The organism is Pseudomonas sp. P106(2024) (genome assembly GCF_057480815.1).
The window spans coordinates 455,299-569,316 of the sequence record NZ_JBLIYU010000001.1 but is presented as its reverse complement, the minus strand read 5'-3'; the positions used below and the strand labels follow the sequence as shown (position 1 = coordinate 569,316).

Below are 114,018 nucleotides of genomic sequence, written 5' to 3'. Positions count from 1 at the left end.
TGCCGGGCCGTTGGATGAGGGGGGCAAGCGGGCGGCCAAGCAGGCTGAGTTCGAGCGGTTGCGGCGGGAGTACCGCGAGGTGCGGGACCGCGATTGGGGTGGGGATCGGCGTTTCGATGCCTGGGTCTTTGCTCCATTGAACAATGCCAAGTTGCTGCCTTTTGGGCTTTATGACCAGTGGGTCCCGGCGTTTTCGAAGCTGTTCGATGAGGTTGGAGGAGACTGGGGACTGTTTTACGAGCGGGTCGAGGCGCTGGGGCGGATGCCGATCGAACAGCGCAAGGCGGTGCTTGGACGGTTGATGGCAAGGCCTTGAGATAAAGGGGCTGCTTTGCAGCCCCGATACATATCAGCCTTTGATGAACGCCTGATGCAACTCGGCCAGCGTCTCGAAATGGAACGCCGGCGTCTCGGCCTCGAGTTCCTCCCGGCTGCCGAACCCATAGCCCACCGCCACCGCCTGCACACCGTTGCTGCGCGCACCGATCAGGTCATGCTTGCGGTCGCCGATCATCAGAGTCTGTGCCGGGTCCAGTCCCTCTTCATCCAACAGGTGGCGAATCAGCTCGACCTTGTTGGTACGGGTGCCGTCCAGCTCGCTGCCGTAGATCACCTTGAAGTGGTGGTCGAATTCGAAATGCCGTGCGATCTCGCGGGCATAGACCCATGGCTTGGACGTGGCGATATACAGGGTGCGGCCCTGGCCGTTGAGCGCCTGCAGCAGCTGCGGCACACCCTCGAACACCCGGTTCTCGTACAGCCCTGTGACCTTGAAGCGCTCGCGGTAGAAGTTCACCGCGTCCCAGGCCTTGGCCTCGTCGAAGTCATAGAACTGCATGAAGGCCTGCAACAGGGGTGGGCCGATGAAGTGCTCGAGGCGGGTCAGGTCTGGCTCGTCGATGCCCAGCTTGGCCAGGGCGTACTGGATCGAGCGGGTAATCCCTGAGCGCGGGTCGGTCAGGGTGCCGTCGAGGTCGAAAAGGATGTTCTGCTGGTGCATGGAGCTGTTCACTCTGCTGTTCATCTGGATGCCATCGCGGGGTATGCAAAGGTCGGGGGAGCAGGCTTGCCCGCCCCGCGATGGCGTCATTGCGGTCGGTCGTAGCCTTCGGCCAGGTGCTGGTCCTTGAGCTTCACGTAGTTGCCGGCGCTGTAGGGGAAGAACGCGTGCTCCTGCTCGCTCAGCAGGCGCACCTGTTTCACCGGGCTGCCCATGTACAGGTAGCCGCTGACCAGGCGCTTGCCCGGCGGCACCAGGCTGCCGGCGCCGATGATCACCTCGTCCTCGACGATGGCGCCGTCCATGATGGTGCTGCCCATGCCGACCAGGATGCGGTTGCCCAGGGTACAGCCATGCAGCATGACTTTGTGACCGATGGTCACCTCGTCGCCGATGATCAGCGGAAAACCGTCGGGGTTGAACGGCCCGGCGTGGGTAATGTGCAGCACGCTGCCGTCCTGCACGCTGGTGCGCGCGCCGATGCGGATGCGGTGCATGTCGCCGCGCACCACGGTCAGCGGCCAGATCGAGCTGTCCTCGCCGATCTCGACGTCGCCGATGACCACCGCCGAGCGGTCGACGAAGGCCCGTGCTCCCACTTTCGGCGTGTGTTGCTGGAAGGTCCGGAGGGCCATGATAGTGTTCCTCTGCAATGCCGATAGGCAGGCTGCCTGCTGCGGTCGGCGTCGATTGTAATTAAGATGGTCCCGTGTTTCTCCTGCCAAGGTACCCGAACCGTGAGTGCGAACAACCCGCTGCTGCAGTCCCATGATCTGCCGCCCTTCTCGGCAATCCGTGCCGAGCATGTGCTGCCGGCGATCGAGCAGATCCTCGCCGACAACCGTAAGGCCATCGCCGAGATCCTCGAAAAGCAGGGCAAGAACCCGACCTGGGCCGGCCTGGTGCTGGCGATGGACGAACTCAACGACCGCCTGGGCGCCGCCTGGAGCCCGGTCAGCCACCTGAACGCGGTGTGCAACAGCCAGGAGCTGCGCGAGGCCTACGAGTCGTGCCTGCCAGCCCTGAGCGCCTATTCCACCGAGCTGGGCCAGAACCGTGCCCTGTTCGAAGCCTATGAAGCCCTGGCCGCCAGCCCCGAGGCTGCCGGCTTCGATGTGGCGCAGAAGACCATCATCGATCACGCCCTGCGCGACTTCCGCCTGTCGGGCATCGACCTGCCGGCCGACAAGCAGCAGCGCTATGCCGAAGTGCAGAGCAAGCTCAGCGAGCTGGGCAGCCGCTTCTCCAACCAGTTGCTCGATGCCACCCAGGCCTGGACCAAGCACGTCACCGACGAGGCCGCCCTCGCCGGCCTGACCGACTCGGCCAAGGCGCAGATGGCCGCCGCCGCCCAGGCCAAGGGCCTCGACGGCTGGCTGATCACCCTGGAATTCCCCAGCTACTACGCGGTGATGACCTACGCCGACGACCGCGCCCTGCGCGAAGAACTGTACGCCGCCTACTGCACCCGCGCCTCCGATCAGGGCCCGAACGCCGGCCAGTTCGACAACGGCCCGGTGATGGAAGAGATCCTCGAGCTGCGCCAGGAGCTGGCCAAGCTGCTGGGCTACCCGAACTTCGCCGAACTGAGCCTGGCCACCAAGATGGCTGAGTCCAGCGACCAGGTGCTGAGCTTCCTGCGTGACCTGGCCAAGCGTTCCAAGCCGTTCGCCGCCCAGGACCTGGAGCAGCTCAAGGCCTTCGCCGCCGAGCAGGGCACTCCGGAGCTGGCCAGCTGGGACGCCGGCTATTTCGGCGAAAAGCTGCGCGAACAGCGCTACAGCGTGTCGCAGGAAGCCCTGCGCGCCTACTTCCCGATCGACAAGGTGCTCTCCGGCCTGTTCGCCATCGTCCAGCGCCTGTACGGCATCGAGATCGCCGAGCTCAGGGGCTTCGACAGCTGGCACCCGGACGTGCGCCTGTTCGAGATCAAGGAAGACGGCCAGCACGTCGGTCGCTTCTTCTTCGACCTCTATGCCCGTGCCAACAAGCGTGGCGGCGCCTGGATGGACGGTGCCCGCGACCATCGCCGCACCGCCGCGGGCGCGCTGCAGAGCCCGGTGGCCAACCTGGTGTGCAACTTCACTCCGGCCACGCCCGGCAAACCGGCGCTGCTGACCCACGACGAAGTCACCACCCTGTTCCATGAGTTCGGGCACGGCCTGCACCACCTGTTGACCCGCATCGAGCATGCCGGTGTGTCCGGCATCAACGGCGTGGCCTGGGACGCGGTGGAGCTGCCGAGCCAGTTCATGGAGAACTGGTGCTGGGAGCCCGAGGGCCTGGCGCTGATTTCCGGCCACTACGAGACCGGCGAACCGCTGCCCCAGGACCTGCTGGACAAGATGCTGGCGGCGAAGAACTTCCAATCCGGCATGATGATGGTGCGCCAGCTGGAGTTCTCGCTGTTCGACTTCGAGCTGCACGCCACCCACGGCGACGGCCGCAGCGTGCTGCAGGTGCTCGAAGGCGTGCGCGACGAGGTCTCGGTGATGCGTCCGCCGGCCTACAACCGCTTCCCCAACAGCTTCGCGCACATCTTCGCCGGCGGCTACGCGGCGGGTTACTACAGTTACAAGTGGGCCGAAGTGCTGTCGGCCGACGCCTTCTCGCGCTTCGAGGAAGAAGGTGTGCTGAACGCCGAGACGGGCCGCGCCTTCCGCGAAGCCATCCTGGCCCGTGGTGGTTCCCGCGAGCCGATGGTGCTGTTCGTCGACTTCCGGGGCCGTGAGCCTTCCATCGATGCATTGCTGCGCCACAGTGGCCTTACCGAGGACGCGGCGGCATGAGCGAGGTAGCCGTGAGCAAGAGCAAACGACGTTTCATCGCCGGGGCGGTCTGCCCGGCATGCAGCGAGATGGACAAGCTGATGATGTGGAACGAGGACGGCGTGCCGCACCGAGAGTGCGTGGCCTGCGGGTTCACTGACACCTTGAACGAACAAGGCCTGTCGGTACCCAGCGAGCTCGGCACCCGGGTCAACCACCTGGCGCCCAAGGCGGCGCCGGCCAAGGTGCAGACCGTGCAGTTCTTCCCCAATCCGAAGCTGAAGAAGCCGCAGGATTGAAGGTAAATCACGCGGCAAGCGTGGGAGCGGGCTTGCCCCGCGATAATCGGTTGTAGCTATCCTGCTGAACCCGGATTACTGTATGTGCATACAGTAATCCGGGTTCTTATCATGAAACCAGCCCCCATTCGCGGTCGCGGCACCGTCGACAACCCCCGCAACCGCTTCGCCCCGAGCGTTTCAGTGGTCGAGGACGATGGCTGGTACCAGGAAGTCCCACTCACCCAGGGCACCGAGGTGCGGATCGAGACGGCCAAGACCATCATCGCCCGCAACACCTCCCCCGACCTGCCCTTCGACCGCTCCATCAACCCCTACCGCGGTTGCGAGCACGGCTGCATCTACTGCTACGCCCGTCCTAGCCATGCCTACTGGGACCTCTCCCCCGGCCTCGATTTCGAAACCAAGCTGATTGCCAAGACCAATGCCGCCGAGATACTTGAACAGCAATTGAGCAAGCCCGGTTACGTATGTGCGCCAATCAATCTGGGTTCCAACACCGATCCCTACCAGCCCATCGAGCGCGAGCATCAGCTCACCAGACGCTTGCTCGAAGTGCTACTGCGCTACCGCCACCCGGTGACCATCGTCACCAAGGGCTCGCTGATACTGCGCGACCTTGATCTGATCAGCGAACTGGCCAGCCAGCGTCTGGTGCGGGTAATGATCAGCCTCACCACTCTCGACGATGAGCTAAAGCGCACCCTCGAACCCCGTGCGGCCGCACCCAAGGCGCGCCTGCGGACGATCCGCGTGCTGCGTGAGGCCGGCGTTCCCGTGGGCGTGCTGTGTTCGCCGATGATCCCGATGATCAACGACAGTGAGCTGGAGCACCTGCTGGAGGCGGCGAAGGAAGCCGGTGCGCAGAGCGCGGCTTACATGATGCTGCGCCTACCGCTGGAGGTCGCACCGTTGTTCGAGCAGTGGCTGCAGGATCACTACCCACAGCGGGCCGCGCATGTGCTGAGCCTGATTCGCCAGAGCCGGGGGGGCGAGTTGTATGACAGCCGCTTCGGTGCGCGGATGCGCGGTGAAGGCGTGTTCGCCGAATTGCTGGCGCAGCGCTTTCGCAAGGCGGCCAGGCGGCTGGGGTTCGAAGGGCGGGAGGTGTTGGCGCTGGACTGCAGCGCATTCTGCCCGCCGGGCGGGCAGATGGCGTTGTTTTGATCAGGATGCCGTCACCTGGAGGCTCGCAAGCCTCCAGGTGCCAGGCGTTAGCGCCAGTTGGCGGCGAGGACCGGCTGCAAGGCTTGCGCCTGCGCCGCGTCGAAGCTGGTAGCAGCCGCGCCGGGCGGCGCGAACGCCGCCATGGCCTGGACCAGTTGCTCGACATTGCGGTCCGACAAGTGCTGACCGTTACCGGCAACGATGTCGCGGACCCGGGCTGGTGAGCTGGCATACCAGTCATGCAGGGTGACCTGCTGCGCACTGCCGATACGGCTGATCAGCAGGTCATCGCCCTGGTGCTGGAACCACAGCTGTTCGGGCAGTACGGGCTTGCCGAAGTTCAAGGTGCTCATGGAGCCCCGGAATGCAACCTCGGTATGACCTTCACCGACTTCCACATCGGCCATGCTGCCTTCGACCACGACGTTGTTGTGGCCTTTGCCCAGCTTGATCTTGGTGAACGACGATGACGTCTCGATGCGGTTGTCGCCATCGCCGACCACCAGCTTGCGGAATTCGCCTTTGATCGAGTTGCCGCCATTGCCCAGGGTGATCTCGGCGAACGAGCCCGAGCTTTCGACATGGTTGTCGCCATTACCGGCAACCAGTTTGTCGAGCCTGCCGTTGATGGTATTGCGGCCATCGCCCAGCGTGACGTCGGCGGATGAGCCGGTGGTTTCGATGAAGTTGTCGCCATTGCCGGCCACCAGCTTGTCGAGACTACCCTTGATGGTGTTGTGGCCGTTGCCCAGCGTGAGGTTGGTAGACGATCCGGTCGTTTCGATGAGGTTGTCACCATGACCGGCTACCAGCGTGCCGACCCCTCCCTTGACCGTGTTGTTACCATCACCCAGGGTTACCTCTGCCCGCGAGCCAGTGGCAAAGACCTGCTGGTCGTCCCTGCCCAGCAGGGTGGCTTTGGCCCCGCTGCCGAGCAGTGCCAGATGACGGCCGCCGCTGGCGGTGACCTTGGTGAACGAATTGCTTAGGTTCACCGCGTACTGGTCGTCTGCCAGGGTGACGCTGCTGAACATCGGCACGGTCATCACCGTCGGTTGGACCATCAGGTGCAGCACGGCACTAGTTTGGCTGCCGGCATTCACCTTGATATCGAAGGTGCCGGCGAGACCGGCCTCAGGTATCCCTGCCAGCGACGCCTGAGCCGAGTCGAAGCTCATCCAGGCTGGCAGCGGCGAGCCGTCGGCAAGGCTGACCTGGTAAACCGGTGCCTGGTCCTTGAGCGCCATGCCGAATAGCCCGCTCAAGGAGCCAGCGCTCCAGGCCTGACCGGCGACGATCAACTGATAGGCCTGCGCTGGTGAGGTGCTGGCCTGTGGCTTCGATGCCGGGGTGGCGTCGGAGGACGTGGGGTGTTTGAGGTAGTCGCTGGCATTGATGTCCGGCAGTGTCACCGGCTTGTGCTCGAACCGGTCGTTGTGGACCTCCTCCATGATCTGCTTGTGCCGGCGCCTTGCTTCTTCGACGATCGAGTCGACATCAGTGCTTGTGTGCAGGTCGACCGCAGGTCGATCAGCGATTTCGATGAGCGTTGGCCGAAAGTCGGGGATTTCGACAGGTCGGGTCGGCTTGAGCAATTCGTCCGTGCGGCGGTTGCTTTCCTCCATGATCTGCTCGTGTCGACGCCTCGCTTCTTCGAGGATCGAGTTGATATCGGTACTTGGACGCAGGTCGACCGTAGGTCGGTCAGGGATTCTGATTTCCGGGATCTCGATGGGCGATGGCCGGATGTCAGGAATCTCGACAGGCCGCGTCGGTACGCCCGGATGGTCATCGAAGCGCTTGCGCCAGTCGTCCGTGCCGCGATTGAGCAGGTCGTTCAGATCCGGGATCCGGTGATCCGGAATGCTGAAGTCCGGAACCCGGACATCGGGAATCTTGATGTCGGGACGCTCGACGATCGGCGTGAGCCGGTCGGGGATCTCGATGGGCTTGACCCGGTCCGGCAGCGACAGGTCGATCCCCGGCAGGCGGGTCGGCGGCAGCGGGGGCTGGCCGGTTTCCACCGGCAGATGGGCGCTGGCGAAGATGAAGTCGCCGGCATCGAGCTGGGCCACTTCGATGGCGTCGAGGTAAGCCAGGTTGACCGGCTGATTCGCGCCGCGCAGCACGTTGGTGCTCAGTTCAACGCCATGGATCTGCGACAGGCCATTGATGGTGCCGCGGTTCTTCTGGACGATGCTCAGCTCTTCGAAACGGGTGACACCGACCTGGCTCAGGTCGATCTTGTCGATGCCGTGACGGAAGCCGCGCAAGGCATTGTGGTAGTCACTGGCATTGAGCTGGTGACTGATGATGAAGCGGTCCGAGGTGGCGCTGTCGTGGCTGTACACCTTGCCCGCCAGCGCGGCGATCAGTTGGCCGTCGGCGCCGCTGCTGAAGCTTACGCCCTCGCCACCGCCGCTGAGCACCACGGTGCCGGCGACGGTGGCGGTGTCCACGTTTGGTCGGCTACTGTCGACATAGTTGGCCGGGGCGACGAAGCGGTCCTGGAACTGGAAGTTCGCCGCGCTGATGTTGCCCAGCGACTGTCCGCTCAGCAGGATGTGCTGGCCGTTGCCCAGGTCGACGCGGACATCCGCGCCCTGCTGCTGCAGGGTCAGGTCGGCGAAGGTCTTGCCAGTGAAACCGACCAGGTCGATGACCTCCCCTTTTGCCGCTTCGAAGCGGTGCACGGTGTCCTGGCCGCCCTCGCGGCGATGGACCACGAAGAAGTCCTTGCCGTTGCCGCCGGTCAGGCTGTTGTTGCCTCGGCCACCGTCGAGCAGGGCATCGGCGTTGCCGGCCACCAGGGTGTCGTTGCCGTCACCGCTGATGAGGTTGTGCACGCCGTTCGGGTTGCGCAAGGTCAGCGCCGCGCCGCCGATGCTGGCCACGCCGGTGGCCAGGTTGACTTGGACATCACCGCTGACCGCCGCTGCGTTGAGCGTATTGCGCCCGCCCGCGGTGCCGTTGCCGGCGTCATCCAGCACGCCGCGGCTGGCCTGGCCCTGCACCGCCTTGAGGTACTCGTCGGTGTAGAAGTAGGTGTCGTCCGCACCGGCCTTGCTGCCATACAGGCGCAGGGCCCAGTTGTTGAGGGTCACCGGTTGGCCGTTGCTGGCGTCCTTGACCTCGAGGGTCCAGGTGCCGGCCGAGCGTTCGCCCCAGTCACGGGTGCTCATGAAGCTGTACTTGAAGGGCCCGGAGCGCGTGCTGCCCATGTCGGCGTCGCTGGCGCCGGCCATCCCCTGCGGCACCTTGCCGGTGCGGTCGAGCAGGATGCTGCGGGTGCCATCGGGCGAGACCAGGGTGACGGTCAGGTCGCCGAGGCGGCCGACGCTGGCGTCCAGGTCGATCTCCACGTGCTCGACGTTCAGCCCGGCGTCCATCTGCAGCGAGGTGCTCAGGCTGCCACCGCCGCTCAGGGTCTTGCCCAGGGCGCCGCTGCTGGCGCTGAACACGCTTTCGTCGGCACCGGTGCTGCGGGTCATCCAGCTTTCGGCCAGGCGTACGGCCGCGCGGGCGTCCACTTCGCCGAAGCCGTAGTCGTGGCTGGTGTGCATGCCGCCGCCGTTCCAGTTGCGCGCGCCGTTGTTGTCCCAGCGGGTGGCACTGTCGTTGACCCGGCGGGCCGACAGCGCAAGGATCTGCTGCACGTCGCGGTAGCCCAGGTTGGGGTTGGCTTCGAGCATCAGCGCGGCCACGCCGGAAACGATCGGCGCGGCGAAGCTGGTGCCTTGCATGCTGGTGTAGTCGTTGCCGAAGGTCGAGCCGCGCTCGGTCTCCACCAGGCGGCTGGTGGACAGCACGTTGCTGCCCGGGGCCGAGACCAGCAGGCTGGCGCCGGGGTTGGAGAACGGCGTCGAACCGATCTGCAGGGTCGACAGGTCGCCCTGGGCGTTGATCGCCCCGACCTCGATCGAGAAGCGGTTGTTGTTGGTCAGCGAGCCTTGGGCGCTGCCGCCGTGGGCGCGCTGGTTGCCGCCGGCGGTGACGATCACCGTGCCCAGGCCACCGCGACCGTTGTGCGCGGCATAGCGGGCGTTGGCCGCCAGGGCGCTGGCGGTGTCGATGGCACCGTTCTGCAGGTTGCTGATGGCGAAGTCGTTCTGGAAGCCCCAGCTGTGGTTGGCGACGTCATAGTTGACCATGTTGCCCAGGCCAGTCAGGTCGTCGCCCTTGTTGGCCAGGTAGAAACCGCTGAGCTTGGCGTCATAGGCCACGCCCACACCACCCTGGTCATTGCGCCCGGCCACCATCACCCCGGCGACCATGGTCGCGTGGTTGGAGGCCAGCTCTGGCAGCACGCCCTTGTCGCGCTGGGTCTTGAGCCAGGCCTGGTCGATGTTGGCGGCCAGGTCCGGGTGCTGGAAGTCGAAGATCTCCGGCGCCGTGGCGAACTCGCCGCCCGGTTCGAACATGGCGATGCGCACGCCCTTGCCGGTGTAGTCCTGCCATACCGGCAGCACGTTGGTGTCGCTCAGGTACCACTGCTGCGCGGCCAGCGGGTCGTTTGGCATGCCGGCGTCGAGCAGGGTCACGCTGGCGCGCATCGGCGCGGTCTGGCCGCTGCCCAGGTCGACCACCGAGGCCGACTTGTTGCCCTGGGCATCGATGATGCCGTACTTGAAGCCCATCATGCCGGTGTAGCCGGCCAGCGGGGTGAACAGCACATCACCTTGGGCGGTGAGGCTGACCGAACCGCCGGTGGCATCGCCGACGTTGTCGATGCGCAGGCCGCCCTTGCTGTCGAGCAGCAGGTCGTTAGCCAGCAGGCTGGAGGCGGCGATCAGGTGCGTGCGCTGGCGGTCGAAACGCTGGCCGTCCTTGTCCAGGCGCAGCACATCGGCCACCGGCATGGCGTTGGGGTTGGACAGGTCGACGGCGGAAATATCGGCGAAGTTGAGCTTCTGGATATTGCGCAGTTGCACGGTACCGTCGCGACCGGTCACGTTGTCGGCTACCAGGTAGCCGTTGCTGGTATGGGTGATGCGGTACTCACCGTACTTGCCGTGCAGGGTGACCAGGTTGGTGCCGCCACCGCCGTCGATCTGTGCGTTGCCGTGACCGACCTCGATCACATCGTCGGCCGCACCGCCGTGGATGACATCGTTGCCGCCACCGGCGTGGATGATGCTGCCGCCTGCGGACGCGTAGATCAGGTCGCCGTTGGGCCCTGCATAGATCACCGCCTTGCCACTGCCGCCGATGAGCGTGTTGTGGCCGCTACCGCCGACCAGTACATCGTTGCCGGCGCCGCCGATCAGGGTGGCACTGCCCTCCCCACCCTTGATGAACACGCCGGCGCCACCGCCGCTGCGGATCACATCGTCGCCGCGACCGCCCTGGGCAATGGTCAGCCCGGCCTTGGCCATGTTCAGCTCTACGCCCTGGTCTCCAACGATCAGCGCCGTGTCGCGGCCACCGTTGCCGTGGATGTTCTGTGGGTCGTCGCTGGCGCTGATGACAAAGACATCGTCGCCGGCACCACCGATGTAGGTATTGCTGCCAGCACCGCCGACCAGCCAGCTGCCGCTGGCCGTAGCAGTGAGTTGGTCGTTGCCGCTGCCGCCATACAGGTTGTTCACCCCAAGGGTCGTAGCGTCCAGCTGTTCGCCTTGGTTGCTGGTGCTGCTGTAGGCGATGGTGGTGGCGCCGTCGCTGTTTGATACCACGCGGATGCCATCGCCCTGGCGGGTGGTGGTGCTGCTTACCGGGTCGCCCAGGAAGTCCACGGCCAGCGCTTGCCGGCTGGCGCCGCCGATCGTGAACGAACCCCGGGCCAGCACACGGCTGCCATCGCGGGTCTCGCCCGGCGTGCCAGCGGCGCGCACGTTGATCTGGGTGATGCCCAGTTCGGCCAGGGTCTTCAGCTCACCGCCGTCGACACGGGCGTCATGGCTGGCATCCACCCACACACGCAGCCGGTTCCAGATTGGGTCACGGGCATCGATGATGCCATCGCCGTTGCCATCCTCGCTGGCCAGCGCGGCGAAGCCATCCTTGAAACGGGCCTCGCCGGCCGCACCGTTCACGCCGGCCTTGCCCTTGTAGTACTCGGAGAACATCTGGCTGACGTCCTTGACCTGGCCGCTGCCATCGTCGATCACCAGCATGCCGGTCTTGCGGTCGGCCCAGGCGCTGCGCTTGAGCGTGCCGCTGTGGTCGGTGTCGAACAGCACGGCGTCGCTCAGGTCGGTCATGCGCACGCCTTCGCCGCCCAGGTCGAGCAGCAGTGGGTCGACGTAGGTGTTGCGGGTGGTCATGGCCGACAGGCCGTTGAGGGTCACCGCGTTGCGCAGGCTGAAATCGAAACCGCTGGTGCTCGGCTGGTCGAGGTAGAACTTCGACAGGTGGCTGTTGGGGCGGGCGTTCGGGTCCAGTTGCATTTCGCCAGGGCGGATGCCGCCCGAGGTCAGGCTGGCCATCTGCGTGGAGGCGAAGTCGGTCTTGTTGAGAATACCGCCGAGGGCGAACACGTTGTGGGTCGCGGCGTTCTGCACATAGCCGTTGCTCACGTCCTGGCGTGCCTGGTCTTCGCCCTGGATGTGCTGCTGTGGCTTGGGCGAGGCGTCGATGTGGATCTGGATCGACTGGTTGGTATCGGGCTGGACGGGAGTGTCGTCACCGGCACCGAACCACTGGAACATCTTGTAGGTGTTGTCCGCAGCGAAGCGCCTTAGCTCATTGGCATATTTCCATGCGGGAAGCATGTCCAATTCGGTGAAGCTGGAAATGTACCGACTGACCCCGGCGAGGTTCTGCATGACAGCGAGCCTGAGGTGCTTTGCGTAGGTTTCGCCTTGGCCCGGGATGGTCGAAACCTCGCGGTTGAGACCTCCCAGCAGAGGGGGGAAGGTATCGGCGATGGTGCCAGGCCATTGCCATGATTCGAGGCCAAACGCATCGACAGTCATATCCCGATCATCCTTCATGATGTCGTTGATCGGGGGGAAACCACCATTTTTTATGATACTGTCCGCAATATTCCAGGCGAGCTTATCGGAGCCTTTTTGAAATTCAGTGTCGGAAAGAGGTTTACCTTTACTTGCCGCCGCGAACTGCATTGACCCGCGGACCATCTGGTTTGGAAACTGACCATCATTCGAGTTGACGCTGATAGCTACATTCAACCACGTCTGAGCAGTAGTCAAATCGTCTAGCGCTTGAGCATCGTGAGTGATAGTTTTTTGCGCAGTCACGACCTCGAGCATATAGCGATACATGTCGGGGTAGCGTTTGCTATCGCGCAGGCGTGTGAGTTCTGACAGCTGCTCAGCTGTCATGTTTATCATGTTCATCCTTTAACCTTAATTTGAGTGCGTACGAGAGGATTCTCGCAGATGAGTGAGTTTGCGCTGGCGCGCTCCCTGATCGGCGAAAAGAAGCCTAATCATGTTATGTGTGTTTTCTACTCCTGGGTTTTGATGAAAACTCTGTTCAGAAGCTTGAGCACCGCATCGTCCATTTGTTTAAAGTTTTTTATGTTTCGACTGTATTGATAGTTCACGTCGAGCCCCTTGTAAGTCCTATGGGCTACCCAGGTCTCCACGATGGCTGTCACGTAAAATTTTTCACCGTCGGACCCCGTCAAAAGATAGGTGGCATCGTCATCGCTGCCATATATCGTAATGCCAGGTTCCTCGCGTGTTGGCTTAAGTGTTGCGAACGCGGCCATCAAATTGAAATATGGACCGGCCTCACGAATGCGGACTCTGATCTTTCGGTTACGCGGGGTTTGCTCAACGACTTCGCCCGTTGGGAAGTCCAATGTCATAAAAATTTGTGGCGATCCCATTCGTTCGAGTGTCCTGCACTCTTGATCACTCAGCTCAAGGTGCGCCAAGCGGGACGGCGCAGGACCCACGTTTGGCCTGCAGTCGGCGATAACAGTAAGGGGTAGACAAGCCGCCAGCAAAAAACAAACTGGATTTAGAATGCTGGGGCGGCGGTATGACTTGAGCCTAATCATTGTTCACCCTGGCGCCCGAGCATGTGCTCGAGCGCGGCCATTATGAGATTGTCAATTGTTGCAAAGTTCGTGAGTCGGCGGTCGTATTGATACTGGATCAACACCCCGCTATACATGCGCTTCGCAAGCCACGTATAGCCGCGTTCTTTGATAAAAATACGCGCGCTATCACTACCCCTGAGCAGATAAAATTCTTCGCTCGAGTCTTTATAGACATCCAGGTCGCCGATGCTTCGGATGTAAGAGGCCCCGTCAAGCATGCGATCTAACCGATGCGTCGAGTCGACATGGTATAGAAGGAGGTGAATGGTCTCCCCCCGCCATGCCGAGTCAACGACTTTACCTTCCGGATAGCTGAGGCGCATCGGGATGATGGGCCCATCAATATACGAGATCGTACGGCATTCAGCCTCTGACAGATTCAACTCGTAGACGGCGTTGTTACGAGTGTCACGAAACGTACAGGCGATGCTGGCACCGGAAAACAGATACAAGAAAACTATTGGGATTAATCGAGCAGGCGTCATTGGAGTGATTCCTGGGTTGCCATATTCGGCGTACTTGGACGTTTAATGGATGTGCTCGAATTCTGGATAAGCCAGCCCAGGTCTCAAGCGTTATCGTTCCCGCAAACTTTCTTGCGCATGCTGTTGCAACGGACTCAGGAAGTAATCGATCACCGTCCGCTTATCGGTCTTGATCTCGGCGCTCACCGCCATGCCCGGCGTCAGCGCCACGGCCTGGCCGTTGACCTGCAGGTGGTCGCTGGCCAGGCGGATGCGGCTGCTGTACACCAACCCGCGGCGTTCGTCCTCGATGGCGTCGCGTGACACGCTCAGCACTTCGCCCTGTACCGTGCCGTAGCGGGTGTAGGTGAAGGTCTCGACCTTGACCGTGACTGCCTGCCCGACCTGGACGAAGCCGACGTCCTTGTTCTCCAGCAGTGCCTCGACCTCCACCGGCTGGTCACCGGGCACGATGACCATCAACGCCTGGGCCGGGGTGACCACGCCGCCGACGGTGTGCACCGCCAGCTGCTGGACGGTGCCGTCGACCGGGGCCAGCAGTTGCGTGCGGGCTTCCTGGTAGCGCGCCTTGGCCAGTTCCTGGCGCAGGCTGGCGACTTTCTGCCCGGCGGTCTGCTGCAGGTCGAGCAGGCTGCGCCGAGCCTGGGCCACCACGCCCTCGCGGCGGCGGCGGGCCTCGGACTGCGCGGCGGTCGACTGCAGCACGCTGGCTTGCTGCACCTGCAGCTGGCGCTCCAGGTCGAGGCGGGCCTGTTCCTTGTCGAGGTATTCGTGGCGGGCCACGTACTGCTGCTCCAGCAGGTTCTGGTAGTCCCGGGCCAGCTGCGTGGCGATCGGCAGGGTCTTGCGCAGGCTCGCCACCTGCACCTGTGCGGCCTGGATCTCGGCGCCGCGCTGCTGGATCTCGGCATCGACCTGGTCGAGGTTGTTGCGGTATTCCTGGTACTGCCCCTGCAGCCAGCGTTCGGCATCCTGCACCTGCAGCGCGTCGGCATGCTCGATGTCGCCTTGCAGCCCCTGCGGAGGCTGGCCGCTGGCGATGGCCTGGAGCATCGCGCTGCTGCGTGCCACGTCGATGCGCGCGGCCAACAGTTCGCTTTCGCTGCGACGCACATCGGCGTCGGCGGTGGTCGGGTCGAGTTCGAGCAGCAACTCGCCGGCCTTCACGCGCTGGCCATCGCTGACGTGGATGGCCTTGACCACCGCGGTCTCGCTGGGCTGGACCAGCTTGGTGCGCCCGCTCGGCACCACCTTGCCCGAGGCCACCGCGACCACGTCGATATGACCGAGGCAGGCCCACAGCAGGGCCAGGGCGGCAAAGCCCATGATGCTCCAGACGAACACCCGCGGCGCCGGGTGCGGTGGACGCTCTTGCAGGGCCAGGGCGGCGGGCAGGAACTCGATTTCGTGGGCGGCGCGCAGGGGCGCGTCGAGCGCCTTGCGTTGGCGCCAGGCGTGCTGCCAGGCCTCGCGGTAGCGCTGCCAGAGGCTGGAATAGGCGGACATGGCCTCTCCTTGGAGTGAGGTGGTGAGAGGATCAGCCCTGTTGCAGGCGGTGCAGCCTGGCGTAGTGCCCGGCCTGGTGCGCGAGCAGTTCGGCGTGGCTGCCTTGTTCGACGATCTGCCCACGGTCCACCACGACGATGCGGTTGGCATCGCGCACGGCGGACAGGCGGTGGGCGATGATGATCACCGTGCGCCCCTGGCAGATCGAACGCATGTTCTGCTGGATGATGCGTTCGGACTCGTAGTCCAGCGCGCTGGTGGCTTCGTCGAAGATCAGGATGCGCGGGTCGCCGATCAGCGCCCGGGCAATGGCGATGCGCTGGCGTTGCCCGCCCGAGAGCGAGGCGCCGTGCTCGCCCACCATCGTGTCGTAGCCTTCGGCGAGTTCGAGGATGAAGTCGTGGGCACCGGCCAGGCGCGCCGCCTGCATCACGGTTTCCAACGGGGTGCCGGGGTCGGCCAGGGCGATGTTCTCGCGGATGCTGCGGTTGAACAGCAGGTTGTCCTGCTGCACCACGCCGATCTGTCGGCGCAGCGAGGACGCATCGGCCAGGGCCAGGTCCATACCGTCGACCAGCACCCGGCCGCGTTCGGGCACATACAGCCGCTGCAGCAGGCGGGTCAGGGTGCTCTTGCCGGAGCCGGAGCGGCCGACCACGCCGATCACTTCGCCCGGCGCGATACGCAGGCTGACCCCGCGCAGGATCTCCGAGCCGTCGGCACGGTAGCGAAAATGCACCTGGTCGAACTCGATGCCACCTTGCAACGGCGGCAGTGCGCTGCGGGCCGAGGACGACAGTTCGGTGCGGGTATTGAGGATGTCGCCCAGGCGCTGCACCGACACGCCGGTCTGCTGGAAGCTGGTCCACAGCTGGGCCAGGCGCATGATCGGCTGGGCCACGCGCCCGGCCAGCATGTTGAAGGCGATCAGCTCGCCGACCGTGAGCTGGCCGTCGATCACCAGGCGTGCGCCGAGCCAGAGGGTGGCGACGGTCACCAGCTTGCCGATCAGGCCGACGCTTTCGTTGGCCAGGGTCGACAGGGTCTGGGTCTTGAAGCCCGCGGCGACATAGGCCGCCAGCTGGTTGTCCCAGCGCCGCAGGACTTGCGGCTCGACGGCCATCGACTTGAGGGTGTCGATGCCGTTGACCGTCTCGACCAGGAACGCCTGGTTCTCGGCGCCACGGTTGAAGCTGTCCTGCAGGCGCTGGCGCAGCACCGGTGTGATCAGCAGCGAAACCAGCGCGTAGAGCGGCAGCGAAGCCACCACCACCAAGGTCAGCCAGCCGCTGTAGTAGAACATCACGGCGATGAACACCACTGAGAACAACACGTCCATCACCAGGGTGATGGCGTTGCCGGTGAGGAAGTTGCGGATGTTCTCCAGCTCGCGCACCCGCGCCACCGAGTCGCCGACCCGGCGTGCCTGGAAGTAGGCCAGCGGCAGGTGGATCAGGTGGTGGAACAGGCGTGAGCCAAGCTCGACGTCGATACGGCTGGCGGTGTGGGCGAAGACGAAGCTGCGCAGGCCGCTCAAGGCCGACTCGAACAGCATGATGCCCAGCAGGCCGATGGCGATCACGTCCAGGGTGGTCAGGCCGTGGTGCACCAGGACCTTGTCCATCACCACCTGGAAGAACAGCGGTGTCAGCAGGGCGAAGATCTGCAGCACGAAGGACACCAGGGTCACTTCGCCGAGCAGCTTGCGGTGCTTGACGATGGCCGGGATGAACCAGGTGAAGTCGAAGCGCGAGGATTCGCCGGGGGCCAGTGCTTCGCTGCGCATCAGCAGCAACTCGCCGCTCCAGCGTTGCTCGAGGGTGGCCAGGTCGATGACCTCGGGTCGCTCGGCACGCGGATCCTGGATCAGCACCTTGCCCTGGTCCATGCGGGCGATGATGAAGAAGCCGCCCTCACGGTCGGCGGCGATCGCCGGCAGTGGCGTCTGCGCCAGGCGCTCTGCGCGGCTCTCGACGCGTTTGGCCTTGAGCCCGAGCTTGCGCGCAGCCAGCAGTATTTGCGGGGTGGTGAAGGCTTGCTGGCCATCGGTGAATTCGTGGGCCAGCTGTTCGCCGGAGGCTGCCACGTTGTGGAAACGGGCCAGCATCAGCAGGCAGATCAGCCCGGTGTCCGGGGTGCCTGTTTGGTGTTCACTCATAACGCGTCCATGCAGGCTGGTATGGCCTGGTAAAGCTACCTATTTCAATAGGTTAGCGAAGTTTTGCAAAACTTTGTAATCATTTTGCCATCATCAGATGATTGTTATTTCATTCGATTGTTTAGCCGGCGACAGGCCGCCTGGCCTCTGGCGGCAGGAAGTCGCGATCCGGGTCGTAGTCCCGGCTCAAGTAGTGGGACAGCTCAAGCAGGTCCTGGGGGGCCAGGCTGCCGGCGGCCTGCTTGAGCTTCAGCGAGTCGATGATGTAGTCGTAGCGGGCGTCGTTGTATTCGCGCACGGCGCGGTACAACTGGCGTTCGGCATTGAGCACATCAGCGGTGTTGCGTGAGCCGAGTGCCCTGCCCACCAGGTTGGCCTTGAGCGACGCCTGGCTGGAGCGGATGCTTTGCTGGCGGGCCTGGACCTGTTCCACATCGGCGTTGACCGCGCGGTGCAGGTTGCGGGTCTGCAGCACCACCTCGCGGCGGCGATCCTCATGTTCGTCTTCGCTCTGGGCCAGGCGTTCGCCTGCCTCACGGACCTGCGAGCTGGTCAATCCACCTGCGTACAGTGGAATGTTCAGCTCCAGCCCCAAGGTGCCCTGCGCAATGTCGTCGCGGTAGCCGTTGCGGCCGAAGTCGGTCGGGTTGCTGTAGCCGAAACGGTCGTTGTCGCCCTTGCGATAGGACGCGACGGCATCCAGGGTGGGAGCATGTCCGGCCTTGCGTTGGCGATTGGCCTGCATGGCGGCATCAACGGCGTGTCCGCTGGACAGCAGGCTGAGGTTGCTCTGCACCGCCTGCTCGACCCAGGTGCTGGCATCGTTGGGCACCGGCGCCTGGACCGGCAGCTGGTGGGCGATGCCGGCGATCTGCGCATAGTCCTGGCGGGTCAGGCGGTACAGCGTCTCGAAGGCGTCGTCGACCTTGCGTTGCGCCAGTTGGCGGTTGGCGCTGGCGTTGTCGTAGGCTGCCTGGGCATCGAGCACATCGGTGATGCTGGAGGCGCCGTTGGCCAGACGTCCCTGGGCCTGTTCCTGCTGGCGCTTGAGGGCCTTGGCTTCGGCCTTGGCCGCGGCCAGCGCATCGAGCGCGCGCAGGGTATCGAAGTAGGCCTCCGCGGTTTGCAGGATGAGCGACTGTTCCTTTGCGGCGAGGTCCAGGCCGGCTTGCGCCGTGCCGGCCTCGGCGGCCTTGAGGGCGTACCAGCGATCCAGGCGCAGCAGCGGTTGGTTGAGGTTGGCCTGGTAGACCATGCCGCTGCGGGTACGGGTGAGCGCGGGCTCGTCGCGCTGCAGGCGGGTGCTTTCGAAGGTGGCGCCGGCATTGAGGGTTGGCAGCAGCCCCGCCCGTGCTTGCGGCACGCGTTCGCTGAGTGCCTGGAACTCGTGGCGGGCGGCGCTCAGACGCGCATCCTGTTCGACGGCGTGTTGATAGACCTGCAGCAGTTCGGCGCGTTGCGGCTCGGCAAGCAATGGCGTGCACAAGATCAGGCCTGCCAGGAAGGTGGTGTGGATCAAGGTATTGCGGAGGCGCATGACGGTCCGTGTCTGGCGGTGACGAAGGACGCGCATCCTATACTGGCGAAGTGCCTCTAAAAAATCGGAAGAGCGACATGAATGTTGTCAGAAAGCTCGCAGTAGAGCGTCTCCTTGGGTTTTTGACTGCATTTCCCACGCGGCTAGGCGCCTGGCACGGCATGCACTGCATCAGCGCAACTAAAACAACCCTGTAATTTCACTCATGACCCTTGGCATCTGATGCTTTTTTGCTATTATCCAGCACTCCCCTCGCTCATCTAGAACGCCCGTTCTAGAGCCTGCGCAATTAAGTTTCAGTTAAGTTTCCTACGCTAGCGTGAGTCATGAGTCAGCAGTGACTGTGATTATTTACCCGTGCGCGTCATCTAAATCCCCGCGTCACCCCAATCTTTCCCCGGTAACATGGCATTCACTTTCAAACCGTCAAGAGGATGAATCATGCCCGTCAAGGACCCATCCAAGGTTGTCCCGGCCGCACCCGCCGAAAGCGCCGATGCCGCCCTCAAGCATATCGTCGACGGCTTCCTGCGGTTCCACACCGAAGTCTTCCCCGAGCAGCAAGAGCTGTTCAAGAAACTGGCCACCGCGCAGAAGCCGCGCGCCATGTTCATCACCTGCGCCGACTCGCGTATCGTGCCTGAGCTGATTACCCAGAGCTCGCCGGGCGACCTGTTCGTCACCCGTAACGTCGGCAACGTCGTGCCGCCGTATGGCCAGATGAACGGCGGTGTGTCGAGCGCCATTGAATACGCGGTGCTGGCGCTGGGCGTGCACCACATCATCGTCTGCGGTCATTCCGACTGCGGCGCCATGCGCGCGGTGCTCAACCCACAGTCGCTGAGCAAGATGCCGACCGTTTCCGCCTGGTTGCGCCATGCCGAAGTGGCGCGGACCGTGATCGAGGACAACTGCTCCTGCGGCAGCGAGCACGAAAGCATGCAGTTGGTGACCAAGGAAAACGTCATCGCCCAGCTGCACCACCTGCGTACCCATCCGTCGGTCGCTTCGCGCCTGGCCGCCGGACAGCTGCACATCCATGGCTGGATCTACGACATCGAAACCAGCCAGATCGAAGCCTACGATGCCGCCAGCGATCGCTTCCTGCCGCTGACCGCCGGCGAGCCGATCCCCTCTGCCACACCGAGAGGCCGCTACTAAGCGACCCGAACACGCTGAACAAGCCTTGATTGCCGGCTGCACCCGACGGGTGCGGCGCGGCCTTCGCCTGCCTTGAATCTCCCTGAATGCCTTGCCGGCAGACCTGCTGGCGGCTCGCGCCTGCGCGTCATTCAGGGTTCCCCGTGCTGGCGGCCAGCGGAATGGCCGTGAATCTAGAAAGGAGCTACATGGTGAACATGACACAGATAAAGGCGGCCCTGCCGCGCGAGTTGCTGGCTTCGGTGGTGGTTTTCCTGGTCGCCCTGCCGTTGTGCATGGGCATTGCCATCGCCTCGGGCATGCCACCGGCCAAAGGACTGATCACCGGCATCATTGGCGGTATCGTGGTGGGTTTTCTTGCCGGCTCGCCATTGCAGGTCAGCGGCCCGGCGGCGGGGCTGGCAGTGCTGGTGTTCGAACTGGTGCGCCAGCATGGCGTGGCGATGCTCGGGCCGATCCTGCTGCTGGCCGGCCTGCTGCAACTGCTGGCCGGGCGCCTACGCCTGGGCTGTTGGTTCCGGGTCACGGCGCCGGCGGTGGTGTACGGCATGCTCGCCGGGATCGGCGTGCTGATCGTGCTGTCCCAGGTGCATGTGATGTTCGACACGGCGCCACAACCCTCGGGCGTGGACAACCTGCTGGGCTTCCCGGCGACGCTGGCTTCGGCCCTGCCGCTGGAAAGCGCGGGCAACGGCTGGCAAGCCGGCGCGCTCGGGCTGGGCACGATCGCCATCATGTGGGGCTGGGAGCGCCTGCGCCCGCAGCGGCTGCGCTTCATCCCCGGTGCCCTGCTTGGGGTGGCGACGATGACGGCCGTCAGCCTGTGGCTGGCGCTGCCGGTCAACCGCGTTCAGGTGCCGGCCGATCTGTCCGAGGCCATCGACTGGTTGCGTCCGGATGACCTGCTCAAGTTGGCCGACCCGACCCTGCTGGTGGCGGCTTTCGCCCTGGCCTTCATCGCCAGTGCCGAGACCTTGCTGTCCGCCGCAGCCGTCGACCGCATGCACAGCGGCCAGCGTTCGGACTTCGACCGTGAGTTGTCGGCGCAAGGTGTTGGCAACATGCTCTGCGGGGTGCTTGGTGCGCTGCCGATGACTGGGGTGATCGTGCGCAGCTCGGCCAACGTCCAGGCCGGCGCGCAGACACGGGCCTCGGCGATCTTCCACGGTATCTGGCTGCTGGCCTTCGTGGTGGCGCTGAGTAGCGTGCTGCAGCAGATACCTGTGGCCAGCCTGGCCGGGGTGCTGGTCTATACCGGGGTCAAGTTGGTGGACTTCAGGGCGTTCCGTGGTCTTGGCCGCTATGGACGGATGCCGATGTTCACCTATGCGGCGACTGCACTGGCAATCATCTTTACTGACCTGTTGACCGGCGTGTTGCTGGGCTTTGCCCTCACCCTGCTGAAGCTGGCGTTCAAGGCGGCGCGTTTGAAGATCAACCTGGTGGCGCTGGACGTGCCGGGGCACATGGAGCTGCGCCTGAGCGGGGCGGCGACCTTCCTCAAGGTGCCGGCGCTGACCCAGGTGCTGGACACGGTACCGGAAGGGACCACGTTGCATGTGCCGCTGGGCAACCTGAATTATATCGACCATTCCTGCCTGGAACTGCTGGAGGACTGGGGGCGCAGCGGCGCGGCCAAGGGCTCGCGGCTGGTGCTGGAGCAGCGGCGTTTGAAGCGGCGGGTCGAGGGACGGCTGCGGACTACGGCGGGGGTTGGGGCCTAGTCTGATCTGAGGATCCTGGGGCTGCTGCGCAGCCCTTTCGCGACACAAGGCCGCTCCCACAGATACAGCGCAGAAATTGAATCATGCACTGAACCTGTGGGAGCGGCCTTGTGTCGCGAAAGGGCCGCAAAGCGGCCCCGGCAATTTTGAGGTTTGCTCAGGCCGATTGCCCCAGCTCCACACCAAGCTGGCGCGAAAGGCACGGCCAGCGTTTCCACGCGGCGCCAGTTTCCGGGCTCGACAGCTTGTCGCGGTAGACCTCCACCGATTCCACGGCAAAGCTCTCGTCATCAAGCATCTCATCCACCGAATGATGCACCACCTCATCCAGCTGGTTGGCAAACGTCTCGCCGATCAGCTGATGGGCGATCAGGTTGGCGACCGTGGTATCCACCGGAATCAGCGGCTGCTGGAAATGGCGGATATACAGGTCGTTGACCTCCTCGACCAGGCGATGCGCCAGGTAGGCCTCGTCCAGCAGGCAGTCCAGCCCGACCTGCCCCGCCATCACGCTCGGCGGCTGCAGGAAGTAGGCCTCGGCAATTTTCAGTACCGGTTTGATCTGCGTCTCGATGCCGGCTTCGAGCGCCACGTTGTGCGCGGCTTCGAGCAGTTCCGGAACCTCGTTGATGTAGGCGCCGACAAAGCGCGCCAGGGTACCCTGGGCATCCTGCTGGGGTAGTTGGATCGATGGATGCAGGTGTGGCAGTTGCAGTTCGAGGCGGGCTTTCAGTTGGCCTGTACGGCTCTCATGTTGATGGGCATTTTCGATCTGCTCGCGTACAGCAGCGATGTTCATGACAACTCCAGGGACATGGCGTTACAAACGGAAGACACTAAGTTAGCTTGCTTACGAGAATGGCTAAGACGCATTTGTTATATCTCTCACGTGCGTGTAGGAAATTGGCTATATCAAAGTGCCATTATTGTGTCCCGGCCCAGTATTCATGAGGCTTTCAGAGCAAACGTTTGGTTGAGCCAAGATCATTTCAAGTGCTGCGTTGCGCACCATTGGTCGGTGTCTATACTCCGGGTGAAACGTGATTCGTTGATGAGGCCCGACTGCCTTAAGCAGGGGGCTCGGTCGTCGAAGCCAGGCAGTCTTGGCCACCGTTCCCCCCTTTGTCGTAGCAGGTCGTCCACGCCTCCGGGACTACAAGAACGATAAGGGGAACCCGCAATGATGCGACATCCACATGTCTGGATGGGCCTGTTGCTGTGGTCGTTGTTCGGTCAGGCACAGGCAGCATGGACGGTGAACATGGCGCCCGGGGCGACGGAAGTCTCCCACGCAGTGTTCGACCTGCACATGACCATCTTCTGGATCTGCGTGATCATCGGCATCGTGGTGTTCGGCGCGATGTTCTGGTCGATGGTCATCCACCGCCGCTCGACCGGGCAGCAGGCCGCGCACTTCCACGAGCACACCTGGGTCGAGATCCTCTGGACAGTGGTTCCCTTCCTGATCCTGGTGGCCATGGCCATTCCGGCCACCAAGACCCTGATCGACATCTACGACGCCAGCGACTCGGACATCGACATCCAGGTCACCGGCTACCAGTGGAAGTGGCACTACAAGTACCTGGGCCAGGACGTCGAGTTCTTCAGCAACCTGGCCACCCCCGCCGAGCAGATCCACAACAAATCGCCGAAGGATGAGCACTACCTGCTCGAGGTCGACCAGCCGCTGGTGCTGCCGGTGGGCGCCAAGGTGCGCTTTTTGGTGACCGCCGCCGACGTCATTCACTCCTGGTGGGTGCCGGCCTTCGCGGTCAAGCGCGACGCCATCCCCGGTTTCGTCAACGAGGCCTGGACCCGGGTCGAGAAGCCGGGCATCTACCGTGGTCAGTGCACCGAGCTGTGCGGCAAGGACCACGGCTTCATGCCGGTGGTGGTCGAGGTGAAGTCCAAGGCCGACTACGACACCTGGCTTGGCGAGCGCAAGGCCGAGGCGGCCAAGCTCAAGGAGCTGACCAGCAAGGACTGGACCCTCGAAGAGCTGGTGGCACGCGGCGACAAGGTCTACCACACCACCTGCGTGGCCTGTCACCAGGCCGAAGGCCAGGGCCTGCCGCCGATGTTCCCGGCGCTCAAGGGCTCGAAGATCGCCACCGGGCCCAAGGAAGCCCACCTGGGCATCGTCTTCCACGGCAAGCCCGGCACCGCCATGGCGGCGTTCGGCAAGCAACTCTCGGAAGTCGATATCGCCGCCGTGGTCACCTACGAACGCAACGCCTGGGGCAACAACAAGGGCGACATGGTCACGCCGAAGGACGTGCTGGCGCTCAAGCAGGCGGAAAGCAAATGAACCGGTGCCTTAGGGTTGCAGGAGACAGGACATGAGTGCAGTGATCGACGACCACGCCCACGGTCATGAACACGCCCACGGCCCGGCCAAAGGCCTGATGCGCTGGGTGCTGACCACCAACCACAAGGACATCGGCACGATGTACCTGTGGTTCGCCTTCTCCATGTTCCTGCTCGGCGGCTCGTTCGCCATGGTGATCCGCGCCGAGCTGTTCCAGCCCGGCCTGCAGATCGTGGAGCCGGCGTTCTTCAACCAGATGACCACCATGCACGGGCTGATCATGGTGTTCGGCGCGGTGATGCCGGCGTTCGTCGGCCTGGCCAACTGGATGATCCCGCTGATGATCGGTGCCCCGGACATGGCCCTGCCGCGGATGAACAACTTCAGCTTCTGGCTGCTGCCGGCGGCGTTCCTGCTGCTGGTCTCGACCCTGTTCAGCCCCGGTGGCGGTCCGAACTTCGGCTGGACCTTCTACGCCCCGCTGTCGACCACCTACGCCCCGGCGAGCGTGACCTTCTTCATCTTCGCCATCCACCTGATGGGCATCAGCTCGATCATGGGCGCGATCAACGTGATCGCCACCATCCTCAACCTGCGCGCCCCGGGCATGACCCTGATGAAGATGCCGCTGTTCGTCTGGACCTGGCTGATCACCGCGTTCCTGCTGATCGCGGTGATGCCGGTGCTGGCCGGCGTGGTGACCATGATGCTGATGGACATTCACTTCGGCACCAGCTTCTTCAGCGCCGCCGGCGGTGGCGACCCGGTCTTGTTCCAGCACGTGTTCTGGTTCTTCGGCCACCCCGAGGTGTACATCATGATCCTGCCGGCCTTCGGCGCGGTCAGCTCGATCATCCCGGCGTTCTCGCGCAAGCCGCTGTTCGGCTACACCTCGATGGTCTACGCCACCGGGGCCATCGCCTTCTTGTCGTTCATCGTCTGGGCCCACCACATGTTCGTGGTCGGCATCCCGGTGGTAGGCGAGCTGTTCTTCATGTACGCGACCATGCTGATCGCCGTGCCCACCGGGGTGAAGGTGTTCAACTGGGTCAGCACCATGTGGGAAGGCTCGCTGACCTTCGAGACACCGATGATGTTCGCCATCGCCTTCGTCATCCTGTTCACCATCGGTGGCTTCTCCGGCCTGATGCTGGCCATTGCGCCTGCCGACTTCCAGTACCACGACACCTACTTCGTGGTCGCCCACTTCCACTACGTACTGGTGCCTGGGGCGATCTTCGGCATCTTTGCCTCGGCCTACTACTGGCTGCCGAAGTGGACCGGCCACATGTATGACGAAACCCTCGGCAAATTGCACTTCTGGCTGTCGTTCGTTGGCATGAACCTGGCCTTCTTCCCCATGCACTTCGTCGGCCTGGCTGGCATGCCACGCCGGATCCCGGACTACAACCTGCAGTTCGCCGACTTCAACATGGTCTCGTCGATCGGCGCGTTCATGTTCGGCGCCACGCAGATCTTCTTCCTGTTCATCGTCATCAAGTGCATCCGCGGTGGCGCGCCGGCACCGGCCAAGCCTTGGGACGGCGCCGAGGGCCTGGAGTGGTCGATTCCTTCGCCGGCGCCCTACCACACCTTCCAGACCCCGCCGGAAGTGAAGTAGGAGCCTGCCCATGGACGGCCTGTCGCTCAAACGCCTGGTCAGCCGCTTGCTGATGCTGACCGTGGTGATGTTCGCCTTCGGCTTCGCCCTGGTGCCGATCTACGATGTGATGTGCAAGGCTTTCGGCATCAACGGCAAGACCGGCGGGCAGTACGCGGGCACCCAGGTGAGCGACCCGTCGCGTTCGGTGCGGGTGCAGTTCATGTCCACCAACGCCGGCGACATGAGCTGGGAATTTCATTCCACCGCCGACCAGATCGAGGTCAATCCCGGGGCGGTGAACCAGATGATCTTCATCGCCCGCAATCCGACCAACCAGCCGATGAGCGCCCAGGCTATCCCCAGCATCACCCCGGCCGAGGCTGCGGCGTACTTCCACAAGACCGAGTGCTTCTGCTTCACCCAGCAGGTGCTGCAGCCGGGCGAGCGCATTGAAATGCCGGTGCGCTTCATCGTCGACCGCGACCTGCCGGAGTCGGTGAAGCACCTGACCCTGGCCTACACCCTGTTCGACATCACCGCTCGCCACCCGCCGGTCGCCCATGTCGCGACCGAGGCCGCCCATTGAGGGAAGGAGATCAAGCATGGCAAGCCACGAGCACTACTACGTCCCGGCGCAGAGCAAGTGGCCGATCATCGCCACGATCGGCATGTTCATCACCGTGTTTGGCCTGGGCACCTGGTTCAACGATCTCAAGGCCGGCCACCCGGAGTCCCACGGGCCGCTGATCTTCTTCATCGGGGGGCTGTTCCTGGCGTACATGCTGTTCGGCTGGTTCGGCGCGGTGGTCAAGGAGAGCCATGCCGGCCTATACAGCGCGCAGATGGACCGTTCCTTCCGCTGGGGCATGAGCTGGTTCATTTTCTCCGAGGTGATGTTCTTCCTGGCCTTCTTCGGCGCGCTGTTCTACGTACGGGTGCTGGCCGGGCCGTGGCTGGGGGGCGATGGAGCCAAGGGCGTGGCGCACATGCTCTGGCCCAACTTCGAGTTCGTCTGGCCGCTGCTGCACACACCGGACCCGAAACTGTTCCCGCCACCGAAGGAAGTCATCGACCCGTGGCACCTGCCACTGATCAACACCATTCTGCTGGTTAGCTCCAGCGTGACCGTGACCATCGCCCACCATGCTCTGCGCAAGGGCCATCGTGGCCCGCTGAAACTGTGGTTGGGGCTGACCATCCTGCTGGGGCTGGGGTTCCTTGCGCTGCAGGCCTACGAGTACCACGAGGCCTATAACAAGCTGGGGCTGACCCTGGGGTCGGGGATCTATGGAGCGACGTTCTTCATGCTCACCGGCTTTCACGGCGCGCACGTGACGCTGGGGACATTGATCCTGTTCGTGATGTTCTGCCGGGTGATGCGCGGGCACTTCGAGCCGGACAAGCACTTCGGTTTCGAGGCGGCGAGCTGGTACTGGCACTTCGTGGATGTGGTGTGGGTGGGGTTGTTCATATTCGTGTATGTGCTTTGAAGGGCGGCGCGCTCCTACAGGGATCGAGGTAATTCAGAACGGCGCGTGGGAGACCAACTGCCCGCTGATAAAGCCCCAGGCCACCAGCGCGATGGTCAGGGTGGCGAGGGCGACACGTACGGTAAGGGCCTTGAGCAGGCGGGTCGACTGGTCGTCGTCCTTGACCAGGAACACCAGGCCACTGAACAGGCTGGCGATGGTGGCCAGCAGCATCAGGACAATCGCGGCCTTGAGCATGGCGTAACTCCAGGGGGATGCGGTGATGAGTACAAGTATAGCGCTCGACCTGACGAGGCCCTGGTGAGGCCGTTTCGCCCCGGCCTGTTGCCGACCCTGGTGGTGCTCGCGCTGCTGCCGGGCCTGATCGCGCTCGGCTGCTGGCAACTGCGCCGCGCCGATGAGAAGCGCGACCTGCTCGCCGCGTACACCGAGCGCCAGATCGAGGCGCCGGTCGCTGTCGATCAACTGCGCCAGCTGCCGGATCCGGCGTTCTATCCCGTGCATTTGTATGGCCGCTTCGACGCCACCCACAGCCTGCTGCTGGACAACCAGATGCGCGACGGCAAGGCCGGCGTCGAGTTGCTGCAACCTTTCCACGACCAGGCCAGCGGGCTGTGGCTGCTGCTCAACCGCGGCTGGCTGCCCTGGCCCGACCGTCGGGTGCCGGTGCGTTTCGACACCCCGGACCAGGCCCTGGCGCTGGACACCACGGTATACGTGGCGCCGGGCAAGACCTTCCAACTGCACCCGGACAATCCGGATGGCCGCTGGCCGCAACTGCTGACGGCCATCGACCCGGCCGGGCTCTGGCAGCAGCTGGGCCGCGAAGGCTTCGCCCAGGAACTGCGCCTGCAGCCCGGTCCGGCCGCCTACCGCCTGGACTGGCCGGTGGTCGCCATGGGGCCGGAAAAGCACCAGGGCTATGCCGTGCAGTGGTTCGCCCTGGCCACCACGCTGGTGCTGCTCTACCTGTACTTCGGCTGGCATCACAACGACAAGGAGAACCGCCATGGCCGCCGCCACGAGTCCACTGGACGCGCCTGACCACCGCAAGCCCCGGGGGCGTCTGCAACTGTTGCTGATCCTGTTCGTCGTGCTCGGGCCGATGATCCTTGCCACCCTCATGTACAAGCTCAAGTTCTGGGTGCCGGAGGGGCGCAGCTATCACGGCGTGATGATCGGCAATGGCGAGGGCCGCGCGGACATCGGCATCGATGCCCAGGACGAGCGCTGGCAGCTGCTGGTCAGCGCCCCCGAGGCCTGCGCCGAGGAGTGCCGGCAACTGGTGTACCTGGCCCGGCAGATCCAGGTCGGCCTGGGCCGTGACGCCAGCCGCGCCAGCCATGCCCTGGCGGCGGCCCAACCGCTGGCCGCCGACTACCAGGCCCTGCTGGGCCGCGAATACCCGCAGTTGCGGCGCTACCCGCTGGATGTTCAGCGTTATGTCCAGAAGGTCGGCGAAGTGGGCCCGCAGCTGTGGATCGTCGACCCCCACGGCAACCTGGTGCTGCGCTACGACGCCAAGGTCAACGGCAAGCATGTGCTGGACGACCTGCGTCACCTGCTCAAGCTGTCCAACATCGGCTAGGAGGCCGCCATGGCCAGACCCGGATTCCGTCTCGCTGTGTTCGCCACCCTGCTGGCGCTGCTGGTGGTGCTGCTCGGCGCCTATACCCGGCTGACCCATGCCGGCCTGGGCTGCCCCGACTGGCCGGGGTGCTATGGCTTCATCAGCGTGCCCAAGACCGATGCCCAGCTGGCCCATGCCGAGCTGCACTTCCCCGAGCACCCGGTGGAAGAAGCCAAGGGCTGGGCCGAGATGGTCCATCGCTATTTCGCCGGCACCCTGGCGCTGGTGATCGCCCTGCTCGCCTTCCAGGCCGTGCGCCGGCATGCCCGCGACGGCCAGCCCTACCGCCTGCCGGTGTTGCTGCTGGGCGTGGTGCTGGCCCAGGCGGCGTTCGGCATGTGGACGGTTACCTTGAAGCTTTGGCCCCAGGTAGTCACCGCGCACCTGCTCGGCGGATTCACCACGGTGAGCCTGCTTTTCCTGCTTTCCCTGCGTCTATCCCGGGCCTTTGCGCCATTGCCGAAACTGCCGCTGAGCCTGCGCCGCATCGCCGCGCTGGCGCTGCTGGTGGTCATCGGCCAGATCGCCCTGGGGGGCTGGGTCAGCGCCAACTACGCCGCCGTTGCCTGCATCGACCTGCCCACCTGCCATGGCCAGTGGTGGCCTGCGGCCGACTTCAGCAACGGCTTCCACCTGACCCAGCACGTCGGGCCCAATTACCTCGGTGGGCAACTGGACAGTGACGCGCGCACCGCGATTCATATCAGCCATCGCCTGGGCGCGCTGCTGGTCATGCTGGTGTTACTGACCCTGAGCTGGAAGCTGCACCGCCACGGCCTGGGTGGCCTGGCTCGCCTGGTGTTGCTGGCGCTGGCGCTGCAACTGGGCCTGGGCATCAGCAACGTGCTGTTCCACCTGCCCCTGGGCGTGGCTGTCGCGCACAACGCTGGTGGCGCCTTGCTGCTGATGTGCATGGTACTGGTCAACTACCGCATCCGCGTGGTCGACAAGGTCCGTGTGGGCCACGGCTGGCGCCTGACGCCGGTGACCGGCGTGCACCTTTCCCATCAAATGAGGAACGATTCGTGGCGACGCTTCTGAGCACGGAACGCCAGCGCGCCGGATGGCGCGACTACATGGAGCTGACCAAGCCGAAGGTGGTGGTGCTGATGCTGATCACCTCGCTGGTAGGGATGTTTCTTGCCACCCGCGCGGGGGTGGCCTGGAGCGTCCTGCTGTTCGGCAACCTGGGGATTGGCTTGTGCGCGGGGGCCGCGGCGGCGGTCAACCACGTCGTCGACCGCCGCGTCGATGCACTGATGGCCCGCACCCACAAGCGCCCGCTGGCCCAGGGCCGGGTCGCGCCCTTGCCGGCCTTGCTGTTCGCCTTGCTGTTGGCCGTGGCGGGGATGGCCCTGCTGCTGGCCTTCACCAACCCCCTCACCGCCTGGCTCACCCTGGCTTCGCTGCTCGGTTACGCGGTGCTCTATACCGGCTTTCTCAAGCGTGCCACGCCGCAGAACATCGTGATCGGTGGCCTGGCCGGAGCGGCTCCGCCGTTGCTGGGCTGGGTGGCGGTCAGCGGGCACCTGGGCGCCGAACCACTGCTGCTGGTGCTGATCATCTTCGCCTGGACGCCACCGCACTTCTGGGCCCTGGCGATTCATCGCAAGGAGGAGTACGCAAAAGCTGATATTCCCATGCTCCCCGTTACCCACGGCGAGCGCTACACGGCCCTGCACATCCTGCTCTACACCTTGATATTGCTGGCGGTGAGCCTGTTGCCCTATGCCATCCACATGAGCGGACCGTTGTACCTGGCCTGTGCCATGGTCCTGGGCTTGCGCTTCCTGCACTGGGCCTGGGTGTTGTACCGTGGCACCCGGCCGCACGCGGCGATCAAGACGTTCAAGTACTCTATCGGCTACCTGTTCGCCTTGTTCATCGCGTTGCTCGTAGACCACTACCTGTTGCTGAACCTATGACCCGAACCCAGAAAACCGTCTTCATCCTCGTTGCCCTGGTCGCGCTGATCATGGGCCTGACCGTCAACAAGGTGCTCAACGACCGTGGTCAGTTGAATCCCACCGAGCTGATCGACGCCGGCATCATCCTGCTGCCGCAGAGCCGCACCGTGCCGGACGTGACCATGACCGACCAGAACGGCCAGCCGCTGGTGTTGGACCAGCTCAAGGGCAAGTGGTCGTTGCTGTTCTTCGGCTATACCTACTGCCCGGACATCTGTCCGACCACCCTGGCCCAGCTGCGCCAGGTGAAAAGCGAGCTGCCCAAGGAGGCGCTGGAGCGTCTGCAGGTGGTGCTGGTGAGCGTCGACCCGAACCGCGACACGCCGAACCAGCTCAAACAGTACCTGGGCTACTTCGACAAGGATTTCGTCGGGGTGGCGGGGTCGATCGAGGACACCCAGAAGCTGGCCAATGCCTTGAGCATTCCGTTCATCCCAGCCGATACCAGCAAGCCGGGCTACACCGTGGATCACAGCGGCAACCTGGCGGTGGTCGGGCCGGACGGGCGCCAGCGCGGGTTCATCCGTGCGCCGTTCAACAACCAGAAGCTGGTGGCGCAGTTGCCGGGGCTGGTCAAGCGCGACTGACCGTAGAAATGAATCGCGGGGCCAGCCCGCTCCCACACCAGAACGCAATCTGGCGTGGGAGCGGGCTGGCCCCGCGATTGGTGTTCGTTCCTCGGGCCTGCCGCGATGGGCCGAAAAGCGGCCCCGGGGATGTCAGCTTAGAACGCCGGAATCACCGCGCCCTTGTACTTCTCGGTGATGAACTGCTTCACCTCAGGCGAATGCAGGGCCGCAGCCAGCTTCTTCATGGCATCGGCGTCCTTGTTGTCCGGACGCGCCACCAGGATGTTCACGTAAGGCGAATCGCTGCCTTCGATCACCAGGGCGTCCTTCTCCGGATTCAGCTTGGCTTCCAGCGCATAGTTGGTGTTGATCAGCGCCAGGTCGACCTGGGTCAGCACGCGCGGGATGGTGGCCGCTTCCAGCTCGCGGAATTTCAGCTTCTTGTCGTTGCCGGTGATGTCCTTCACGGTCGACAGGATGTTCTTGCTGTCCTTGAGCTTGATCACGCCAGCCTTGTCCAGCAGCAGCAGGGCACGGCCGCCGTTGGTGGCGTCGTTGGGGATGACCACGGTGGCGCCGGATGGCAGTTCGTCGAGCTTCTTGTACTTGCTCGAGTAGGCGCCCAGCGGCTCCAGGTGCACGCCGGCAACGCTGACCAGCTGGGTGCCCTTGGCCTTGTTGAACTCATCCAGGTAAGGCTGGTGCTGGAAGAAGTTGGCGTCCAGGCGCTTTTCCGCGACCTGCACGTTCGGCTGGATGTAGTCGGTGAACTCCTTGACCTTCAGCTCCACGCCCTCCTTCGCCAGCTGCGGCTTGACGAAGTTGAGGATCTCGGCGTGCGGCACCGGGGTGGCGGCGACGGTCAGGGTCTCGGCGTGGGCCGAGAAGGCCGCGACGGCGGCGACAACAGCAAGCAGCTTCTTCATTGATCACTCCTTGTGAGGGCCGCGACGGCCCCCGAACGGGTCGGCCGGGCCGACCCCATTGGGGTTACTTACGGGAAAAATGCACGACCAGCTTGTCGCCGATCATCTGTAGCACCTGGACCAGGATCACCAGCAGTACCACGGTGACGATCATCACGTCGGTCTGGAAGCGCTGGTAGCCGAAGCGGATCGACAGGTCGCCCAGGCCACCGGCACCGACCACGCCGGCCATGGCGGTGTAGGACACCAGGGTGATGGCCGTTACGGTGATAGCGGCGATGATGCCCGGCATGGCTTCAGGGAGCACTGCCTTGAAGATGATCTGGCGGGTGGTGGCGCCCATCGACTGGGTGGCCTCGATGATGCCGCGATCCACTTCACGCAGGGCCGTCTCGACCAGGCGTGCGAAGAACGGCGTCGTGCCGACCACCAGCGGCGGAATCGCGCCCGCGACACCCAGCGAGGTACCGGTGATCAGTACCGTGATCGGGATCATCACGATCAGCAGGATGATGAATGGCACCGAGCGCACGATGTTGACGATGGTCGCCAGCACTGCGTAGATCTTCTTGTGCTCGAACATCTGCCGAGGGCTGAACAGGAACAGCACGACGCCCAGCGGCAGGCCGAGCAGGATGATGAAGGCCAGTGAGATGAACAGCATGACCATGGTGTCGCTGGTCGCTTGCCAGATCTCGACCCAGTCGACGTTGGCGAAATAGCTGAGGATGTCCATCAGCGCAGTACCTCCATATGTACATCAGCTGCAGTGAAGCGGGCGAATGCCGCGTCCATGTCTCCGCCGATCAAGGCGAGGGTCAGCTGGCCATAGGGAATGTCCTTGATGCGGTCGATGCGTCCGGCCAGGATGCTGTAGTCGACACCGGTTTCGCGGGCCACGGTGCCCAGCAGAGGCGCGTAGGTGGCGCAACCCTGGAATGTCAGGCGCACGATACGGCCCGGCACATGGGCGAAGTCGTCGCGTTGCTCGTTCTCGTCGATCTGCTCGTCCTCCTGGACGAAGCGCCGGGTGGTGGCGTGCTGCGGGTGCAGGAACACTTCAGCCACCGGGCCTTGCTCGACGATCTGCCCGGCGTCCATCACCGCCACGCGGTCGCAGACCCGGCGGATCACGTCCATCTCGTGGGTGATCAGTACGATGGTCAGTTTCAGCTCGCGGTTGATCTCGGCCAGCAGTTGCAGCACCGAGGCGGTGGTCTGCGGGTCGAGGGCGCTGGTGGCCTCGTCGCACAGCAGGATCTTCGGGTTGGTGGACAGGGCGCGGGCGATGCCGACGCGTTGTTTCTGCCCGCCCGACAGCTGCGCCGGGTACTTCTTCGCATGCTCGGACAGGCCGACACGGGCCAGCAGCTCGGTGACGCGCTTGTCGATCTCGCCACGCGACAGCTCGCCGGCCAGCACCAGCGGCAGGGCGACGTTGTCGGCGACGGTCTTGGACGCCAGCAGGTTGAAGTGCTGGAAGATCATACCGACCTGCTGGCGGAAGCGGCGCAGCTGGTTGGCGTCGAAGGCGGTGACGTCTTCGCCGTCGACCACGATCTTGCCGCCGGACGGCTCCTCGAGGCGGTTGATCAGACGCAGCATGGTGCTCTTGCCGGCACCGGAGTGGCCGATCAGGCCGAACACCTGGCCATCTTCGATGGTCAGGCTGGTCGGGTTCAGGGCCGGGATATCCCTACCGGCGACGCGGTAGGTCTTGTGGACATTTTGAAACTCGATCACTGAGCGAACCTTGTGGGGCGCATGGAATTTGGGTCAGCGGTTAGCCGGGGTCGCGCATTTTAGCCTTTTCCCCTGCCTGTTCTTAGCATTAATTTCGCAATGCTCCAATCCAATCGGCATATCGCGACGGTCGGCAATCCGATTGAACGCATCCGACGGCGGCCCAGTCACTAATTGAACAAGCCCGAATGGGCAGCCTGATGACTGATGAGGAGAGCCGAAGATGCCCAGCAAGACGCCCCAGGCGCCACAGCCCAGCCCTGTCGCCGGCACCGACACCCCGGACAAGGCCAACACCAACGCCAAGCTGCAGAGCCTGGAGGCTTTTCGCAGCGACGCCAGCGGCCAGGCGCTGCGCACCAACCAGGGGGTGAAGGTCGCCGACAACCAGAACAGTCTCAAGGCCGGTGTCCGCGGGCCTTCGCTGCTCGAAGACTTCATCATGCGCGAGAAGATCACCCACTTCGATCATGAGCGCATACCCGAGCGTATCGTCCATGCCCGCGGGACCGGCGCCCATGGATACTTCCAAAGCTACGGCTGCCATGCCGAACTGACCAAGGCCGGTTTCCTGCAAGATCCCGAGAAAATAACCCCGGTGTTTGTACGCTTTTCCACCGTGCAGGGCCCACGTGGCTCGGGTGACACGGTGCGAGACGTGCGCGGCTTTGCGGTGAAGTTCTACACCGATGAGGGCAATTTCGATCTGGTCGGCAACAACATGCCGGTGTTCTTCATCCAGGACGCGATCAAGTTTCCCGACTTCGTCCACGCGGTCAAACCCGAACCGCACAACGAGATACCCACCGGTGGCTCTGCCCACGATACCTTCTGGGACTTCGTATCGCTGGTGCCGGAATCCGCGCACATGGTCATGTGGGCCATGTCCGACCGCGCCATCCCGCGCAGCCTGCGGATGATGGAAGGCTTTGGCGTGCATACCTTCCGGTTGATCAATGCCCAAGGCGTGGCCAGCTTCGTCAAGTTCCACTGGAAGCCGCGCCAGGGCGTGCACTCGGTGCTGTGGGACGAAGCCCAGAAGCTTGCAGGCAAGGACACCGACTACCACCGCCGCGACCTGTGGGAAGCGATCGAGACCGGCCATTACCCGGAATGGGAACTGGGCGTGCAGATCGTGCCGGAGGCCGACGAGCACAAGTTCGACTTCGACCTGCTCGACCCGACCAAGCTCATCCCCGAGGAGCTGGTGCCGGTGACGCCGCTGGGCAAGATGGTGCTCGACCGCAACCCGGACAACTTCTTCGCCGAAGTGGAGCAGATTGCCTTCTGCCCGGGGCATATCGTGCCGGGCATCGATTTCAGCAATGATCCCTTGCTGCAGGGCCGGTTGTTCTCGTACACCGACACCCAGATAAGCCGCCTGGGCGGACCGAACTTCCACGAGATCCCGATCAACCGCCCTGTCGCGCCCAATCACAGCAGCCAGCGCGATGCCATGCACCGCATGACCATCGACAAGGGGCGTGCCTCCTACGAGCCCAACTCGATCGATGGCGGTTGGCCGAAGGAAACGCCGGCTGCCGCGCAGGATGGCGGTTTCGAGAGTTACCAGGAACGTATCGATGCGAACAAGATCCGCCAGCGCAGCGAGTCGTTCGGCGACCATTTCTCCCAGGCGCGGCTGTTCTTCCAGAGCATGAGCCCCACCGAGCAGCAGCACATCATCAAGGCCTACAGCTTCGAGCTGGGCAAGGTCGAGCGCGAGGCGATCCGGGCGCGGGAGGTGAACGAGATTCTGGCCAACATCGATCTCAAGTTGGCGGCAGCGGTGGCGGCCAACCTCGGGCTGCCGGCGCCGAAGGCCGGCACGGTCAAGGTCAAGGGCAGCAAGCCGGCGCAGTCAAAGGCCTTGAGCCAGATGAACCACCTCGGGGACATCGGCATCAGTGGGCGCAAGATTGCCATCCTGGTGGCTGATGGCGTGGATGACGCGAGTGTCGACAAGGTGGTCAAGGCGCTGGAGGCGCAAAGTGCGCGCCCCATGCTGCTCGGGCCGACTTCGGCACCAGTGAAGACTGCCGATGGCAAGCAGCTGCCGGTGGATGCGTCGATGGAGGGCATGCCGTCGGTGATGTTCGACGGCGTGTGGGTGCCGGCGGGCAAGGTGTCGTTGGAGGCGCTGGAAAACAGTGGCGTGGCCAAGCATTTTTTGCTCGAGGCCTACAAGCATCTGAAGCCCATGGGCGTAGCCAGTGAGGGCAAGCTCCTGCTGAACAAACTGGGGCTCAAGGAAGATGTGGGGCTGTTGCTGGGCGATGACCCGAAGGTGCTCGAGGCGTTTTTCAAGGCAGTCGAGGGTCACCGGGTGTGGGCGCGGGAGGCGGCTGCCGAAGTTGTTCCGGCATAGTCGGGGGCTGCTATGAAGCCCATCGCCGGCAAGCCGGCTTCCACAGGGATCATGTGTGGGAGCCGGCTTGCCGGCGATGGGGCCCTGTCAGGTTTATTGCTGGTGGGGAATCAACACCACCTGCGCCGGCAATGAGCGCTGGATCTCATGCTTTTGCTCAAGCTCGAAACCCCTGTCGAGCTTGCGCACGCGCTTCTCCAGCAGGGTCTTGAGCCACGGCGCGTCCTGGGTGCGCGGGACCTGGAACACCACCTCGCACTGGTAATTCACTACATCGGCGGCAATGTCATCCAACTGGCGGCGCATCGCCCGACTGTCGGTGGTCTTCAACGCCACCACGGTGCTGGGCGCGGTCGGGTCGATGACCCGGGCCCTGGGCTTGGACTCGGCCGCCTTCAGCGCTGCCTCGGCCTTTTCCAGCTCGGCCTTGCGCGCCTGGGCCATGGCATCGCCGCCGGTCAGGGCCGGTGCCTGGGGCATCAGCGCCCGGGCGCGGGCCAGCGCGGTGGCGGCGGCATTCACGTCGCCTTTTTGCAGGACGATGCGGCTGCGTTGCAGGTAGGCCTCGGCCAGCTGGCGCTGGTGCGGCTCAAGGCGCGCATCGCCCGGTGCCTGGGCCTGCAGCGCTGCCAGCTGGTCTTCGGCGGTGGCCAGTTCGTTGCTGGCAATGCTTTGTTCCAGCTGGTGCCAGGCATCCGGCTGGGCAGGCGCGACCGGCTGCTCGACCGGCTTGCTGGAGCAGGCGGCCAGGAACAGGGAAAACGCGGCAACAAGCAGATAACGTGAGGCGAACGGCTTCATTCCTGCGACTCTCTATTTGCGCAAAAAGCGAGCAAGTCTACACCCAGGTGCGCACGCTCGAAAACGGGTCTTGTGTGACCTGCAAGCGATGAAAAGGTTGCAGGACGCGTCAGCGTGCGCCCTGGAATCTCAGCGTTTCGGCAACGCCAAGCTCAGCAAGAATAGCACCGCCGCACAGACCACGATCGAAGGCCCAGCCGGGGTGTCCTTGAACCAGGACAGCGCCAGGCCGCCGCAGACCGCGGTAACCCCCAGCAGGCTGGCGCCCACGGCCATCTGTTCCGGTGAGCGGGCGTGACGCTGTGCCGCGGCGGCCGGGATGATCAGCAGCGAGGTGATCAGCAGCACGCCCACGATCTTCATCGCCACCGCGATCACCACGGCGATCAGCAGCATCAGCGCCAAGCGCAGGCCGGCCACCGGCAGGCCCTCGACCATCGCCAGTTCCTCGTGCACGGTGACCGCCAGCAGCGGCCGCCAGAGCATCGCCAGCAGCACCAGCACCAGCGCGCTGCCGCCGAGTATCCAGGCCAGGTCGGTGGGGCTGATCGCCAGCAGGTCGCCGAACAGGTAGGCCATCAGGTCGATCCGCACATCGTGCATGAAGCTCAGCACCACCAGGCCCAGCGACAGGGTGCTGGGCGCGAGGATCCCGAGCAGGGTGTCCGAGGCCAGTGGCTGGCGCTGTTGCAGGGTCACCAGCAGGATCGCCAGCAACAGGCAGCCGACGGTCACCGCCAACGCCGGGCTGACGTCCAGGGCGAAGCCCAGCGCCACGCCGAGCAGCGCGGCGTGGGACAGGGTGTCGCCGAAGTAGGCCATGCGCCGCCAGACCACGAAGGAGCCCAGCGGGCCGGCGACGAGCGCCAGCGACAGGCCGGCAAGCAGGGCGTAGAGAAGAAAATCAGCCATGCTTGCAGTGCTCTCCGTGGACATGGGCGCCGGGGGCGATCACCGAGCCGTGCAGGTCGTGGCTGTGATCGTGATGGTGGTGGTAGATGGCCAGGCTCGGCGCGTTCTGGCCGAACAGTTCGACGAAGGCCGGGTCGTTGCTGACCTGCTCCGGGTGGCCCGAGCAGCACACATGGCGGTTGAGGCAGACCACCTGATCGGTGGCGCTCATCACCAGGTGCAGGTCGTGGGAGACCATCAGCACGCCGCAGCCATGGCGGTCGCGCAGGCGGGTGATCAGGTTGTACAGCTCGGTCTGGCCGACCACGTCGACGCCCTGCACCGGCTCATCCAGCACCAGCAGCTCGGGTTCGCGCAGCAGGGCACGGGCCAGCAGCACGCGCTGCATCTCGCCGCCGGAGATGGTCTGGATCGGGTTGTCGATCACCTGCTCGGCGCCGACTTCCTGCAGCGCCGCCAAGGCTGCCGCGCGGTCTACCCCGGGAACCAGGCGCAGGAAGCGCAGCACCGACAGCGGCAGCGTGGCGTCTACCTGGATCTTCTGGGGCATGTAGCCGATGCGCAGTTTCGGCTTGCGCCACACCGTGCCGCGGTGCGGCTTGAGCAGGCCGAGCACGGCGCGCACCAGGGTGGTCTTGCCGGCGCCGTTGGGGCCGATCAGAGTGACGATCTGCCCGGGCGCGACGGCCAGGTCGATGCTGTCGAGCACCGCCTCGCCGCCGAAGCTGACGCCGACCTGCTCAAGGCGGATCAGGGCGTCGCTCATGCCTTGCCCCGGCAGTTGCCGCACAACCCGACCACTTCGACCGTCTGCGTCTCCACGGCGAAGCCCACGGCCTTGGCGCTGCTGACGATGGCGTCGCTGATGCTGTTCTGCTCCAGCTCGATGGCCACATGGCAGGCGCGGCAGATCAGGAACTGGCCCTGGTGCGCATGCTCGGGGTGGCTGCAGCCGATGAAGGCGTTGAGCGAGGCGATGCGGTGCACCAGGCCGTTCTCCAGCAGGAAGTCCAGCGCCCGGTAGACGGTGGGCGGCGCGGCGCGACGGCCGTCCTGCTCGCTGAGCACGGCGAGGATGTCGTAGGCGCCCAGCGGCTTGTGGCTCTGCCACACCAGCTCCAGCACGCGACGGCGCAGGGCGGTCAGGCGCAGGCCCTGACGGTTGCACAGCGCGTCGGCCTCGGCCAGCGCACTGTGGACGCAGTGGGAATGATCGTGGGGACGGTGGGCCAGCGGCGTGATGGACATGGGCAGCGACGGTTCAGGATGGAGACGTTATTATGTTACCTGTTTCTGACGACCCGAGTATCCACCGTGTCCCGATTCCTTGCCCTCTTTGTCGCTTTCATCGCTTTTTCGGCCCACGCCGACGTGCGCGTGCTGACCAGCATCAAGCCCCTTCAGCAGATCGCCGCCGCCGTCCAGGACGGTGTCGGCAGCCCCGACGTGTTGCTGCCGCCGGGGGCGTCTCCGCACAACTACGCGCTTCGCCCCTCCGATGTACGCAAGGTCGCCGATGCCGACCTGCTGTACTGGATCGGCCCGGACATGGAAGGCTTCCTGCCCCGTGTGCTGAAGAGCCGCGCCAAGCCGACCGTGGCCGTGCAGTCGCTGTCGGGTATGCAGTTGCGTCACTTCGGCGAGGATAGCCACTCCCACGACGAGGAGGACCACGACGATCACGATCACGACCACCGTCCGGGCAGCCTCGATGCGCACCTGTGGCTGTCGTCGGTGAATGCCCGGGTGATCGCGGCGAAGATGGCCGGCGACCTGGCGGCAGCGGATCCGGCTAATGCGGCGCGCTACCAGGCCAACCTCAAGCTGTTCGTCGAGCGCATGGATGCCCTGGATGGGCGGATCAAACAGCGGGTAGCGGGGATCGCCGGCAAGCCGTACTTCGTGTTCCACGAAGCCTTCGACTACTTCGAGGCCGCTTATGGCCTGAAGCACGCCGGTGTGTTCAGCGTCGCCTCGGAAGTGCAGCCGGGCGCGCAGCACGTCGCCGCCATGCGCAAGCGCCTGCAGGCAGTGGGCAAGACTTGTGTGTTCAGCGAGCCGCCGCTGCGCCCGCGCCTGGCCGAGACGCTGACGGCCGGGTTGCCGGTGCGCCTGGCGGAGCTGGATGCGTTGGGGGGCAGCGATACAGTGGATGCCAGGGGCTATGAGCGCTTGCTGGAGAAGCTGGGCAGCGACCTGACCGGCTGTCTGGAACAGCTGTAGGAGCAGCCGCGAAGCAGGCGCCACGTTGTATGGCACCCGCTTCGTGGCCAATCATCGATAACTTGAACGAGCTGCCCTTTAGAGCGCGAACGGCAGCTTCAGCGCCACCTGCTGACGCTGCGCCAGGCGCACTTCGAATTCGCTCGGATCATGGATCATCACGTCCATCCCGGCGAAGGCCTGCGCCGCGATCAGGCGCGACAGCCAGAAGCGCACGCAGGCCACCCGCAGCATCACTGGCCACAGCTCGGCCTCGGCGGCGGTGAACGGCCGCAGCGCCGCATAGGCGCCCAGCAAGGCCTGGGCGCGCGGCAGGTCGATACCGCCCTGCTCGTCCAGGCACCAGTCGTTCACGGTGATGGCAATGTCATACAGCATCGGCCCGGAGCAGGCGTTGTAGAAGTCGATCAGCCCGGTCAGGTGGGTGCCTTCGAACATCACGTTGTCGCGGAACAGGTCGGCGTGCAGGTTGGCCTTGGGCAGGGCGAGGATCTGCACCTTGTGCGCGGTGATTTCCGCCAGTGCCGGCTGCAGCAGCCCGGCCTGTTCCCGGTTCAGGCCCGGCAGCAATTCGGCGCCCGATTCCAGCATCCAGTCCAGGCCACGGTCGGTGCGGCGCTCGATGATGCGCTCGCGGGTGGCCAGGTGGATATGCGCCAACAGCTCGCCGACCTGGGCGCAGTGCTGGTTGTTCGGGGCCTTGATGTGCTTGCCCGACAGCCGTGGCTGCAGCAGCGCCGGCTTGCCGCACAGCTCGCGCAGGCCGTTGCCGTCGTGGTCGCGCAGGGCATAGGGCACCGGCATGTCGGCAGCGTGCAGCACGTCGAGCAGCTCGATGAAGAACGGCATGTCCTCAGCCGGCCCGCGCTCGATCAGTGTGAGGACGAACTCCCCTTTTTCCAGGCTGACGAAGAAGTTGCTGTTCTCGGTACCGGCGGCGATACCCTGGAAGTCGAGCAGGCGACCCAGCTCGTACGGCGCCAGAAAGGTTTCCAGCTCAGGCCGGGACACAGGGGTGAAGACTGACATGTTGAAGAATTGCCCATGCGGGCACTTCCGCCGGAAGTGCCTGGTTGATAAGAACGATACGCGTTACTAGCTTACCACTCGAAGATCTTCCAGGACGGAATCAGCATGTCCGGCTGGTCGGAACGAATGAAATTGCCTTCGGAGCCATCGGCGCGTACCAGGAAATAAGGCTTGCCGTTCTTCGGCGTGACCTTGATCGCATACAGGAAGCCGTTTTGACGGTACTCCTGGATGGTCTTGTCGCCTTCCGTGCGAATGGTTACATCGGGATCGGCCGATGGGGCTTCGTCCGCCGCCTGGGTGACGACTGGCATGGTGACCAGCAGACCGAGCAGTAACAGGCGAATGGGTGTGCGCATGATAACCTAGTCCTTTTGTCGTCATTGATCTGGCTATTCTAGCGCCGGACCCGTCGAAAAGGTTGATTCTCCTCATGAGCCAAGCGCCCCTCGTCCTGGTGGACGGTTCGTCCTACCTCTACCGCGCCTTTCACGCGCTGCCGCCGCTGACCACCTCCAAGGGCATGCCCACCGGCGCGGTCAAGGGCGTGCTGAACATGCTCAAGAGCCTGCGCAAGCAGTACCCGGACAGCCTGTTCGCGGTGGTTTTCGACGCCAAGGGCGGGACCTTCCGTGACGCCATGTTCGCCGAGTACAAGGCCAACCGCCCAAGCATGCCCGACGACCTGCGGGTGCAGGTCGAGCCGCTGCACGCCAGCGTCCGCGCCCTCGGCTACCCGCTGTTGTGCGTCGAAGGCGTGGAGGCCGACGACGTCATCGGCACCCTGGCGCGCAGCAGCGCCGCCGCCGGCCGTCCGGTGATCATCTCGACCGGCGACAAGGACATGGCCCAGCTGGTGGACGGCCACGTCACCCTGGTCAACACCATGACCGGCAGCGTGCTGGACATCGCCGGCGTGCACGAGAAGTTCGGCGTAGGTCCCGAGCACATCATCGATTTTCTCGCCCTGATGGGTGACAAGGTCGACAATATCCCCGGCGTGCCGGGCGTTGGCGAGAAGACCGCGGTCGGCCTGCTGACCGGTATCGGCGGCGGCCTGCGCGATTTGTACGACAACCTCGACAAGGTGCCGGCCCTGGCCATCCGTGGCGCCAAGACCCTGCCGGCCAAGCTGGAGGAGCACCGCGACGCGGCCTTCCTGTCCTACGAGCTGGCGACCATCAAGTGCGATGTCGAGCTGGATGTCGAAGTGGACGCCCTGGTCTGCGGCGAGCCGGACCGCGAGGCGCTGCTGGCGCTGTATACCGAGATGGAGTTCAAGAGCTGGGTGGCCGAGGTCCAGCGTAGCGCGCCCCAGGCCGGTGGCAGCGTTGCTGCCGACGTTGAGCCAGTGGCCGAGAAGGTCGAGCCGAAGTACGAGACCATCCTCGACCAGGCGCGTTTCGACGCCTGGCTGGAGAAACTGCGCCAGGCGCCGCTGTTCGCCTTCGACACCGAGACCACCGGCCTCGACGCGCAGCAGGCGCAACTGGTCGGCCTGTCATTCGCCGTCGAACCCCACGAGGCCGCCTACGTACCGTTGGCACACGATTACGAAGGCGCCCCCGCCCAGCTCGACCGTGACGCCGTGCTGCTGGCCCTGAAGCCCCTGCTGGAAGACCCGGCCAAGGGCAAGATCGGCCAGAACGCCAAGTATGACATCAACATCCTGGCCAACGGCAGCCCGGCCATCCTGATGCGCGGCGTGGCCTACGACACCATGCTCGAGTCCTATGTGCTCGACTCCACCGCCACCCGTCACGACATGGACAGCCTGGCGCAGAAGTACCTGGACCACACCACCATCAGCTTCGAGGACATCGCCGGCAAGGGCGCCAAGCAACTGACCTTCAACCAGATCCCCCTGGAAAAGGCCGGCCCCTACGCGGCCGAGGACGCCGACATCACCCTGCGTCTGCATCACGCGTTGCAGGCGCGCCTGGCCACGACGCCGAGCGTGCTGCCGGTGCTGATGGACATCGAGATGCCGCTGGTGCCGGTGCTGGCGAAGATCGAGCGCCAGGGCGCGCTGGTCGACGCCGCGCTGCTTGGCGTGCAGAGCGGCGAGCTGGGGGCGAAGCTGGTGGAGCTTGAGCGTGAGGCGTACGCCCTGGCCGGCGAGGCGTTCAACCTGGGCTCGCCCAAGCAACTGGGCGCGATTCTCTACGACAAGCTGGGCATGCCCGTGCTGAGCAAGACCGCCAAGGGCCAGCCGTCCACCGCCGAGGCGGTCCTGGATGACCTGGCCGAGCAGGGCTACCCGCTGCCCAAGGTACTGATGCAGTACCGCAGCCTGAGCAAGCTCAAGAGCACCTACACCGACAAGCTGCCGGGGCAGATCAACCCGCGCACCGGGCGCATCCACACCTCCTATCAGCAGGCCGTGGCCGCCACCGGCCGGCTGTCGTCCAGCGACCCGAACCTGCAGAACATCCCGGTACGCACCGCCGAAGGCCGGCGCATTCGCCAGGCCTTCGTCGCCAGCCCCGGCTACAAACTGCTGGCGGCGGACTATTCGCAGATCGAGCTGCGCATCATGGCTCATCTGGCCAAGGACGAAGGCCTGCTGCATGCCTTCCGCAACGACCTGGACGTGCACCGCGCCACCGCCGCCGAGGTGTTCGGCGTGGCCCTGGCGGACGTCACCAGCGACCAGCGCCGTAGCGCCAAGGCGATCAACTTCGGCCTGATCTATGGCATGAGCGCGTTCGGCCTGGCTAAGCAGATCGGGGTCGATCGCAAGCAGTCCCAGGACTACATCGACCGCTACTTCACCCGTTACCCCGGCGTGCTCGCCTATATGGAGCGCACCCGCGCCCAGGCCGCCGAGCAAGGCTTCGTCGAGACCCTGTTCGGCCGCCGCCTGTACCTGCCGGACATCAACGCCAAGAACCCGGCTCTGCGTAAAGGCGCCGAGCGCACCGCGATCAACGCCCCGATGCAGGGCACCGCGGCGGACATCATCAAGCGCGCGATGGTAGCGGTGGACAACTGGCTGACCGACAGCAAGCTGGATGCGCGAGTGATCCTGCAGGTGCACGACGAACTGGTGCTTGAGGTGCGCGAGGACCTGGTCGAGCAGGTGAAAGATGAAATTCGTGGCTATATGAGTGGTGCTGCGGATCTCGACGTGCCGCTGCTGGTGGAAGTGGGTGTCGGCTCGAATTGGGACGAAGCTCACTAAACCCCGCGTGAAAGCTGTGTAGGATCTGCGGCGTGGTGTCGCGGATCCGGTGCTGGCCTCGGGCCTTAGATCAGGAGTTTCATGAAACTATCGCAAATAGTTTCGAGGGGCTCGGAACTAAACCGGTGAACCGCCACTCAGAGGTACTGAATGGCTGGTGAAGCCTTTCGATGCTCCTATGTTGTGTTAAGTGTTGGCAGATATCTGGACCCCGCCCTAGCGGTCCGGACTTGGACCCCGAACTTCCCCCTCCCCATACGAAGTCCGGGGTTTTTTTTGCCCGGAATTCGGCCTGAAGCCTGGGAAATCCGTGGGAGCGGGCGTGCCCCGCGATCGACTGATCGCGGGGCACGCCCGCTCCCACGTAAGTATCCCTTGGCCTTCAGACAGCTGGCTTGTCTTCCAGCTCCATCCAGTCCGCCAGCACCCGGTAGGCCTCTTCCAGCCCCTGGCGCTTGGGCGCCGAGAACAGCTGGATGGTCGCCGCATCGCCCCAGCCCTTGCGGATTTCCGCCTGCACCTTGAGCAAGGTGTTCTTGCCGGCGCCGTGAGTCAGCTTGTCGGCCTTGGTCAGCAGGATGTGCATGGGCATGCCGCTGGCCTTGGCCCAATCGAGCATCATCTTGTCGAAGTCGGTCATCGGGTGGCGGGTGTCCATCATCAGGATCACTCCGCGCAGGCACTCGCGGCTGCCCAGGTAGGCTTCCAGGTGTTTCTGCCAGTGCTGCTTGAGCGGAATCGGCACTTTTGCATAACCGTAGCCCGGCAGGTCGACCAAACGCCGTTCATCGTCCAGACTGAAGAAATTCAGCAGCTGGGTGCGCCCGGGGGTCTTCGAGGTGCGCGCCAGGCTGGCGTGGGTCAGGGTGTTGAGGGCGCTGGATTTACCGGCGTTGGAACGGCCGGCGAAAGCCACCTCGTAACCCTGGTCTTCGGGGCATTGTTCGACCTTGGCGGCGCTGAGGGCGAATTTGGCTTTCTGGCAGAGGCCGAGGATGGGGTTCTTGACTTGCATGGGATTTCCGATGTGGGTGTTGCCCAGCGCTGGAGGCGTAGGACCAGGCCTGGCAAGCGGTGTCGTTTCCGTTTGGCTGGCGGAAGTATATAATGCCCCAGTTTTTGTGTGCTCATTCGCCCAGCGAAGGCAATTGAGCATGGGGTGTCGAACAATAGCTCGCGCAACAGAACGCAGCGCGGCCCCCAACCCTGTCAGGTCGTTTCGCATGGCGAAATGGCTGCTTGCTGTCGGTATGTTCCTGCCGTTTTTCAGCGCACAGGCTACACAGGATCCCGAGGCGTTGTACAACCGCACGTGCGCGGCCTGTCACGCCGGACAACTGCCCCAGGCACCCCAAAGCGGTGACCGGGCGGCCTGGGAGCCAAGGCTGGCGCGAGGCATGGAGCAACTGGTGGCACATGTTACACAGGGTTTCAAGGCTATGCCGCCGCGTGGATTGTGCATGGACTGCAGTGCCGAGGACTACCGTTTGGTCATCCTTTGGATGAGCGGCAGTCCCGATACATAACATTTCACCCTTAGCCGTGTTGGATTAGCTGATGAACAAACTATTCGTGAGTCTGCTGTTGACCATGGGGGTCGCAGGTGCGGCAACTGCTGCGGGCCCCATCAAAGGCGATGCTGCTGCCGGTCAGGCCAAAACAGCTGTCTGTGGGGCCTGCCACAACCCTGACGGCAACAGCCTGGCACCGAACTTCCCGAAACTCGCCGGCCAAGGTGAGCCCTACCTGAACAAGCAGTTGCATGACATCAAGGACGGCAAGCGTACCGTGCTGGAGATGACCGGCATGCTGGCCAACTTCAACGACCAGGACCTGGCCGATATCGCCGCCTACTTCGCCAGCCAGAAAGGCAGCGTTGGTGCCGCCGATCCGAAACTGGTCGAGCGTGGCCGTGCCCTGTTCAATGGCGGCAACCTCGAGAAAGGCATGCCCGCCTGCACCGGCTGTCACTCGCCCAACGGCGCGGGCATCGCCCTGGCGAAATTCCCGCACCTGAGCGGCCAGCACGCGCAGTACGTCAGCAAGCAGCTGACCGACTTCCGCGAAGGCAACCGCACCAACGACGGCGACGCCATGACCATGCGCACCATCGCCGGCAAGCTGAGCAACAAGGACATCGAAGCACTGTCCAGCTACATTCAAGGCCTGCATTGACATACGCGTTAACACTCGGTTAATGCACCAGCGCTAAAGATGAAAAGGGCAGCCCAGGCTGCCCTTTTTTCTGTCCATAGCCGTTACACTACAGAACTCGAGCCCTATCCGGCCTGTCCTACACGGGTCGCGTCGAGGCGACCAAAGACTGCTCAGGAGTAAAGCATGCGTAAACTGATTCTCAGCGCCGCGCTGGTCGCCGCCAGCGTATTCGGTATGGCCGCCGTGCAGGCCGCGGAGCCTGCAACCGCCGGCAAGGAATATATCGAGCTGAGCAACCCGGTGCCTGTTTCGGTACCCGGCAAGATCGAAGTCGTCGAGCTGTTCTGGTACGGCTGCCCGCACTGCTACCACTTCGAACCGGTCATCAATCCCTGGATCGACAAGCTGCCCAAGGATGTCAATTTCAAGCGCGTACCGGCCATGTTCGGTGGCCCATGGGATGCCCACGGCCAGATGTTCCTGACCCTGGAAGCCATGGGTGTGGAGCACAACGTCCACAACGCGGTATTCGATGCCATCCAGAACAAGCGCATGCGTCTTACCAAGCCTGAAGAAATGGCCGACTTCCTGGCCACCCAGGGCGTGGACAAGGACAAGTTCCTCGCCACCTTCAATTCCTTCGCCATCAAGGGCCAGGTCAACCAGGCCAAGGAGCTGGCCAAGAAGTACGAGATCACTGGCGTACCGAGCATGGTCGTCAACGGTAAATACCGCTTCGACCTGGGCACCGCCCAAGGTCCGGAAGGCGTGCTGAACGTCGCCGACCAACTGATCGCCAAGGAGCGCGCCGCTAAGTAAGCGGCGATTGCCATGCGCTTGCGTGCCACGCGAGGCATCGGCCTGCCCCAGCCGCAGGTCAACGAGCATCACCTGCGGGCCACCGGCTTGCCGGAAGATGGTCGCCTGCGGCTGCTCAGCTTCAACATCCAGGTCGGCATCAGCACCGAGCGTTATCGGCACTATGTCACCCGTAGCTGGCAGCACCTGCTGCCGCACAACGGGCGCGCCGGCAACCTGCAGAAGATCGGCGACCTGCTCGGCGACTTCGACCTGGTGGCCCTGCAGGAGGCCGACGGCGGCAGCCTGCGCTCCGGCTTCGTCAACCAGGTCGAGCACTTGGCACAGCTGGGCGCCTTTCCCTACTGGTACCAGCAGCTCAACCGCAACCTCGGGCGTTTCGCCCAGCACAGCAACGGCGTACTCAGCCGTCTCAAGCCCCAGCACCTGGAAGACCATCCCCTGCCCGGCCCGTCCGGCCGCGGGGCGATCCTGGTGCGCTTCGGCGAGGGCGAGGATGCGCTGATCGTGGTGATGATGCACCTGGCCCTTGGCGCCAAGACCCGCGCCCGTCAGCTGGCCTACATCCGCGAGCTGATCGGCGGCTATCGCCATCAGATCCTCATGGGTGACATGAACACCCACGCCAACGACCTGATCGACCACTCGCCACTGCGTGATCTGGGCCTGATCGCGCCCCAGGTCGAGGCCACCTTCCCCAGTTGGCGCCCCCAGCGCTGCCTTGACCATATCCTGCTCAGCCCAAGCCTGACGCTCGAACGTGTCGAGGTGCTGGCGCAGCCTATTTCCGACCACCTTCCGGTTGCCGTCGAGATACGATTGCCTGATGCCCTGACTGTGGATACGCTGCCGGTCCTGAGTTAGTCCTGCCTGGGCGAATCCGGCGCTCAAGTGTTGGGCTTTTCCGCCGAAATCCAGTGATTGCAGGACTAGATGCCACTACCCGTTGCGGATCCAGGCATGACCGAAGAAGCCGAGCGCTGGAAAGAAAAATACCTCAAGAGCATCGAGCAGCAGGAAAAGCTCGAGCGGCGCTGGGAAGCCCGTCTCGACCTGCTGCGCCGTGGCCTGGTGCGCAGCACCCTGGCGGCTGAAGGTAGCGACAAGACCGTTGACCAGTGCATGAAGGAAATGCGCGAGGTCATCCGCAGCGACAACATGGACGCCGGCCTCGCCGGGCTGATTCCGCGCCTGGAAAAAGCCGTACTCGACTCCGAGCAGCGCCGCGAAACCCGCATGAACCAGGTCAGCGACGCGCTGACTGCGCTGGTTACCCAGTTGCAGACCCTGCCGCTGCCAGGCGAGGTGTCGCGACCGCTGAAAAAACTGGCGAAGAAGCTTGATGGCGGGGTCAGCCAGTCCCGTGAGCTGCCGCCCTTGCTGGGTGAACTCAGTGGCTTGCAGGGACGCGCCCTGAGTGCGATGCAAAAGCCCGAGGACGGGACTCGTCCGGGCTTCCTGCAGCGTCTGTTCGGGGGTCGTGACGAGCCCCAGGCTGAGCTGGCGCCTGCGGCGGTCGACGCCCCTGTGCCTGCGTCGCTGGAGGCGCCCGTCATTACGCCTGAGGTGCAGCCAAGGGACGCTGATGAGCTGCATGCCGTGGCACCCGCGCCGGATGTCACGCCTGAGCCTGCCGAATTGTCCGGGCCCGAGGTCGAGTTACCTGGTCCCGCACTGGTTGAAGCCACGCCGGTGCCCGTTGCCGAGCCGCAACCTGAACCGCAAGCACTGGTGCAGCCGGTCGAACACATCGATCCGCAAGCCGAGGCCTCTGTCGAGGACGAAGGCGCCGCTGCGCGCGAACCTGAGGCCACGGTCGAGGAGGTCGTCGGCGAGGACGGTCCCTACGCCCTCCCTGACGCGGTCGAGCCGCCGTACAGTCAGGTCGCCGCTCATATCGAGCAGACCCTGATCGGTCTGCTCGACGACCTCAGCCTGCCGGAGCGTCACAAGGCCCAGGCCCTGGAGATGCGCGAGCGGGTTTCACGGGGGCTGAACTGGTACGAACTGATCCCGGTCCTGGATGACCTGGCTGTGCTCATGCTGGCGATCACCGACAGTGGCCAGCATGAATTCGAAGCCTACCTGCAACAGCTCAACGAGCGCCTGGAGTCCTTCCAGAGCCACCTGCACGAAGCCAGCGCCGGCCATGCCGACAACAGCTCCGCCGCCCGCGCGCTGGACAGCCAGCTACGCGAGCAGGTCGATGGTCTGCAAAGCAGCGTGCAGGGCGCCGTCGATGTCGACAGCCTCAAGCACATCCTGGAGAACCGCCTCGAAGGCCTGCTGGTGACCATGGACGATCACCAGCACGAGCGTGATCGCCGTGAGCACGAGCTGGCCAGCCGCCTGCAAGGCCTGGCCGAGCGTGTGGCAAGCATGGAGCAGGAAGCCCTCGGTTACCGCGAGCATCTCGAGGAGCAGCGCCAGAAAGCCATGATCGATCCGCTGACCGGTCTGCCCAACCGTGCAGCCTGGAGTGAGCAGGTCGAGCGCGAGGTACTCGACTGGCAGGAAAATGGTGGCCACCTGGCCATGGCGATCCTCGACCTTGATCATTTCAAGCGCATTAACGACGGCTATGGCCATCTGGCGGGCGACAAAGTGCTGAAGATCGTTGCTGATCAGTTGCGCAAGCGCTTGCGCGGCCGCGACTTCATCGCCCGTTTCGGCGGCGAGGAATTTGTCCTGCTGATGCCGCAGTCTTCGCCGCCGGCAGCGGTGCAGGTGGCCGAGGCAATGCGTGCGGCCATCGAGGCCTGCCCGTTCCACTTCAAGGGCGAGCGGGTGGTCATCACCACTTCCATCGGCATCAGCGCCTTCCGCTCCGGCGAGCGCGGCGACCAGGTGCTCAAGCGCGCCGACGAGGCGTTGTACCGGGCCAAGGAGCTGGGGCGCAATCGGGTGGAGCAGGGTTAGTCGGGTTCAGGGTGAGCAATCGTGACCGGCACGTTATACTGTAGCATTGTTGCCGCTGACTCCATGACGTGCCCCTGCTATGAAAAGACTCTTCACCGCCCTGCTCCTGCTGGCCCTGGCAGGTTGTTCCAGTGGCCTGCGCATCGACCGCAGCCATCCTTCGGCCAACCAGGACAGCCGTATCCAGTTTGTCGTGCTGCATTACACCAATGCCTCGCTGGAGCGCTCCCTTGCCCTGCTGACCCATGGCGAAGTCAGCAGCCACTACCTGATCGGTGACGGCCCGGCCACGGTCTATCAACTGGTGGACGAGAATCGTCGTGCCTGGCACGCCGGGGACAGTCAGTGGCAGGGGCGTACCTGGCTCAATTCAAGCTCCATTGGCATCGAGATCGTCAACGAGGGGTATACCGACACCCCGACCGGGCGGGTCTGGCACCCGTACAGTGAAGCACAGGTGCAGGCGCTGATCGCGTTGCTCAAGGATATCGTCAAGCGCAACAACATCGACCCGCGCCATATCATTGGCCACAGTGATATCGCGCCGTTGCGCAAGCTCGACCCGGGCCCGCTGTTCCCTTGGAAGCGCCTGGCCGACGCCGGTCTGGGCATCTGGCCGGACGCCGCGTCGGTGGCACGCCAGCAGGCCTATTTCGAGGTCAACCCGCCGAGCGTCACCTGGTACCAGCAGCAGCTGGCGCGCTTTGGCTACGCCATCGACCAGACCGGCGAATGGGATGTGGCCACTCGTCATGTGATCGCCGCCTTCCAGATGCGCTTCCGTGCGCAGCGCTTCGATGGTGTGCCGGATGCGCAGACCGCTGCGATGTTGCAGGTGCTCAACCGCAAGCGGTGAGGCAGCTTTCATAGCATAGAAACTGGTCTTGCCCTCTGGGAGCGGCCTTGTGTCGCGAAAGGGCCGCAGCGCGGCCCCAGGATCTCGAGTCTGACTAAAGATTGCCGGGGCTGCTGCGCAGCCCTTTCGCGACACAAGGCCGCTCAGGGGAGCGAGCAAATCCTGGCAATCACACGCCCAGCGGCCACGCCAATCATCGATTCAGTTGCTATACCTTTGGTATTCAACTGGATGCCACGCATGTTTGACCTCCTCGCATCGGTGCGTCAATTTTTCCACCGACCCTGGCTGTTGGCCGCGCTCGCGGCGTTGGCCAGTGCCGCACTGTTGCTGGCGATCAGCGTCAATGTGGCCTTGCAGCAGATGAAGCAGAGCGAAAGCGCACAGATGAACGCCCAGGGCGAGCGTTTTCTGGAGCGCCTTGAGCAGGTCTTCGGCCAGTTGCGCGAGGGTGTGGACCAGCTCCAGGCGCAACCCCTGCGCGGCTGCGATCCGCAGATGCTGGCGCAGTTGCAGCAGGTGGCGTTGGAGTCGCGGTTCATCTACGAGGCGTCCTATGTGGAAGGCACGCTTGCCTGTTCGAACCGCGGCGGCGAGCGGATCATCGAACCCTTGCGCAGCCCGGACATCCAGGGGCCGACCTACAGCTACTGGCTGAACACCACCACCGAGCCCAACGAAAACCTCGCGGCGCTGATGCTGGGTCGGGGCCGCTTCGTGGTGTCCACCTCCCGTGGCCACCTCACGGACGTGGTCGATTTGCCCCCAGGCGGCAGCTTGCTGGTGGTGCTCGATCGGGGCACGCGGGCCATTCCGGTACTGGGGCCGGCGCAACCCTGGCCACCCATCGCCGATTGGCCGCCGCCCCAGGGCAAGTCGCTGATCGAGCTGCCCGATCGCCTGGTCTATCGCATGTCCACCAAATCGCCGGACTACCAACTGGTGCTGATCGCCCCGCGCGCCAGCCTGCCCCTGAAGCTTAATGGCCTGCTCTGGTTGCTTTTTCCCGGCAGCCTGGTGCTGGCGGCGTGCATCGGCTGGCTGGTGCTGCAACTGATCCTGCAACGCCGCTCGATGAGTTCTGAGCTGCAGCAGGCCTTGCGCCGGGGCGAGCTGCAGGTGCTGTACCAGCCGATCTTCGAGCTGGACAGCCGGCGCTGTGTCGGGGCCGAGGCTCTGGTGCGCTGGCGCCGTCCGGATGGCAGCCTGACCAGCCCGGACTTGTTCATTCCCCTGGCAGAGAACACCGGGCAGATTCGCCAGATCACCGACTTCGTCTTACAGCGGGTGCTCGAGCAGCTTGGGCAGTTGCTGCGGGCCAACCGCCAGTTGTATATCTCGGTGAACCTGGCGGCCTGCGACGTCATGGCGCCGCGTATCGGTCGAGTGGCGGCGCGACTGCTGGCCCATCATCGGGTGGCGCCCCGGCAGATCGCCTTCGAGGTGACCGAGCGCGGGTTGATCGATGTGGTGGTGGCGCGGGACAACCTGCAGGCCCTGCGCGCCGTGGGGCACCAAGTGTTGATCGATGACTTCGGCACCGGCTATTGCAGCCTGGCCTACCTGCAGACGTTGCCGGTGGATTGCCTGAAGATCGACAAGTCATTTATCGACGCCCTTGGCCATGACGCCGCCAGCAGCGGTGTGGCGCCGCACATCATCCGCATGGCCCATGACTTGCACCTGCGGGTCATCGCCGAGGGTATCGAGTCAGAGGACCAGGCGGTGCTACTTAACAGCGAGGGTGTCAACTATGGACAGGGCTGGTTGTTCGCCCATCCGTTGAACGCGCGTCAGTTTGCCGAGCTGATTACCCGGGGGCGGCGGGTGGCAGGGCGGCGGATCGATGATGAGCCTTGAGGCTGATTGCCTGAAAAAAAGCCGTGTCAGACCGGTAAGGCCATGTAGAACTGCGTACCCTGCCCAGGCCGCGAGAATACGCCCATCCGCCCGCCATGCAGCTGGACGATCTCCTTGCACAGCGCCAGGCCCAGGCCGGCCCCGCCCTTCTTGCGCCCGACCTGGACGAACGGCTCGAAGATCCGCCCTTGCTGGCCGTAGGCGATGCCTTCGCCGTTGTCTTCGACACTGATGATCACCCGTTCGGCATGGCGCCGTGCGTGCAGGCGGATACGCCCTCCACTGCCGGTGTGGCGGATGGCGTTGTGCAGCAGGTTGTCGAGCACCCGGTCGAGCTGCGTGACGTCGGCCTGGATGCGCGGCAGTGGTGACTCCAGCTCGAGTATCAGCTCGATCTGCTTGCTCGAAGCCTGCTCGGCAGAACGTGCCCGGGCGCGCTCGAACAGTTCGTCGAGGGCGCAGGGAGCCAGCTCCAGCTTCTGCAGGCCGCTTTGATAGCGGGAGAAATTGAGCAGGTCGTTGATCAGCTGGGTAAGGCGCTGCATTTCTTCGGCGATGGTTTCGAGCAGATCGTTCTCCCGCGCCTCAGGCGGGAAACTGACCCGCTCGCGCAGCAGGCCGAAGGCCATGTGCATGCCAGTGACCGGCGTGCGCAATTCGTGGGAGGCGCGCAGCACGAATTCGCTGCGTACCCGCTCGAAAGCGCGCTGCTCGGTAACATCGTGCAGCACCATCACCGCGCCAAGGATCGGCCCCTCGGGGTGGCTGACCGGGGTCAGGCTGTAGGTCAGCAGGCGGGTTTCCTCATCCACCTCCAGACTCAGGTCGTCCGGTGGACGATCCAGGCTGCCGCCGCGCAGTACCTGGCGCAGTTGCAGGTCCAGCTCCGGGCGTTGCAAGGCCTCGGCCAGGCCTGTGCCCCGGCGGCTCGGATCCCAGCCGAGTTGACGCTGGGCTACCGGATTGAGGTGTTCCAGGCGGCCCTGGCGATCGATGATCAGCAGACCGTCATCGATGCTGTCGAGTACCGCCTGCAGGCGTTGCTGGCCGGCCTGCAGTTCATCGATGTTGGTGGCCTGGTGTTTGCGCAGGGCATCGGCCATCAGGCCGAAGCGGCGGGTCAGCTGATTGAGCTCGGTGGCCTGGGTCACCGGCAGGGTGACGTCGAAATTGCCCTGGCCGATCTGGTCGGCGGCCTTGGCCAGTGCCTCGATCGGCTGGCCGAAGCGCCTGGCTATGTTGTGGGCAGTGATGAAACCTAGTACCAGCACAGTGAGGCCAACCATGCCGAGCATGCCACTGATGAGCAGGGCTTGATTGCGCGACTGCTCCTCGCTGCGGGTGATTTTTTCCAAGGCGTGGCGGTGGGACTCCAGCAGGTCCATGCGTACCTGGTTGAAGGCCGCTCCGAGGGGCTGCTCGACACCCATGCTGCGTGCAGGCGAGGGGCTCTGTCGATAGGCCTGGACAAATGCCTGGTAGTTGCTGGCGGCCTTGCTCAAGCCGGTGCGTTCTCCGCCTTGTTCCAGTCCCTGATCGAGGAGTGTCTGGAATTGGTCCTGCAGGGTGACGAGGGTATTCGGGGTGGTGTCCTCGTCGAGAATCAGATTCAGCTGTTCGCCCAGGTTCTGCCGCAACTTGAGGGCCAGCTCGAGCGTGTAGGTGGTGTCCTTGACGACGTGCTGCTGCAGGGCTGCCATCTGCAGCACGCTGAAAAGGCCCAGCAACAGGCCAAGCAAAGCCACGGTAACCAGTGCCGAGATGCTCAGGAACAGCCGTGTGCGTAGCTTCATCGGCCATTTCATAAGTTGTATTGCTTGCGCTTGCGATAAAGGGTGGAGGCATCAATGCCCAGGGTCTTGGCTGCCTGGTCGAGGGTGTCGCTGGCAGCGAGCACCGCCCCGATATGGGCACGCTCAAGCTCATCCAGGCTCAGCGCCGCACCGACCCTGGGCGCGTTGCTGGCGGGTTGTTCGGCCATGCCCAGGTGGATGATCTCCACCCGCTCCTGGGGACAGATGATGCTGGCGCGCTCGATCACGTTGCGCAGTTCGCGAATGTTGCCGGGCCAGCGGTAGTTGAGCAGCGCCGTGCGTGCTTCATCGCTGAAGCCGCGGGCCGGGCGCGAGTACTCCTTGACGAAGCGGGCAAGGAAGCGGTCGGCCAGGGTCAGTATGTCCTCGCAGCGCTCGCGCAGCGGCGGCAGGTGCAGGGTGATGACGTTCAGTCGGTACAGCAAGTCTTCACGGAAGCGGTTCTCGCGGACCATCTCGTCGAGGTTGAGATTGGTGGCCGCGAGGATCCGCACATCCGCCCGGCGGGTGACCGGGTCGCCGACCCGCTCGTATTCCTTGTCCTGGATGAAACGCAGCAGTTTTGGTTGTAGCGTGAGGGGAAAATCGCCGATTTCGTCAAGAAACAGCGTGCCGCCATCGGCCTGGCTGACTCGGCCCAGTGTGCTTTCACTGGCGCCGGTGAAGGCGCCGCGCGTGTGGCCGAACAGCTCGCTCTCCATCAGCTCGGCATTCAGCGAGGGGCAGTTGATGGTCACGCAGGCCTTGCGTGCCCGCTTGCTCCAGCCGTGGATGGCACGGGCCAGCTCGCCCTTGCCGGTGCCCGACTCGCCCAGGATGAGAATGTTGGCGTCGGTGGTCGCCACCTGGCGCGCGGTTTCCAGCACCGCCATCATCGCCGGGCTGTGGGAGTCCAGGCCGTCCTTGGGTTTGCGCACCTCGCCTTCGAGGGCCTCCAGGCGCGCCGACAGTTGCCGGACCTCCAGCTGCTTGGCGGTAGCCAGGCGCAGCTGGTCGGGGCTGCAGGGTTTGACCAGGTAGTCTGCGGCGCCGGCCTGGATGGCATCCACCGCAGTGTCGATGGCCGAGTGGGCGGTGACGATCACCACCCGCATCCACGGTGCCTGGATACGCATCTGTGCCAGTACGTCCAGGCCATTGTCCTCGCCCAGGCGCAGGTCGAGGAAACACAGGTCGAACACCTGGCGCTGCAACAGTGCCTCGGCCTGGGCAGCGCTGTTGGCCGTGGCCACGTTGTAGCCCTCATCCTCGAGGCAATAACGGAATGTGCGCAGGATGGCGGACTCGTCATCCACCAGCAGAATGCGGCCTTGGTTGTCCTGGGCTGATTCCATTTCCTGCGCTCCTTTGGGATTGATCTCAATTAGTGTCGGAAAAATCGGGCAAGTTGCATGGTCGATTCTGATTGATTCTGCTCCATGCATGCTAGCTGCATGCCTTAATGATGGCTAAGTCTCTGATAAATATGAAGTTGATCGCTGGCAATTGGCTTCTATTCGGATTCCACGGGCTGAAATCGAGGCATCGGCAGGGATTGGCCGACGGCTGTGTCGTGCAAAACGCACGACCCGATTGTGGGTCATCGTGCAGGATACGTCCCTCGGTAAGGCGGGCGTATTTCGTAACTTTATGATTTAAAAGGATTTTTATTGTTCGAGAAGGCTGGCATGCAGGCTGCAATAACCTTTGCAGAATGGATAACAAGCACAGCAGGAGGAGTCGGCATGAATCGCCCCCAAGACAATCGTACGCAGAGCGCTGTAGTCCCCCTGCACCAGCTGTTGTTCCTCGGCATGGCCTTGCTGCTCACCCTGGCGGCGGGCCTCTTCTACCATAGCTGGCAGACCGCCCGGCTGGCCGAGCAGGTGGCGGTGCAGACCGCGCTGTTGACGCAGTTACGGACAACCCATGCCTCTACCCTGGTCAAGGCCGCCGAGCCACTGCCCAGTGCCGACAATGCGCCTGCCGTTCTCGAGCGTGTTCAGCCCGAGGAGCGTTGGGTGTTCTGACGCCATCGACCGATTTCGCACAAGAAAAGGAGAAACATCATGCTTAGTTGGGCAATCACCTTCCTGATCATCGCCATCATCGCCGCAGTCCTGGGTTTTGGTGGTATCGCTGGCGCCGCGACCGGTATCGCGAAGATCCTCTTCATCATCTTCCTGGTGCTGTTCGTAGCCTCCTTCTTCTTCGGTCGTGGCAGAGGTTGATGACCATGAGCAGGATGCTCCCCAAGGCCCTGCTTGTCGCGCTGCTGCTGGGCAGCGGCGCGACAGCGCTGGCGGCCAATGACGGCCAGGTCCGGGCCAACCAGTTGCTTGGCTCGGACCCCGAATACCAGAAAACCTGGCAGAAGACCCTCAAGAACGAGGAGCGCCTGCCCGAGTGGGTGATCAACCTCAGCGGCAGCTCGGCGCAGCAGATGTCTGCGGTAACCGAGGACGGCGACAAGTACTTGGTCGGCCCGCTGTGCGAGTCCGAAGGCAACTGTACCTACAAGCGCCTGATCGTGGCCTTCAGCTGGGACAAGGACGAAGCCTACGGCATGCTAGTGGAGGTGCCCGAAGGGCTGCCTGCCGACAAGTCACCTACCCGTCATGCCGACTACCGCTGGCTGGGCAAGCCGGATGACGGGATGAAGGCTCTGCTGCGGGAGCAGCTCAAGCGCGATCCGAACTGGTACTGACCAGCGATCGCGGACTGTAATGCTATAGAAGCTGAACCTTTTTACCTTTCAGGCTTCTATGGTGCGCCGCCCCGAGGAGGGGCGGCGCATGACCAGGGGGCCGGGCCGCTCTGACTGTTGCAGGGTCGCAGTGGCCTAGGGGTACAGGGAGTGCCTCCGTCATGGGCCGGGTCAGGAGAGGGTGGCATCGGAAGTTGCAGGTCGGTTGGCTCCGAACAGGACGATGTAACCGATCTGGCTTCCGAAGCGCCTGTGGGAGTTCTTCCTTTAATACGAGCGACTTTTTACTTCAGACACATTTTGTCGCTACCGTATATCGATTTTTTTTTACTTGTCCGACAGGTCAGCTCATGTGGCATTTCAGCCATTCGGATTGTCGAACACGCCACTTCACACCTTTCTGTGCTCCCGTCAAATCGGCCTAAAAATGGCGCTTTGGCCTTGTTCGGAAATCCGAACGTTGAAAATCAAGGACTTGGCGATGCCCGATTTCGCCTTCCGGTCTCATGCCGATTCGGCATAGGGTAGTCGTTTCCGGCATTAGACTGCCCCTCCCCACGTCGCAATAGTTGCCGCCTTTTTCCTCGGCCCGAGCGCCAGCAATGTTCGCTCGCGGTGTCCTTACAGTGGGACGCCGGATCGACCAGGCGCAACCGGAATGGCTTCAAGCCGCTCTGGCATGCACCTTTTCGGCCGGTGCCCGTGACCACTACAACAAAGGGTAATGACATGAAGAAGGCAAAACTGAGCCTCGCCTGGCAGATCGTCATCGGTCTGTTGCTGGGCGTTGCAGTCGGCGCGCTACTGAATCATTTCAGTGCAGAAAAGGCATGGTGGATCAGCAACGTCCTCCAGCCAGCCGGCGACATCTTCATTCGCCTGATCAAGATGATCGTCGTCCCGATCGTGATTTCGTCGCTGATCGTGGGCATCGCTGGGGTTGGCGACGCGAAGAAACTGGGCAGCATCGGCCTGAAGACCATCATCTACTTCGAGGTGGTGACCACCATCGCCATCGTCGTCGGCCTGGTCCTGGCCAACGTGTTCCACCCGGGCGCCGGCATCGACATGAGCACCCTGGGCACCGTCGACATCTCCAAGTACCAGGCCACCGCGGCCGAGGTGCAGCATGAGCACGCGTTCATCGAGACCCTGCTCAACCTGATCCCGTCGAATATCTTCGCGGCGCTGATGCGTGGCGAGATGCTGCCGATCATCTTCTTCTCGGTGATGTTCGGCATGGGCCTGTCGAGCCTCAACGCCGACCTGCGCGAGCCGCTGGTGCGCACCTTCCAGGGCGTGTCGGAGACCATGTTCAAGGTCACCCACATGATCATGAACTACGCCCCGATCGGCGTGTTCGCCCTGATCGCCGCCACCGTCGCCAACTTTGGCTTCGCCTCCCTGCTGCCGCTGGCCAAGCTGGTGCTGCTGGTGTACTTCGCCATCGCCTTCTTCGCCTTCATGGTGCTGGGCCTGGTGGCGCGCGTGTTCGGCTTCTCGATCATCAAGATCATGCGCATCATGAAGGACGAGCTGATCCTCGCCTACTCCACCTCCAGCTCCGAGACCGTGCTGCCGCGCGTGATCGAGAAGATGGAGAAGTACGGCGCGCCGAAGTCGATCTGCTCGTTCGTGGTACCGACCGGCTACTCGTTCAACCTCGACGGTTCGACCCTGTACCAGAGCATCGCGGCGATCTTCATCGCCCAGTTGTACGGCATCGACCTGTCCTGGAGCCAGCAGCTGCTGCTGGTGCTGACCCTCATGGTCACCTCCAAGGGTATCGCCGGCGTGCCGGGCGTGTCCTTCGTGGTACTGCTGGCCACCCTGGGCAGCGTGGGCATTCCGCTGGAAGGCCTGGCTTTCATCGCCGGTGTCGACCGCATCATGGACATGGCCCGTACCGCGCTGAACGTGGTGGGCAACGCCCTGGCCGCAGTGGTCATCGCCAAGTGGCAGGGCATGTACGACGCCGAGAAAGGCGCGGCGTACTACCAGTCGCTGGTGCTGGAAAAAGGCAAGAAAGAGGCTGTGATGGCGGGCAAGACCGTCAACCAGTAAGCCACTGAGCTGAACGAAGAGCCCCGACTTGTCGGGGCTTTTTGTTGTCTGCGCAATAGTCGAGGGCGCAGCCCTCGCCCGCAATCTTCGCTATCATTCGGGCACTTTTCACGGGGGAACACACGGATGCTCAACGGCCTCTGGCTCGGCTTTTTCCTGGTGGCGGCCATCTCCGCCCTGGCCCAGTGGCTGGTGGGCGGCAACGCCGGCATCTTCGCCACGATGGTCGAGAGCATCTTCGCCATGGCCAAGCTGTCGGTGGAGGTCATGGTCCTGCTGTTCGGCACCCTGACCCTGTGGCTGGGTTTCCTGAAAATCGCCGAGAAGGCCGGCATCGTCGAATGGTTGGCCAAGGTCCTTGGCCCGCTGTTCGCCCGGCTGATGCCGGAAGTGCCGCCCGGCCACCCGGCCCTGGGCCTGATCACCATGAACTTCGCCGCCAATGGCCTGGGCCTGGACAACGCCGCCACGCCCATCGGCCTGAAGGCCATGCGCGCGCTGCAGGAGCTCAACCCCAGCAGTACCACGGCGAGCAACGCGCAGATCCTGTTCCTGGTGCTCAACGCTTCGTCACTGACCCTGCTGCCGGTGACCGTCTTCATGTACCGCGCCCAGCAAGGCGCGCCCGATCCGACCATGGTGTTCCTGCCGATCCTGCTGGCCACCAGCTGCTCGACCCTGGTCGGCCTGCTGTCGGTGGCGGTGATGCAGCGCCTGCGCCTGTGGGACCCGGTGGTGCTTGCCTACCTGGTTCCCGGTGCCCTGCTGCTGGGCGGTTTCATGGCCTTCCTCGGCACCCTGTCGGCGGCCGCGCTGGCCAGCCTGTCGTCGATCCTCGGCAACCTGACGCTGTTCGGGGTGATCATCCTGTTCCTGGTGATCGGCGCGTTGAGGCGGGTGCAGGTGTACGAGGCCTTCGTCGAAGGCGCCAAGGAAGGCTTCGACGTGGCCAAGAGCCTGCTGCCTTACCTGGTGGCGATGCTGGTGGCAGTCGGTGTATTGCGCGCCTCAGGGGCGCTGGAGCTGGCTCTGGACGGCATTCGCCATGCGGTGAACTGGATGGGCCTGGACACCCGCTTCGTCGAAGGGTTGCCCACCGCGCTGGTCAAGCCGTTCTCCGGCAGCGCGGCGCGGGCCATGCTGATCGAGACTATGCAGACCCAAGGCGTGGACAGCTTCCCGGCCTTGGTGGCGGCGACCATCCAGGGCAGCACCGAGACCACCTTCTACGTGTTGGCGGTGTACTTCGGCGCGGTGGGCATCCAGCGGGTGCGCCACGCCGTCGGCTGTGCGTTGCTGGCCGAGCTGTCGGGGGTGATCGCGGCGATCTTCGTCTGCTATTGGTTCTTCGCCTGAGCCTGGCTGACGGTCCAGTCGATCACCTGGCGCGCCAGCTGGTCGCTGGCCGCGCCGAAGCCGGCGACCACCGCCGGGACCTGCTGTTCGCCCAGCACCTGGCGCACCTCGAAGCGTTTACTCGCGAGGATGCGCTGGCTGCGGCCCTGCACCAGCCGCGCGTCGTAGCGGATCACCACCTCCACCGCCCCGCCTGGGTGGTATTCGCTCTGGAAGGCCTGTAGCTCGCCGCCCAGCTCGTAGTCAGCCTGCAGGTTGCTGTCATCGGCGCTCAGGCGCTGCACCCGGCCATCGCGCTGGAAACCGTCGAGCAGGCGGTTGCGCACCAGCATCGGCGTCGGGTCGCTCCAGCGTGCGCCCTTGTAACTGCTGATCACATCGCCCTGGGGGATCACCGCGATACGCGGTCCGGCCAGGGCTTCGCTGGTCAGCGGCTTGTTCAGGCGCAGCGACCAGTCCAGCGGTGCGGCGGCGCGGGCCGACTGGTTCACCGGCAGGCGGTAGATATCCACAGGCTCGCTCTGCGGCAGGATCGAACAGGCCGAAACCAGGCTCAGCGTGGCGGCGGCGAAGGCCAGGCGCAGCGATGGGATCATGGCTGGAACTCCTTGTTGTTGTCGCGGCCCAGCAGGTAGCCGCTGGGGTCGGCTTCCAGGCGCCGGGAGATGCCCTTGAGCGAGTTGAGGGTCTCACGCAGTTCGCGGATCGCTGGGGCGATCTGGTTCAGGCCCTGGGCACCGTCGTCCAGAGACTGGCGGTTGTCCTGCAACAGGCTGTTGATGGTGGCGGTGCTTTCGGCCAGCGACTGCATGGCCTGTTCGGCACTGCCGATGGCCTGCTTGCCCTGGGTGCCGAGCAGGCCGTTGGCGTTGCGCATCAGCGCCTGGGTCTCGGCCAGGGTGGCGTTGGCCTGCTTGCCGACCTGGGCCAGTTGCTCGATGGCATCGGCGATGCCGCCCTTCTGGCTGGCGAAGGCGCCAGTGGTCTGCTCCAGGTTGGCCAGGGTGTTGCTCAGGCGCTCGATATTGCTTTCGGAGAACATCAGGTTGGCGTTGTGTAGCAGCAGGTTGATGTTGGTCACCAGGTCGCTGCTGTCGTTGAGCAGGCGTGAGATCGGCGACGGCGAGGCGACGATCACCGGCAGTTTGCCGCCCTTGCCCTTGAGTTCTGGGCTCTGCGGGGTACCGCCGCTGAGCTGGATGAAGGAGTTGCCAGTCACCCCGGCCAGGGTCAGCTTGGCCTGGGTGTCTTCCTTGACCGGCGTGTCGCCGCTCAGGCGCACGCGGGCCAGTACCCGGCGCGGATCGTTCGGGTCCAGGCGCAGGCTGCTGACGTCACCGACCTTGATGCCGTTGTACTGCACCGGGCTGCCGCGGGACAGGCCTGAGACCGCCTCGTTGAATACCACTTCGTAGTCCTTGAAGGCGTCGTCGACGCTGGACTTGGTCAGCCACAGGCCGAACAGCATGGCGCCGGCCACCACCAGCACGGTGACCAGGCCGATCAGGACATGATGAGCTCGGGTTTCCATCGTTCAGCGCTCCTGGCGGGCGCGCAGGGCGGCGTCTTCGGCCGCCCGACCACGCGGGCCGTGAAAGTATTCATGAATCCAGGGGTCTTCAGTCTGCTCGACCTCGGCCAGGGGCCCTGCCACGAGCACCTTCTTCTGCGACAGCACCGCCACCCGGTCGGTGATGGTGTAGAGGGTGTCCAGGTCGTGGGTGATGAGGAACACCGACAGCCCCAGGGCGTCGCGCAGGGTCAGGATCAACTGGTCGAAGGCGGCGGCGCCGATCGGGTCGAGGCCGGCGGTGGGCTCGTCGAGGAACAGGATGTCCGGGTCCAGGGCCAGGGCGCGGGCCAGGGCGGCGCGCTTGATCATGCCGCCGGACAGCGATGCGGGGTACTTGTCGGCGGCGCTGATCGGCAGCCCGGCCAGGGCCAGCTTGACTCCTGCCAGGTGCTCGGCGTCGGCCCGCGACAGCCCGGCATGCTCGATCAGCGGCAGGGCGACGTTCTCGGTCACGGTCAGCGACGAGAACAGCGCGCCCTTCTGGAACAGCACGCCGAAGCGGCGTTCGACCAGCGAGCGCTGGGTTTCGTCGAGGCTGGCCAGGTCCTGGCCGAACACCTTGACCGTGCCTTCGTTGGGCCGGCGCAGGCCGACGATGCTGCGCAACAGCACCGACTTGCCGCTGCCCGAGCCGCCGACCACGGCGAGGATCTCGCCGCGGTACAGGTCCAGGTCGAGGTTCTCGTGCACGCTCTGGCTGCCAAAGCGGTTGCACAGGCCCCGGGCTTCGATCACGGCTTCAGTCACCAGCCCATCTCCATGAAGAACAGCGCGGCCACCGCGTCCAGCACGATCACCACGAAGATCGATTGCACCACGGCAGAGGTGGTGTGGGCGCCCACTGATTCGGCGCTGCCGCTGACCTTGAAGCCTTCCAGGCAACCGATGGCGGCGATCAGGAAGGCGAAGAACGGTGCCTTGGCCAGGCCCACCAGGAAATGCTGCACGCCGATGTCGCTCTGCAGCAGCGAGAGGAACATGGCCGGCGAGATATCCAGGGTCAGTGCGCAGACCACCGCGCCGCCGATCATGCCGCAGAGCATCGCGACAAAGGTCAACAGCGGCAGCGCGATCAGCAGCGCCAGCACCCGGGGCACCACCAGCAGTTCGATGGGGTTCAGGCCCAGGGTACGGATGGCGTCGATCTCTTCGTTGGCCTTCATCGAGCCGATCTGCGCGGTGAACGCGCTGGCGGTGCGACCGGCCATGAGGATGGCGGTCAGCAGCACGGCGAATTCACGCAGGAAGGAGAAGGCCACCAGATCGACGGTGAAGATGGTCGCGCCGAAGTCGGCCAGCACCGTGGCGCCGAGGAAGGCCACCACCGCGCCCACCAGGAAGGTCAGCAAGGCGACGATGGGCGCGGCGTCCAGGCCGGTCTGCTCGAGGTGCGCGACCACCGGCGTGACGCGCCAGCGGTGCGGCTGGAACAGGCGCAGGAACAGGGTCTGCAGGATAAGGCCGACGAAGCCCAGCACCTGGTTGGTGTCCTGCCACAGCTGGTCGACGGCGCGGCCGATGCGTGCCAGCAGCAGGAGCAGCACCGGTTGCTCCGGCTCCTTGACCGGGATGCAGTAGTCCTGCACCGAGCAGTAGACGTTCTTCAGCAGCGCACGGCTGGCATCGGGGAGTTCGTCGGTGCAGCGCGACAGGCGTTCGGAGCCCAGCAGCTCGGCCAGCAGCGAGGCGCCGGCGGTGTCCAGGCGGCCCAGCTGGCTGAGGTCGACCTGGGTGTCATCGCCGTACTGGCTGCCCAGGCGCTCGCATTCGCGCTTGAGGCTGGCGTAGTGGGCCAGGGTCCAGTCGCCGACGATGCGCAGGCGCGAGGGCTGCTCGGTGGTGTCCAGGGTGGCGCTGGGGACGGTCATAGGCTCCATGCGTCTGACTGAGGGCATAGAGGCTGATCATAGCGCATGTTGAATGTGTGCTGACTGGAGGGCTGCACAGCAGCCCCAGCCCTTCACTGCGCAGGCGGGCCGTCGACCACCTTGAAGCGCAACACCCCGATCACCTGCCCGTCCTCGGTCAGCACCCTCACCTGCCACTTGCCCACCGGATTGGGCGGAAAGTTCTGCTTGTGGGTCCAGGCCCGGTAGCCTTCCTTGCGCCCGCCGTGGATATCCAGGGCGATACGGTCCACTTCCTTACCGTCCAGCTGCCACACATGGTAGATGCGCTCGTTCAGGCCACGGGGCGCGTTGATGGCGGTATAGGCGTAAAGTCCGCCGCTGCGGATGCGGCTGGCGGCCACTTCGTCCAGCGAGGCGCCCGGCTGGCGGTTGAGCACTTCGGTGCTGATCGCCACGTCGGTCATCCACAGCGTGGCCGGCGGTACCCAGGAGCGCAGCAGCCAGCCGCCGCCACCGACCGCCAGGGTCACCAGCACCAGGGCCACGCCGCGGCGCCAGTTGTTGATCGGGAAGCTGCTGGCCAGGCTCGGGAACGACAGCACCATGGCGGCGATCAACGCCAGCTTGAAGCTCTGCGCGGTGGTCAGGTGGAGGATGATCGGCAGCGCCGTGAGCATCGCGGCGAACAGCGTCAGGGTGTGCAGTGCGAGGAACAGCCAGCGGCGTGGCGCCAGCCACTTGTGGTACAGCGGGTCGACGATCGAAATCAGCCCGGCGGCGCCGAGCAGGCCGGTGAAGATCAGCTGGCCGCTGTTCCAGGTGGTGGTGATGAAGAAGAACGGCAGGACGAAGAACAGGCTTTCCTGGTGGATCATCTGCGTCGCGAAGCGCAGCAGGGGCTGCGGGATCTCGCGCTTGAAGGTGCGGGCGAACAGCTCGGTGAGGGTGTTCTCCAGCATCAGCCAGATCCAGCTGACCAGCATGACGATGGCGATCCAGCTGGCCAGGCCGGCCTGGCGGTCGACCAGGATAAAACTGCCGATCCCCGAGAGGAAACCGTAGAGCGCGATGATGCCGGGGTAGCGTTTGAGCAGTTCGATGATGCGCAGGATGAAGCCGGGGATCGGGGGCATGGGTTTACAACAGGAAGAGGCGTGTTCGAGGCGTCCTGGACGTGGACGCTGTTGGCTGACAGGATACCGCCGAATCACGGCTCCCGTGTAGCACCACTGGGGCGCTTGGCCAGCACGCGGCGCCGACGGATCAGCCCCGCAGCCAGGATCAGCCCCAGCAGCAGCGCCACCAGACCATACAGTTCGTCATACCCCAGCAACGGCTTCTCGATGCGCAGGTACCCCGGTTCCTTGAGCAGTTCGCGCAGCGCCGCGTCGGCTTGCTTGAGGCTGACCTGGCGCAGTTGCCGCACCGGATCGGTGAAACGCCCGTCCACGTAGGCGTTGAGCGCCCCCCAGTAGTAGTCGGCGAGCGCCGCGTTGCCCTGGGTGGTCCAGCTTTCCCGGGCAATCGCCGCCTCCTTGATCCGGGCGAAGGTGTCCGGGTCCAGACCGTGCTTGCGTAGGTGGTCGAACAGTTCCCCGAGCACCTTCAGCGCCGCGTCGAGGTCCTGGCGCTCAAGGTCGGCATTGAGGCTGAGCATCCCACTGTCGCCGAAGCTTTCGCGTTGCACCGACGGGCCATAGGACAGGCCGTGACGCAGGCGCAGCTGGTCGTACAGCGCCCAGTCCAGGTAACGCGAAAGCAGCTCGAGGGTCTGGTCATGGCCCTCTTCCAGCGTCGGCTCGATGAACAGCCAGTGCAGCTTGACGTTGTCGCCCAGCCAGCCGCGGGTCAGGTCGCGGCGCTGCTCGGCCTGCTGGCTGATGCTCTCCAGGTTGCGGCGTTCCCCGGGTTCGGTGGCCGGCAGCTCGCCGAAGGTGCGCTCCAGATAGGCCGGCAGCAGGCGGTCGAGGCCGCCGACGACGATCAGCGACATGTTGTTGGCCACGTACCAGTGCTCACGCAGTTGCCGCACCTGCTCCAGGGTCATATCGTCGAGGCTGGAGCGCTCGGGGCACTTCAGGCCCAGCTCGGTGGCCAGCTGGTCGCTGGCCGGGTGGCCGATGTCCTGGCGGTCGAGCCAGCGCTGCAGGCGGCCGTAGTGCCCGCCGTCCTCGCGTTCGATGATCTTCTTCGCCGTGGCCAGCGCTTTTTCGTCGATGCGGGTGTCGCGAATGATCGCCAGCAGCAGGTCGAGCACCTTGCGCTGGTTGCGCGCCGGGGCCTCGATGACGAAGGTGGTGTCGGCGCTGCTGGTGAAGGCGTTCCATTCCCCGCCCAGGGCCTGCATGCGCTCTTCCAGGCCGCCCTCGCCCGTCTCGTCGATCCCGCTGAACAGCAGGTGCTCGAGCAGGTGCGGCAGTTCGCGCTGGTCGCAATCGAAGTCGTCCAGGCCCACGCCAACCACCAGGCGGATCGACACATGGTCGCGCTCGTAGCCAGACTTGAGGATCACTTGCAGGCCGTTGGGCAGCAGGTAGCCCTCGACCCGCGAGCGGTCGAGGGCGAGCGTGGGCAGGCTGAGGATCAGCAGGCAGGCGAACAACAGGCAACGCATAGGCGAGCTTCGGTCTCCGGGGTGTCTGGGCTCAGGGCTGGCGGGCTTCGTCCGGCACGCTGTCGAGCATCAGCCCGCCGGTATCGGTGCCGCCCAGTACCACATAGGCACTGCTGCAGAACAAAGAGTTCAAACGCTTCATGTCGGCAATGAGCTCCAAGTGTAGCGAACTGGTCTCGATACTCTGCACCACTTTACGTTGCAGGCGGCTGACATGGGCATGGGCCAGACGCCGTTCCTGGGCGCGGAAGCGGCGTTTCTCGCGCAGCAACTGGTGCGCGCTCTGCGGGTCGGCGCTGAGGAATACCGAGAGGCCCAGGCGCAGGTTTGCCAGCAGCTGCTCCTGCAGTCCGGTCAGTTCCTCGAGGCCGACCTGGGAGAACTCCCGACGCTGCGAAGTCTTCTGCTGCTGGACCTTGCGCAGCATGCGCTCGATCAAGTCGCTGGCCAGCTTGAGGTTGATCGCCAGCTCGATGATCTCCGCCCAGCGCCGGTTGTCCTGCTCGCCAAGATCCTCGCGGGGCATCTGTGCCAGGTACAGCTTGATGGCGTTGTACAGGGCCTCGGCGTCCTCGCCCAGGGCACGCACCTGTTGTGGCATGGCGGTCTGGGTGCCGCGTAGGGCGCCGAGCATGGCGTCAAGCAGGCTGTCGACGATATCGCCCAGGCGCAGGGTTTCGCGCACGGCGTTGGCCAGGGCCAGGCTAGGCGTGTTCAGTGCGGTCGGGTCGAGGTGGCGTGGCTGGTGGTGGCCGTTGCCGTTGTCGCGCTCGGGCAGCAGGTAGTTGCACACCCGGCCCATGGGGTTGACCGTCGGCAGCATCAGCAGGCAGCGCAGGGTGTTGTAGAGCAGGTGGAAGCCGATCACCAGCTCCTGCGGGCTGAAGCTCAGGCTGTCCATCCATTCCACCAGCGGGTGCAGTATCGGGATGATCAGCAGCAGGCCGATGATCTTGTACAGCAGACTGCCCAGCGCCACCCGGCGCCCGGCGCTGTTCTGCAGGCTGGTGGTGAGGAAGGCGAGCAGGCCGCTGCCGATGTTGGCGCCGATCACCAGGCCGATGGCCACCGGCAGGCTGATTACCTCGGCGCCGGCCAGGGTGGCGGTGAGCAGCACGGCGGCCAGGCTGGAGTAGGAAATCATGGCGAACAACGCGCCAATCAGGGCGTCGAGCAGGATGTCTCCGGTCAGCGAGGCGAACAGTACCTTGACCCCCTGGGCATGGGTGATCGGCGCGGCGGCGTGGACGATCAGCTGCAGCGCCAGGATGATCAGGCCCAGGCCGATGCCCACCCGGCCCAGCTGGCCGGCGCGGGTCTGCTTGCGTGAGAGGAAGAAGATCACCCCGAGGAAGATCAGCAGTGGCGACAGCCAGGACAGGTCGAAGGTCAGCACCCGCGCCATCAGCGCGGTGCCCACGTCAGCGCCGAGCATGATCGCCAGGGCCGGGGTCATGGCCATCAGGCCCTGGCCGACGAACGAGGTGACCAGCATGGCGGTGGCGTTGCTGCTCTGCACCATGGCGGTTACCAGGATCCCGGCGATGAACGCCAGCGGACGTTTGTTCATGTTCTGGCCGAGCACCCGGCGCAGGTTCGAGCCATAGACCCGCAGGATACCGGTCCGCACGATATGGGTGCCCCACACCAGCAATGCCACGGCGGAGAGCAGGTTGAGCAGGGTCAGCATGGTCGGGCCCCCTTTTTTCTTCTATGCCCCTGTGCGGGGCCAATGGGTACAACGGTGAGCCTGGCCCGGGGGTGGGCTGGTTTTTTCAGTGCTCACTGAAGCTTTAGTTGTTTTGCGCGATGGGTGCCAGCTTGGCATGACTGAAATCTATTTGAAACACGGGTGCCTGTAGGAGCGGCCTTGTGTCGCGATAGGGGGCGCTCCTACAGGGACGTGGATGCGAAAAGGGCCCCGAAGGGCCCTTTTGTACTGCGCTCCTGATCTTACTGACCGGGAATGTCCTTGCGCAGTTTCACCGGATCGTGCTCCTTGCCCTTCTTGCGCGCCAGCGCCGTGCGCATGCGGATGTTGATCGCTTCAACCGCCAGCGAGAAGGCCATGGCGAAGTAGACATAGCCCTTCGGCACGTGAACATCGAAAGATTCGGCGATCAGCACGGTACCAACGACGATCAGGAACGAAAGCGCAAGCATCTTCAGCGACGGGTGCTTGTCGATGAAGTCGCTGATGGTGCCGGCGCAGAGCATCATCACCAGCACCGCGACGATGATCGCGGCGATCATCACCGGTACGTGGGAGACCATGCCCACCGCAGTGATCACCGAGTCCAGGGAGAACACGATGTCGATGATGGCGATCTGGATGATGGTGTAGAAGAACTTGCCGCCCGCCCCTTTCGGCGCATCCGCGCTCTCGTCCTCGCCTTCCAGGCCGTGGTAGATCTCCTGGGAGCTCTTCCACAGCAGGAACAGGCCGCCGAAGAACAGGATCAGGTCGCGCCCGGAGATGCCCTGGCCGAGCACATGGAACAGGTCGTCGGTCAGGCGCATGACCCAGGTGATCGACAGCAGCAGCATGATCCGCGTGACCATGGCCAGGGCCAGGCCGAAGATCCGCGTGCGCGGCTGCATGTGCTTGGGCATGCGGCTGACCAGGATCGAGATCATGATGATGTTGTCGATCCCGAGCACAATCTCAAGCGCGGTGAGGGTGAAAAAGGCAACCCAGATTTCCGGGCTGGTCAGCCATTCCATGTGTATTCCTTCGAGCGTTAAAGGCAAAGCGCCCAAGAGGCCGGGCGCTTTGCAGTTGGATGATGCGCTTGTATTACAGACTGCTGAACAGCGGGAAAGTCCCCAGTGCCAGCGCGCCGGCCATTATGCACAGGCACACCAGCACTGCCCACTTGAGGGTGAAGCGCTGGTGGTCGCCGAACTCGATGCCGGCCAGGGCCACCAGCAGGTAGGTGGAGGGTACCAGCGGGCTGAGCAGGTGCACCGGCTGTCCGACGATCGACGCGCGAGCCATTTCCACCGGGGTGACGCCGTAGTGGCTGGCGAACTCCGACAGCACCGGCAGCACGCCGTAGTAGAAGGCGTCGTTGGACATGAAGAAGGTGAACGGCATGCTGACGATCGCGGTGATCACCGCCATGTACGGGCCGAACGCTTCCGGGATCACCGCCAGCAGGCTCTTGGACATGGCGTCGACCATGCCGGTGCCCGACAGAATGCCGGTGAAGATGCCGGCGGCGAAGATCAGCCCGCTGACGGCCAGCACGCTGGAGGCGTGGGCGGCGATGCGGTCCTTCTGCTGCTGCAGGCACGGGTAGTTGACGATCATGGCGATGCTGAAGGCAATCATGAACAGCACCGGCAGCGGCAGCACGCCGGCGATCAGCGCGACCATCAGCGCTGCGGTCAGGGCACCGTTGAACCAGATCAGTTTCGGCCGGCGCGCTTCGGGGAACTGCGACACGCTGATCTCGCTGTGGTCGATGTCGTCGGTCGGCAGGTGCAGCTCGCCCAGGCGGGCACGCTCGCGCTTGCCGTACCAGTAGGCGATGGCCAGGATCGCCGCCACGCCGAAGGCCATGGCCGGGATCATCGGTACGAAGATGTCCGACGGGTCCACGTGCAGGGCGCTGGCGGCGCGGGCGGTGGGGCCGCCCCACGGAGTCATGTTCATCACTCCGCCGGCGAGGATGATCAGGCCGGCCATGATCCGCGGGCTCATGCCCAGGCGGCTGTACAGCGGCAGCATGGCGGCGCAGCAGATCATGTAGGTGGTGGCGCCGTCACCGTCGAGGGACACCACCAGGGCCAGCACCGCGGTGCCGACCGAGACTTTCAGCGGGTCGCCCTTGACCAGCTTGAGGATCTTGCGCACGGCCGGGTCGAACAGGCCGGAGTCGATCATCAGGGCGAAGTAGAGAATGGCGAACATCAGCATCACGCCGGTGGGCGCGAGCTTGCTGATGCCTTCGAGCATCATTGGGCCGATCTTGGCGGAAAAGCCACCGAACAGGGCGAACAGGATCGGTACCAGGATCAGCGCGATCAAGGCCGACAGGCGCTTGGTCATGATCAGGTACATGAAGGTGATGACCATGGCGAAGCCGAGGAAGGTCAGCATGGCGGTACTCCAGGCGTGGCGCGGCGAAAGGAAGGACGATTCGGGCGGATCAGCGCGTCAGGCGCTGCGCGAGGAGCAGGCGGAGGGATACTGCGAGAAGGCGGGCACAGGAAAACATCAGAATCACCATTGTTGTTGTTGATTGGGCCGGGGCGCGGAGGTTTCCGGGTGCCCTGGCTGGCCGGTCTGCTGCCGGTGGTGGCGCTATCCTATGTGGGCAAGCTTTCAGCCAGCTTTCGCCTGCGCTCAGGCGACGGGAGGTCATTTCGATGGTGGATGTCGTGGAAGGCGGGTGTCATTGCGGGGCGTTGCGCTACCGGCTGCAGGCCGATCTGGGCGATGTCGCCCATTGCCATTGCTCGATCTGCCGGCGGGTCAGCGGCGGTACGCTGGTGACCTGGGTCACCCTGCCCCTCGCGGGTTTCCAGTGGCTGGCGGGCTCGCCCCAGCGCTACATGGCGCCGCAGAGCTGCAGCCGGTATTTCTGTGGCAACTGCGGGGCGCACGTGGCGCTGGTGACCGCGCATAGCCCTGAAACGATCGATGTGACGGTGGCGACGCTGGATCACCCGGAGCGGGTGCCGGCCAATCGGCATATCTGGGTGGGGAGCCGGTTGCCATGGTTGCAGGTGGATCAAGGGTTGCCGGAGGAGGACGAGGAAAGCCTGTAGGGCATTGTGCTACCTCTGTTCGGCCTTATCGCCATGCGCTAGGGCAGCTGCAACCCCCCGGCCGCCTTGTGCAACGCCCGCAGATGCTCGCCCACCTGCTTGATATTGGCCTCCACGGCCTTGATCTCCCTGCCCCGTTCCGGCCCCAGCAGCGCCCTCACCTGCTGGTCCAGGTCGGTGCTCAGCCGTAGCAGCTGCGCCTGGCGCTCACTGCTCACCTGCTCCAGCTGCTTGCGCTCGGCAGGCTGCGGCAGGCCATAGCCCCCTGCCCCCAGCAATTCCGCCGGGCGGCTGAGGAAGCCGCTGTTGGCCAGCATCGCCTGCAAGGTTTCGTTGGCCTTGTCGAAGCTGCCGTCCTTGAGCGCCCGGCCATTCAGGTAGCGTTGCTTGACCTCGTCCTGGGCCAGCAGCAGCTGGCGGCGCAGGCCGGCCTGCTCGAGCAGCAGCAAGGCCGCGCTGGTACGCAGGTCGGCGCGGTCGAACCATTGGCGGCGCAGCTCGGCGTCCAGCGCCAGCCAGTCTTCCACGCTCGTCTGCTTGATCGGCAACTGCTTGCGCAGCACCTCGAACATTGCCTGGTAGCGGTCGCGATAAGAGTCGAAGCGATAACCCAGGCGCAGTGCCTCGCGCGGGTCGTCGAGCACGTGGGTATCGGCCAGTCCCCTGCCCTTGAGCACCTCCAGCAAACCGTTGGGCATGATGCTGTCAAGGTCGTTCAGGCGCGGGTTGCCGGTGCCGCTGCGCAGCAGCTTGAGCGATTCCACGGCGCAGTTGTTGGACAGGAAGTAGTAGTTACCGTCGTAGCTCCAGTGCATCTCGGCGGCCTGGCGCACCAGGTTCTCGATCTCGCCGCGGCTGAGCTTGAGCGGCACCGAGGCCAGGCTGCGCAGCTCGGTCTTGGTGTATTCGTCGATCACCTGCCCCAGCGGCAGCACGAACAGCCGCGAGGGATAGGCGCCGGTCAGGCCGTCCCAGCTGGACAGCTGCACGTCGTTGACGAAGGCGCGGTACGACAGCACCAGGCTCTGGTCCAGGTCCAGGCGGCAGGCTGGATCGCGCGGGCGGCCCGGGGCGCAGATCACCAGGCGCAGCATGCTGTGGCCCCAACGGCTGACCCAGTTCTGGTTGGCTTCGGCCAGCAGGTAGTCCACCTCGTAGACCCGCTCCGGGTCGATCTCACCCAATGGCTGGCGGGCGAAATCGTTGCCGGCATTGAGGAACGGCAGGCCCCTGGCGCAGGTGTCCTGTTGCGGCGCCCAGCCGAAATGGTCGCGCAGGTACTGGTTTAGCGCAGGGCGACGGCAGCCGTAGCTCGGGTCGAGGAGGAAGTATTCCATGTTGACCGCGATGAACTCTTTCGGGCTGCTCAGCTCGTAGGGATCCGGGCTGCGCACCAGCTGGCCGTTGTGCTGCTCGCGCTCGCCGCGCCGGCCGACGTACTGTGGCCAGCCGGCCAAATCCAGCAGGCGCGGGTCGTCGCTCAGGGTAAAGCGGCGTTCGGCCTGACCACGGCAGTCCTGCGGCAGCCCGACCTTGCCCAGAGCGCCCTGCTGGCGCTTGCAGCGGCTGATCAGCTGGCGCTCGGCGTCCGGCCACAGGCGCGCGCGGTCATAGATATGGGTGAGTTCGTGGAGCACGGTGGCCAGCAATTCCTCGCGGACCGTGCCGTGGGGACGGTTGGTCTTCTCGCGGGCGGCGCTGCCGTCGACCAGGCCCGGCAGCAGGCGCCGGTTGAGTTCCAGGCTGGCCACCGGAGAAGCCTGGCCGTAGGCGTCCTCGGGCATGCGCTCGGTCCAGCCGACCAGGATTTGCCGGTCCAATTGCTGTTTGAAGCGCGGTGGCAGCTTGGCCATGGCTTCGTCGAGCAACGTCTGGGTCGCCTGCTGTTGTGCAGGGTCGAGGCCGTCGCGCTGCAGCACCAGCTGCAGGTCGGCCAGGGCGGGCGTGCCGAGCAGCGTCAGGGCGCAGCCCAGCAGCCAGGCACGCACGCGCTTCACAGGGCGAGGATGGCTTCGGCCAGCACCTGGTCGCTGGCGTCACGGGCCTCGGGGACGCGGGCGCGCAGGGTGTCGAAGGCGGCCTCGAGCTGGGCGCCGCGGATATCACCGTTGCTGGCGACGAAGCTGGCGGCGTCGTCGTGGGCTTCACGCACCACTTTCGAGTCGCGGATCGAGGTGGTGGTGTCGGAGGTGAAATCGATCGAACGGCCAAAGGCGCGGACGATGATGTTGCTGGTGGCCACCAGGGTGTGGGCCTGGGCCAGGTCGGCGAGCAGCAGCATGCCGAGGGTGGCGGCGATCAGCGGTTTACGCATGGAGCATCTCCGGAAGTACAGGGGAGTCGAATGTAGTTATTGGACGAGAATCGCTTCGGCCAGTTCACGGTCGCCGACGCAAGGCCGGGCCAGGTCCTGGTGCAGCATGTCCAGCGCCGCCTGCAGGCGCGCGCCGCGGATCCGGCCGTCGCTGGCGACGAATGCGGCAGCGTCGTCACGGGCGGCGGCGACCAGCTTGCGGTCGAACGGCGCGGCGGTAACCTGGCTGGTGACGTAGCCGCTGATGACCAGGCTCTGGGTGGTGGTATCCATGGCCTGGGCGCTGCTCATGCAGGCCAGGGCGAACAGTGAAGGCAACAGGTAACGCATGGGCGGTCTGGCGATGATCTCGGGCTGCGAAGGCTACCCCGGATCCACGGGCGGGGCCAGTGAATCCGGGCGGTGCGGGGCTCAGATGGCGAGGATGGCGCGGGCCAGTTGCGCGTCGCTGGCCTGCAGCTCCGGCAGTTGCTGGCGAATATGCGCGAACGCGCTCTCCAGCTTGGCGCCGCGAATGGCGCCGTCGCTGCCAACGAAGCTGGCGGCATCGTCACGGGCGGCCTTGACGATCTTGTCGTCGCGGAACGAGGAGGAGATGTCGGAGGTGGCGTCGGTGGAGGCGGCTACTGCGCCTACCACAGCGTCGGTGGTGACGACGAAGCTGGTGGCATTGGCCGCGCCGGCGAGCGACAGCAGCAAGGCGGCGCCAAACAGGTGATAACGGGACATGGTCGGGGACTCCTGCACAGGGTCTGGATGGTTCTGCTTATCGGACGCTCGCTTGGCTCGTCACGGTACTTTTCTCTGCCAGGCGCGTAAGACAAGCGTAACACGCGCTGGTTCGGCCATTTGGCTCGAGAAAAGATCACAAATAGTAACTGTGCCTGTCGATTTGTAAGTTATAAAAACTGTTATGTTTGGTCGTGCGAATGCTCTAGTCCGGGCCTTGAAACAAAAAACCCGCCGCAGTTTCCTGCAACGGGTTCTTGTGAGTTTGCGGTGCCGGCCTGGGCCGGCGTCCGGCGCTTAGCGCCAGAACGGCTTGCTCAGCTCTTCGTAGCGCTGCGACTCGCTGATGCCGGCGTCAGCCAGCAGGCGGGAGTCCAGGCGCGCCAGCTGGCGGCGGCTGGCCATGCGGCGCTGCCACAGTACCAGGGTGGACAGGACGCGCAGCGGCAGGGCGGCGTTGGAGGCTTGGGCTTTTTCGAAAACCAGGTCGGAACTGAGGGTACGTTCCATGATGTGTCATCCTTCCGCTTGTGGCGGCATTAGGGAGTGATTTAACTGGTGCCCATCTTCCTCTTCTCTCGTCCAGAACAGTAGGTACAGTTCAGGTGTATTGTGAGGGGGCAGTTAACTGTTGGAAGGGACTGTTGCACTTGTTATTGGCAAAACTGTACTGGTGTGCGCTTTTTTGGTGCGGTTTTGTGGAGGTAGTAGGGAAGTGGTGAACAGAAAGTGATGTTTATGGCGGTACAGTAGTACAGTTTTAGACGGTTTTTACTTCAAGGTGTTCGACGGTACAGTTGCAGCGCCAGGTACTTGTCCGCCATCACGTGATCCCCAGCGCCCCCAAACCCCTCAAACCGACACCGCCGCCCCCCGCGCCCGCTCTGCCTTGCCCATCAACCGCTTCATCCGCCACTCAAAGCCGAACGTCAACGCCACCGCCGCGCAGGCCAGGCCCAGCGCCAGCCCCCACCAGATCCCCTGCGCGCCGCCGCCGAGGTTGAAGGCGAACAGCCACGCGCTCGGCGCACCCACCAGCCAGTAGCACACCAGGCCGATCAGGAAAGTGGTCTTGGCGTCCTTCAGGCCACGGATCGAGCCCATGGCGATGGTCTGCACGCCATCGAATAGCTCGAACCATGCCGCCACCATCACCAACTGTACCGCCAGCATGAAGATCGCCGCGAAGGCCGGGTCGTTACGGTCGATGAACAAACCAACCAGGGCGTCCGGCAACAACCAGAACAGTGCGGCGAAGGCGAACATCAGCGAGGCACCGAAGCCGATACCCACGCGCCCGGCGCTGCGAGCCGCCAACAGGTTGCCGGCACCATAGTAGAGGCCGACGCGCATGGTCACCGCATACGAAAGGCCGGTCGGGACCATGAATGCGGTCGAGACGATCTGCAGTGCGATCTGGTGCGCCGCCAGTTCCGTGCTGCCCAGCACGCCCATGCACAGGGCGGCGAAGGCAAACAGGCCCACTTCGACCATATAGGTACCGCCAATCGGCAGGCCCAGCCGCCACAGCTCGCGCAGTGCCGGCAGGGAAGGGCGCGACAGCCCCTTGCGCAGCGGGTAGGCGGCATAGGCCTTGTGCCAGCGAATATAAAGCGCGAGGGCGATGGCCATGCCCAGGGTCACCACGGCGGTGACCAGGCCGATGCCCATCAGCCCGAGCTTGGGCAGGCCGAACATGCCCTCGATCAGCGCATGGTTGAACAGGTAGTTGAACACTGTGCCCACCAGGCTGATGACCATCACCGGGGTTGAGTGTCCCAGGGCGCTGGTGAAGCCGCGCAGGGCCATGAAGGTCATGTAGCCGGGGAGGGCGAGCGGCAGCAGGGTGAGCAGCTGCATCGCCGAGTCGACGTTCTCCGGCTTCTGGCCGAACAGCAGCAGCACTGGCTTGAGGTTCCACATCACCAGCGCCGAGACCAACGCCAAGCCCCAGGCCAGCCACAGGCCGCTCTGGGCCAGGCGGGTGACGCCCTCGGTGTCGTTGGCGCCCTTGCGGATCGCCACCAGCGTGCCGACCGCGGCGATCACACCCAGGCAGAAGATCGACACGAACGAATAGCTCGCCGCGCCCAGGCCGCCACCGGCCAAGGCCTGCGGGCTGATGCGGGCCATCATCAGGGTATCGGTGAGTACCATCAGCATGTGCGCCAACTGCGAGGCGATCAGCGGCCCGGCCAGGCGCAGCAAAGCCTTGAGTTCAGTGGTGGGCGCGATATGCATGGGGGCGGTCCTTCTGGATGAGTCGGGGAAGCGAGCCGTCGATTCTGAGGCCTCGGTCAGCTTTGCACAAAAGGATAAATGCGATCACAGGCATGAGCCTGACTCATGGATGTATGATCCTGTGCATCCGACCTACGCCCCGCCTAACAGGTGCGCCATGACCCGCCAACTGCCTCCGCTCTATGCGCTGCGCGCATTCGAAGCTGCCGCCCGGCTCAGTTCGTTCACCCGTGCCGGTGAAGAACTGTCGATCACCCAGAGCGCGGTCAGCCGGCATATCCGCACCCTTGAGGAGCATTTCGCCTGCCGCCTGTTCATACGCAGCGGGCGAAGCCTGCAACTGACCGAAGCCGCGCGCATGCTGCTGCCCGGTGTGCGCGACGGCTTCGCGTCGCTGGAGCGGGCCTGCGATACCTTGCGCGGCGAGGACGACATCCTGCGCATGAAGGCGCCCTCGACCCTGACCATGCGCTGGCTGCTGGCGCGCCTGAGCCGTTTTCGCCACCTGCAGCCGGGCAACGAGGTGCAGCTGACCAGCGCCTGGATGGATGTCGATCATGTCGACTTCAACCAGGAGCCGTTCGACTGCGCGGTGCTGCTCAGCGATGGCAGCTTTCCGGCAGACTGGGAGGTGCGCCGGCTGTTCTCCGAGTTGCTGATCCCGGTGGGCGCGCCGGAACTGCTCGATGACGCGCCCTGGGACGAACGGCGCCTGGCGGGCATCGAACTGCTGCACCCCACGCCGGACAAGCGTGACTGGCGTGCCTGGCTGGCGCGCATGGGGCTGACCGACAAGGTCTCGCTCAAGGGCGGGCAGGTGTTCGATACCTTGGAACTGGGCATGATCGCCGCGGCACGGGGCTATGGGATCTCCATGGGCGACCTGCTGATGGTGGCCGAGGACGTGGCCCAGCGCCGGCTGAGCCTGCCCTGGCCGACTGCGGTGGCCAGTGGCATGGACTACTACCTGGTGTGGCCGCGGACCCGGCCGGGCGGGGAGCGGCTGCGCAGGTTGAGTGTGTTCCTGCAGGAGGAGGCGGCGGCAATGGACCTGCCGGTTGTGCAGGTACTGTCGGCGCAAGGTTGATAACCATCGCGGGCCACAGCAAGAAAACGTTTGCGAATATCCCGGTCCAGCACTCAAGTATTTCCTACAGACGCCGATCAACTTGCACCAGCGTCCCGGAAGAGGACGCGATTCCCCGTCGATATGCAGCGGGCGGTCAGCGTGATCAGGACGATCCCGGCCTCTTGCCAGGAGCCTTGCCATGTCTCAACCGCGTGCCCGAATCGCCTCGCAGCTCGGGATCGCCCTCGCCATCGTGCTGGCGCTGGTGATCACCGGTAGCACCCTGTTCGCCCTGCGTTCGCTGGACGACGCCAACCTCACCACCCGCCAGGCGCATCTGGCCAGCGAGGCGCGGCTGCTGGCCGACCAGCTCGACACCTTCCACGGCTCGCTCAAGGACAACACCCAGCGCCTGAGCGGCCTGTTCGAGCGCCGATTCGCCTCGGGGCTGGCGCTGCACGCCGGTGAGACGGTCAACGTCGCCGGTGCCGCGACACCGGCGCTGTACCTGGGCGACCACCTGCTGAACAACGATTTCCGCCAGGTCGACGAGTTCCAGCAGATGACCGCCGGGGTCGCGACCCTGTTCGTGCGCAGCGGCGACGACTTCGTGCGTATCAGCACCAGCCTGACCAAGCAGGACGGCAGCCGCGCCATCGGCACCCAGCTCGATCGCCAGCATCCGGCCTACGCCAAGCTGATGGCCGGGCAGACCTACGTCGGCCGCGCCGTGCTGTTCGAGCGCAACTACATGACCCGTTACGTGCCGGTGCGTGACGGCGGTGGCCGGGTGATCGCGGTGCTGTTCGTCGGTTTCGACTACACCGATGCGCAGAACGCCCAGTTCGCCAACCTCAAGCGCTTCCGCATCGGCCAGACCGGCTCGCTGGCGTTGCTGGACGAGCAGGGCAAGTGGCTGGTGCCGCCGGCCGAGGTACGTGACGGCGAGGCGGCGGCCCAGGCGGTCAAGGCGCTGAAACCGGGGGCAGGGCAGTTCTGGGCCGGTGCCGGCGAGCCGGTGTTCAGCGTCACCGAGCCGTTCGCCGAGGGCCCGTGGACCGTGGTGGCAAGCATGCCCGAGGGCGAGATCCGCGACGTGACCTGGAGCGTTGGCCTGCGCCTGGCCATCGGCAGCGTGCTGGCGATGCTGCTGGCCGTGGCCGCCACCCTTTGGTTGCTGCGCCGTAAACTGCGCCCGCTGGGCGACCTGGTGCGCCAGGCCGAAGCCCTCGGCGCCGGCGACCTGAATGCTCGCCTGAGCGTCACCAGCCATGACGAGATCGGCCAGCTGGCCCGCAGCTTCAACCAGATGGGTGAGGCCCTGGCGACCATGGTCGAGCATATCCGTGCTGCCTCCGACCAGGTCAGTGGCCGTGCCCGCTCGTTGTCGGGCCTGTCGTCCGGTGCCTGCGAGGGCATGGACCAGCAGTCCGGCGAGATCACCAGCATGGCCGGCGCGGTGGAGGAGTTCAGCGCCACGTCGATGAACATCGCCGACAACATGGCCGGCACCGAGCGCATGGCCCGCGACAATGCCCAGCAGACCCGCATCGGACGCAGCGCCATGGACGAAGCCTCGGTTTCCCTGCGGCAGATCGCCGAGGCCTTGGGTGGCACCGCCAGAGTGATGGACACCCTGGGAGCCCGTTCGCAGGAGATCGGTGGGATTGTCGGCGTGATCACCTCGATCGCCGAGCAGACCAACCTGCTGGCGCTGAACGCCGCCATTGAGGCGGCGCGGGCCGGCGAGCAGGGCCGTGGATTTGCCGTGGTCGCCGACGAAGTTCGTGGCTTGGCAGCGCGCACCCGCCAGGCCACCGACGAGATCTCGGGCATGATCGCCAGCATCCAGCAGCAGACCGGCCATGCCATCAGCACGTTGGAGCAGGGCAATCAGCTGATGCAGGAAGGCCTGGCACGCAACGACAAGGTGGCCGAAGCCCTGGCGCGCATCGACGAGCAGAGCCGGGTGGCGGGCGAGCAATTCGCCGTGATCAGCACCGCGACCCAGGAGCAGAGCAGCACCGCGACGGTGCTCAGCCGCAACCTGCAGAGCATCGCCCAGGCCAACAGCGAGCAGCGTGATGTGGCCAATGAACTGGCCATGACGGCCCGCGAGCTGGAGGGGCTGGCGGGGCAGTTGCGCCAGGAAGTAGATCGGTTCCGCACTCACCGCTAGTGCACTGGGGCTGCCTTGCAGCCCTTGCGCGACACAGGGCCGCTCCAGGCGAGCGCGTTCCCATGTAGGAGCGGGCTTGTGTCGCGAACGGGCCGCAACGCGGCCCCAGCGGTTTCAAATACTACAGCGTCCCCAGCCCCAACGCCTGCGCACACGCCTGCAACGACCGGCGCTCGCTCTGCGCATACAGCGCCAGCTCATCCTGCACCTGCAACCCCAGCGCCTGCTCGAAGGCCTCGCGGTTGGCGTTGCTGCCATAGTCGGCCTGGCCATCGTCCCCCAGGTTGGACTGGAAGATCCCTGCCGCGCTCACCGGCAGGAAATCCTCGTACACCAGCGCCTCGAAATGCACGTGCCCGGCGTCGATCAGCCCCTGCAGGGTGGTCGGGCGATCCTGTTGCCCGCGCTCGGCCAGGCCTTTCTCGGTGGCGAAGTAGCGAAAGTACGCCAGCCCCTGCTCGCGCATCTGCCCCAGGTCATCCGGAAACTCGGCGAAGTGCTCCGCGAGCAGCGCCCTGTATCGCTCGGCATTGGCCTCCGCCGGTGCGCCGCCCAAAGCTTCACGGGTCGCATCCAGCAGCCGGTCGTACAGCTGGCGCCCCTTGGGCGTCAGCGCCGCGCCGCGCTGTTCGATCTCGCCGAAACGCGCCGTGTGGCTGCCCTGGGCATCACTGAAGGCGACCTTCTCCTGCAGGGCCTTGAAGCTGGTCTGGCGCAGCAGGATCGGCTGGCGCCGGGTGGGCGGTCCCTCGACCACGGCCTTGGGCGGAATACCCTTGGCCGGCATGCCGAGCTGGATCGCGTCGATGTCCAGGGTGCGCGGGGTCAGATGGTTGATATGCGGGCCTTTGAACGCCACCACGTCGGCGATCAGCCGGTGCTGGTCGTGCAACTGCTGGTACTGCTCGGCGCTGACCGTGGCGTCCTGGTGCCAGCGGAAGGTGTGCAGCGCCTCCTGGACGAAGGTCTCGGCATCGCTTGCGTCCAGGCCGCCGTCGCGTTCGCATTGGGCGATCAGCTCGAGCACGCGGGGGGTGAAGATCTGCCGTTGCTCCAGGATGCCCCGGGCCAGTGCGCGCAGTTGCGGGTTGTCGATCAGCTCCAGGCGCAACAGCGAGGTGAACACGCGGAACGGGCTGATGTGCAGCGACTGTTCGTGCACGGCGCGAAATGCGGTGGAGTGCACCGGCACGCCGGCCGAGCTCAGGTCGTAGTAGCCGACCGGCTGCATGCCCATCACCGCGAACAGGCGGGCGATGGTGGCCAGTTCCTCGGCGGTGCCCACGCGGATGGCGCCGTGGCGTTCCTGGTCGAGGCGTTCGATCTCGCCGGTCCAGCGCAGGGCCTCGGCCACCTTGGGCTGTGCGGCCATGACCTGCTGGTTGGTCTCGCTCACCAGCTCAAGCAGCGTGCCGTACAGGGGGACTTCCTGCTTGTACATGAGCGACATGGCGGCAGAGAACTGCGCGCGGATGCTGTCGGGGCTGACGAAATCATGGGCGGGCATCGCAAGCTTCCTGGGTGAGTGGAGGACACTTACATGAAAGCTGGGAATGGAGCTGGCGTACAAGCGAAAAAAAGTGCGGGTTTCATTCCATAATTGATCGACCTTGAGGACCATGGGGCCGCAAAGCGGCCCCGGCAATCTCAAGCCTGCAACTGTTCGCGAACCCACTCCACCAACGCCCGCACCTTCGGCACTTCCGCCGCATGCTCGGCATACGCCAGATAATGCGCGCCACTGCTCTTCATCGCATGGTCCCAGGCCAGCACCAGGCTGCCCTCGGCCAGCTCCCGGGCCACCAGGTACCGCGGCACCAGCGCCACCCCGCACCCCGCCTGCGCCGCGCTCAAGGCCATGTAGAAGGTGTCGAAGCGTGGCCCGTGGTAGCTGTTGTCGGTGTGCAGCCCTTGCTCCAGGAACCACGCGTGCCAAGCCTCCGGGCGCGAGGTGCTCTGCAGCAATACCAGCTCCGCCACCGCGCCCGCGTCAGGCAGCGTGCGGCCTTGCAACAGCTCCGGCGCGCACACCGGCACCACCTCTTCGCCGAACAGCTCGACGCAGGTCGCCCCCGGCCAGGTGCCCTGGCCATAGAAGAACACCACGTCGGCCGACCCCTGCAGCAGGGAGAACGGCTCCATCTCGTTGCGGATATCCAGGTGGATGTTCGGGTGGCGCTTGCCGAAGCCTTTTAGGTGCGGAATCAACCAGCGCACGCCGAAACTCGGTTGAGTGGCTACCTTCAATACTTCGGTCTGCGAGCCATAGCTCAGGACATAGCGGCTGGACATGTCCACCTGGGTAAGGATCTTGTTCACCTCGGCCAGGTACAGGCTGCCGGCGGGGGTTAGCTGCAAGCGTCGACGGATGCGCAGGAACAGGTGGTGACGCAGCATCTCCTCGAGCTGCGCCACCTGCTTGCTCACCGCGCTCTGGGTCAGGTGCAGCTCCTCGGCGGCGCGGGTGAAGCTCAGGTGGCGGGCTGCGGCCTCGAAGCACTGCAGGGCGGTCATGGACGGAACCAGGCGTTTGGACATAAGCGGTCTCGGCGGCTGAAATCATTACCTGGCGGAATGATATGCGGAATAAAGGTCGTTTGTTGCACCTGTGTAATCGGATTAATACTGACCCACATCCTTTTCCACCCCTTCACCCGATGAAAGGAGAAGCACAATGGTTGCTGCACTGCTCGAGCGTCTTGGCGTTGCCGCCGCGGCTCACACCCAGGGCGACTACCCTGTTCACACCCCGATTGACGGCAGCCGCATCGCCTCGGTGAAACTGCTCGGCAAGGCCGACACCATTGCCCGCATCGACCAGGCGCAACAGGCCTTCGAAACCTGGCGCAGCGTGCCGGCCCCACGTCGCGGCGAGCTGGTGCGCCTGTTCGGCGAGGTGCTGCGCGAACACAAGGCCGACCTCGGCGAACTGGTCTCCATCGAAGCCGGCAAGATCACCCAGGAAGGCCTGGGCGAAGTGCAGGAAATGATCGACATCTGCGACTTCGCCGTCGGCCTGTCGCGCCAGCTGTACGGCCTGACCATCGCCTCCGAGCGTCCGGGCCACCACATGCGTGAAACCTGGCACCCGCTGGGCGTGGTCGGGGTGATCAGCGCCTTCAATTTCCCGGTGGCGGTATGGGCGTGGAACACCGCGCTGGCGCTGGTGGCCGGCAACGCCGTGGTGTGGAAGCCATCCGAGAAGACCCCGCTGACCGCCCTGGCCTGCCAGGCACTGTTCGACAAGGCCGTGAAGGCCTTCGGTGATGCGCCGGCTGGCCTGGCGCAATTGGTGATCGGTGGTCGCGAAGCCGGCGAAGCCCTGGTCGACGACCCACGCGTGCCGCTGGTCAGCGCCACCGGCAGTACGCGCATGGGTCGTGAAGTCGGCCCGCGTGTCGCGGCGCGATTCGGCCGCAGCATTCTCGAGCTGGGTGGCAACAACGCCATGATCCTGGCCCCGAGCGCCGATCTGGACCTGGCCGTGCGCGGCATCCTGTTCTCCGCCGTCGGCACCGCCGGCCAGCGCTGCACCACCCTGCGCCGTCTTATCGTTCACCGTTCGATCAAGGACGAAGTGGTCGCCCGCGTCAAAGCCGCCTACGGCAAGGTGCGCATCGGTGACCCGCGCAAGGACAACCTGGTCGGCCCGCTGATCGACAAGCAGTCGTTCGATGCCATGCAGGGCGCGCTGGCCAAGGCCCGCGACGAGGGTGGCCAGGTGTTCGGTGGCGAGCGTCAGCTGGCCGACCAGTACCCGAACGCCTACTACGTGTCGCCGGCCATTGCCGAGATGCCGGCCCAGAGCGACGTGGTCCGCCACGAGACCTTCGCGCCGATCCTCTACGTGTTGGCCTACGACGACTTCGAAGAGGCCCTGCGCCTGAACAACGAGGTGCCGCAAGGCCTGTCGTCGTGCATCTTTACCACCGACATTCGCGAGGCCGAGCGTTTCCAGAGCGCCTCGGGCAGCGATTGTGGCATCGCCAACGTCAACATCGGCACCAGCGGCGCGGAGATCGGCGGGGCGTTCGGGGGTGAGAAGGAGACCGGGGGCGGGCGTGAGTCCGGGTCGGACGCGTGGAAGGGCTACATGCGCCGGCAGACCAATACCGTGAACTATTCGCGTGAGTTGCCGCTGGCGCAGGGCATCGTGTTCGATTGATGATCGTGGGCGGGGGCTGACGCCCCCGAATCGCGAGGCGACACAAGGCCGCTCCCACAGGGTTCGGCGCGATTCCTGTGGGAGCGGCCTTGTGTCGCGAAAGGGCTGCGAAGCGGCCCCAGAGGCAATAAGAACAATTGCTGGAGCCGGCCATGTCCGAACTGCGTCAAGAATGTCTGTGGGAACACGTCACCCAGCCGACCGTCGCCGCCCAGGCCCTGGCCGGCGAGCATAAGGCCGATGTCTGCGTGATCGGCGGCGGCATCACCGGCCTGTCGGCGGCGATCCACCTGCTGGAGCAGGGCAAGTCGGTGATCCTGCTGGAAGCCTGGAAGATCGGCCACGGCGGCTCCGGGCGCAACGTCGGCCTGGTCAATGCCGGCACCTGGATCCGCCCCGACGACGTCGAGGCCACTCTCGGCCACAAGCAGGGCGCCCGCCTGAACAAGGTGCTCGGCGAGGCCCCGGGTGAAGTATTCGCCATGATCGAGCGCCTGGGTATCGACTGTCAGGCCCGGCACCAGGGCACCTTGCACATGGCGCACAACGCCACCGGCATCGCCGACCTCGAGGCCCGCCACCAGCAGTGGACCCGGCGCGGCGCCGACGTCGAGCTGCTGACCGGCGCGCACTGCCAGGAATACTGCGGTACCGACAAGATTGCCGCCGCGCTGCTCGACCGCCGCGCCGGCACCATCAACCCTATGGGCTATACACAAGGCCTGGCCGCCGCCGTGAACCGGCTGGGCGGCAAGCTGTTCCAGCAGTCCTCGGTCGATGGCCTGGAGCGTGATGGCGACGCCTGGCGAGTGAAGACCGCACGCGGCGCGGTGCGTGCCGACAAGGTGGTGATCTCCACCGGCGCCTACACCGAAGGCGACTGGAGCAACCTGCAGAAGCACTTCTTCCGCGGCTATTACTACCAGGTCGCCTCCAAGCCTCTGCATGGCGCCGCCGCCGACAAGGTCCTGCCCCATGGCCAGGGCTCGTGGGACACCCGCACCGTGCTCAGCAGCATCCGCCGTGACGACCAGGGCCGCCTGCTGCTCGGCAGCCTCGGCCGGGTCGACAACAAGCCGGCGTGGTTCGTGCGCAGTTGGGCCGACCGTATCCAGAGCCACTACTACCCGGCGCTGGGCAAGGTCGAGTGGGAGATGCACTGGACCGGCTGCATCGACTTCACCCCGGACCACCTGATGCGCCTGTTCGAACCGGCGCCGGGGCTGGTGGCGGTGACCGGCTACAACGGGCGCGGCAACACCACCGGCACGGTGATCGGCCGGGCGTTTGCCGAGTTCCTGCTCCAGGATGATCCGGACAGCCTGCCGATTCCATTCTCGCCGATGAGGCCGGTGAGCGCGCCGTCGCTGCGCACGGCGTTCTACGAGTCGGGGTTCTCGCTGTATCACGCAGGGCAGTGTCTGCGGGTGGTGTTGTAGGCACTGCCGCTCCTACAGGGGGTGGCGGTGCTTGGCTATTTGTGAAGCCAGCTCAGGAACCCACCTTTCTTCACCACCGCCGGTTTCTGCAGCAGCAGTGACTCGCGTTTCTGCCGGCGGAACCGCTGCAGCTTGGTCAGCGCCGACTTCACATCCCCGCTCTCGGTCAGGCAACCGCGCACCTGTTCCTTGTCGATACGATAGAGCATGCAGCCGCTCAGGGCGCGGAACTCGACCGGCGAGGCCTCGTCGTCCACCAGCCCCTCCAGCCCCAGCACCTCCCCAGGCCCCATGCGCCCGCCTTCGATCAACCGCTCGCCATCGCGTACCGAGGCCAGCACCACGCCACGGCTGATCAGCAGCACATGCTCCGAGCGCTCGCCGATACCGAGGATGACCTGGTCGGCCAGGTACTCCACCGTGGTCATGCGCTGGCTCAGGGCATCGCGCTCTTCGTTGCTCAGTGAGCGGAACACCCGCACTTCGTCCAGCAGTTCGCGCTGGCGACTGCGCACGGGGGCGCCAAGCTCGGTGTTCCAGGTCACGCCGCTGGCCTCCAGGTGGCGGTGGGCCAGGTCGAACAGCTGGTTGCGCACCTCGGTCTTGCGCGACATCTCGGCGATAAAGCCGCTGGCTTCGTACTCCACCGACTCCAGGCTCGAAGCTTTCACCGTGACCTTGGGCGCCGGCTTGTCGAGCAGGATGCTGGTGCCCTGCAGGGTCTTTTCCAGCGCATCGAACACCCGCTGCGGACGCACCTTGGCCGGCACCACCACGCTGATCGACACCCCATGCACCTCGGCCGGGCGGCTGAAGTTGAGGATCTTGGCCTTGGCCGCCACTGAATTGGGGATGACCGCCAGGCTGCTGTTGCCGGTGATCAGGCGGGTGGCGCGCCAGTCGATGTCGACCACCTTGCCCTCGGTGCCGTCGATCGAGATCGAGTCACCGATCTGGTAGGGCCGCGTGGTGTTCAGCACGATGCCGGAGAACACGTCGGCCAGGGTGCTCTGCAACGCCAGGCCGATGACGATGGCCATCACCCCGGAGGTCGCCAGCAGGCCCTTGACCGGCAGTTGCATCACATAGGCCGCCGCCGCCACCGCCGCGACCAGGAAGATCAGCGCCCCGACCACATCCTGCAGCAGGCGCCCGCCGTGGCTGCCGCGTGCCACCAGCAGCAGGCCGAACACCACCGTCACCGTGCGCGCGGCGAACAGCCACCAGCCGATCGCCAGCACCGTGGCCATCAGGTTGCGCGGCACATCGTCGGCCCAGGGCGGCGGTTGCAGCGGGCTCATGCCCGCCGTCAGCAGCACCGAGCTAAACACCAGGAAGCACACCAGCCGCGTGGCGATGCGCCAAGCCCGGTGGTGCAGCGGAATCAGCTGCCAGAGCAGCAGGTCGAGCAGGATCAGCAAGGTGCCGAGCAACAGCGGGTATGACTGGATGAACGCCAGCATGGTGGTCTCGGTGCGGGGGAGGGCTGTGGGTAGTAATAGAGCAGGTTGGGGTAGCGGGCAATGGCTGTCTGCGGGTATCGCAATCGCGGGGCAAGCCCGCGATAAGGCCAGAAAACGTGGCGCCTATCCATCGTTCGTAGAATAGAACGCTACAGCCAAATTTCGCTATCTACCGCCACAAAGGTTCCGGTTTTAATCTTCTCCCATCAACGCGAAACACCCACCCCACTGAAGATCGAAACCCAAGGAGCACCGGCAATGAACAACTTCAAATACAACCGCCTGAACAAAGACGACGCCGCCGTACTGCTGGTCGACCACCAGGCCGGCTTGCTGTCCCTGGTCCGCGACATCGAGCCGGACCGCTTCAAGAACAACGTGCTGGCCCTGGCCGACCTTGCCAAGTACTTCAACCTGCCGACCATCCTCACCACCAGCTTCGAGCAAGGCCCCAACGGCCCGCTGGTGCCGGAGCTGAAAGAGCTGTTCCCGGATGCCCCGTACATCGCCCGCCCAGGCCAGATCAACGCCTGGGACAACGAAGACTTCGTCAAGGCAGTGAAGGCCACCGGCAAGAAACAGCTGATTATCGCCGGCGTGGTGACCGAAGTGTGCGTGGCCTTCCCGGCGCTGGCGGCTCTGGAAGAGGAGTTCGAGGTGTTCGTGGTCACCGATGCTTCCGGCACCTTCAACGAAATGACCCGCGACGCGGCCCACAACCGTATGAGCCAGGCCGGCGCGCAACTGATGACCTGGTTCGGCGTGGCCTGTGAGCTGCACCGCGACTGGCGCAACGATGTCGAAGGGCTGGCGGCGCTGTTCTCCAACCACATCCCGGACTACCGCAACCTGATCACCAGCTACAACGCTCTGACCGCCGGCAAGTAAGCCGCCGCCAGCCTGGCACCCGCGAGGACGATGGTGCCAGGCAAGGCAGCACACCCATCCAATCCAGCGCTCGTCTGCTGTTGCACAGTGGATGCAGGCCAGCTCATCTCCAGGGAATGACAGCGATGAACACCGCAACCGAAGGCAACCGCAGCGTCGTCACGCTGGTGATCCAGCACAAGGTCCGTGCCCAGGCGCTGGCGCGCTACGAAACCTGGCTCAAGCGCGCCGTGACTACCGCTCGTCAACAGCCCGGTCATCTGGACGTCAATGTCATCCGCCCGGACGACGGCGGCCGCCACTTCACCACCGTGGTGCGCTTCGCCGACGCCGGCCTGCTGCAGGCCTGGGTCAACTCTGCCGAGCGCCAGGCGCTGATCAGTGAAGTGCTGCCACTGCTGGAAGACGGCGACCAGACCCAGGTGCACGATGACCCGGAGTTCTGGTTCACCCCGCCCAGCGTCGGCGCCGCGCAACCGCCGCGCTGGAAACAGGCCCTGCTGACCTACCTGGTGATCTGCCCGATGACCCTGGTCATTCCCCAGCTGCTGGCGCCGCTGTTTGCTCGCTATCCGTTGCTGGGTGGCCAGATCACCGGCAACTTGGTCACCAACCTGTTCGTCATCCTGCCCGTGGTGTTCTACATCATGCCCTGGGTGACGCGCCGCTGTGCCGGCTGGTTGCGCCGCTGAGCGCCCGCCGTGATCCATTGCTAGCCTTCAACCGCCTGCCGATCACCCACCCGGACGGAGAGCACCATGAGCCAGGACCCTACCGACCAGAGCCGCCGCAAGTTCCTCGCCACCAGCACCGTGCTCGGTGCCGCCGGCGCGCTGTGGAGCGCATTGCCGTTCACCGATTCCGCCCGTGCCGCCCTTTCAGGAGATCCCATGAACGCCGACCTCATCTTGTTCAATGGCAAGTTGCACACCGTTGACCGCGAGAAACCCACCGCTAGCGCCGTCGCCATCAAGGACGGCAAGTTCCTTGCCGTGGGCAGCGACGCCGAAGCCATGGCCCACAAGGGGACCGCAACGCAGATCATCGATCTCAAGCAGCGCACGGTGATCCCCGGCCTCAACGACTCGCACCTGCACCTGATTCGCGGTGGCCTGAACTACAACCTCGAACTGCGCTGGGAAGGCGTGCCGTCGCTGGCCGACGCCCTGCGCATGCTCAAGGACCAGGCCGAGCGCACGCCGACCCCGCAGTGGGTGCGCGTGGTCGGCGGCTGGAACGAGTTCCAGTTCGCCGAGAAACGCATGCCCACGCTGGAAGAGATCAACCAGGCTGCGCCGGACACCCCGGTGTTCCTGCTGCACCTCTACGACCGTGCGCTGCTCAACCGCGCCGCGCTCAGGGCGGTGGGCTACACCAAGGACACGCCCAATCCCCCAGGCGGCGAGATCCAGCGCGACAAGTTCGGCAATCCCACCGGCATGCTCATCGCCCGGCCCAACGCCACCATTCTCTATGCCACCCTGGCCAAGGGGCCGAAGCTGCCGCTGGAGTACCAGGTCAACTCCACCCGCCAGTTCATGCGCGAGCTCAACCGCCTCGGCCTGACCAGCGCGATCGATGCCGGCGGCGGCTACCAGAACTACCCGGACGACTACCAGGTGATCCAGGAGCTGGCCAACAACGACCAGTTGACCGTGCGCATTGCCTACAACCTGTTCACCCAGAAGCCCAAGGAAGAACTGGCTGACTTCAAGAACTGGACGCAGAAGGTGAAGCCCGGCGACGGCACCGACTTCTTCCGCCACAACGGTGCCGGCGAGATGCTGGTGTTCTCCGCCGCCGACTTCGAGGACTTCCTCGAGCCGCGCCCGGACCTGCCGCAGACCATGGAGCAGGAGCTGGAGCCGGTGGTGCGTCACCTGGTCGAGCAGCGCTGGCCGTTCCGCCTGCACGCCACCTACGACGAGTCGATCTCGCGCATGCTCGATGTGTTCGAGAAGGTCAACCGCGACATCCCGTTCAATGGCCTGCCATGGTTCTTCGACCATGCCGAAACCATCACCCCGCAGAACATCGAGCGGGTCCGGGCATTGGGCGGTGGCATCGCCATCCAGGACCGCATGGCCTTCCAGGGTGAGTATTTCGTCGAGCGTTATGGCGCCAAGGCCGCCGAACACACCCCGCCGATCAAGCGCATGCTCGACATGGGCGTGCCGGTGGGGGCGGGGACAGATGCTACCCGGGTCTCCAGCTACAACCCGTGGACTTCGCTGTACTGGATGGTCAGCGGCAAGACCGTCGGTGGGCTGGAACTGTATCCGCAAGGCCTGAGCCGCGAGACCGCGCTGCAGCTGTTCACCCATGGCAGCGCCTGGTTCTCCAGCGAGCAGGGCAAGAAGGGGCAGATCAAGGTCGGCCAGCTGGCGGACCTGGCGGCGCTGTCGCTGGACTTCTTCAGCGTCGATGAAGAGGCGATCAAGGGCATCGAGTCGGTGCTGACCGTTGTCGACGGCAAGGTGGTGTACGGCGCCGCGGAGTTCGACAAGCTGGGCCCAGCGCAGGTACCGGTATTGCCGGAGTGGTCGCCGGTGGCCAAGGTGCCGGGGCACTGGCGCGCCGGTGCGCCGATGGCGGCGGCGCTGCACCAGTGTGTCGGGCCGTGCGGGGTGCATGCCCACAGCCATGAGAAGGCGCGGCATTCCAGTGTGCCGGTGAGCGATTACCAGGGCTTCTGGGGTGCGTTGGGTTGTTCCTGCTTCGCGTTCTGATGGCCTGATCGCGGGGCAAGCCCGCTCCCACCGAGACTACAGGGCTTCGTGGGAGCGGCGATGCGGCGGCCCGACTTGCCCCGCGATGGCGTACTACGCCATGTCGCTGATGGCGAACTCCTCCGCCAGATGATCGATCAACGACCGCACCGACGGCAGCAACCCCCGCCGTGACGGGAAGATCGCATGCACGATGCCGCAACGCGGATGCCAGCCTGGCAGCATCTCCACCAGCCGCCCCGCCGCCAGGTCCTCGCGCACCGCCACCCTGGGCAGGTGCGCGATCCCCACGCCCGCCACCACGAAATGCCGCAGCGCGAACAGGTCGTCGGTGACCATCCTTGGTTTGTGCGGGATCACCAGGCTGCGGCTCATGTCCTCACCCTGGAACAGCTCCCACTGGTAATCACGCTGGGCGCCGCCCCAGTGGACGCTGGGTAGCTCGCTGAGCTGCTGCGGATCAAAGCCTTGCGCAATCTGTTCGAGAAACGACGGATGCCCGACCAGGCACTGGGTGCTGTTGCTCAGCACCTTCATCACCATGTCGGTGTTCTCCAGCGGCGGGAAACGCACCCGCAGTGCCACGTCGAATCCCTCATGCAGCAGGTCGACGCGGCGGTTGGTGCTCTCGATGAACAGCTCCACCTGCGGGTACTTGAGCATGTAGCGGGTCAGCATCGGCCCGACCCAGGAGTTGAGCAGGGTGGTCGGGCAGCTGATGCGCACCAGCCCGCGTGGCTCGCTACGGTTGCGCTCGATGATCTCGGCGGCGCCCTCGGCTTCCACGCGCATGGCCAGGCAGCGGTTGTAGTAGGCCTGGCCGATCTCGGTCAGCGAGCAGTGCCGGCTGGTGCGGTGCAGCAGGCGCACGCCGAGGCGCTCCTCCAGGTCGGCGATGCGCCGGCTGAGTTTGGACTTGGGCATGTCCAGCGCCCGCCCGGCCGGGGCGAAGCCACCGTGGTCGACCACCTGGGTGAAGTAGTAGAGGGAGTTGAGGTCTTCCAAGGGGCGATCTCCGCAGCGCGCCGGGGACAATGGCTCGCAGTCTACCGGGCGATGGTGGCCCTCATCCAACTCCCTTCAAGCCAATGTTGCTCAGGACGACTCGATTCCCTCCAGCATCGCTTCCGTCAGGCCTTCGGCCATCTCGATGCCATGCAGGCTGGCCCACAACAGGCTCCTGCCGGTTTCATCCATATGCTCCAGCGCCTTGTAGCCGACGTTGTAGGCACTGCGCAGGTACTCGGCGACATGCACCAGGGCGTCGTGGGCGTTGATATTGGGGTTGACCGCGAACAGCGGTGGGTGGCCGGCGTCGCATTTGCCGAAGGGGTGGTGGCGGGTGTCGGGGAGGGGTGGGTCGGGGACGATTTTTTTCATGGTCAAACTCCGATAGAAATTGACCGGCACCGTCCGTTTCCACGCGAAGGGTGGCGGCTGTACACGGGGTGGAAACCCAGGTTATCGGAGAACCCCGGCAGGCCTTGTGGCCTCCCGCGTACAGCTGCCGTTACGACAGATAATCCGATAACCAACCAGCCGGGTTTCCACGCCCGATCGCTGAACCGACAGCGACCCGGTCAGCCTAGAGGGCATGATTTCCCCGGACAATCAGAAGGGTATCGACAGACTTTGTAGGGTATTTCTTGGGCTGCCGGCTGCTCAGCAGGAAAGGTTTTCAGATCATGTAGGACATGGCTGAGCTCAGCAGATTCGAGCGTTTTTTGAAGACGTTCCTTCGAGCTTGTCGGAAGCTTCTCGGTTGATCTGCACTGCCGCTGTTGTATGGTTTCAGGCGAGCGCGAAACCAGTTGCTATCCAGTGGCGAGAACTGGCGTAGGAACCCCGTTGGTGGCTGGATCATCAGCGGAGGGTGAGACCTCGATCTGCTCTGTTTGAACTGGGGGCCGCTTTGCGGCCCTTTCGCGACACAAGGCCGCTCCCACAGAGATCGCGATCTCCTGTAGGAGCAACTGTCTGGCTCAGGTCCCTCAATCTGGCGCGATCGCTGTGGGAGCGGCCTTGTGTCGCGAAAGGGCTGCGTAGCAGCCCCAAGATTTCAAGACGAAGTGACAACTATGCACAACCCACCCCACCCCGGCGAAGCCCTGCGCGAAGACGTACTGCCCGCCATCGGCATGAACGTCTCTTCCCTGGCCCGCCACCTTGGCTATTCACGTGGTCAGTTATCCACAGTGCTCAACGGCCATGCAGCCATTTCAGCCGACCTGGCCTATCGCCTCGAACTGGCCGGTCTTGGCAGTGCCAGGGAGTATCTGGCCGAGCAGGCGGCTTACGACCTGTGGCAGGCCGCGCACCGCGAGCATCCACCCATCGAGCGGCTGGCGTTCGCCTGAGCGTCAGTCCTCATCCGACGCAAACAACCGCTCCAGCTCCACCCGCGCCTCCTTGGCCGTCTGCATCACCTTGGCCCGGTCGTCGCGCACATGCCCCTGGGCCTCCAGCACCTGCTCGTCGTGCTCGGTGAAGCGGGCAATGCGATCCGCCGCCTGCGCTTCCGTCAGCCCCAGCCCGACCAGCGCCCGCCGGCTCATTTCCAGGCTGGAATGGAAGGTCTCGCGAATCGGCTCGGCGCCCACGTCCACCAGCTTGTGCACATGCTGGCGGTTGCGCGCCCGGGCGATGACCTTCAGGTGCGGGTACAGGCGCTTGACCCGCTCCGCGGTGCGGGTCGCGGCCTCGGGGTCGTCGATGGTGATGATCACGTACTCGGCTTCGTCGACCTTTGCCGCATGCAGCACCTCGGTACGCGACGGATCGCCGTAGAACACCGGCACCTGCTCGAACATGCGGGTCATCTCGATGGTGTCCACCGAGGTTTCCAGGGCGACGAAGGGGATCTTCTGCGCCCGCAGGATGCGCGCCACGATCTGGCCCATGCGGCCCATGCCGACGATCACCACCCGTGGCGTGCCGGCGTCGATCTGCTTGTATTGCTCAGGTACTTCCCGGGCGGGTTGCGGACGCTTGAGGGCGCGGGCGCAGCCGATCATCAGCAGCGGGGTGAGGGCCATCGACAGGGTGATGGTCATCAGCAGCAGGTCGTAGGTCAGGGTGTCGAACAGGCCCTGGTCCTTGCCCAGCTTGAACACCACGAAGGCAAATTCGCCACCGGCCGCCAGCACCATGCCCAGGCGCAGGGCGCTGGCGCTGTTGAGGCCCCCGGCGATGCGGCCGACGCCGATCAGCAGCAGCAGTTTCACCGCGATCAACAGCACGGTCATGCCCAGCAGCACCAGCGGCATCTCCAGCAGCAGGCGCAGGTTGGCGCCCATGCCGACGCTGATGAAGAACAGCCCCAGCAGCAGGCCCTTGAACGGCTCGATCTGCGATTCCAACTCGTGGCGGTACTCGGAGTCGGCCAGCAACAGGCCGGCGAGGAAGGCGCCCAGGGCCATGGAAATACCGGCTTCCTCCATCAGCCAGGCAGTGCCGATCACCACCAGCAGTGCGGTGGCGGTGGACACCTCCGGCAAGCCGGTGCGGGCAACGGTGCGAAACAGCGGGCGCAGCAGGTAGCGGCCGCCGACGATAACGATGGCAATGCTGGCGAAAACCTTCAGGCCATGTTCGAAGCTGTCGCCGTGGCTGGTGTCCGGGCCGCTGGCGGCCAGCAGCGGCACCAGGGCGATCAGCGGGATTGCGGCGATGTCCTGGAACAGCAGGATGGCGAAGGCCAGGCGGCCGTGGGGCGCGTTGAGCTGCTTGCTCTCGGCCAGGCTCTGCAGGCCCAGGGCGGTGGACGACAGCGCCAGGCCCAGGCCGAGCACGATGGCCGCCGGCAGGCTTTGGCTGAAACCGAACAGGGCGATGGCGCCGAGCGCCGCGCCGGTCAGCACCACCTGCGCGGTGCCGACGCCGAACACTGACTTGCGCATCAACCACAGGCGCCGGGGCGACAGCTCCAGGCCGATGATGAACAGCAGCAACACCACGCCCAGCTCGGAGATGTGCGCGACGCTCTCGGTGTCGCGGATCAGTCCCAGGGCCTGCGGGCCGATGGCCACGCCGGCCAGCAGGTAGCCGAGCACGGCGCCCAGTTGCAGGCGCTTGGCCAGGGGCACGGCGACCACGGCGGCGAGGAGGAAGATGACGGCGGTTTGTAGAAGGCTGCCTTCGTGTGGCATTGCTCGGACTCCTTGAACTGCGTGCGGCAGCGTTTGATGCAACAGCTTATGTCATCGATGAAAGAGGCGGGCATTTTCGGGTGGGGAGCGAAACAGGACAATCCTGGGGTTACAGGAAGCAGCGTTCTGAAAGTAGGACCTTTGCTGAATCAATCGCGGGGCAAGCCCGCTCGCACGCAAGGTAACTGACCTTCGTGGGAGCGGGCTTGCCCCGCGATCAACTGCTTACTGCAGATGGTCTTTCAGCGCCTGCGCCGCCTGGTCCATGGCACTGCGCACACTGGGCACGGTGCTCAGCACATTGAGCAGGCCGTAGTCATGGATCAGGCCGTTGTAGCGCACGGCGGTCACCGGTACCCCGGCGGCGTCCAGCTTACGGGCATAGGCTTCGCCTTCGTCGCGCAGCACGTCCATCTCGGCGGTCTGCACCAGGGCCGGCGGCAGGCCTTTCAGCTGCTCGAGGCTGGCGCGCAGCGGCGAGGCGTGGATATCGTCGCGCTGGCGCGGGTCGGTGGTGTAGTTGTTCCAGAACCACTGCATCATGTTGCGGGTCAGGAAGTGGCCTTCGGCGAACTGGTTATACGACGCGTTGTTGAAGTTGGCGTCGGTCACCGGCCACAGCAGGGCCTGGAAGCGCAGCTTGGGCGTGCCGGCCTCCTTGGCCTTGATCGCCACCACTGCGGCCATGTTGCCGCCGACGCTGTTGCCGGCCACCGCCAGGCGGCTGCCGTCCACGCCGATCTCCTTGCCGTGCTCGGCGACCCAGCGGGTGGCGGCATAGGCCTGGTTGATCGCGGTGGGGAACTTCGCTTCCGGTGAGGGCGTGTAGTCGACGTAGACCGCCGCGGCACCAGAGCCTACCACCAGGTCACGGATCAGGCGTTCGTGGGTGGGGTAGTCGCCCAGCACCCAGCCGCCGCCGTGGAAGAACATGAACACTGGCAGTTCACCCTTGGCGCCTTCAGGCCGCACCACACGAATTTCCAGCGGCTGGCCATCGGCCTGGATGGTCCGGCGTTCGACGCGGATCCCCGACAGGTCGACCTTCACCCCGGCCTGGGCACCGCTCAGCACCGCACGGGCATCCTTGGGCGCGAGGGTTTCAAGCGGCTTGCCGCCACCTGTGGCCAGGGCTTCGAGGAAGCCCTGGGTGGTGTGCTCGACGCCAGGGCTGGTGGCGGCGAAGGCGCTGTTCACGGCGAGGGCCAGCAGGCCGGCGGTCAGGGTGCGGGACAGTTTCATGTTCTAGCTCCTTTAGGGTTCGAGCCGTGGCTCAGTTCTGGTTGGCGAGGACGGTGGGTTGCACGTAGCTCACGGCGCGCAGCTGGCCGCTGCTGTCGCGGTAGGTCAGGGTGGCGGTGCTGGCCTGGCCCTGGGCGCTGGTGGGTGCATCGATGCTGATGACCTTGGCGATGTCCAGATCCATGCCGTAGTGGTACGGGGTGGCTTCGCTGGCGAAGCTGCCGGCGCTGGTGCCGAGGGCCAGGGTGGTAACGGTAAGGGCGAAGGCTTTGCGTAGGGTCATGATCGTTCTCCGGGTTCTGCTGAGTGGGGGGCGACTGCTTGCTGCTTGAAGTGAATATTGCGCGCAAATATTTAGCGTGCAAAATATATTTCCGCTATGACGCTGATTGAGTGCGTCTTGGCTAATTCCTGGAGGAGATCGCCCAGCCCTTCGGGCTGCGCTGTCGCGCAGGGAACTTGTCCCCCTGTGGGAGCGGCCTTGCGTCGCGAAAGGGCTGCGCAGCAGCCCCAGCAATTTCGATGGTGGCTCGGAATCTGAGGCCGCTGCGCGCCCTTTTCCGACCGGCCCTACGCCTCGGCAAGGCCGCTTTCTCAGGGGGCAGCATCAAGTGCCGGGTCGGTACTGCAACGCTTCCGCCAGGTGCGCCCTGGCGATGGATTGCGCGCCCTCCAGGTCCGCCAGCGTGCGGGCGACCTTCAGCAGCCGGTGCGCCGCCCGCAACGACAGTGTCAGCCGTTCGCAGGCCTGCTCCAGCCAGGCCTGGTCAACCGGCTCCAGCGGGCAATGCCGACGCAGCCCCTTGAGGTCGAGGAAGGCGTTGGCGCAGCCCTGCCGGCGCTGCTGCAGCGCCCGTGCCTCGGCCACTCTCTGGCCAACGCTGGCGCTGGTCTCGCCACTGGGCTGGTGGGTCAGCACGGTACTTTCCCGGGCTACCGTCAGGTGCAGGTCGATACGGTCGAGCAGTGGGCCGGACAGCTTGTTGCGGTAGCGCTGAACTTGTTCGCTGCTGCACCGGCAGCGGCCGGTGGGGTCGCCCAGGTAACCGCAGGGGCAGGGGTTCATGGCCGCCACCAGCTGGAAGCGCGCCGGGAAGCGCACCCGGTCCTTGGCCCGGGCCACCACCATCTCGCCGGACTCCAGCGGTTCGCGCAGCACCTCCAGCACCCGCCGTTCGAACTCTTGACAGTCATAAGTTTGACTAGATGGACATGGCGGGAATCCTCGGCTGCTCTAGGTCTAGAAAAATTCCTCTTGTCCATCTAAATGGTGACCGTGTGGACAAATCTTCGCACGCATGCCGGTCAGGCGAAATCGAGCTTCGGGGGTGTTCTAGAAGCTGCTGCCGAACGTCGCCTACGCTTGAAAGGCCGGTATCGAAGGGTTGTCCGTGCCCCATCCTTGATTCGGCTGCCATAGACCAATGGCCTGAATTATTCAGGTGTAGGTTTTCGAAATAATGAGAAATTAATGAGACTGAAAAGCGCTCTGACGCGAACCGCAACGTGCAGTTACGAATAACGTGCTTGATGCTGGGGCAACACCTGATTCGACTCGCGCCGACGTATGGCAAAAGGCCAGGCAGTTGTGCTATTGCTAGTCTCCCTCGACTCAGCAAAGGAGATGCACCGTGTCAGGTAGAGATGGCCCACGTTTTACCCCTAGCGCTCCCGATATTGCCTGCGATCAGCTTTCGTTCAGCACTCAGATTGCCTCTCCAAAGGACGAGGTGGTGGAACAGCTGAGAGTGGGTTACATCCTGGATATCGTATCTGGGGACCAGAACGGTCAATCCGTCGTATTGGCCCTGTGGGAAGGGCAGGAGGTGGGGGGAATTGCAGACCGCCGCCTGCAGCGCCTGCGCCAATGCATGGCGGAGAGCACGATGTATGCGGCTCGCGTCGACTCAATCATTAGTGGCCAGGTTCGCGTTTTCATCTACCCCATCTGAATGAAGCAAGGAGGCTTCCATGATCACCATCATCGGCGGCGTGTATAGCGAGCGCTGCACACGCCCCAACTGGGACCAGGTATACGGCTCCGCAGGAAGAGCGGCCACTGCAATAGCCCGGTTCGGAGGTACTGCTGAGCTACACAGCTTCGTAGACTCAGACCAACAGTTCATCATGGATAGCCGTGCTGCCCTGGAAGGCTTCAAGTTTCACCCTCATCACGTCCCGCAAGGGCTCTCCTTTGAATATCTGCACGGCCTCGCAATCCCCGCGATAACCGGCCCCATGGGGCGCGTACTACAACTGCAGGCAAACTCAGAAAAGATCCTGCGTTTTGGGATGGTCGAATCCTCACCAATCGTAAACGCAGATTACGCAGTCTATGACCCACAAAGCGCCGACACGCCCGAAAGCTTCGGAGCGAACGGCTCCAAAGCCAACCACCTCGCACTCGTGCTCAATCGCAATGAAGCCTGCCTGTTCCTGAACGACAACAGCCTGTCCCCCGAGGATCTCGCAAGGGCAATTGCTGATAAGGAAAATGCCGAGGTCGTCATCATAAAAATGGGACCGCTCGGCGCGCTGGTGTTCGACCAGGGGACAATCAGCGTCGTACCCGCCTACCGGACCAAGCGCGTTTGGAAAATCGGCTCTGGCGACACCTTTGCGGCACATTTCGCTCTGGCTTGGATGGAGGAAGGCATGTCTGCACACGACTCCGCTGCCCGAGCATCCAAGGCAACTGCCTACTATTGCGATACTCAGGGGCATCCAAGCCCCAGGCTCCTGGCTAAATACGATCCTGAGCCACTAGAGCCATCTGAGCGGTTCCGCAATGGCATTCGCCCCAAAGTCTACCTGGCTGGGCCGTTCTTCTCCCTTGCACAACTTTGGATGGTTACCGAGGCGCGGAAAGACCTTGCAGCAATGGGGCTGGATGTCTGCTCTCCTTACCACGACATCGGTGTAGGGTCTGCTCAAGATGTGGTTCAGAAAGATCTGGACGCTATTCACGACTGTGATCTTTTGTTTGCCATTGGAGACGGCCTCGACGCGGGTACGATCTATGAGATCGGCTATGCGAGAGCCTTGAACAAGCCAGTCGTACTTTATGCAGAGAACGAGTCAGCCCAGGACAAAAAAATGATGGAAGGCTCAGGCTGTGTGATCACCGACGACTACGTCAGCGCGATCTACAACGTCACTTGGGAAGGTTGCACGCTATGAAGTCAGCGCTGTTATTGTCTGGAGGCATGGACTCACTGTCGATCGCCTGGTGGAAGCGCCCAGACATAGCCATCACGATTGATTACGGCCAGCTTGCAGCGAAAGCCGAGATCGCCGCATCGAGAGCGATCTGCGAGCACTTGGGGATTAAGCATCAAGTCCTAAGGATTGACTGCCGCCACCTTGGCTCTGGGGATATGGCCGGTAGCAATCCAGATGACCTCGCACCTGCATCTGATTGGTGGCCATACCGAAATCAAATGCTTGTCACCTTTGCCGCCATGAAAGCAATCTCCTTTGGGGTTACTCACCTCTGGCTTGGAACCGTCAGATCCGACGAGTTTCACCGAGATGGCTCCCAAGAGTTTATGGACGCCATAAGCCAGCTGCTTTCTTTGCAAGAGGGTGGAATGCTCGTGGAAGCACCAGCCATCGGAATGGATACAGCCGAGTTGGTCCGCGTTTCAGGCATCACTGCAGGCTACCTAGCGTGGGCGCACAGTTGCCATAAAGCGGATGTCCCATGCGGCAATTGCCGGGGTTGCAACAAGTACTTTCAGGTATTTGACGAGGTTGGGTATGACCTGGACAGACCTGGGTAACCCTTCCCCCAAAAGCCTCCCTAGCCAGTACCAGCTACACCGGTGGTGTACAGGGGAGATCCAAAGGCTTCATGCTGTGGTGCCTTCACTAGAGACCACTTTCGATCAAGTGCTGGCAACCCGCAGGACGGTGCGCCATTTTGGGGCTCTGGAGGCGCTGCAGCTGGACGCTTTCTTATGGCAGGCCTTCCGCTGCCGAGAAATATGGACGTCAACGCTCGGGTTCGATCTGGAGCACCGTGCTACCCCGTCTGCAGGTGCAATTCACCCGATTCACCTGATCATCAACAAACCCTCAGACGACCGCTGGTGGTTATATCAGCCTCAAGGCCACTACCTTGCAGAACTGGTCAACGCTTCGGAGCGACTTGCAGGATTGCGGGAGCAGAGCATGCAAGTCCTGGAGAGCTCGCACGCAACAATGATTCTGCTTCTTGCCGAGCCAGGCAAGACGTCAGCAAAGTACGAGAACGCCTGCAGCTTGATCTGGCGAGACGCTGGGGCATTGCTGTCCGTCGCTGCCTTGACGGCACATGCCCAGGGACTGAACTTCTGTCCTCTGGGCATCACGGGAGAACCATGGGCCAGTTCACTAGCCGATGAGGGACAACTGGTTGGCGTGGGCGTTGGACTTCTTGGGCTTGGCTCGAGGGCGTGATTCAGCAGGCCCTCGCCCCATACCCATGATGCTATGCACTGTGACGGGCGAAGACATCATTTCTAACCAGATCAATGCATCGAGCTCTGATGCCCTCACACCAAGGCCTTTACTGAAGCGAATGAATTGTTCCTCAAGCTCCAGGTAGTGCCGCTCGACCGTAAGGTGGCTTTCGAAGAACTTCCCGAGTAGGCCAGCACGAAGGATATGGATATCAAGGATGGCTACGTCATCCGCATCGAGCCAGTTGCGCGCGACCCATGAGGCAGTCTTGTACCCGATACCTGGAACATCCAATAGCCAATCGCGCAACGCTTTTCCTGAGTGGGTAGGCGGGCTTTCGGTGGAGAGCTTGTGCAGCGCCGCCGCTAGGTAGCGAGCCTTCTGCTTGGCAAATCGATAACGAACCCAGCGTCCTTCGACTGGCATTGGCTCACGAAGCCACTCTAACAAAACGTCCTCACTCGGCGGCTCGTCGCCAAAGGCGCCAAGTGCCTTGACGTGATGGTAGGCAGCCAAACCAACATTGGATGGAATACCGTGACCACCCAACAAACAAGCTCCCACTTCTTCCTTCAGGGTCGATCCCAGCTTGTAGTTGATTCGTTCGCCATGTAGCCGTCGCGCATACACCTGATATGCCCAATAGGCTGGCGTCGGAAAGGCTTCCAGCGCTCCCCACGGTACACCAGGAACTACTTCATCATCGGGCTTGGGCAGCTCAACATTGAAAACCAGCTGGTCGATAAAAATTGCGCCTAATTGCATCAGGCGGCCTCCTCGGCAATGCCGTAGTTTTCCTGCATCCACTGCAGCAGCTCATCTCGTTCGAGCGGATCCATACCCTCAATACGAGAGCGTAGGCGTGCCTGACGACGCTGTATGGTTTGTCGATCTCTGAATGTCTCGCCACGGTACCGGACGTCGTGAAGACGGCTCGGGGCCTCAAAGTTCATCCAGACCACTTCCTCACGAACCTCGACATGTGTTTTGGCGGGGAAGCTGACTTTGCGCCACCCGGGAAGCTCGCGGTTGTAGAGCTCGTTGTCGTAACCAGACAGCATCACGTTGCAAGGCAAGGACTGCAGGCAGCGCAGCAGCCGTAGATGATCGTCATCGGTGTAATCGCAGCGGTACACCCTAGAACGACGGCGGGTATCCGGCACATAGGGAGGGTCGACATACACCAGTTCGTCGCCGGCAAAGTGAAAGGCTTCCAGGAACTCCACTGCATCCACCTGATGCAGCTCACACACTCCTGGCTGCTCGATCCGCCACCGATCGATCACTCGCACGTCGAGGTCTAGCCCGATGCTTCGCTGCGCAGTTTTCTTGTTGCGCATGACGGCACCGCCGCCGAGGTGGGATTCGATGTATGTCTGATGCGGGGGCATCAGGTTGATCAAGCGCTGGTAGCACTTGCCTTTTCCGCCTGGATATCTCATTGGCAAAGCATCGTCAGAAATGACGATGATGTCAATGACCGTCTGTCAAAGGACCTATCCACCGGGCGGCAGCGCGACCGGTGGATTTTCTTGCAGATCCTAATTTAGCGATGAGGCCTGCGGTTTAGGTCTCGTAAACCCTTCAATTACGGAGATGTAGCAGATGAACTTGACCAAGAAATACAATGCTAAGCTTGCCTTGAAGAGTAAGCCGAAAACCTCGCCTAAACGGAAAGCTGCCGCGCTGTCGAAACGCACCAAGCGTCCAGGGAAGCCACTGCAGCGACCGTTCGTTCTCGCCTGCTCTCGTTCATACCAAACCTATGCGCTGACTACTTGCATCGCACACTAGCCTGCCCGAAAGCTCCCAGCGAACGATCGCTGGGAGCACCTTCAGTAGCCGTACCTACGCAAGTCGAGGAAATGATTGGGCAGCCCACACGGAAATGCTGGAAGCCAAGAGCTGGACTTCAGTTGGTGTTTTCTAGTGGAGGGGCTTCTGCACAGCCTTTGAAACGCCTTGTCACGCTGGCTCTTAATGTCTAGAAATCTAGACATAGAGCAAGAAAGGATGCCTTGGTGTCTAGAATTCTAGGCATTACGCAGTCATTGGAGATGACCGCGATAGCTCGACAGCTGCTGGTTGATAGGGGCAGGGATTGACGGAAGCAACCCCTTGAATGTGCCTGCGAACCCATGGCTATTCGAAGTCGATTTGATGCCAAGCGTTCGTTTCTGAAACGGTCAAATCGGCACGATGATCCTTCCCCTAGCCACACAGACATTCTCCTTCACAGCGAAGCACTCGACAAAGTGCTCACCTTCAAAAGTGGTTTTTTCTGTGATTTGGCGAGCACCGGTATCTCTGATGATGGTGCCCCGGAGCATGTCTCTTGACACAGCTTCTTTGCCAACATTCCTGACTTTCCAATAAAGCTTGAAATCGCCAGGTACGTCGATTTTGCTAACATAGAAGGTCAAATCACGGTGGATTGGGATCTTATAAACGCCTGCACGTGACATCAGAGCACGAAGCCTGCCACCCTCGCTTTTGACTGTGCAATCAACCTCCAGGCTGTACTTGATATCTAGCCTGAATTTTTTCCCGGCAAACTCTTCGAAATATTTAATTTTGCTCTCGGCAACGGCTTGCCGTTGCTCTTGGTCGATATATGCGGGGAAATGCTCGCCAAAGACGGTGCTCCACTTTTCGTGAGCTACGTCTGGATCGTTCAGTGCCTCCTGCAGTCTGCGCAGTGCCTTTTTGGCTCTAGGGTGGAAATTACCGCTATTGCTGACAATTGAGCCGCTGCCAGGGGCTCGCCACTCTGTCTTCTCTGGATCGATTGCAACGACGTAAGCGAAGAAGTCTTTGGTCATTTCGCCGTACGAAGAGTAAGACTTGGCGTCGTATGCCGTTGTACCCTTTAAAAACTGGTAGCAAAGGGTGTCGATGAGCATGCCCTTCATCGGAACCCCATGGTCGTTTTTCCAAGCCCTAACCATTTTGCAGAGTCGTTTCAGGTTGTGATTCTTTAGCTTGTGAAGACTATTAATTTCTTCGATTTCGGCTACGGGATTGCAAACCCTCCAGTTCCCTCCGCTATTCGCGTCCGGATAGGTATAACTGCCATCCTCGTTCAGAAAGGCCGGGAGAACTTCTACGATATAATCGGAAAAATCGATTGAAACAACCTGTTGCTGGGCCCTGACAGTTCGATTAGGGAATTTTTCCTTCAGCGCCGCTCTAACTTCCCCAAGCAGAAAGGACTGTTTGTTGTTCTCATATTTCTGAAAGCGGTGATAAACCTCCCAAGGCAACAGAAACGCCATATCGAGGTCGCTCACACCATCAACAGCGGTATGCCGCCCATATGAGCCAACTTGACGGCAATGTAACGTGGATGACTCATAGCCGTAGTATTTACTGTTCAATTTTTCTGTGATCTGCCGATAGCTTTTCGAGATTGCATCGGCGTTTTTTACGGCTAGATTCCTGCGAAACTGCTCAAACAACTCTTTGCTCATTTACCGCACATCCACTGTGAGATTGAAGACAAATCAAGTTTGCAGATTGTCCAACTTACGATACCAAACAACAGTATCGCTAATGCTAGGTAGGCAGAAAAAGGGATCTTGTCCCTCAGCAGGCTGAACGGGCGACTTTTGCCAATCCAATCAATTTGTTGCTCCCAGAAAAATTTTTTATGGGCCAGCCAACTCGAAAACAGAATATGCTTGCTAAGGCATATCGATCTGAAAGAATGGGTTACCGCTTCTAACTCAGCCATATGCTCGGGAGTTATGGCCTGCGCCGATCTGCACTGAGCATCGAGCCTCTTGAGGCGGTCGAATAGCTCCGTAAGGGCCTGGCCGGTTTCGAAGTACTTGCTCTTCGTATCAGAGTAATACGTTATGTAAAGCCCGCAAATGCCGAGAATTGTGATGACTGCCGAAATGTGTTTGGCTGTGAATGCATCGATATAAAGAGAGAGCACACCAACAACCAGTGAAACTAGTCCAATCCAGCCTGGTGCCTTCTCGACGATATCGTAAGTTGAGAAATGTAGTTTAGCACTGTACCCAACGTCGTAGGCTTTTTCTGCGATCAACCGAAGTGCTTCAGGCTTGTCCATTACTCATCCTTGGTAGGTTCACAGGAACGGGTAGCAATGGTACGTTAGCTCCCGTCGCAAAGTCCGATCATTGCTGAGCACTGAAGTGCAGCAAGACGAAAAATATGGACCCTACGGTACCATATCGCCGATACACCGAGGTCGCGTCCTTTAGTTTTATGAATGATGCTTGGTGCCATCCTCAGCGACGGGCCATGAGCTCACCAGGTTGATTATGAGCAAGCGCGTCAGCGTCTGTACCTTAAGGTCTGCCAGCGGTATGTCGCTGACAGACCTTAAAGTCAACTCTCTTACTGCGCGATCCAGTTCATGACGCTAAGGTCAGTCCATCGTCCAGTAGGGCGGACAGGCCTCACAGGTCTGACCGGACGTGGAGGGCGGATCGGCCGGACCGGACGAACCACTCTGACTGCTCGAGCCGGACGTACATTGCGAGGGGTTCCTACAAGCGGCGCTTGAGGGTTCCACAGTACAGGCTTACCGGCAGTATCCCTGCAGAGAAGACCGCTAACAGCGCCCAGCCAATTGCCAGTTTCAGCGGACCAAGCATGATTAACGACTACCTTTGTTTTCCTGGTGGCCGTCGCGCAAGCGTACGAATTCCTAGAGCAGAAACTTGAGGGAGTGACATCGGCTCAACAGGTGCAGAACGTCATCAAGGGGCTTTCATCCGAGCATCGAGCGCTGCTTACGTCCTACCGCGTAGTCATTCGTGAGCATGACGTTCTGCGTGCCAACCCTGGATCAGGGGCAGATGAGATCGGGCACCTTCATTTGGGTGACCAAGTAGAGGTTTTGGAGGAGCGCGAGGGTTGGATCAACGTCTCTGTCGACGTTGCCGACGAGGAAACAGAGGGGTGGGTGTCTCGTTCTCGCACCGCACCAATTGCTCATAAGACACAAGCATGACGGTTTTCTCACCGATCCTGACTGGCCTAAGCAACCGTCGTTCATCCGGCTAACCGCCCAGTAGGTTCAAAGTCCGGGCCGTTTGAAAGAGCTGCGTCCAGAAAGCGACTGCGCTTCGACGTTCGAATTGCTAGCGCAGCTCGTGCCTCCGCCCTTAATCGCTCTTCTGAGGAGCTCCGCGGTTTCTGCTGCTTTTTTTTCACGTGGTTTTCTCCAATGGTCAACAAGGGCGGGAACGATGGTTCTCCGAAAATTTCGGAGATGAAAAACCAGTAACGCCGTCGGAGTGCGACTCGAATGACCGCGTGCAATCACGGCTAAGCCGTTTACAGCATAGATAGCGGCGGACTGCACCCACTGAGATAGCAACTTGTCACAGGTAACCTAGCAACTCTCGCAGCGCCCACCATACGGGGTGACGCCGATACTTCACCGAGCGCCTAGCTTGAAGGCTAATCTCGGCACCCGAGAACTGAAGGATTAGAGGCTTCTATGAGGAGCGAGGTAAGACGCTGCTCCATCGGGAATAGGCCTTACCCTGGCGGGGCTGACAGCATGGTGCTATTGAATAGGGTTTCCCTTCTTGCGCTCTGCTGACTTGCGATTTCCGCGTCTCCATAAATGTACGTTTTGGCACCTTCAACCTGGTAGGCGTAAGCAATGCCGTCTCGAGATTCAAACCGTTGGATCATTTCGAGTGGTTCCATCATCCACCGGCCAGTTTGGTTGACGTGATCAGGTGTGTACCGGTCAGCTATGACTATCGGGAGGTGCAACCCCTTACTTCAGCTAGAAGGCAGAAGTAAGGGATTGCAGGTGCAGCGATCGGTTAGGCAGGACTAAGAATTGCGCGAGTGCTTGCCTTTTCCTTGCGCCGCCTCTTCAGGCCGCGATTAACCACATCCGTGAATAATGACAAAGCTCGATAGTTGCTATCCATCATTGGTCTGCGTCTTGACTTCACAAGTTTCCAGAAAATCGAAAATCCGCAGCGCTTGCTCCTTGGATTCACAGGTGAAAAATGCCGTTAGAATGGATCCCATAGCGTCCGGTGGCGCCATGACGAACTCGCCGTTGTGTCTATGTTGGATGACGGTAGTCGCTCCCATCTCATGGCACTGGGCAACCGTCTTTTCGATCGACGATATTACGCCACTTTTCTTAACGCTGAAGTCATACTCCAGTCCAACGCGCCGATGAGGCAAATCAAGCGTCAGTTGCGGTGTGTTCAGCTTGAGATCAACGTCATAAACGTCCAGTCCGAGACAGATATCCATTAGATAGCGAGAGGAGATTCCGTCGCCGGAAATTCTCGGGGCAAGTTCGAGGATGTAAACGCGCTGATCAGCCGTGATCCGGAACTCGGAGTGAAAGGGCGATTGATCCAGCCCTACCGCGGCAATGATCTGGCGCAGTGGGACCATGAAGGGTTCCCCCTTTTTCTCGTCGAACGGTATGGAAATCTGGGCGTTTTCGTGGAATGTCGGGCCTTCTAGCCTAGGATATTTGTGATGCAGTAGGAGCGGCGTCACTTCTCCGTCGAGTACATAACCGTCCACCGAGAATTCTTCACCGTCGATGTACTCCTCGACTAGGATTTCAGAGCCGCCTCTCTGGCTGGCCATCAGTGCGCAGACGTGTCGCGTCTGTGTCAGGGCCTTACCGAATCCAGCGCGATCATCGACTCGAATTACGCCAGCGCTGTAAAAGGCGTTGGAGGGCTTGAGCACAACCGGTAGACGTAGGGACTGCTCGACCTCCTGCCACGCCTCGTCGGTACTGACGTTTTGGGGGAGGCGCAGGTAACGTGAAATAAAGTTAGCAGTAGCGGGGACCGACTTGAAGGCGGACTTATCCGTAAGGGTGAAAAGCGCCTCAGTATCGCGGGCTGCTAAACCGAAAATTTTCTTGAATATATCTACTTGAACCTGAAAGCCGTCATGGAAAGAGACGACGTGGTCGAACTGTCGCGTTGTGCAGGTTGTGTGAAGCGCCTTGATCAGTTGCGCCTCCCAGTGGCTCTTCTCGTTCTGCAGCAGAGGCGGAGGTAAAAAGCACACCACTTCTCTGTCATGTTCGTGGCAATACTTTACATAGTCCTGCAGGTCACTCTCGCTGCCTAGTGCCAAGATTGACAACATAGATCCATCTCCAGATTAAAAGTCATAAAGACTTTACAGACGCACCTCAGCACGTTGATTGAGTTAGCTAAAACGATACTTGTTCCATTCAGGATTCTTGGAGCATGTTGTTTAGGTGCTGCCAAAGTTCGACTGTCAGTGAGTCGAGCACGTCGAAACGCTTCTCCACGCGGGAGAGGATCAGAGGGGAATTTGTCGCCTCCAATTTGAGTGCCAGCACCGATAAGGCGCGCCAGTGGTGGATTAGTGATTTGGCAATCTCACCCAGCGCATCTTCGCAGCCAGCTCGCTGGAGCGATCGTCCTAGCAAGGAGAGTCCTGGAATCACGTAGAGAATTACTATGTGGTCGAATAGACGGCGTGCAGCAATTGCAGCGTGTTCCGGCGAGCCCCGAAAGTGCTCCATGCATAGTTCTCGGTAAGCTGGCAGTGCGCCTCGATAGGCGTCTTCAGAGAGGTACAGCCGGGCTTGTCTGAGTAGATTGGCTCGTACGTCGAAGGCAGGGGGGCATGCGTTGGGGTGCATCACTATAAAGTACCCCATATGGTCGTAGGTCTCTGTGCGCACTCGATCAGTGTGCGCGTTGGCGAATGCCTCAATCGACAGCCATGCCTCGCAAGCATAGGATTCGTTATCGACGACAAGTGAGTCTAAAATCTTCACATGAGTGGACGTGTCGTTTATGCCAATCACTAGTACTGCGTGCATATAACCCGGGTCGGTACTGTAGACCGGCGCGTAATCCAGATAGACGGAGTTGACCCACACGACTACGCCGGCGTGTTCGATCAATAGTGTCTTAAGTTGCGTGACCCAATCTGTATCGATCGGCAATCGCGCCACATGCGCACCTAATGCTCTGCAAGCACGAAGACCGACGTTTTCAACCTCGAAAGTGTATTCGGGCATGCCCCATTCATCTAAACCTGTGCGGTACAGGTAGCCGTCGCCAGCCTCAAGTAGTTGCGCTTCATCGATGGGGACACCGCCTCGTTTGGACAGTTGTGCCAGACTTCCTGTAAAGCAGTTGATCGCTAAAGGTGCAAAGCGAATGACTTCATTCAGGTTCATAGGGCGCTCTCGCTGGCTGGATGAGAATCAATATGAAGACGGTTTTCGGCTCCTCGAATGGCTTTGGCTATTCGCCAGAAATAAATTGCGCCAATCAAAAATTCGAACACTGAACCGATAATCCAACATGTCACCAGCGATGACGGGGCGTCGCGATTGCTCGTTGCGACGTAGTAGATCAACGGAATGCTTATAAACCACATAAGAGCCAGGCGCACGACCAGCGAGAATCTGGCCATGCCAATACTCTCCAAGACGGCTGCCCCCGTCATGGAGAAGACAAAGGCGGCGGAGAATGTCCACAGTACGCGTTGTGTATCGATGGCCAGGGTGATGGTCTCCGGGTTGTGTCCTAGGTCACCGAAAGCCTTGAGCAGGATATGTGGCAAAGTGATTTGAACAGTGGAAACCAGCAGTACATAGAAAAGCTCTATGATTACGGTCACTCGCAGGATCATTGCCAGCTCAGTGAATTGCCCCTTGCCCACTGCAGTGGCACACAGAATGCTGCAACCAATGCCTAAACCGATGAGCGGGATAATGCCCAGGTAATTGATCGTCAGATTGACGTTGTTTGCTGCTAGTGCACTAGAGCCCAGCACCGCGACTATCCATATGAACGCAGTGTTGCCGAGCTGGTCTACCCCGGCGGATACGCCACTGGGAACACCTCTACGCAGCAGGAAAAACAGTCGGGGCAGTAGGCGCGTGCTACGAGCAATGAAGATGTTCCTCAACTCAATCCAGATTTCTCGAGGCAGCATTACTGCGTAGCACATCAGCATGGACAGAGTTCCGATCAACGTACCGATTGCGGCTCCGGCCATTCCCATTTCGGGCAGTCCGAACTTTCCGAAGACCAGGCCGACGGTGAAGATTGAGTCGACGATTTGACCAACGATTCCGACCATGAGCGTTTCGCGGGTTCGACCCACACCGTTGAAAAACGAGGACAGTGCCGTGTCGATCGTCATTACGCCACCGAAGATCGCCGCCCACAGCATGTACTGCGATTCGAGGCTGACAATCTGCGGTGGACGGGAGCTGAGCTGTGGAATCATCGCGATCAGCGGGGCGGCGACAAACAGCAGAGCACCGAAGGCTATACCAAGGAATAGTCCCAGTGCGGCTTCGTTCGAAGCTTCGCTGAGCCCTGATCGTCCATTCGCCTGTGCAATAAAGGAACGTGACACCCCCACGGTGCTACAGAAGAAAGCGATAATCGCCATGCTCGTGAATACAGCTGGGCCGGAGGCGGCCAGCGTATCTTGTGAGTAGTGTGCGAGGCATAGCCTGTCGACAAGCATCATCAACAAATTGCCGACCATCGTCCCCATTAACGGAAACGAGACGATGACGATTCCTTTCGCCACCCTTGCGTCAAACCAGTGCCGCATATTCACATTCCTTTGTATTGCAGCTGCCGTGAAGGTCACCCAACACATCGCGTAAAAGAGCCAGCAGTGTGTCGGGATTTCCAATCTGCGCTAGCAGCGACAACAGCAGACGCTCCATGCCGAAGGCGACACAGGCTGAATGCATGAGTGGCTCCGGGGCTTGCGGGCCGATCTTGAACGCGTTGGTAAATAGATCCCGGTGCAAGTTGCGCGAACCCACGCTGACCTGTCGCTGTGACCATGGGATCAGTACCTCCAGTTTGACGCCCATTGCCAGTTGTACCTTTCGAGTGACCTCGGCGGACTCTCCGTAAAATACATCGCTGGCCCGATCAACGAAGGTGGACGGTACCAGACGCTTAATCAGCGCTACGGCACTATCGAAAAGTACCTGACACATATTCTCGACCTGCGGCTGTTTGCCCAACAGCACGAACTCACGCATGGTGAAGCTGCCCAAACGCGTCGATTCTTCAGGTATTGGCTCGAAGCGGTGGCAGTGTCCTAGTGCGGTGAAGCATTTCAAATCCCAGCTCTCGGTGCTCCCGGCCAGATGAGCAAACGTGTGGTAGCAGGTCGAGGGGCTTAGCACCCATTCCCCCTCGTCATTTTTTCCGCGCTGATCACTACATGCATGTGGGCTGGCCGTCATGGGGATGCACGGTAGCTTGTTGAAAAATCCGATTTTCTCAAGCGCTTGACGCTCAATGAGTGTCGTGCAGGAATGCGCCGTGGCAGAGATATGCCGGGTAATAGTTTGCAGTAGTGCCTGGTCAAGTACTTCGTAGGCTTCGTGGAGCGTGCCGCAAAACCGATAGCCGATAAGGCCGTTGCCGGATGCAACAACAGAGAGCAGGCGGCGTGCCTGCAAATCTTGCAGCTCGAACATGTCAATTACCCCTGTTGAATCATCATGGCGATTACGCGGTCAACCAGCGACTTGCAGTTGTCTAGGCGCAACGGCTGTAATGCCGCGTGGTCGAAGATGATTTGTCATCGATCTCCGACAGCGACAGCAGGCGCCTCTGATCCAGTAAATGAATACGATCATGTATAGCGGTGATGCCAGGCTGATTTGCTTGGTCGTGGAGAACGTGTGCATACCTCATCGACCGTCGGAGCCTCGTGGCTCAGGGTTTCCATACGATGAATCCCTCGATGTAAAGCGTATCCAGAGCGATGTTGCGGAATGTCGCGAGGGCGATATCTGGTGACATAATTAGGGGCTGGCCCTTCACGTTGAACGAGGTGTTGATTGAGCACCCGTAACCGCAAACCTTCCGAACTTCGGTTAACAAGCGCCAGAAGTTTTGGTTGAGTTCTTTGCTGACTACCTGGATCCGAGCGCTTCCGTCTGTATGGGCAACGCCGCTAACAGTGGCTATCGCGTCCTCACGAACGCGTGCCGTGCAGAGCATGTAACTGGTCGGTTGCAGTTTTCTCGTTTCGAATAGACGGTCGCAGTCGATATCCAGTACCGCAGGTGCAAAGGGACGAAAAGGCTCTCTGAACTTCACCAAGCCGTTGATCCGGGCCTTGATTGAGTCACCGTTGGCTCGTCCCAAAATCGAGCGATTTCCTAGAGCCCTCGGGCCGAACTCCATGCGTCCGTGGAACCAGCCAATGATTTTGTCGTCAGCGATGTCCTGTGCTGCCAAGGCAAAGTACTTGTCATTCAAGCCCAAATATTTCCACTGGAGACATCCATCCGCTGAGGCATCAGCGAGTAGCCGGCGAATTTGCTCAACACTGTATTCAGGACCTAAATACGGCGAAAATCCGGTAACTAGGGGTTCAGAGCAATGACAGAGAGCGGCCCCCAAGGCCGTGCCGTCATCGCCAGACGCTGGTTGAACAAAGGCGCGCTCGACTTCCGGCAAGTTGCACAGGCGTTCGTTCGCCTTGCAGTTGAGAAATGACCCACCCGCAAGGCACAGCGACGACTCACCGCTGCGCTCAAGCCAGAATGCGACTAGCGATTCGAGCAACGATTCGAACCTGGTTTGCAGTGCAGCGGCAAAGTCGGCGTGCAGATCACTGAGTTCCTGATCAGATGCGCGCGGCGCCAGATTAAAGGTTACAGCGAGGAACTCCATGGCTGCGGGGTAACCTTCTTCTGCGTTGGTCAGAGCCCCGGCTGGCCAGTGGATATTGATTGAGCCAGTTTTCGGGTCAAACTGCGCAAGGCTGTTGAAAGCCTCTGAGTACGCCGAACCGTTGCCATAGGCCGCCAGCCCCATAACCTTGTACTCGTCACTGTTGAAAGCAAAACCCAAGAAGCGGGTACAGATCGAGTACAGTAATCCCAACGAGGCTTTGATGGGCTGACTATGTAATTTCTTGAGTTCCCGGTCCCGTGCCTGGAACACCGTCAGCGACTCGACCTCGCCCATTCCGTCAGAGACGATGCACAGTGCGCGATCATAGCCGCTGGTGAAGTAGGCCGAGGCTGCATGTGCCAGATGATGCTCTACAGCTCTGAAGCGTGGAGCGACATCCTGCCAGCCGGCTTTCTCCAGCGCCGTAATGACGGACTTCCCGCTGAACACTTCATGGAATGATTCGCTTGATTGCGTGAAAAAACGCCGATAACGGTCATAGTCAAAGCCATGGGCAATCACCTGCACATCGCTGGGCTGAATTTGTGCAGTGCGCAGGCAATAGTCGATCGCATTGAGAGGAAGTTCGCCGGTGCCTTTAATGCCGGTGAATCGTTCCTCGGCTGCGGCGGCGATAATCTCTCCGTCGATGATTAAGCAAGCCGCGCTGTCCAGGCCCTGGCAGATGCGTTCGTCGATTTCCAGTGCGTTGGGATAGGAAGCGCGGTGGGCGCGTTGAGAGTTAGGTAATCCGCTAATTCCAAGAACAATCATTGTTCTATGACCTTGAAGATAGATATGGCGTTATTCCCGCCAAAACCGAAAGAGTTGTTCTGGACGTATTTCAGGGAACGAGACACTCCTCCGGGCTGTGTCACTAGATCAAAGTCGTATTCGAAGCTCTCTGGATCGATATTGGTGGGAGGCAGCAATTGGTTCCGCAGTGACAGGCAGCTCGCGACGGCGCCGATCGCTCCGGCAGTAGCCATCATGTGTCCGACAGTGCCTTTGATTGCCGTTACGGACGACGACGTATAGGTTCTGCCGAATATTGTGCTCTCAGTGAGATCGTTGGCTCTGGTGCCGGTGCCATGTGCGTAGATTGCGCTGATGTCGCCGGCCTGTAGTCCGGCTTGCTGCAGTACTCTTTGGTGGCAGGCAGAAACTCCAGTTAGATCAGGGTTAGTCGGATGCGCGGCGTCATTGTTGCTTGCCACTGCCAGTAACTGGGCATAAGGAGAGGAGACGACATCTTCGGCACGCTGTAACACCACAAAGGCACCGCCCTCGCTGATCGTAATATGGCGCCGGTCGCGGGAGAACGGTTTGCACTGCTGTTCACCTAAGGCTTTGAGAG

The 114,018-nt window shown here is 63.2% G+C and carries 99 protein-coding genes and 2 pseudogenes (2 of these 101 cut by a window edge); 44 read left to right on the top strand and 57 right to left on the bottom strand.

What is annotated here, in order from left to right; genetic code table 11:
- On the top strand, positions 1 to 316 hold the 3' end of the coding sequence (locus tag AC25M7_RS02585) for an aminopeptidase (RefSeq protein ID WP_486970711.1). Its footprint begins 755 nt before the window's first position; the window shows 316 of its 1,071 coding nt (coding positions 756-1,071); its start codon lies off the left edge, out of view; its stop codon occupies positions 314 to 316.
- Positions 317 to 349: 33 nt separating this feature from the next.
- On the opposite strand, the gene AC25M7_RS02580 is transcribed toward AC25M7_RS02585, so the two are convergent.
- Together AC25M7_RS02580 and AC25M7_RS02575 are read right to left on the bottom strand one after the other, a co-directional pair.
- Complete coding sequence (locus tag AC25M7_RS02580) at positions 350 to 1,000, bottom strand: HAD family hydrolase (RefSeq protein WP_028688708.1); 651 nt, start codon at positions 998 to 1,000, stop codon at positions 350 to 352.
- 86 nt (positions 1,001 to 1,086) lie between these two features.
- Positions 1,087 to 1,635: a gamma carbonic anhydrase family protein gene (locus AC25M7_RS02575; protein WP_028688707.1), complete on the bottom strand. Its 549-nt coding sequence runs from the start codon at positions 1,633 to 1,635 to the stop codon at positions 1,087 to 1,089.
- Between the two features lie 102 nt (positions 1,636 to 1,737).
- Between AC25M7_RS02575 and prlC the strand changes: the two genes are divergently transcribed.
- The 3 genes from prlC to AC25M7_RS02560 all read left to right on the top strand — a co-directional run bounded on the left by prlC (position 1,738) and on the right by AC25M7_RS02560 (position 5,234).
- Positions 1,738 to 3,789 (top strand): oligopeptidase A, encoded by a 2,052-nt coding sequence (prlC, locus tag AC25M7_RS02570; protein ID WP_232854021.1) that lies wholly within the window; start codon positions 1,738 to 1,740, stop codon positions 3,787 to 3,789.
- Complete coding sequence (locus tag AC25M7_RS02565) at positions 3,786 to 4,067, top strand: YheV family putative zinc ribbon protein (protein ID WP_050703177.1); 282 nt, start codon at positions 3,786 to 3,788, stop codon at positions 4,065 to 4,067. The genes prlC and AC25M7_RS02565 overlap by 4 nt, the downstream gene beginning before the upstream one ends.
- A 111-nt stretch (positions 4,068 to 4,178) precedes the next feature.
- Complete coding sequence (locus AC25M7_RS02560) at positions 4,179 to 5,234, top strand: PA0069 family radical SAM protein (protein WP_486970710.1); 1,056 nt, start codon at positions 4,179 to 4,181, stop codon at positions 5,232 to 5,234.
- A 47-nt stretch (positions 5,235 to 5,281) separates the two neighbouring features.
- Here the strand turns inward: AC25M7_RS02560 and AC25M7_RS02555 are convergent, their stop codons facing one another.
- The 6 genes from AC25M7_RS02555 to AC25M7_RS02530 form a co-directional block, all read right to left on the bottom strand.
- On the bottom strand, positions 5,282 to 12,001 hold the full coding sequence (locus AC25M7_RS02555) for a S8 family serine peptidase (RefSeq protein WP_486970709.1): 6,720 nt from the start codon (positions 11,999 to 12,001) through the stop codon (positions 5,282 to 5,284).
- 644 nt (positions 12,002 to 12,645) lie between these two features.
- On the bottom strand, positions 12,646 to 13,032 hold the full coding sequence (locus AC25M7_RS02550; RefSeq protein WP_028688703.1) for a hypothetical protein: 387 nt from the start codon (positions 13,030 to 13,032) through the stop codon (positions 12,646 to 12,648).
- A 170-nt stretch (positions 13,033 to 13,202) separates the two neighbouring features.
- A complete protein-coding gene (locus AC25M7_RS02545) occupies positions 13,203 to 13,733 on the bottom strand; it encodes a hypothetical protein (protein ID WP_069015948.1) in 531 nt (176 codons plus the stop codon).
- Positions 13,734 to 13,823: 90 nt separating this feature from the next.
- Complete coding sequence (locus AC25M7_RS02540) at positions 13,824 to 15,239, bottom strand: HlyD family type I secretion periplasmic adaptor subunit (protein ID WP_088851678.1); 1,416 nt, start codon at positions 15,237 to 15,239, stop codon at positions 13,824 to 13,826.
- A 31-nt stretch (positions 15,240 to 15,270) separates the two neighbouring features.
- Positions 15,271 to 17,397 carry a type I secretion system permease/ATPase gene (locus tag AC25M7_RS02535; RefSeq protein ID WP_088851677.1) on the bottom strand — a complete coding sequence of 709 codons (2,127 nt, stop codon included), beginning with the start codon at positions 17,395 to 17,397 and terminating at the stop codon, positions 15,271 to 15,273.
- 121 nt (positions 17,398 to 17,518) lie between these two features.
- Complete coding sequence (locus tag AC25M7_RS02530) at positions 17,519 to 18,934, bottom strand: TolC family outer membrane protein (RefSeq protein WP_088851676.1); 1,416 nt, start codon at positions 18,932 to 18,934, stop codon at positions 17,519 to 17,521.
- 441 nt (positions 18,935 to 19,375) lie between these two features.
- Between AC25M7_RS02530 and AC25M7_RS02525 the strand changes: the two genes are divergently transcribed.
- Both AC25M7_RS02525 and AC25M7_RS02520 read left to right on the top strand, forming a co-directional pair.
- Positions 19,376 to 20,095, top strand: coding sequence for a carbonic anhydrase (locus AC25M7_RS02525; protein WP_028688698.1), 720 nt, complete (start codon positions 19,376 to 19,378; stop codon positions 20,093 to 20,095).
- Positions 20,096 to 20,283: 188 nt separating this feature from the next.
- Positions 20,284 to 21,819 (top strand): SulP family inorganic anion transporter, encoded by a 1,536-nt coding sequence (locus AC25M7_RS02520; protein WP_220467265.1) that lies wholly within the window; start codon positions 20,284 to 20,286, stop codon positions 21,817 to 21,819.
- Between the two features lie 157 nt (positions 21,820 to 21,976).
- Here the strand turns inward: AC25M7_RS02520 and AC25M7_RS02515 are convergent, their stop codons facing one another.
- Entirely contained in the window at positions 21,977 to 22,618 is a 642-nt protein-coding gene (locus AC25M7_RS02515) for a hypothetical protein (protein ID WP_182321981.1), read from the bottom strand.
- 381 nt (positions 22,619 to 22,999) lie between these two features.
- Between AC25M7_RS02515 and coxB the strand changes: the two genes are divergently transcribed.
- From coxB to AC25M7_RS02495, 4 genes are read left to right on the top strand one after another with little or no spacing between them, the layout of a single operon-like run.
- A complete protein-coding gene (gene coxB / locus AC25M7_RS02510; protein ID WP_028688695.1) occupies positions 23,000 to 24,127 on the top strand; it encodes a cytochrome c oxidase subunit II in 1,128 nt (375 codons plus the stop codon).
- 31 nt (positions 24,128 to 24,158) lie between these two features.
- Positions 24,159 to 25,748 (top strand): cytochrome c oxidase subunit I, encoded by a 1,590-nt coding sequence (gene ctaD / locus AC25M7_RS02505; RefSeq protein WP_486970708.1) that lies wholly within the window; start codon positions 24,159 to 24,161, stop codon positions 25,746 to 25,748.
- A 10-nt stretch (positions 25,749 to 25,758) separates the two neighbouring features.
- Positions 25,759 to 26,316, top strand: a complete 558-nt coding sequence (locus AC25M7_RS02500; protein WP_207851241.1) for a cytochrome c oxidase assembly protein — start codon at positions 25,759 to 25,761, stop codon at positions 26,314 to 26,316.
- A gap of 16 nt (positions 26,317 to 26,332) precedes the next feature.
- Positions 26,333 to 27,220, top strand: a complete 888-nt coding sequence (locus AC25M7_RS02495; RefSeq protein WP_028688693.1) for a cytochrome c oxidase subunit 3 — start codon at positions 26,333 to 26,335, stop codon at positions 27,218 to 27,220.
- 33 nt (positions 27,221 to 27,253) lie between these two features.
- On the opposite strand, the gene AC25M7_RS02490 is transcribed toward AC25M7_RS02495, so the two are convergent.
- Positions 27,254 to 27,457 carry a twin transmembrane helix small protein gene (locus AC25M7_RS02490; RefSeq protein WP_028688692.1) on the bottom strand — a complete coding sequence of 68 codons (204 nt, stop codon included), beginning with the start codon at positions 27,455 to 27,457 and terminating at the stop codon, positions 27,254 to 27,256.
- 63 nt (positions 27,458 to 27,520) lie between these two features.
- Here AC25M7_RS02490 and AC25M7_RS02485 point away from each other — a divergent pair, with 63 nt between their 5' ends.
- From AC25M7_RS02485 to AC25M7_RS02465, 5 genes are read left to right on the top strand one after another with little or no spacing between them, the layout of a single operon-like run.
- Entirely contained in the window at positions 27,521 to 28,264 is a 744-nt protein-coding gene (locus AC25M7_RS02485) for an SURF1 family protein (protein ID WP_486970707.1), read from the top strand.
- Positions 28,230 to 28,808, top strand: a complete 579-nt coding sequence (locus AC25M7_RS02480; RefSeq protein WP_486970706.1) for a hypothetical protein — start codon at positions 28,230 to 28,232, stop codon at positions 28,806 to 28,808. The genes AC25M7_RS02485 and AC25M7_RS02480 overlap by 35 nt, the downstream gene beginning before the upstream one ends.
- A 9-nt stretch (positions 28,809 to 28,817) precedes the next feature.
- On the top strand, positions 28,818 to 29,891 hold the full coding sequence (locus AC25M7_RS02475; protein WP_028688689.1) for a COX15/CtaA family protein: 1,074 nt from the start codon (positions 28,818 to 28,820) through the stop codon (positions 29,889 to 29,891).
- Positions 29,876 to 30,775: a heme o synthase gene (cyoE, locus tag AC25M7_RS02470; RefSeq protein WP_028688688.1), complete on the top strand. Its 900-nt coding sequence runs from the start codon at positions 29,876 to 29,878 to the stop codon at positions 30,773 to 30,775. The genes AC25M7_RS02475 and cyoE overlap by 16 nt, the downstream gene beginning before the upstream one ends.
- On the top strand, positions 30,772 to 31,404 hold the full coding sequence (locus AC25M7_RS02465; protein WP_028688687.1) for an SCO family protein: 633 nt from the start codon (positions 30,772 to 30,774) through the stop codon (positions 31,402 to 31,404). The genes cyoE and AC25M7_RS02465 overlap by 4 nt, the downstream gene beginning before the upstream one ends.
- A 137-nt stretch (positions 31,405 to 31,541) precedes the next feature.
- Here AC25M7_RS02465 and AC25M7_RS02460 read toward each other — a convergent pair whose 3' ends face one another.
- The 3 genes from AC25M7_RS02460 to AC25M7_RS02450 all read right to left on the bottom strand — a co-directional run bounded on the left by AC25M7_RS02460 (position 31,542) and on the right by AC25M7_RS02450 (position 34,055).
- Positions 31,542 to 32,312: a MetQ/NlpA family ABC transporter substrate-binding protein gene (locus tag AC25M7_RS02460; protein ID WP_028688686.1), complete on the bottom strand. Its 771-nt coding sequence runs from the start codon at positions 32,310 to 32,312 to the stop codon at positions 31,542 to 31,544.
- Positions 32,313 to 32,376: 64 nt separating this feature from the next.
- Positions 32,377 to 33,048, bottom strand: a complete 672-nt coding sequence (locus AC25M7_RS02455) for a methionine ABC transporter permease (protein ID WP_486970705.1) — start codon at positions 33,046 to 33,048, stop codon at positions 32,377 to 32,379.
- Positions 33,048 to 34,055: a methionine ABC transporter ATP-binding protein gene (locus AC25M7_RS02450; protein ID WP_028688684.1), complete on the bottom strand. Its 1,008-nt coding sequence runs from the start codon at positions 34,053 to 34,055 to the stop codon at positions 33,048 to 33,050. The genes AC25M7_RS02455 and AC25M7_RS02450 overlap by 1 nt, the downstream gene beginning before the upstream one ends.
- A 223-nt stretch (positions 34,056 to 34,278) precedes the next feature.
- Between AC25M7_RS02450 and katE the strand changes: the two genes are divergently transcribed.
- Positions 34,279 to 36,423 carry a catalase HPII gene (gene katE, locus AC25M7_RS02445; RefSeq protein ID WP_028688683.1) on the top strand — a complete coding sequence of 715 codons (2,145 nt, stop codon included), beginning with the start codon at positions 34,279 to 34,281 and terminating at the stop codon, positions 36,421 to 36,423.
- Between the two features lie 93 nt (positions 36,424 to 36,516).
- Here the strand turns inward: katE and AC25M7_RS02440 are convergent, their stop codons facing one another.
- The 4 genes from AC25M7_RS02440 to zur all read right to left on the bottom strand — a co-directional run bounded on the left by AC25M7_RS02440 (position 36,517) and on the right by zur (position 39,384).
- On the bottom strand, positions 36,517 to 37,224 hold the full coding sequence (locus tag AC25M7_RS02440) for a PA5502 family lipoprotein (protein ID WP_088851670.1): 708 nt from the start codon (positions 37,222 to 37,224) through the stop codon (positions 36,517 to 36,519).
- Between the two features lie 129 nt (positions 37,225 to 37,353).
- Entirely contained in the window at positions 37,354 to 38,136 is a 783-nt protein-coding gene (gene znuB, locus AC25M7_RS02435; RefSeq protein WP_088851669.1) for a zinc ABC transporter permease subunit ZnuB, read from the bottom strand.
- Positions 38,129 to 38,902 (bottom strand): zinc ABC transporter ATP-binding protein ZnuC, encoded by a 774-nt coding sequence (znuC, locus tag AC25M7_RS02430; RefSeq protein WP_028688680.1) that lies wholly within the window; start codon positions 38,900 to 38,902, stop codon positions 38,129 to 38,131. The genes znuB and znuC overlap by 8 nt, the downstream gene beginning before the upstream one ends.
- Positions 38,899 to 39,384 (bottom strand): zinc uptake transcriptional repressor Zur, encoded by a 486-nt coding sequence (zur, locus tag AC25M7_RS02425; protein WP_028688679.1) that lies wholly within the window; start codon positions 39,382 to 39,384, stop codon positions 38,899 to 38,901. Before zur ends, znuC begins: the two co-directional genes overlap by 4 nt.
- Before the next feature lie 18 nt (positions 39,385 to 39,402).
- Between zur and AC25M7_RS02420 the strand changes: the two genes are divergently transcribed.
- Positions 39,403 to 40,359: a zinc ABC transporter substrate-binding protein gene (locus AC25M7_RS02420; protein ID WP_051555603.1), complete on the top strand. Its 957-nt coding sequence runs from the start codon at positions 39,403 to 39,405 to the stop codon at positions 40,357 to 40,359.
- Between the two features lie 78 nt (positions 40,360 to 40,437).
- Here the strand turns inward: AC25M7_RS02420 and AC25M7_RS02415 are convergent, their stop codons facing one another.
- Both AC25M7_RS02415 and AC25M7_RS02410 read right to left on the bottom strand, forming a co-directional pair.
- Entirely contained in the window at positions 40,438 to 41,388 is a 951-nt protein-coding gene (locus AC25M7_RS02415) for a homoserine kinase (protein WP_028688677.1), read from the bottom strand.
- Positions 41,389 to 41,459: 71 nt separating this feature from the next.
- A complete protein-coding gene (locus AC25M7_RS02410; RefSeq protein ID WP_028688676.1) occupies positions 41,460 to 41,747 on the bottom strand; it encodes a DUF2782 domain-containing protein in 288 nt (95 codons plus the stop codon).
- A 74-nt stretch (positions 41,748 to 41,821) separates the two neighbouring features.
- Between AC25M7_RS02410 and polA the strand changes: the two genes are divergently transcribed.
- Positions 41,822 to 44,572: a DNA polymerase I gene (gene polA, locus AC25M7_RS02405; protein ID WP_197867021.1), complete on the top strand. Its 2,751-nt coding sequence runs from the start codon at positions 41,822 to 41,824 to the stop codon at positions 44,570 to 44,572.
- Positions 44,573 to 44,954: 382 nt separating this feature from the next.
- Here the strand turns inward: polA and yihA are convergent, their stop codons facing one another.
- Entirely contained in the window at positions 44,955 to 45,587 is a 633-nt protein-coding gene (gene yihA, locus AC25M7_RS02400; protein WP_028688674.1) for a ribosome biogenesis GTP-binding protein YihA/YsxC, read from the bottom strand.
- Positions 45,588 to 45,795: 208 nt separating this feature from the next.
- On the opposite strand from yihA, the gene AC25M7_RS02395 reads away from it, so the two are divergent.
- The 7 genes from AC25M7_RS02395 to AC25M7_RS02365 all read left to right on the top strand — a co-directional run bounded on the left by AC25M7_RS02395 (position 45,796) and on the right by AC25M7_RS02365 (position 53,183).
- Entirely contained in the window at positions 45,796 to 46,098 is a 303-nt protein-coding gene (locus AC25M7_RS02395; RefSeq protein ID WP_028688673.1) for a c-type cytochrome, read from the top strand.
- A 31-nt stretch (positions 46,099 to 46,129) separates the two neighbouring features.
- Positions 46,130 to 46,747, top strand: coding sequence for a c-type cytochrome (locus AC25M7_RS02390; RefSeq protein WP_028688672.1), 618 nt, complete (start codon positions 46,130 to 46,132; stop codon positions 46,745 to 46,747).
- A 165-nt stretch (positions 46,748 to 46,912) separates the two neighbouring features.
- The gene (gene dsbA / locus AC25M7_RS02385; protein WP_062359983.1) at positions 46,913 to 47,548 is read left to right on the top strand and encodes a thiol:disulfide interchange protein DsbA; all 636 of its coding nucleotides are present in this window, start codon (positions 46,913 to 46,915) and stop codon (positions 47,546 to 47,548) included.
- A gap of 12 nt (positions 47,549 to 47,560) precedes the next feature.
- The gene (locus tag AC25M7_RS02380; protein ID WP_028688670.1) at positions 47,561 to 48,412 is read left to right on the top strand and encodes an endonuclease/exonuclease/phosphatase family protein; all 852 of its coding nucleotides are present in this window, start codon (positions 47,561 to 47,563) and stop codon (positions 48,410 to 48,412) included.
- A gap of 96 nt (positions 48,413 to 48,508) precedes the next feature.
- On the top strand, positions 48,509 to 50,467 hold the full coding sequence (locus AC25M7_RS02375; RefSeq protein WP_486970704.1) for a GGDEF domain-containing protein: 1,959 nt from the start codon (positions 48,509 to 48,511) through the stop codon (positions 50,465 to 50,467).
- Between the two features lie 79 nt (positions 50,468 to 50,546).
- Positions 50,547 to 51,323, top strand: coding sequence for an N-acetylmuramoyl-L-alanine amidase (locus AC25M7_RS02370; RefSeq protein WP_028688668.1), 777 nt, complete (start codon positions 50,547 to 50,549; stop codon positions 51,321 to 51,323).
- A 240-nt stretch (positions 51,324 to 51,563) separates the two neighbouring features.
- Entirely contained in the window at positions 51,564 to 53,183 is a 1,620-nt protein-coding gene (locus tag AC25M7_RS02365) for an EAL domain-containing protein (protein ID WP_028688667.1), read from the top strand.
- Positions 53,184 to 53,209: 26 nt separating this feature from the next.
- Here AC25M7_RS02365 and AC25M7_RS02360 read toward each other — a convergent pair whose 3' ends face one another.
- Positions 53,210 to 54,988: a KinB sensor domain-containing domain gene (locus tag AC25M7_RS02360; protein WP_028688666.1), complete on the bottom strand. Its 1,779-nt coding sequence runs from the start codon at positions 54,986 to 54,988 to the stop codon at positions 53,210 to 53,212.
- Positions 54,985 to 56,331, bottom strand: coding sequence for a sigma-54-dependent response regulator transcription factor AlgB (gene algB / locus AC25M7_RS02355; RefSeq protein ID WP_062359975.1), 1,347 nt, complete (start codon positions 56,329 to 56,331; stop codon positions 54,985 to 54,987). The genes AC25M7_RS02360 and algB overlap by 4 nt, the downstream gene beginning before the upstream one ends.
- A 390-nt stretch (positions 56,332 to 56,721) precedes the next feature.
- Between algB and AC25M7_RS02350 the strand changes: the two genes are divergently transcribed.
- From AC25M7_RS02350 to AC25M7_RS02330, 5 genes are all read left to right on the top strand, one after another.
- Positions 56,722 to 57,006 carry a hypothetical protein gene (locus AC25M7_RS02350; RefSeq protein WP_028688726.1) on the top strand — a complete coding sequence of 95 codons (285 nt, stop codon included), beginning with the start codon at positions 56,722 to 56,724 and terminating at the stop codon, positions 57,004 to 57,006.
- A gap of 39 nt (positions 57,007 to 57,045) precedes the next feature.
- On the top strand, positions 57,046 to 57,207 hold the full coding sequence (locus AC25M7_RS02345; RefSeq protein WP_028688664.1) for a DUF1328 domain-containing protein: 162 nt from the start codon (positions 57,046 to 57,048) through the stop codon (positions 57,205 to 57,207).
- A 5-nt stretch (positions 57,208 to 57,212) separates the two neighbouring features.
- Positions 57,213 to 57,683 (top strand): inhibitor of vertebrate lysozyme family protein, encoded by a 471-nt coding sequence (locus tag AC25M7_RS02340; protein WP_028688663.1) that lies wholly within the window; start codon positions 57,213 to 57,215, stop codon positions 57,681 to 57,683.
- 729 nt (positions 57,684 to 58,412) lie between these two features.
- Positions 58,413 to 59,747 (top strand): glutamate/aspartate:proton symporter GltP, encoded by a 1,335-nt coding sequence (gltP, locus tag AC25M7_RS02335; RefSeq protein ID WP_028688662.1) that lies wholly within the window; start codon positions 58,413 to 58,415, stop codon positions 59,745 to 59,747.
- 126 nt (positions 59,748 to 59,873) lie between these two features.
- Positions 59,874 to 61,103 (top strand): nucleoside recognition domain-containing protein, encoded by a 1,230-nt coding sequence (locus AC25M7_RS02330; protein WP_486970703.1) that lies wholly within the window; start codon positions 59,874 to 59,876, stop codon positions 61,101 to 61,103.
- Here AC25M7_RS02330 and AC25M7_RS02325 read toward each other — a convergent pair.
- From AC25M7_RS02325 to AC25M7_RS02285, 9 genes are all read right to left on the bottom strand, one after another.
- Positions 61,085 to 61,699, bottom strand: a complete 615-nt coding sequence (locus AC25M7_RS02325; protein WP_062359971.1) for an ABC-type transport auxiliary lipoprotein family protein — start codon at positions 61,697 to 61,699, stop codon at positions 61,085 to 61,087. The two genes, AC25M7_RS02330 and AC25M7_RS02325, sit on opposite strands and share 19 nt — an antisense overlap.
- Positions 61,696 to 62,634: an MlaD family protein gene (locus AC25M7_RS02320; RefSeq protein WP_028688659.1), complete on the bottom strand. Its 939-nt coding sequence runs from the start codon at positions 62,632 to 62,634 to the stop codon at positions 61,696 to 61,698. The genes AC25M7_RS02325 and AC25M7_RS02320 overlap by 4 nt, the downstream gene beginning before the upstream one ends.
- Positions 62,635 to 62,637: 3 nt before the next feature.
- Complete coding sequence (locus tag AC25M7_RS02315; RefSeq protein WP_062359969.1) at positions 62,638 to 63,423, bottom strand: ABC transporter ATP-binding protein; 786 nt, start codon at positions 63,421 to 63,423, stop codon at positions 62,638 to 62,640.
- Positions 63,420 to 64,553 (bottom strand): ABC transporter permease, encoded by a 1,134-nt coding sequence (locus AC25M7_RS02310; protein WP_028688657.1) that lies wholly within the window; start codon positions 64,551 to 64,553, stop codon positions 63,420 to 63,422. Before AC25M7_RS02310 ends, AC25M7_RS02315 begins: the two co-directional genes overlap by 4 nt.
- 83 nt (positions 64,554 to 64,636) lie before the next feature.
- On the bottom strand, positions 64,637 to 65,659 hold the full coding sequence (locus AC25M7_RS02305) for a DUF5924 family protein (RefSeq protein ID WP_486970702.1): 1,023 nt from the start codon (positions 65,657 to 65,659) through the stop codon (positions 64,637 to 64,639).
- A gap of 74 nt (positions 65,660 to 65,733) precedes the next feature.
- Positions 65,734 to 67,140, bottom strand: a complete 1,407-nt coding sequence (locus AC25M7_RS02300) for a M16 family metallopeptidase (RefSeq protein ID WP_288519566.1) — start codon at positions 67,138 to 67,140, stop codon at positions 65,734 to 65,736.
- Positions 67,141 to 67,171: 31 nt separating this feature from the next.
- Entirely contained in the window at positions 67,172 to 68,830 is a 1,659-nt protein-coding gene (locus AC25M7_RS02295; protein ID WP_028688654.1) for a Na/Pi cotransporter family protein, read from the bottom strand.
- A 263-nt stretch (positions 68,831 to 69,093) separates the two neighbouring features.
- Entirely contained in the window at positions 69,094 to 69,864 is a 771-nt protein-coding gene (locus tag AC25M7_RS02290; protein ID WP_028688653.1) for a TerC family protein, read from the bottom strand.
- Positions 69,865 to 69,937: 73 nt separating this feature from the next.
- Positions 69,938 to 71,245, bottom strand: a complete 1,308-nt coding sequence (locus AC25M7_RS02285; protein WP_028688652.1) for a CitMHS family transporter — start codon at positions 71,243 to 71,245, stop codon at positions 69,938 to 69,940.
- Between the two features lie 269 nt (positions 71,246 to 71,514).
- Here AC25M7_RS02285 and AC25M7_RS02280 point away from each other — a divergent pair, with 269 nt between their 5' ends.
- Complete coding sequence (locus AC25M7_RS02280; protein WP_028688651.1) at positions 71,515 to 71,916, top strand: GFA family protein; 402 nt, start codon at positions 71,515 to 71,517, stop codon at positions 71,914 to 71,916.
- 38 nt (positions 71,917 to 71,954) lie between these two features.
- On the opposite strand, the gene AC25M7_RS02275 is transcribed toward AC25M7_RS02280, so the two are convergent.
- From AC25M7_RS02275 to AC25M7_RS02250, 6 genes are all read right to left on the bottom strand, one after another.
- Complete coding sequence (locus AC25M7_RS02275) at positions 71,955 to 73,913, bottom strand: DUF7844 domain-containing protein (protein WP_486970701.1); 1,959 nt, start codon at positions 73,911 to 73,913, stop codon at positions 71,955 to 71,957.
- The gene (locus AC25M7_RS02270) at positions 73,910 to 74,230 is read right to left on the bottom strand and encodes a DUF2388 domain-containing protein (RefSeq protein WP_011531558.1); all 321 of its coding nucleotides are present in this window, start codon (positions 74,228 to 74,230) and stop codon (positions 73,910 to 73,912) included. The genes AC25M7_RS02275 and AC25M7_RS02270 overlap by 4 nt, the downstream gene beginning before the upstream one ends.
- A gap of 36 nt (positions 74,231 to 74,266) precedes the next feature.
- A complete protein-coding gene (locus AC25M7_RS02265; protein ID WP_062359958.1) occupies positions 74,267 to 74,560 on the bottom strand; it encodes a DUF2388 domain-containing protein in 294 nt (97 codons plus the stop codon).
- 81 nt (positions 74,561 to 74,641) lie between these two features.
- A complete protein-coding gene (locus AC25M7_RS02260) occupies positions 74,642 to 74,959 on the bottom strand; it encodes a DUF2388 domain-containing protein (RefSeq protein ID WP_028688648.1) in 318 nt (105 codons plus the stop codon).
- 297 nt (positions 74,960 to 75,256) lie between these two features.
- Positions 75,257 to 75,469 (bottom strand): DUF1127 domain-containing protein, encoded by a 213-nt coding sequence (locus tag AC25M7_RS02255; protein ID WP_028688647.1) that lies wholly within the window; start codon positions 75,467 to 75,469, stop codon positions 75,257 to 75,259.
- A gap of 342 nt (positions 75,470 to 75,811) precedes the next feature.
- On the bottom strand, positions 75,812 to 77,200 hold the full coding sequence (locus AC25M7_RS02250; protein WP_486970700.1) for a NorM family multidrug efflux MATE transporter: 1,389 nt from the start codon (positions 77,198 to 77,200) through the stop codon (positions 75,812 to 75,814).
- 157 nt (positions 77,201 to 77,357) lie between these two features.
- Here AC25M7_RS02250 and AC25M7_RS02245 point away from each other — a divergent pair, with 157 nt between their 5' ends.
- Together AC25M7_RS02245 and AC25M7_RS02240 are read left to right on the top strand one after the other, a co-directional pair.
- The gene (locus AC25M7_RS02245; RefSeq protein ID WP_028688645.1) at positions 77,358 to 78,287 is read left to right on the top strand and encodes a LysR substrate-binding domain-containing protein; all 930 of its coding nucleotides are present in this window, start codon (positions 77,358 to 77,360) and stop codon (positions 78,285 to 78,287) included.
- A gap of 181 nt (positions 78,288 to 78,468) precedes the next feature.
- Positions 78,469 to 80,448 carry a methyl-accepting chemotaxis protein gene (locus AC25M7_RS02240; RefSeq protein ID WP_069015931.1) on the top strand — a complete coding sequence of 660 codons (1,980 nt, stop codon included), beginning with the start codon at positions 78,469 to 78,471 and terminating at the stop codon, positions 80,446 to 80,448.
- Between the two features lie 121 nt (positions 80,449 to 80,569).
- Here AC25M7_RS02240 and hglS read toward each other — a convergent pair whose 3' ends face one another.
- Positions 80,570 to 81,955: a 2-oxoadipate dioxygenase/decarboxylase HglS gene (gene hglS / locus AC25M7_RS02235; RefSeq protein WP_207851250.1), complete on the bottom strand. Its 1,386-nt coding sequence runs from the start codon at positions 81,953 to 81,955 to the stop codon at positions 80,570 to 80,572.
- A gap of 140 nt (positions 81,956 to 82,095) precedes the next feature.
- Positions 82,096 to 82,986, bottom strand: coding sequence for a LysR family transcriptional regulator (locus tag AC25M7_RS02230; protein ID WP_028688642.1), 891 nt, complete (start codon positions 82,984 to 82,986; stop codon positions 82,096 to 82,098).
- Positions 82,987 to 83,122: 136 nt separating this feature from the next.
- Here AC25M7_RS02230 and amaB point away from each other — a divergent pair, with 136 nt between their 5' ends.
- The gene (gene amaB / locus AC25M7_RS02225) at positions 83,123 to 84,613 is read left to right on the top strand and encodes an L-piperidine-6-carboxylate dehydrogenase (protein WP_182321965.1); all 1,491 of its coding nucleotides are present in this window, start codon (positions 83,123 to 83,125) and stop codon (positions 84,611 to 84,613) included.
- A gap of 152 nt (positions 84,614 to 84,765) precedes the next feature.
- Positions 84,766 to 86,052, top strand: coding sequence for an L-pipecolate oxidase (amaA, locus tag AC25M7_RS02220; protein ID WP_486970699.1), 1,287 nt, complete (start codon positions 84,766 to 84,768; stop codon positions 86,050 to 86,052).
- A gap of 35 nt (positions 86,053 to 86,087) precedes the next feature.
- Here the strand turns inward: amaA and AC25M7_RS02215 are convergent, their stop codons facing one another.
- Positions 86,088 to 87,515, bottom strand: coding sequence for a mechanosensitive ion channel family protein (locus AC25M7_RS02215; protein ID WP_207851251.1), 1,428 nt, complete (start codon positions 87,513 to 87,515; stop codon positions 86,088 to 86,090).
- A gap of 258 nt (positions 87,516 to 87,773) precedes the next feature.
- On the opposite strand from AC25M7_RS02215, the gene ycaC reads away from it, so the two are divergent.
- The 3 genes from ycaC to AC25M7_RS02200 all read left to right on the top strand — a co-directional run bounded on the left by ycaC (position 87,774) and on the right by AC25M7_RS02200 (position 91,132).
- Entirely contained in the window at positions 87,774 to 88,403 is a 630-nt protein-coding gene (gene ycaC / locus AC25M7_RS02210) for an isochorismate family cysteine hydrolase YcaC (RefSeq protein WP_028688638.1), read from the top strand.
- A 125-nt stretch (positions 88,404 to 88,528) separates the two neighbouring features.
- Entirely contained in the window at positions 88,529 to 89,095 is a 567-nt protein-coding gene (locus AC25M7_RS02205; protein WP_028688637.1) for an antibiotic biosynthesis monooxygenase, read from the top strand.
- A 66-nt stretch (positions 89,096 to 89,161) separates the two neighbouring features.
- Positions 89,162 to 91,132, top strand: coding sequence for an amidohydrolase (locus AC25M7_RS02200; protein ID WP_213884151.1), 1,971 nt, complete (start codon positions 89,162 to 89,164; stop codon positions 91,130 to 91,132).
- Positions 91,133 to 91,225: 93 nt separating this feature from the next.
- Here AC25M7_RS02200 and AC25M7_RS02195 read toward each other — a convergent pair whose 3' ends face one another.
- Entirely contained in the window at positions 91,226 to 92,137 is a 912-nt protein-coding gene (locus AC25M7_RS02195) for a LysR substrate-binding domain-containing protein (protein ID WP_486970698.1), read from the bottom strand.
- 90 nt (positions 92,138 to 92,227) lie between these two features.
- Positions 92,228 to 92,512: a DUF6124 family protein gene (locus AC25M7_RS02190; RefSeq protein ID WP_028688634.1), complete on the bottom strand. Its 285-nt coding sequence runs from the start codon at positions 92,510 to 92,512 to the stop codon at positions 92,228 to 92,230.
- 698 nt (positions 92,513 to 93,210) lie between these two features.
- Between AC25M7_RS02190 and AC25M7_RS02185 the strand changes: the two genes are divergently transcribed.
- On the top strand, positions 93,211 to 93,489 hold the full coding sequence (locus AC25M7_RS02185; protein ID WP_236179243.1) for a HigA family addiction module antitoxin: 279 nt from the start codon (positions 93,211 to 93,213) through the stop codon (positions 93,487 to 93,489).
- Between the two features lie 3 nt (positions 93,490 to 93,492).
- Here AC25M7_RS02185 and AC25M7_RS02180 read toward each other — a convergent pair whose 3' ends face one another.
- From AC25M7_RS02180 to AC25M7_RS02165, 4 genes and pseudogenes are all read right to left on the bottom strand, one after another.
- Complete coding sequence (locus tag AC25M7_RS02180) at positions 93,493 to 95,280, bottom strand: monovalent cation:proton antiporter-2 (CPA2) family protein (RefSeq protein WP_062572405.1); 1,788 nt, start codon at positions 95,278 to 95,280, stop codon at positions 93,493 to 93,495.
- A gap of 225 nt (positions 95,281 to 95,505) precedes the next feature.
- A complete protein-coding gene (locus tag AC25M7_RS02175) occupies positions 95,506 to 96,522 on the bottom strand; it encodes an alpha/beta hydrolase (RefSeq protein ID WP_207851106.1) in 1,017 nt (338 codons plus the stop codon).
- 31 nt (positions 96,523 to 96,553) lie between these two features.
- Positions 96,554 to 96,805, bottom strand: coding sequence for a DUF2790 domain-containing protein (locus AC25M7_RS02170; protein WP_028688630.1), 252 nt, complete (start codon positions 96,803 to 96,805; stop codon positions 96,554 to 96,556).
- Between the two features lie 324 nt (positions 96,806 to 97,129).
- A pseudogene (locus tag AC25M7_RS02165) lies at positions 97,130 to 97,705 on the bottom strand (ATP-binding protein); the annotation flags it as partial.
- Positions 97,706 to 98,153: 448 nt separating this feature from the next.
- Between AC25M7_RS02165 and AC25M7_RS02160 the strand changes: the two are divergent.
- Genes AC25M7_RS02160 through AC25M7_RS02145 form a run of 4 tightly spaced genes read left to right on the top strand, consistent with a single transcriptional unit; the run spans position 98,154 to position 100,962 of the window.
- Positions 98,154 to 98,474 (top strand): hypothetical protein, encoded by a 321-nt coding sequence (locus AC25M7_RS02160; protein ID WP_486970697.1) that lies wholly within the window; start codon positions 98,154 to 98,156, stop codon positions 98,472 to 98,474.
- Between the two features lie 19 nt (positions 98,475 to 98,493).
- Positions 98,494 to 99,702 carry a PfkB family carbohydrate kinase gene (locus AC25M7_RS02155; RefSeq protein ID WP_486970696.1) on the top strand — a complete coding sequence of 403 codons (1,209 nt, stop codon included), beginning with the start codon at positions 98,494 to 98,496 and terminating at the stop codon, positions 99,700 to 99,702.
- A complete protein-coding gene (locus AC25M7_RS02150; RefSeq protein WP_486970695.1) occupies positions 99,699 to 100,304 on the top strand; it encodes a 7-cyano-7-deazaguanine synthase in 606 nt (201 codons plus the stop codon). The genes AC25M7_RS02155 and AC25M7_RS02150 overlap by 4 nt, the downstream gene beginning before the upstream one ends.
- Entirely contained in the window at positions 100,219 to 100,962 is a 744-nt protein-coding gene (locus AC25M7_RS02145) for a nitroreductase family protein (protein ID WP_486970694.1), read from the top strand. Before AC25M7_RS02150 ends, AC25M7_RS02145 begins: the two co-directional genes overlap by 86 nt.
- On the opposite strand, the gene AC25M7_RS02140 is transcribed toward AC25M7_RS02145, so the two are convergent.
- The 5 genes and pseudogenes from AC25M7_RS02140 to AC25M7_RS02120 all read right to left on the bottom strand — a co-directional run.
- Positions 100,897 to 101,730, bottom strand: coding sequence for an 8-oxoguanine DNA glycosylase (locus AC25M7_RS02140; protein ID WP_486970693.1), 834 nt, complete (start codon positions 101,728 to 101,730; stop codon positions 100,897 to 100,899). The two genes, AC25M7_RS02145 and AC25M7_RS02140, sit on opposite strands and share 66 nt — an antisense overlap.
- Positions 101,730 to 102,368 (bottom strand): DNA adenine methylase, encoded by a 639-nt coding sequence (locus tag AC25M7_RS02135; RefSeq protein ID WP_486970692.1) that lies wholly within the window; start codon positions 102,366 to 102,368, stop codon positions 101,730 to 101,732. Before AC25M7_RS02135 ends, AC25M7_RS02140 begins: the two co-directional genes overlap by 1 nt.
- A gap of 783 nt (positions 102,369 to 103,151) precedes the next feature.
- Entirely contained in the window at positions 103,152 to 104,435 is a 1,284-nt protein-coding gene (locus AC25M7_RS02130) for an SMODS domain-containing nucleotidyltransferase (protein ID WP_486970691.1), read from the bottom strand.
- Positions 104,432 to 105,043 (bottom strand): SLATT domain-containing protein, encoded by a 612-nt coding sequence (locus AC25M7_RS02125; RefSeq protein ID WP_486970690.1) that lies wholly within the window; start codon positions 105,041 to 105,043, stop codon positions 104,432 to 104,434. Before AC25M7_RS02125 ends, AC25M7_RS02130 begins: the two co-directional genes overlap by 4 nt.
- 290 nt (positions 105,044 to 105,333) lie before the next feature.
- Positions 105,334 to 105,582: pseudogene (locus tag AC25M7_RS02120) on the bottom strand (4-fold beta flower protein); the annotation flags it as partial.
- Positions 105,583 to 105,619: 37 nt separating this feature from the next.
- On the opposite strand from AC25M7_RS02120, the gene AC25M7_RS02115 reads away from it, so the two are divergent.
- Positions 105,620 to 105,952 (top strand): SH3 domain-containing protein, encoded by a 333-nt coding sequence (locus AC25M7_RS02115; protein WP_486970689.1) that lies wholly within the window; start codon positions 105,620 to 105,622, stop codon positions 105,950 to 105,952.
- Between the two features lie 932 nt (positions 105,953 to 106,884).
- Here AC25M7_RS02115 and AC25M7_RS02110 read toward each other — a convergent pair.
- The 6 genes from AC25M7_RS02110 to AC25M7_RS02085 form a co-directional block, all read right to left on the bottom strand.
- Complete coding sequence (locus AC25M7_RS02110; RefSeq protein ID WP_486970688.1) at positions 106,885 to 108,093, bottom strand: ATP-grasp domain-containing protein; 1,209 nt, start codon at positions 108,091 to 108,093, stop codon at positions 106,885 to 106,887.
- A gap of 88 nt (positions 108,094 to 108,181) precedes the next feature.
- Entirely contained in the window at positions 108,182 to 109,165 is a 984-nt protein-coding gene (locus AC25M7_RS02105) for a BtrH N-terminal domain-containing protein (protein WP_486970687.1), read from the bottom strand.
- Positions 109,162 to 110,562, bottom strand: a complete 1,401-nt coding sequence (locus AC25M7_RS02100; RefSeq protein WP_486970686.1) for an MATE family efflux transporter — start codon at positions 110,560 to 110,562, stop codon at positions 109,162 to 109,164. The genes AC25M7_RS02105 and AC25M7_RS02100 overlap by 4 nt, the downstream gene beginning before the upstream one ends.
- Entirely contained in the window at positions 110,546 to 111,451 is a 906-nt protein-coding gene (locus tag AC25M7_RS02095; protein WP_486970685.1) for a class-II aminoacyl-tRNA synthetase family protein, read from the bottom strand. The genes AC25M7_RS02100 and AC25M7_RS02095 overlap by 17 nt, the downstream gene beginning before the upstream one ends.
- 241 nt (positions 111,452 to 111,692) lie before the next feature.
- Positions 111,693 to 113,435, bottom strand: a complete 1,743-nt coding sequence (locus AC25M7_RS02090) for a carbamoyltransferase family protein (protein WP_486970684.1) — start codon at positions 113,433 to 113,435, stop codon at positions 111,693 to 111,695.
- On the bottom strand, positions 113,432 to 114,018 hold the end of the coding sequence (locus AC25M7_RS02085) for a beta-ketoacyl synthase N-terminal-like domain-containing protein (RefSeq protein WP_486970683.1). Its footprint extends 592 nt past the window's final position; only the last 587 of its 1,179 coding nucleotides appear in the window; its start codon lies off the right edge, out of view; it ends in the stop codon at positions 113,432 to 113,434. The genes AC25M7_RS02090 and AC25M7_RS02085 overlap by 4 nt, the downstream gene beginning before the upstream one ends.

Bases quoted from the DNA above. Each gene is read 5' to 3' on its own strand.
- AC25M7_RS02580 (WP_028688708.1), bottom strand. From the start codon at position 1,000: ATGCACCAGCAGAACATCCTTTTCGACCTCGACGGCACCCTGACCGAC.
- AC25M7_RS02575 (WP_028688707.1), bottom strand. From the start codon at position 1,635: ATGGCCCTCCGGACCTTCCAGCAACACACGCCGAAAGTGGGAGCACGG.
- AC25M7_RS02565 (WP_050703177.1), top strand. From the start codon at position 3,786: ATGAGCGAGGTAGCCGTGAGCAAGAGCAAACGACGTTTCATCGCCGGG.
- AC25M7_RS02560 (WP_486970710.1), top strand. From the start codon at position 4,179: ATGAAACCAGCCCCCATTCGCGGTCGCGGCACCGTCGACAACCCCCGC.
- AC25M7_RS02555 (WP_486970709.1), bottom strand. From the start codon at position 12,001: ATGCAGAACCTCGCCGGGGTCAGTCGGTACATTTCCAGCTTCACCGAA.
- AC25M7_RS02550 (WP_028688703.1), bottom strand. From the start codon at position 13,032: ATGGGATCGCCACAAATTTTTATGACATTGGACTTCCCAACGGGCGAA.
- AC25M7_RS02545 (WP_069015948.1), bottom strand. From the start codon at position 13,733: ATGACGCCTGCTCGATTAATCCCAATAGTTTTCTTGTATCTGTTTTCC.
- AC25M7_RS02540 (WP_088851678.1), bottom strand. From the start codon at position 15,239: ATGTCCGCCTATTCCAGCCTCTGGCAGCGCTACCGCGAGGCCTGGCAG.
- AC25M7_RS02535 (WP_088851677.1), bottom strand. From the start codon at position 17,397: ATGAGTGAACACCAAACAGGCACCCCGGACACCGGGCTGATCTGCCTG.
- AC25M7_RS02530 (WP_088851676.1), bottom strand. From the start codon at position 18,934: ATGCGCCTCCGCAATACCTTGATCCACACCACCTTCCTGGCAGGCCTG.
- AC25M7_RS02525 (WP_028688698.1), top strand. From the start codon at position 19,376: ATGCCCGTCAAGGACCCATCCAAGGTTGTCCCGGCCGCACCCGCCGAA.
- AC25M7_RS02520 (WP_220467265.1), top strand. From the start codon at position 20,284: ATGGTGAACATGACACAGATAAAGGCGGCCCTGCCGCGCGAGTTGCTG.
- AC25M7_RS02515 (WP_182321981.1), bottom strand. From the start codon at position 22,618: ATGAACATCGCTGCTGTACGCGAGCAGATCGAAAATGCCCATCAACAT.
- coxB (WP_028688695.1), top strand. From the start codon at position 23,000: ATGATGCGACATCCACATGTCTGGATGGGCCTGTTGCTGTGGTCGTTG.
- ctaD (WP_486970708.1), top strand. From the start codon at position 24,159: ATGAGTGCAGTGATCGACGACCACGCCCACGGTCATGAACACGCCCAC.
- AC25M7_RS02500 (WP_207851241.1), top strand. From the start codon at position 25,759: ATGGACGGCCTGTCGCTCAAACGCCTGGTCAGCCGCTTGCTGATGCTG.
- AC25M7_RS02495 (WP_028688693.1), top strand. From the start codon at position 26,333: ATGGCAAGCCACGAGCACTACTACGTCCCGGCGCAGAGCAAGTGGCCG.
- AC25M7_RS02490 (WP_028688692.1), bottom strand. From the start codon at position 27,457: ATGCTCAAGGCCGCGATTGTCCTGATGCTGCTGGCCACCATCGCCAGC.
- AC25M7_RS02480 (WP_486970706.1), top strand. From the start codon at position 28,230: ATGGCCGCCGCCACGAGTCCACTGGACGCGCCTGACCACCGCAAGCCC.
- AC25M7_RS02475 (WP_028688689.1), top strand. From the start codon at position 28,818: ATGGCCAGACCCGGATTCCGTCTCGCTGTGTTCGCCACCCTGCTGGCG.
- AC25M7_RS02465 (WP_028688687.1), top strand. From the start codon at position 30,772: ATGACCCGAACCCAGAAAACCGTCTTCATCCTCGTTGCCCTGGTCGCG.
- AC25M7_RS02460 (WP_028688686.1), bottom strand. From the start codon at position 32,312: ATGAAGAAGCTGCTTGCTGTTGTCGCCGCCGTCGCGGCCTTCTCGGCC.
- AC25M7_RS02455 (WP_486970705.1), bottom strand. From the start codon at position 33,048: ATGGACATCCTCAGCTATTTCGCCAACGTCGACTGGGTCGAGATCTGG.
- katE (WP_028688683.1), top strand. From the start codon at position 34,279: ATGCCCAGCAAGACGCCCCAGGCGCCACAGCCCAGCCCTGTCGCCGGC.
- AC25M7_RS02440 (WP_088851670.1), bottom strand. From the start codon at position 37,224: ATGAAGCCGTTCGCCTCACGTTATCTGCTTGTTGCCGCGTTTTCCCTG.
- znuB (WP_088851669.1), bottom strand. From the start codon at position 38,136: ATGGCTGATTTTCTTCTCTACGCCCTGCTTGCCGGCCTGTCGCTGGCG.
- znuC (WP_028688680.1), bottom strand. From the start codon at position 38,902: ATGAGCGACGCCCTGATCCGCCTTGAGCAGGTCGGCGTCAGCTTCGGC.
- zur (WP_028688679.1), bottom strand. From the start codon at position 39,384: ATGTCCATCACGCCGCTGGCCCACCGTCCCCACGATCATTCCCACTGC.
- AC25M7_RS02420 (WP_051555603.1), top strand. From the start codon at position 39,403: ATGGAGACGTTATTATGTTACCTGTTTCTGACGACCCGAGTATCCACC.
- AC25M7_RS02415 (WP_028688677.1), bottom strand. From the start codon at position 41,388: ATGTCAGTCTTCACCCCTGTGTCCCGGCCTGAGCTGGAAACCTTTCTG.
- AC25M7_RS02410 (WP_028688676.1), bottom strand. From the start codon at position 41,747: ATGCGCACACCCATTCGCCTGTTACTGCTCGGTCTGCTGGTCACCATG.
- polA (WP_197867021.1), top strand. From the start codon at position 41,822: ATGAGCCAAGCGCCCCTCGTCCTGGTGGACGGTTCGTCCTACCTCTAC.
- yihA (WP_028688674.1), bottom strand. From the start codon at position 45,587: ATGCAAGTCAAGAACCCCATCCTCGGCCTCTGCCAGAAAGCCAAATTC.
- AC25M7_RS02395 (WP_028688673.1), top strand. From the start codon at position 45,796: ATGGCGAAATGGCTGCTTGCTGTCGGTATGTTCCTGCCGTTTTTCAGC.
- AC25M7_RS02390 (WP_028688672.1), top strand. From the start codon at position 46,130: ATGAACAAACTATTCGTGAGTCTGCTGTTGACCATGGGGGTCGCAGGT.
- dsbA (WP_062359983.1), top strand. From the start codon at position 46,913: ATGCGTAAACTGATTCTCAGCGCCGCGCTGGTCGCCGCCAGCGTATTC.
- AC25M7_RS02380 (WP_028688670.1), top strand. From the start codon at position 47,561: ATGCGCTTGCGTGCCACGCGAGGCATCGGCCTGCCCCAGCCGCAGGTC.
- AC25M7_RS02375 (WP_486970704.1), top strand. From the start codon at position 48,509: ATGACCGAAGAAGCCGAGCGCTGGAAAGAAAAATACCTCAAGAGCATC.
- AC25M7_RS02370 (WP_028688668.1), top strand. From the start codon at position 50,547: ATGAAAAGACTCTTCACCGCCCTGCTCCTGCTGGCCCTGGCAGGTTGT.
- AC25M7_RS02365 (WP_028688667.1), top strand. From the start codon at position 51,564: ATGTTTGACCTCCTCGCATCGGTGCGTCAATTTTTCCACCGACCCTGG.
- AC25M7_RS02360 (WP_028688666.1), bottom strand. From the start codon at position 54,988: ATGAAATGGCCGATGAAGCTACGCACACGGCTGTTCCTGAGCATCTCG.
- algB (WP_062359975.1), bottom strand. From the start codon at position 56,331: ATGGAATCAGCCCAGGACAACCAAGGCCGCATTCTGCTGGTGGATGAC.
- AC25M7_RS02350 (WP_028688726.1), top strand. From the start codon at position 56,722: ATGAATCGCCCCCAAGACAATCGTACGCAGAGCGCTGTAGTCCCCCTG.
- AC25M7_RS02345 (WP_028688664.1), top strand. From the start codon at position 57,046: ATGCTTAGTTGGGCAATCACCTTCCTGATCATCGCCATCATCGCCGCA.
- AC25M7_RS02340 (WP_028688663.1), top strand. From the start codon at position 57,213: ATGAGCAGGATGCTCCCCAAGGCCCTGCTTGTCGCGCTGCTGCTGGGC.
- gltP (WP_028688662.1), top strand. From the start codon at position 58,413: ATGAAGAAGGCAAAACTGAGCCTCGCCTGGCAGATCGTCATCGGTCTG.
- AC25M7_RS02330 (WP_486970703.1), top strand. From the start codon at position 59,874: ATGCTCAACGGCCTCTGGCTCGGCTTTTTCCTGGTGGCGGCCATCTCC.
- AC25M7_RS02325 (WP_062359971.1), bottom strand. From the start codon at position 61,699: ATGATCCCATCGCTGCGCCTGGCCTTCGCCGCCGCCACGCTGAGCCTG.
- AC25M7_RS02320 (WP_028688659.1), bottom strand. From the start codon at position 62,634: ATGGAAACCCGAGCTCATCATGTCCTGATCGGCCTGGTCACCGTGCTG.
- AC25M7_RS02310 (WP_028688657.1), bottom strand. From the start codon at position 64,553: ATGGAGCCTATGACCGTCCCCAGCGCCACCCTGGACACCACCGAGCAG.
- AC25M7_RS02305 (WP_486970702.1), bottom strand. From the start codon at position 65,659: ATGCCCCCGATCCCCGGCTTCATCCTGCGCATCATCGAACTGCTCAAA.
- AC25M7_RS02300 (WP_288519566.1), bottom strand. From the start codon at position 67,140: ATGCGTTGCCTGTTGTTCGCCTGCCTGCTGATCCTCAGCCTGCCCACG.
- AC25M7_RS02295 (WP_028688654.1), bottom strand. From the start codon at position 68,830: ATGCTGACCCTGCTCAACCTGCTCTCCGCCGTGGCATTGCTGGTGTGG.
- AC25M7_RS02290 (WP_028688653.1), bottom strand. From the start codon at position 69,864: ATGGAATGGCTGACCAGCCCGGAAATCTGGGTTGCCTTTTTCACCCTC.
- AC25M7_RS02285 (WP_028688652.1), bottom strand. From the start codon at position 71,245: ATGCTGACCTTCCTCGGCTTCGCCATGGTCATCACCTTCATGTACCTG.
- AC25M7_RS02280 (WP_028688651.1), top strand. From the start codon at position 71,515: ATGGTGGATGTCGTGGAAGGCGGGTGTCATTGCGGGGCGTTGCGCTAC.
- AC25M7_RS02270 (WP_011531558.1), bottom strand. From the start codon at position 74,230: ATGCGTAAACCGCTGATCGCCGCCACCCTCGGCATGCTGCTGCTCGCC.
- AC25M7_RS02265 (WP_062359958.1), bottom strand. From the start codon at position 74,560: ATGCGTTACCTGTTGCCTTCACTGTTCGCCCTGGCCTGCATGAGCAGC.
- AC25M7_RS02260 (WP_028688648.1), bottom strand. From the start codon at position 74,959: ATGTCCCGTTATCACCTGTTTGGCGCCGCCTTGCTGCTGTCGCTCGCC.
- AC25M7_RS02255 (WP_028688647.1), bottom strand. From the start codon at position 75,469: ATGGAACGTACCCTCAGTTCCGACCTGGTTTTCGAAAAAGCCCAAGCC.
- AC25M7_RS02250 (WP_486970700.1), bottom strand. From the start codon at position 77,200: ATGCATATCGCGCCCACCACTGAACTCAAGGCTTTGCTGCGCCTGGCC.
- AC25M7_RS02245 (WP_028688645.1), top strand. From the start codon at position 77,358: ATGACCCGCCAACTGCCTCCGCTCTATGCGCTGCGCGCATTCGAAGCT.
- AC25M7_RS02240 (WP_069015931.1), top strand. From the start codon at position 78,469: ATGTCTCAACCGCGTGCCCGAATCGCCTCGCAGCTCGGGATCGCCCTC.
- hglS (WP_207851250.1), bottom strand. From the start codon at position 81,955: ATGCCCGCCCATGATTTCGTCAGCCCCGACAGCATCCGCGCGCAGTTC.
- AC25M7_RS02230 (WP_028688642.1), bottom strand. From the start codon at position 82,986: ATGTCCAAACGCCTGGTTCCGTCCATGACCGCCCTGCAGTGCTTCGAG.
- amaB (WP_182321965.1), top strand. From the start codon at position 83,123: ATGGTTGCTGCACTGCTCGAGCGTCTTGGCGTTGCCGCCGCGGCTCAC.
- amaA (WP_486970699.1), top strand. From the start codon at position 84,766: ATGTCCGAACTGCGTCAAGAATGTCTGTGGGAACACGTCACCCAGCCG.
- AC25M7_RS02215 (WP_207851251.1), bottom strand. From the start codon at position 87,515: ATGCTGGCGTTCATCCAGTCATACCCGCTGTTGCTCGGCACCTTGCTG.
- ycaC (WP_028688638.1), top strand. From the start codon at position 87,774: ATGAACAACTTCAAATACAACCGCCTGAACAAAGACGACGCCGCCGTA.
- AC25M7_RS02205 (WP_028688637.1), top strand. From the start codon at position 88,529: ATGAACACCGCAACCGAAGGCAACCGCAGCGTCGTCACGCTGGTGATC.
- AC25M7_RS02200 (WP_213884151.1), top strand. From the start codon at position 89,162: ATGAGCCAGGACCCTACCGACCAGAGCCGCCGCAAGTTCCTCGCCACC.
- AC25M7_RS02190 (WP_028688634.1), bottom strand. From the start codon at position 92,512: ATGAAAAAAATCGTCCCCGACCCACCCCTCCCCGACACCCGCCACCAC.
- AC25M7_RS02185 (WP_236179243.1), top strand. From the start codon at position 93,211: ATGCACAACCCACCCCACCCCGGCGAAGCCCTGCGCGAAGACGTACTG.
- AC25M7_RS02180 (WP_062572405.1), bottom strand. From the start codon at position 95,280: ATGCCACACGAAGGCAGCCTTCTACAAACCGCCGTCATCTTCCTCCTC.
- AC25M7_RS02175 (WP_207851106.1), bottom strand. From the start codon at position 96,522: ATGAAACTGTCCCGCACCCTGACCGCCGGCCTGCTGGCCCTCGCCGTG.
- AC25M7_RS02170 (WP_028688630.1), bottom strand. From the start codon at position 96,805: ATGACCCTACGCAAAGCCTTCGCCCTTACCGTTACCACCCTGGCCCTC.
- AC25M7_RS02155 (WP_486970696.1), top strand. From the start codon at position 98,494: ATGATCACCATCATCGGCGGCGTGTATAGCGAGCGCTGCACACGCCCC.
- AC25M7_RS02150 (WP_486970695.1), top strand. From the start codon at position 99,699: ATGAAGTCAGCGCTGTTATTGTCTGGAGGCATGGACTCACTGTCGATC.
- AC25M7_RS02145 (WP_486970694.1), top strand. From the start codon at position 100,219: ATGTCCCATGCGGCAATTGCCGGGGTTGCAACAAGTACTTTCAGGTAT.
- AC25M7_RS02140 (WP_486970693.1), bottom strand. From the start codon at position 101,730: ATGCAATTAGGCGCAATTTTTATCGACCAGCTGGTTTTCAATGTTGAG.
- AC25M7_RS02130 (WP_486970691.1), bottom strand. From the start codon at position 104,435: ATGAGCAAAGAGTTGTTTGAGCAGTTTCGCAGGAATCTAGCCGTAAAA.
- AC25M7_RS02125 (WP_486970690.1), bottom strand. From the start codon at position 105,043: ATGGACAAGCCTGAAGCACTTCGGTTGATCGCAGAAAAAGCCTACGAC.
- AC25M7_RS02110 (WP_486970688.1), bottom strand. From the start codon at position 108,093: ATGTTGTCAATCTTGGCACTAGGCAGCGAGAGTGACCTGCAGGACTAT.
- AC25M7_RS02105 (WP_486970687.1), bottom strand. From the start codon at position 109,165: ATGAACCTGAATGAAGTCATTCGCTTTGCACCTTTAGCGATCAACTGC.
- AC25M7_RS02100 (WP_486970686.1), bottom strand. From the start codon at position 110,562: ATGCGGCACTGGTTTGACGCAAGGGTGGCGAAAGGAATCGTCATCGTC.
- AC25M7_RS02095 (WP_486970685.1), bottom strand. From the start codon at position 111,451: ATGTTCGAGCTGCAAGATTTGCAGGCACGCCGCCTGCTCTCTGTTGTT.
- AC25M7_RS02090 (WP_486970684.1), bottom strand. From the start codon at position 113,435: ATGATTGTTCTTGGAATTAGCGGATTACCTAACTCTCAACGCGCCCAC.